This is a genomic window from Geotalea daltonii FRC-32, assembly GCF_000022265.1.
Lineage (GTDB): Bacteria > Desulfobacterota > Desulfuromonadia > Geobacterales > Geobacteraceae > Geotalea > Geotalea daltonii.
On the sequence record NC_011979.1, the window covers coordinates 2,747,561 to 2,862,903 of the forward strand.

At 53.2% G+C, this 115,343-nt stretch carries 106 protein-coding genes and 1 pseudogene (2 of these 107 running past the window's edge); 84 read left to right on the forward strand and 23 right to left on the reverse strand.

The window, feature by feature from the left end; translation table 11 throughout:
- The 11 genes and pseudogenes from GEOB_RS12395 to GEOB_RS12440 form a co-directional block, all read left to right on the forward strand.
- Positions 1-467: the end of an O-acetylhomoserine aminocarboxypropyltransferase/cysteine synthase family protein gene (locus GEOB_RS12395; RefSeq protein ID WP_012647581.1), read on the forward strand. Its footprint begins 847 nt before the window's first position; the window shows 467 of its 1,314 coding nt (coding positions 848-1,314); its start codon lies beyond the left edge, outside the window; its stop codon occupies positions 465-467.
- Between the two features lie 2 nt (positions 468-469).
- Positions 470-1,939: a nitrogenase component 1 gene (locus GEOB_RS12400; RefSeq protein WP_012647582.1), complete on the forward strand. Its 1,470-nt coding sequence runs from the start codon at positions 470-472 to the stop codon at positions 1,937-1,939.
- Positions 1,940-3,256: a nitrogenase component 1 gene (locus GEOB_RS12405; RefSeq protein ID WP_012647583.1), complete on the forward strand. Its 1,317-nt coding sequence runs from the start codon at positions 1,940-1,942 to the stop codon at positions 3,254-3,256.
- Between the two features lie 175 nt (positions 3,257-3,431).
- A complete protein-coding gene (locus tag GEOB_RS12410) occupies positions 3,432-3,956 on the forward strand; it encodes a GNAT family N-acetyltransferase (protein WP_012647584.1) in 525 nt (174 codons plus the stop codon).
- A 6-nt stretch (positions 3,957-3,962) separates the two neighbouring features.
- Positions 3,963-4,121: a hypothetical protein gene (locus GEOB_RS20145; RefSeq protein WP_154650490.1), complete on the forward strand. Its 159-nt coding sequence runs from the start codon at positions 3,963-3,965 to the stop codon at positions 4,119-4,121.
- Positions 4,122-4,125: 4 nt separating this feature from the next.
- Positions 4,126-4,746: a LysE family translocator gene (locus GEOB_RS12415; RefSeq protein WP_012647585.1), complete on the forward strand. Its 621-nt coding sequence runs from the start codon at positions 4,126-4,128 to the stop codon at positions 4,744-4,746.
- Positions 4,743-5,081, forward strand: coding sequence for an MGMT family protein (locus GEOB_RS12420; protein WP_012647586.1), 339 nt, complete (start codon positions 4,743-4,745; stop codon positions 5,079-5,081). Before GEOB_RS12415 ends, GEOB_RS12420 begins: the two co-directional genes overlap by 4 nt.
- A gap of 84 nt (positions 5,082-5,165) precedes the next feature.
- Positions 5,166-6,344: a MalY/PatB family protein gene (locus tag GEOB_RS12425; protein WP_012647587.1), complete on the forward strand. Its 1,179-nt coding sequence runs from the start codon at positions 5,166-5,168 to the stop codon at positions 6,342-6,344.
- 160 nt (positions 6,345-6,504) lie between these two features.
- Positions 6,505-7,596, forward strand: a pseudogene (locus tag GEOB_RS20450) (cysteine desulfurase family protein); the annotation flags it as partial.
- 39 nt (positions 7,597-7,635) lie between these two features.
- Positions 7,636-8,703: a selenide, water dikinase SelD gene (selD, locus tag GEOB_RS20455; RefSeq protein ID WP_268741662.1), complete on the forward strand. Its 1,068-nt coding sequence runs from the start codon at positions 7,636-7,638 to the stop codon at positions 8,701-8,703.
- A 109-nt stretch (positions 8,704-8,812) separates the two neighbouring features.
- On the forward strand, positions 8,813-9,595 hold the full coding sequence (locus tag GEOB_RS12440) for a class I SAM-dependent methyltransferase (RefSeq protein ID WP_012647590.1): 783 nt from the start codon (positions 8,813-8,815) through the stop codon (positions 9,593-9,595).
- 39 nt (positions 9,596-9,634) lie between these two features.
- Here the strand turns inward: GEOB_RS12440 and GEOB_RS19805 are convergent, their stop codons facing one another.
- From GEOB_RS19805 to GEOB_RS12450, 3 genes are all read right to left on the reverse strand, one after another.
- Complete coding sequence (locus tag GEOB_RS19805) at positions 9,635-9,760, reverse strand: winged helix-turn-helix transcriptional regulator (protein ID WP_083767147.1); 126 nt, start codon at positions 9,758-9,760, stop codon at positions 9,635-9,637.
- A gap of 473 nt (positions 9,761-10,233) precedes the next feature.
- Positions 10,234-11,145: a nitroreductase family protein gene (locus GEOB_RS12445; protein ID WP_012647591.1), complete on the reverse strand. Its 912-nt coding sequence runs from the start codon at positions 11,143-11,145 to the stop codon at positions 10,234-10,236.
- 425 nt (positions 11,146-11,570) lie between these two features.
- Complete coding sequence (locus GEOB_RS12450; protein ID WP_012647592.1) at positions 11,571-12,251, reverse strand: DUF2461 domain-containing protein; 681 nt, start codon at positions 12,249-12,251, stop codon at positions 11,571-11,573.
- A 659-nt stretch (positions 12,252-12,910) separates the two neighbouring features.
- Between GEOB_RS12450 and corA the strand changes: the two genes are divergently transcribed.
- The 4 genes from corA (at position 12,911) to GEOB_RS12465 (ending at position 15,830) form a co-directional block, all read left to right on the forward strand.
- Positions 12,911-13,972 carry a magnesium/cobalt transporter CorA gene (gene corA, locus GEOB_RS12455; RefSeq protein WP_012647593.1) on the forward strand — a complete coding sequence of 354 codons (1,062 nt, stop codon included), beginning with the start codon at positions 12,911-12,913 and terminating at the stop codon, positions 13,970-13,972.
- A gap of 283 nt (positions 13,973-14,255) precedes the next feature.
- A complete protein-coding gene (locus tag GEOB_RS20155) occupies positions 14,256-14,579 on the forward strand; it encodes a hypothetical protein (protein WP_154650492.1) in 324 nt (107 codons plus the stop codon).
- Positions 14,530-15,096 (forward strand): TIGR03118 family protein, encoded by a 567-nt coding sequence (locus tag GEOB_RS12460; RefSeq protein WP_049764369.1) that lies wholly within the window; start codon positions 14,530-14,532, stop codon positions 15,094-15,096. Before GEOB_RS20155 ends, GEOB_RS12460 begins: the two co-directional genes overlap by 50 nt.
- Before the next feature lie 362 nt (positions 15,097-15,458).
- Positions 15,459-15,830 (forward strand): PilZ domain-containing protein, encoded by a 372-nt coding sequence (locus tag GEOB_RS12465; protein WP_012647594.1) that lies wholly within the window; start codon positions 15,459-15,461, stop codon positions 15,828-15,830.
- Between the two features lie 56 nt (positions 15,831-15,886).
- Here GEOB_RS12465 and ppc read toward each other — a convergent pair whose 3' ends face one another.
- Together ppc and adhP are read right to left on the reverse strand one after the other, a co-directional pair.
- Positions 15,887-18,682, reverse strand: a complete 2,796-nt coding sequence (gene ppc, locus GEOB_RS12470) for a phosphoenolpyruvate carboxylase (RefSeq protein ID WP_012647595.1) — start codon at positions 18,680-18,682, stop codon at positions 15,887-15,889.
- A gap of 82 nt (positions 18,683-18,764) precedes the next feature.
- Positions 18,765-19,790: an alcohol dehydrogenase AdhP gene (gene adhP, locus GEOB_RS12475; RefSeq protein WP_012647596.1), complete on the reverse strand. Its 1,026-nt coding sequence runs from the start codon at positions 19,788-19,790 to the stop codon at positions 18,765-18,767.
- A gap of 345 nt (positions 19,791-20,135) precedes the next feature.
- Here adhP and GEOB_RS12480 point away from each other — a divergent pair, with 345 nt between their 5' ends.
- The 4 genes from GEOB_RS12480 to GEOB_RS12495 all read left to right on the forward strand — a co-directional run bounded on the left by GEOB_RS12480 (position 20,136) and on the right by GEOB_RS12495 (position 25,865).
- Positions 20,136-21,389, forward strand: a complete 1,254-nt coding sequence (locus GEOB_RS12480; protein WP_012647597.1) for a hypothetical protein — start codon at positions 20,136-20,138, stop codon at positions 21,387-21,389.
- Positions 21,390-21,517: 128 nt separating this feature from the next.
- A complete protein-coding gene (locus tag GEOB_RS12485; protein WP_012647598.1) occupies positions 21,518-21,850 on the forward strand; it encodes a helix-turn-helix domain-containing protein in 333 nt (110 codons plus the stop codon).
- Positions 21,851-22,266: 416 nt separating this feature from the next.
- Positions 22,267-24,288 (forward strand): ATP-binding protein, encoded by a 2,022-nt coding sequence (locus tag GEOB_RS12490; protein ID WP_012647599.1) that lies wholly within the window; start codon positions 22,267-22,269, stop codon positions 24,286-24,288.
- Between the two features lie 614 nt (positions 24,289-24,902).
- Positions 24,903-25,865, forward strand: coding sequence for an HD-GYP domain-containing protein (locus GEOB_RS12495; RefSeq protein WP_012647600.1), 963 nt, complete (start codon positions 24,903-24,905; stop codon positions 25,863-25,865).
- A gap of 128 nt (positions 25,866-25,993) precedes the next feature.
- On the opposite strand, the gene GEOB_RS12500 is transcribed toward GEOB_RS12495, so the two are convergent.
- Positions 25,994-26,464 (reverse strand): cupin domain-containing protein, encoded by a 471-nt coding sequence (locus GEOB_RS12500; protein ID WP_012647601.1) that lies wholly within the window; start codon positions 26,462-26,464, stop codon positions 25,994-25,996.
- A gap of 149 nt (positions 26,465-26,613) precedes the next feature.
- Between GEOB_RS12500 and GEOB_RS12505 the strand changes: the two genes are divergently transcribed.
- From GEOB_RS12505 to GEOB_RS12630, 26 genes are all read left to right on the forward strand, one after another.
- Positions 26,614-26,859 (forward strand): AbrB/MazE/SpoVT family DNA-binding domain-containing protein, encoded by a 246-nt coding sequence (locus tag GEOB_RS12505; protein WP_012647602.1) that lies wholly within the window; start codon positions 26,614-26,616, stop codon positions 26,857-26,859.
- Between the two features lie 225 nt (positions 26,860-27,084).
- A complete protein-coding gene (locus tag GEOB_RS12510) occupies positions 27,085-27,489 on the forward strand; it encodes an RrF2 family transcriptional regulator (protein WP_012647603.1) in 405 nt (134 codons plus the stop codon).
- A 187-nt stretch (positions 27,490-27,676) separates the two neighbouring features.
- Complete coding sequence (locus tag GEOB_RS12515) at positions 27,677-28,462, forward strand: ATP-binding cassette domain-containing protein (RefSeq protein WP_012647604.1); 786 nt, start codon at positions 27,677-27,679, stop codon at positions 28,460-28,462.
- The gene (locus tag GEOB_RS12520; protein ID WP_012647605.1) at positions 28,459-29,181 is read left to right on the forward strand and encodes a GTP-binding protein; all 723 of its coding nucleotides are present in this window, start codon (positions 28,459-28,461) and stop codon (positions 29,179-29,181) included. Before GEOB_RS12515 ends, GEOB_RS12520 begins: the two co-directional genes overlap by 4 nt.
- Before the next feature lie 2 nt (positions 29,182-29,183).
- Complete coding sequence (locus GEOB_RS12525; protein ID WP_041267140.1) at positions 29,184-30,317, forward strand: cysteine desulfurase family protein; 1,134 nt, start codon at positions 29,184-29,186, stop codon at positions 30,315-30,317.
- Positions 30,318-30,457: 140 nt separating this feature from the next.
- Positions 30,458-31,183, forward strand: coding sequence for a (Fe-S)-binding protein (locus tag GEOB_RS12530; RefSeq protein ID WP_012647607.1), 726 nt, complete (start codon positions 30,458-30,460; stop codon positions 31,181-31,183).
- 253 nt (positions 31,184-31,436) lie between these two features.
- Complete coding sequence (gene gap, locus GEOB_RS12535) at positions 31,437-32,471, forward strand: type I glyceraldehyde-3-phosphate dehydrogenase (RefSeq protein WP_012647608.1); 1,035 nt, start codon at positions 31,437-31,439, stop codon at positions 32,469-32,471.
- Positions 32,472-32,778: 307 nt separating this feature from the next.
- On the forward strand, positions 32,779-33,132 hold the full coding sequence (locus tag GEOB_RS12540) for a NifB/NifX family molybdenum-iron cluster-binding protein (RefSeq protein WP_012647609.1): 354 nt from the start codon (positions 32,779-32,781) through the stop codon (positions 33,130-33,132).
- A 49-nt stretch (positions 33,133-33,181) separates the two neighbouring features.
- A complete protein-coding gene (cysK, locus tag GEOB_RS12545; protein ID WP_012647610.1) occupies positions 33,182-34,111 on the forward strand; it encodes a cysteine synthase A in 930 nt (309 codons plus the stop codon).
- Between the two features lie 248 nt (positions 34,112-34,359).
- Positions 34,360-35,175 (forward strand): ABC transporter ATP-binding protein, encoded by an 816-nt coding sequence (locus GEOB_RS12550; protein ID WP_012647611.1) that lies wholly within the window; start codon positions 34,360-34,362, stop codon positions 35,173-35,175.
- Positions 35,126-35,947: a substrate-binding domain-containing protein gene (locus tag GEOB_RS12555; protein ID WP_012647612.1), complete on the forward strand. Its 822-nt coding sequence runs from the start codon at positions 35,126-35,128 to the stop codon at positions 35,945-35,947. Before GEOB_RS12550 ends, GEOB_RS12555 begins: the two co-directional genes overlap by 50 nt.
- 16 nt (positions 35,948-35,963) lie before the next feature.
- Positions 35,964-36,992 (forward strand): ABC transporter substrate-binding protein, encoded by a 1,029-nt coding sequence (locus GEOB_RS12560; RefSeq protein ID WP_012647613.1) that lies wholly within the window; start codon positions 35,964-35,966, stop codon positions 36,990-36,992.
- A gap of 175 nt (positions 36,993-37,167) precedes the next feature.
- Positions 37,168-38,217: an ABC transporter substrate-binding protein gene (locus GEOB_RS12565; RefSeq protein ID WP_012647614.1), complete on the forward strand. Its 1,050-nt coding sequence runs from the start codon at positions 37,168-37,170 to the stop codon at positions 38,215-38,217.
- Positions 38,218-38,274: 57 nt separating this feature from the next.
- On the forward strand, positions 38,275-39,177 hold the full coding sequence (locus GEOB_RS12570) for an ABC transporter permease (RefSeq protein ID WP_012647615.1): 903 nt from the start codon (positions 38,275-38,277) through the stop codon (positions 39,175-39,177).
- 44 nt (positions 39,178-39,221) lie between these two features.
- Positions 39,222-40,262 (forward strand): ABC transporter substrate-binding protein, encoded by a 1,041-nt coding sequence (locus tag GEOB_RS12575; RefSeq protein ID WP_012647616.1) that lies wholly within the window; start codon positions 39,222-39,224, stop codon positions 40,260-40,262.
- Positions 40,263-40,292: 30 nt separating this feature from the next.
- A complete protein-coding gene (locus tag GEOB_RS12580) occupies positions 40,293-41,048 on the forward strand; it encodes an ABC transporter permease (RefSeq protein WP_012647617.1) in 756 nt (251 codons plus the stop codon).
- A 12-nt stretch (positions 41,049-41,060) separates the two neighbouring features.
- Positions 41,061-42,410: an epoxyqueuosine reductase gene (locus tag GEOB_RS19370; RefSeq protein ID WP_012647618.1), complete on the forward strand. Its 1,350-nt coding sequence runs from the start codon at positions 41,061-41,063 to the stop codon at positions 42,408-42,410.
- Between the two features lie 32 nt (positions 42,411-42,442).
- On the forward strand, positions 42,443-43,972 hold the full coding sequence (locus GEOB_RS12590; protein WP_012647619.1) for a nitrogenase component 1: 1,530 nt from the start codon (positions 42,443-42,445) through the stop codon (positions 43,970-43,972).
- Positions 43,965-45,308, forward strand: coding sequence for a nitrogenase component 1 (locus GEOB_RS12595; RefSeq protein ID WP_012647620.1), 1,344 nt, complete (start codon positions 43,965-43,967; stop codon positions 45,306-45,308). Before GEOB_RS12590 ends, GEOB_RS12595 begins: the two co-directional genes overlap by 8 nt.
- 23 nt (positions 45,309-45,331) lie before the next feature.
- Positions 45,332-45,997 (forward strand): corrinoid protein, encoded by a 666-nt coding sequence (locus tag GEOB_RS12600; protein ID WP_012647621.1) that lies wholly within the window; start codon positions 45,332-45,334, stop codon positions 45,995-45,997.
- Positions 45,997-47,043, forward strand: coding sequence for a uroporphyrinogen decarboxylase family protein (locus GEOB_RS12605; RefSeq protein WP_041267142.1), 1,047 nt, complete (start codon positions 45,997-45,999; stop codon positions 47,041-47,043). Before GEOB_RS12600 ends, GEOB_RS12605 begins: the two co-directional genes overlap by 1 nt.
- Before the next feature lie 117 nt (positions 47,044-47,160).
- Positions 47,161-48,183, forward strand: a complete 1,023-nt coding sequence (locus GEOB_RS12610) for a methylcobamide:CoM methyltransferase MtbA (RefSeq protein ID WP_012647623.1) — start codon at positions 47,161-47,163, stop codon at positions 48,181-48,183.
- Position 48,184: 1 nt separating this feature from the next.
- A complete protein-coding gene (locus GEOB_RS12615) occupies positions 48,185-49,855 on the forward strand; it encodes an ASKHA domain-containing protein (protein WP_012647624.1) in 1,671 nt (556 codons plus the stop codon).
- 509 nt (positions 49,856-50,364) lie between these two features.
- On the forward strand, positions 50,365-50,952 hold the full coding sequence (locus GEOB_RS12620; protein WP_012647625.1) for a hypothetical protein: 588 nt from the start codon (positions 50,365-50,367) through the stop codon (positions 50,950-50,952).
- A gap of 13 nt (positions 50,953-50,965) precedes the next feature.
- The gene (locus GEOB_RS12625) at positions 50,966-51,445 is read left to right on the forward strand and encodes a GreA/GreB family elongation factor (protein WP_012647626.1); all 480 of its coding nucleotides are present in this window, start codon (positions 50,966-50,968) and stop codon (positions 51,443-51,445) included.
- 3 nt (positions 51,446-51,448) lie between these two features.
- A complete protein-coding gene (locus GEOB_RS12630; protein WP_012647627.1) occupies positions 51,449-51,727 on the forward strand; it encodes a YheU family protein in 279 nt (92 codons plus the stop codon).
- A gap of 246 nt (positions 51,728-51,973) precedes the next feature.
- Here GEOB_RS12630 and GEOB_RS12635 read toward each other — a convergent pair whose 3' ends face one another.
- The gene (locus GEOB_RS12635; RefSeq protein WP_012647628.1) at positions 51,974-53,212 is read right to left on the reverse strand and encodes a multidrug effflux MFS transporter; all 1,239 of its coding nucleotides are present in this window, start codon (positions 53,210-53,212) and stop codon (positions 51,974-51,976) included.
- 261 nt (positions 53,213-53,473) lie between these two features.
- Here GEOB_RS12635 and GEOB_RS12640 point away from each other — a divergent pair, with 261 nt between their 5' ends.
- The gene (locus GEOB_RS12640) at positions 53,474-53,917 is read left to right on the forward strand and encodes a hypothetical protein (RefSeq protein WP_012647629.1); all 444 of its coding nucleotides are present in this window, start codon (positions 53,474-53,476) and stop codon (positions 53,915-53,917) included.
- Positions 53,918-54,034: 117 nt separating this feature from the next.
- Here GEOB_RS12640 and GEOB_RS12645 read toward each other — a convergent pair whose 3' ends face one another.
- A complete protein-coding gene (locus GEOB_RS12645) occupies positions 54,035-54,553 on the reverse strand; it encodes a hypothetical protein (protein WP_012647630.1) in 519 nt (172 codons plus the stop codon).
- Between the two features lie 586 nt (positions 54,554-55,139).
- Here GEOB_RS12645 and GEOB_RS12655 point away from each other — a divergent pair.
- The 20 genes from GEOB_RS12655 (at position 55,140) to GEOB_RS12750 (ending at position 73,292) form a co-directional block, all read left to right on the forward strand.
- Complete coding sequence (locus tag GEOB_RS12655) at positions 55,140-55,553, forward strand: heavy-metal-associated domain-containing protein (protein WP_041267548.1); 414 nt, start codon at positions 55,140-55,142, stop codon at positions 55,551-55,553.
- A gap of 13 nt (positions 55,554-55,566) precedes the next feature.
- Complete coding sequence (locus GEOB_RS19375; RefSeq protein WP_012647633.1) at positions 55,567-55,983, forward strand: heavy-metal-associated domain-containing protein; 417 nt, start codon at positions 55,567-55,569, stop codon at positions 55,981-55,983.
- 75 nt (positions 55,984-56,058) lie between these two features.
- Positions 56,059-56,532 carry a DUF2318 domain-containing protein gene (locus GEOB_RS12665; protein ID WP_041267550.1) on the forward strand — a complete coding sequence of 158 codons (474 nt, stop codon included), beginning with the start codon at positions 56,059-56,061 and terminating at the stop codon, positions 56,530-56,532.
- A 12-nt stretch (positions 56,533-56,544) separates the two neighbouring features.
- On the forward strand, positions 56,545-57,705 hold the full coding sequence (locus GEOB_RS12670) for an ABC transporter permease (RefSeq protein WP_012647635.1): 1,161 nt from the start codon (positions 56,545-56,547) through the stop codon (positions 57,703-57,705).
- A 151-nt stretch (positions 57,706-57,856) separates the two neighbouring features.
- Complete coding sequence (locus GEOB_RS12675) at positions 57,857-58,531, forward strand: ABC transporter ATP-binding protein (protein ID WP_012647636.1); 675 nt, start codon at positions 57,857-57,859, stop codon at positions 58,529-58,531.
- 45 nt (positions 58,532-58,576) lie between these two features.
- Positions 58,577-58,963 carry a response regulator gene (locus GEOB_RS12680; RefSeq protein ID WP_230199052.1) on the forward strand — a complete coding sequence of 129 codons (387 nt, stop codon included), beginning with the start codon at positions 58,577-58,579 and terminating at the stop codon, positions 58,961-58,963.
- Positions 58,964-58,979: 16 nt separating this feature from the next.
- Positions 58,980-59,399, forward strand: a complete 420-nt coding sequence (gene flgC, locus GEOB_RS12685; protein ID WP_012647638.1) for a flagellar basal body rod protein FlgC — start codon at positions 58,980-58,982, stop codon at positions 59,397-59,399.
- A 40-nt stretch (positions 59,400-59,439) separates the two neighbouring features.
- A complete protein-coding gene (locus GEOB_RS12690) occupies positions 59,440-60,012 on the forward strand; it encodes a M23 family metallopeptidase (RefSeq protein WP_012647639.1) in 573 nt (190 codons plus the stop codon).
- A 111-nt stretch (positions 60,013-60,123) separates the two neighbouring features.
- A complete protein-coding gene (locus GEOB_RS12695; protein WP_012647640.1) occupies positions 60,124-61,254 on the forward strand; it encodes a two-component system sensor histidine kinase NtrB in 1,131 nt (376 codons plus the stop codon).
- A complete protein-coding gene (locus GEOB_RS12700) occupies positions 61,251-62,609 on the forward strand; it encodes a sigma-54-dependent transcriptional regulator (RefSeq protein WP_012647641.1) in 1,359 nt (452 codons plus the stop codon). The genes GEOB_RS12695 and GEOB_RS12700 overlap by 4 nt, the downstream gene beginning before the upstream one ends.
- 222 nt (positions 62,610-62,831) lie before the next feature.
- Positions 62,832-64,157 (forward strand): TolC family protein, encoded by a 1,326-nt coding sequence (locus tag GEOB_RS12705; protein ID WP_012647642.1) that lies wholly within the window; start codon positions 62,832-62,834, stop codon positions 64,155-64,157.
- A gap of 56 nt (positions 64,158-64,213) precedes the next feature.
- Positions 64,214-65,599, forward strand: a complete 1,386-nt coding sequence (locus tag GEOB_RS12710; RefSeq protein WP_012647643.1) for an efflux RND transporter periplasmic adaptor subunit — start codon at positions 64,214-64,216, stop codon at positions 65,597-65,599.
- Positions 65,600-65,728: 129 nt separating this feature from the next.
- Entirely contained in the window at positions 65,729-68,866 is a 3,138-nt protein-coding gene (locus tag GEOB_RS12715; protein ID WP_012647644.1) for an efflux RND transporter permease subunit, read from the forward strand.
- A 535-nt stretch (positions 68,867-69,401) separates the two neighbouring features.
- Positions 69,402-69,872 (forward strand): hypothetical protein, encoded by a 471-nt coding sequence (locus GEOB_RS12720; RefSeq protein ID WP_012647645.1) that lies wholly within the window; start codon positions 69,402-69,404, stop codon positions 69,870-69,872.
- Between the two features lie 63 nt (positions 69,873-69,935).
- On the forward strand, positions 69,936-70,205 hold the full coding sequence (locus tag GEOB_RS12725) for a hypothetical protein (RefSeq protein ID WP_012647646.1): 270 nt from the start codon (positions 69,936-69,938) through the stop codon (positions 70,203-70,205).
- 95 nt (positions 70,206-70,300) lie between these two features.
- Complete coding sequence (locus GEOB_RS12730) at positions 70,301-71,125, forward strand: GerMN domain-containing protein (RefSeq protein ID WP_012647647.1); 825 nt, start codon at positions 70,301-70,303, stop codon at positions 71,123-71,125.
- 14 nt (positions 71,126-71,139) lie between these two features.
- On the forward strand, positions 71,140-71,568 hold the full coding sequence (locus tag GEOB_RS12735; protein WP_012647648.1) for a cytochrome c: 429 nt from the start codon (positions 71,140-71,142) through the stop codon (positions 71,566-71,568).
- Positions 71,569-71,599: 31 nt separating this feature from the next.
- A complete protein-coding gene (locus tag GEOB_RS12740; protein WP_012647649.1) occupies positions 71,600-72,238 on the forward strand; it encodes a YHS domain-containing protein in 639 nt (212 codons plus the stop codon).
- Between the two features lie 349 nt (positions 72,239-72,587).
- Complete coding sequence (locus tag GEOB_RS12745) at positions 72,588-72,902, forward strand: hypothetical protein (protein ID WP_012647650.1); 315 nt, start codon at positions 72,588-72,590, stop codon at positions 72,900-72,902.
- A 51-nt stretch (positions 72,903-72,953) separates the two neighbouring features.
- The gene (locus GEOB_RS12750; protein WP_012647651.1) at positions 72,954-73,292 is read left to right on the forward strand and encodes a hypothetical protein; all 339 of its coding nucleotides are present in this window, start codon (positions 72,954-72,956) and stop codon (positions 73,290-73,292) included.
- Positions 73,293-73,513: 221 nt separating this feature from the next.
- Here the strand turns inward: GEOB_RS12750 and GEOB_RS12755 are convergent, their stop codons facing one another.
- Positions 73,514-75,979, reverse strand: a complete 2,466-nt coding sequence (locus GEOB_RS12755; RefSeq protein WP_230198938.1) for an ATP-dependent DNA helicase — start codon at positions 75,977-75,979, stop codon at positions 73,514-73,516.
- Between the two features lie 135 nt (positions 75,980-76,114).
- Here GEOB_RS12755 and nifV point away from each other — a divergent pair, with 135 nt between their 5' ends.
- The 3 genes from nifV to nifD all read left to right on the forward strand — a co-directional run bounded on the left by nifV (position 76,115) and on the right by nifD (position 80,113).
- Complete coding sequence (gene nifV, locus GEOB_RS12760; protein WP_012647653.1) at positions 76,115-77,263, forward strand: homocitrate synthase; 1,149 nt, start codon at positions 76,115-76,117, stop codon at positions 77,261-77,263.
- A 277-nt stretch (positions 77,264-77,540) separates the two neighbouring features.
- On the forward strand, positions 77,541-78,410 hold the full coding sequence (nifH, locus tag GEOB_RS12765; protein WP_012647654.1) for a nitrogenase iron protein: 870 nt from the start codon (positions 77,541-77,543) through the stop codon (positions 78,408-78,410).
- A 263-nt stretch (positions 78,411-78,673) separates the two neighbouring features.
- Entirely contained in the window at positions 78,674-80,113 is a 1,440-nt protein-coding gene (gene nifD / locus GEOB_RS12770) for a nitrogenase molybdenum-iron protein alpha chain (RefSeq protein ID WP_012647655.1), read from the forward strand.
- A gap of 1 nt (position 80,114) precedes the next feature.
- Here nifD and GEOB_RS20335 read toward each other — a convergent pair whose 3' ends face one another.
- Positions 80,115-80,360 (reverse strand): hypothetical protein, encoded by a 246-nt coding sequence (locus GEOB_RS20335; protein ID WP_012647656.1) that lies wholly within the window; start codon positions 80,358-80,360, stop codon positions 80,115-80,117.
- Positions 80,361-80,437: 77 nt separating this feature from the next.
- Between GEOB_RS20335 and nifK the strand changes: the two genes are divergently transcribed.
- Complete coding sequence (gene nifK, locus GEOB_RS12780) at positions 80,438-81,901, forward strand: nitrogenase molybdenum-iron protein subunit beta (RefSeq protein WP_012647657.1); 1,464 nt, start codon at positions 80,438-80,440, stop codon at positions 81,899-81,901.
- A gap of 393 nt (positions 81,902-82,294) precedes the next feature.
- On the opposite strand, the gene GEOB_RS20160 is transcribed toward nifK, so the two are convergent.
- The 3 genes from GEOB_RS20160 to GEOB_RS12795 all read right to left on the reverse strand — a co-directional run bounded on the left by GEOB_RS20160 (position 82,295) and on the right by GEOB_RS12795 (position 85,643).
- Complete coding sequence (locus GEOB_RS20160) at positions 82,295-82,513, reverse strand: acylphosphatase (protein WP_154650493.1); 219 nt, start codon at positions 82,511-82,513, stop codon at positions 82,295-82,297.
- 63 nt (positions 82,514-82,576) lie between these two features.
- Entirely contained in the window at positions 82,577-84,040 is a 1,464-nt protein-coding gene (locus GEOB_RS12790) for a cytochrome-c peroxidase (RefSeq protein ID WP_012647659.1), read from the reverse strand.
- 76 nt (positions 84,041-84,116) lie between these two features.
- Positions 84,117-85,643, reverse strand: a complete 1,527-nt coding sequence (locus GEOB_RS12795) for a multicopper oxidase family protein (RefSeq protein ID WP_041267143.1) — start codon at positions 85,641-85,643, stop codon at positions 84,117-84,119.
- A 576-nt stretch (positions 85,644-86,219) separates the two neighbouring features.
- On the opposite strand from GEOB_RS12795, the gene GEOB_RS12800 reads away from it, so the two are divergent.
- The 5 genes from GEOB_RS12800 (at position 86,220) to GEOB_RS12820 (ending at position 91,313) form a co-directional block, all read left to right on the forward strand.
- Positions 86,220-89,090 (forward strand): bifunctional nitrogenase iron-molybdenum cofactor biosynthesis protein NifEN, encoded by a 2,871-nt coding sequence (locus GEOB_RS12800; protein WP_012647661.1) that lies wholly within the window; start codon positions 86,220-86,222, stop codon positions 89,088-89,090.
- A gap of 91 nt (positions 89,091-89,181) precedes the next feature.
- A complete protein-coding gene (gene nifX, locus GEOB_RS12805; RefSeq protein ID WP_012647662.1) occupies positions 89,182-89,568 on the forward strand; it encodes a nitrogen fixation protein NifX in 387 nt (128 codons plus the stop codon).
- A 20-nt stretch (positions 89,569-89,588) separates the two neighbouring features.
- The gene (gene fdxB / locus GEOB_RS12810; protein WP_012647663.1) at positions 89,589-89,852 is read left to right on the forward strand and encodes a ferredoxin III, nif-specific; all 264 of its coding nucleotides are present in this window, start codon (positions 89,589-89,591) and stop codon (positions 89,850-89,852) included.
- 243 nt (positions 89,853-90,095) lie between these two features.
- On the forward strand, positions 90,096-90,425 hold the full coding sequence (locus GEOB_RS12815) for a NifB/NifX family molybdenum-iron cluster-binding protein (protein ID WP_012647664.1): 330 nt from the start codon (positions 90,096-90,098) through the stop codon (positions 90,423-90,425).
- Positions 90,426-90,515: 90 nt separating this feature from the next.
- The gene (locus GEOB_RS12820) at positions 90,516-91,313 is read left to right on the forward strand and encodes an NAD(+)--dinitrogen-reductase ADP-D-ribosyltransferase (RefSeq protein ID WP_012647665.1); all 798 of its coding nucleotides are present in this window, start codon (positions 90,516-90,518) and stop codon (positions 91,311-91,313) included.
- A 947-nt stretch (positions 91,314-92,260) separates the two neighbouring features.
- Here the strand turns inward: GEOB_RS12820 and GEOB_RS12830 are convergent.
- The 5 genes from GEOB_RS12830 to GEOB_RS12850 form a co-directional block, all read right to left on the reverse strand.
- Positions 92,261-93,952, reverse strand: coding sequence for a P-loop NTPase fold protein (locus GEOB_RS12830; protein WP_083767148.1), 1,692 nt, complete (start codon positions 93,950-93,952; stop codon positions 92,261-92,263).
- Positions 93,949-94,401, reverse strand: coding sequence for a P-loop NTPase fold protein (locus GEOB_RS20560; RefSeq protein ID WP_041267146.1), 453 nt, complete (start codon positions 94,399-94,401; stop codon positions 93,949-93,951). The genes GEOB_RS12830 and GEOB_RS20560 overlap by 4 nt, the downstream gene beginning before the upstream one ends.
- A 126-nt stretch (positions 94,402-94,527) precedes the next feature.
- The gene (locus GEOB_RS12840) at positions 94,528-94,926 is read right to left on the reverse strand and encodes a hypothetical protein (protein ID WP_012647667.1); all 399 of its coding nucleotides are present in this window, start codon (positions 94,924-94,926) and stop codon (positions 94,528-94,530) included.
- A 322-nt stretch (positions 94,927-95,248) separates the two neighbouring features.
- The gene (gene draG, locus GEOB_RS12845) at positions 95,249-96,148 is read right to left on the reverse strand and encodes an ADP-ribosyl-[dinitrogen reductase] hydrolase (protein ID WP_012647668.1); all 900 of its coding nucleotides are present in this window, start codon (positions 96,146-96,148) and stop codon (positions 95,249-95,251) included.
- Entirely contained in the window at positions 96,145-96,381 is a 237-nt protein-coding gene (locus GEOB_RS12850; RefSeq protein WP_012647669.1) for a hypothetical protein, read from the reverse strand. Before GEOB_RS12850 ends, draG begins: the two co-directional genes overlap by 4 nt.
- A 341-nt stretch (positions 96,382-96,722) precedes the next feature.
- Here GEOB_RS12850 and GEOB_RS12855 point away from each other — a divergent pair, with 341 nt between their 5' ends.
- The 3 genes from GEOB_RS12855 (at position 96,723) to GEOB_RS20605 (ending at position 100,526) form a co-directional block, all read left to right on the forward strand.
- Entirely contained in the window at positions 96,723-97,583 is an 861-nt protein-coding gene (locus GEOB_RS12855) for a radical SAM protein (protein ID WP_012647670.1), read from the forward strand.
- Positions 97,573-98,391 carry a GNAT family N-acetyltransferase gene (locus GEOB_RS12860; protein ID WP_012647671.1) on the forward strand — a complete coding sequence of 273 codons (819 nt, stop codon included), beginning with the start codon at positions 97,573-97,575 and terminating at the stop codon, positions 98,389-98,391. The genes GEOB_RS12855 and GEOB_RS12860 overlap by 11 nt, the downstream gene beginning before the upstream one ends.
- 146 nt (positions 98,392-98,537) lie before the next feature.
- Entirely contained in the window at positions 98,538-100,526 is a 1,989-nt protein-coding gene (locus GEOB_RS20605; RefSeq protein WP_012647672.1) for a methyl-accepting chemotaxis protein, read from the forward strand.
- Between the two features lie 79 nt (positions 100,527-100,605).
- On the opposite strand, the gene GEOB_RS12870 is transcribed toward GEOB_RS20605, so the two are convergent.
- The 4 genes from GEOB_RS12870 to GEOB_RS12885 form a co-directional block, all read right to left on the reverse strand.
- The gene (locus GEOB_RS12870) at positions 100,606-102,168 is read right to left on the reverse strand and encodes an acetyl-CoA hydrolase/transferase C-terminal domain-containing protein (protein WP_012647673.1); all 1,563 of its coding nucleotides are present in this window, start codon (positions 102,166-102,168) and stop codon (positions 100,606-100,608) included.
- Positions 102,169-102,499: 331 nt separating this feature from the next.
- Entirely contained in the window at positions 102,500-103,090 is a 591-nt protein-coding gene (locus GEOB_RS12875) for a TetR/AcrR family transcriptional regulator (RefSeq protein WP_012647674.1), read from the reverse strand.
- 183 nt (positions 103,091-103,273) lie between these two features.
- Positions 103,274-104,992, reverse strand: coding sequence for a malectin domain-containing carbohydrate-binding protein (locus tag GEOB_RS19385; protein ID WP_230199054.1), 1,719 nt, complete (start codon positions 104,990-104,992; stop codon positions 103,274-103,276).
- A gap of 235 nt (positions 104,993-105,227) precedes the next feature.
- Positions 105,228-106,460 carry a penicillin-binding transpeptidase domain-containing protein gene (locus GEOB_RS12885; RefSeq protein ID WP_012647676.1) on the reverse strand — a complete coding sequence of 411 codons (1,233 nt, stop codon included), beginning with the start codon at positions 106,458-106,460 and terminating at the stop codon, positions 105,228-105,230.
- A gap of 346 nt (positions 106,461-106,806) precedes the next feature.
- On the opposite strand from GEOB_RS12885, the gene GEOB_RS12890 reads away from it, so the two are divergent.
- The 4 genes from GEOB_RS12890 (at position 106,807) to GEOB_RS12905 (ending at position 111,380) form a co-directional block, all read left to right on the forward strand.
- Positions 106,807-107,973, forward strand: coding sequence for an Lcl C-terminal domain-containing protein (locus GEOB_RS12890; protein WP_012647677.1), 1,167 nt, complete (start codon positions 106,807-106,809; stop codon positions 107,971-107,973).
- A gap of 128 nt (positions 107,974-108,101) precedes the next feature.
- A complete protein-coding gene (locus GEOB_RS12895) occupies positions 108,102-109,742 on the forward strand; it encodes a DUF748 domain-containing protein (protein ID WP_012647678.1) in 1,641 nt (546 codons plus the stop codon).
- 41 nt (positions 109,743-109,783) lie between these two features.
- The gene (locus tag GEOB_RS12900) at positions 109,784-110,398 is read left to right on the forward strand and encodes a response regulator transcription factor (RefSeq protein WP_195892549.1); all 615 of its coding nucleotides are present in this window, start codon (positions 109,784-109,786) and stop codon (positions 110,396-110,398) included.
- Between the two features lie 55 nt (positions 110,399-110,453).
- Positions 110,454-111,380, forward strand: coding sequence for a YihY/virulence factor BrkB family protein (locus GEOB_RS12905; protein ID WP_012647680.1), 927 nt, complete (start codon positions 110,454-110,456; stop codon positions 111,378-111,380).
- Positions 111,381-111,384: 4 nt separating this feature from the next.
- On the opposite strand, the gene yciA is transcribed toward GEOB_RS12905, so the two are convergent.
- Complete coding sequence (gene yciA, locus GEOB_RS12910) at positions 111,385-111,795, reverse strand: acyl-CoA thioester hydrolase YciA (protein ID WP_012647681.1); 411 nt, start codon at positions 111,793-111,795, stop codon at positions 111,385-111,387.
- A gap of 196 nt (positions 111,796-111,991) precedes the next feature.
- On the opposite strand from yciA, the gene GEOB_RS12915 reads away from it, so the two are divergent.
- Both GEOB_RS12915 and GEOB_RS12920 read left to right on the forward strand, forming a co-directional pair.
- Positions 111,992-113,770 carry a sigma-54-dependent Fis family transcriptional regulator gene (locus tag GEOB_RS12915; protein ID WP_012647682.1) on the forward strand — a complete coding sequence of 593 codons (1,779 nt, stop codon included), beginning with the start codon at positions 111,992-111,994 and terminating at the stop codon, positions 113,768-113,770.
- Between the two features lie 532 nt (positions 113,771-114,302).
- On the forward strand, positions 114,303-115,343 hold the 5' portion of the coding sequence (locus GEOB_RS12920) for an acetyl-CoA hydrolase/transferase family protein (RefSeq protein WP_012647683.1). The gene runs 270 nt beyond the window's last position; only the first 1,041 of its 1,311 coding nucleotides appear in the window; it begins with the start codon at positions 114,303-114,305; its stop codon lies off the right edge, out of view.

Sequence of the window (115,343 nt, forward strand, 5' to 3'; positions counted from 1 at the left end):
CGTTCGATGCCTACCTGATCCTGCAGGGGGTCGAAACCCTGTCGGAGCGGGTCCAGAAGCAGATGACCAACACGGAAAAGATCATCCGTTATCTGGAATCGAAGGGCGAGGTTGCCTGGATCAAGCATCCCTCGGCAAAGGAAAGTCCCTACCGGGCACTGGCCGAGCGATATTTCCCGAAAGGGGCAGGTTCCACCTTCACCTTCGGGTTCAGGGGGGATGAGGCGCAACGTGACGCCTTCATCAATTCTGTGAGGCTGTTCAGTTATCAGGCCAATGTGGGTGACAGCCGTTCCCTGATCATCAACTCCCCGAAAACCACCCATGGGGAATTGACACCGGACGAGCTGGCACTGGCAGATATCCCCCCCGAGACCATCCGGCTTTCCCTCGGGCTGGAGGACGCCAATGACCTGATTGCCGATCTTGAGCAGGCCTTTGCCCGGTCTCTCGGCGGGAAGGAGTGATCATGGCGGTACATCTGAACAATAGTGAAAGTGGCACCAGGGAAAACAGGCTCGGTTCTATCACTGCTTATCACGGGACCCTGCGTGACCTGAACACAAGGTCCGGGTGCGGCAGCCTTGTGGACAAGGGGCGCTGCTACAGCCAGGCAAGCCTCTGTAACGCCGCCTGCGCCCTGAGTCAGCTCAGCTTCATAACCGACGCCGCGGTGGTGCACCACGCTCCGGCAGGGTGCGCCGTTACCGCCATGCAGGTCTGTAATGCCAAGGATCAATTGGCTGAATCGCTCGGCCTGGATAATTCCCGCTCGGGCTATGTCTGCACCGACATGAACGATTCGGACGTGATCTTCGGCGCCACCGAAAACTTGAAGGACGTGGTGCGGGAGACCTGGAGCCGCTACAAACCTTCAGCCATCTTCATCGGCGCCTCCTGCGTCAGCGGCATCATCGGCGAAGATCTTGAGAGTACGGCTGCCGAACTGATGGAAGAGTTACCGGTGCCGGTCGCCCCTGTCCATTGCGAGGGCTTCAAGACCAAGATCTGGGCCTCGGGTTTCGACGGGGCCTATCACGCCATCCTCACCCATGTCGTCAAACCGCCGCAGAAAAAAACCAATACGGTCAACGTGATCAACTTTTTCGGCAGTGCCCGGAAGCAGATCACAGAGATTTTTGCCAACTTCGGCGTAGAGCCGCTTTTCCTTACCTCCAACACGACAATCGACCAACTCTCCCGGTTGGGGGAAGCGGCGGCTACCATAAGCACCTGCGGCACCCTGGGGACCTACCTGGGGGCAGGGCTGGAGGAGAAGTATGGCGTTCCCTATGTGAAGTCGTTGCAGCCCCACGGCATCGCCGGGTTCGAGAGCTGGCTGCGGGGGCTGGGGGAGGCTCTTGGGAAAGAGGCGGAGGTGGAGGCTTTTCTGGACAAGGAACGTTCCCTTTACCTGCCACGGATCGATGCCATCCGCGCAAAACTCAAAGGGCTTAGGGCGGTGGTCGGCATGGGGCCCGGCTTCAACTTCAACACTTCCCGTGCTGTCCAGGAACTTGGGATCGAGATCGCCCATGCTGCCGCGTGGCATTTCGACAAACAGTATGACGATGGCAATGCGCCGGATGCCTTCACTTACCAGGTGGAGCATTCCCCCACCGACTACAGCCTGTCGGTGAACGATCTGCAGAACCACGAGCTGCTCAACATCCTCCAGCGGGAAAAGCCGGACATCTTCTTCTCCCGCCATGCCGGATCCACGGTTTGGGCCATGAAATTGGGCATTCCGGCCATTTGCGTCTACGACGAGTATGCAATCTTCGGCTACCGGGGATTGTTGAATTTCGCATCGTCCATCCATGATGTGGTGACCAACCGGAGTTTCACTGACAACCTGGCCGGCCGGGTGAGGCTCCCGTACACCGACTGGTGGTTCCGGCAGCGCACCGACCATTTCTATTCCAAGGAGAACGGGTAGATGACGAGAATAATTGATCAGCCCAGGTATGTCTGTGCACTGGGGGCGATGCAGACGGTCCAGGGTATTTACCGCGGGGTGCCTATCCTGCATGCCGGCCCTGGCTGCGCAGGGAAGCTGGCAGCGGGAATTGCCGGAAACAACGGCGATTCCGGTTACATTTCGCCCCAGGTCTATCCCTGCACAAACGTATCAGAGACAGAGATCGTCTTTGGCGGCGAAGAGAATTTGCGGCAGACCATTGACAACGCGCTGAAAGTAATCGATGGCGATTTTTTTATCGTCCTGTCCGGCTGTACCACCGAGATCGTCGGCGATGATATCGCCACCGTGACCCGCGAATTCGGCGATCGGGACAAGCCGGTGATTTTTGTGGAAACGGCCGGTTTCAAGGGAACCAACCTGGAAGGGCACGAGTGGGTAATCGATGCCATTATCGAGCAGTATCTGGCTAAAAAGCCGCCAGTCGAGAAGGTGAAAGGGCTGGTCAATATTTGGGGGCCGGTTCCTTCCTACGATCCTTTCTGGGTAGGAAACATCAGGGAACTGGAAGCGCTGGTTGCGGAACTGGGCCTGACGCCGAACATCATTTTCGGTGAGTATCGAGGGATTGCCGAGATAGACAGGATTCCGGCGGCGGAATACAATCTTCTCGTGGCACCGTGGGTCGGACTGAAGAACATGAAGTCCCTTCAAGAGAAATTCGGGACGCCGTACCTGCATTATCCGACCCTGCCCATCGGCGCCTTCGAAACCAGCAGGTTCCTGCGGGCAGTCGGTGAATTTGCCGGGGTGGATCCGTCGAAGGTCGAGGGGATCATCGGCAGGCACGAGAGGGAATACTATTACCATATTGAACGAACCTCGGACGTCTTCCTGGAGAACCGCACCATGTCGCGGCGCTTTTCCACGGTGACCAACGCGGCCGATGCCCTGGCAATCTCCCGGTTCCTGGTGAACGACTTCGGGTTGGTGCCGGACCGGCAGTACATCACCGACGGTACCCCGGCGAAGCATCGTGACGCCATTATCCAGCTGTTCAAGGAATTTCAGTACGGGATCGAGGCAGAGGTTGTCTTCTCGACCGACGGCTACGAAATCCACAACGACATCAGGAACAACGACTACTTCGGGGCGCCGCTCATCATCGGCAGCATCTATGAGAAGAAACTGGCCGAGGAATTGAACGGCAATTTTCTGGCGGTGTCGGTGCCGTTCAAAGAACGGCTGGTCCTGAGCAGTTCCTACGTGGGGTACCGCGGCGGCTTGAAATTGCTGGAAGATATCTATACCTATGTGCTTAAGCAATTCAATTGAGGTGTGGAAACGCCGATTGCAGCGGCATGCTGACCTGAAAGACCTGAGGCCATGGACTTTTTCCATGGCCTTTTTTCATTACAAGGCCGGTGCGGTATCGGGTTGGAGGGGGAAAATGGATGATTGTGTTTGTTTGAGCGTGGAAACATCTTGATGGAATTAGAAAGTGAGGAGCATGATCAACAGGGTTTCGATTAATGAGGGAGTGTCAGCCCATCTGGATGCCTGTCTTGCGATGGTACGCGATTCGGACCTGGGCCGAAATTACTTTCAAGATGAGGGACGACTTACCGGAATCATTCGTGAGGGGCTACTCAAAGGGGAGATACGGATAGCCTGCACTGCAGAAAATCCCTGCGCCGGATTTATCTGGTTTACCGGTGCCGGCATGTTTTACGGCTTTCCCTATATCAGGCTTCTTGCCGTTAATCCCGCCTGCCGTTCCGACGGTATCGGCTCTTTTTTACTTCAGTATGTGGAGGACCTCCTCCGGCAACGGCAAGCCCGAAAGGTATTCCTGACGGTGGCAGAGTTCAACCTGCGGGCGAAACGTTTGTATGAAAGGTTAGGCTATGGAGAAGTGGCGCTGATTTCCGATCTCTATATCGCCGGATATGCCGAACATGTGATGATGAAACAACTGGATGAGGTCCCTCGGCCAACGGATCTTCTCTCGGAGATAGGACATGCCATTGCATAATCTGAAATGTATGGCACCTTTTTGTGCTATGGTTTGGACTCGAAGGAGAGACCGAAACCAGACCCCGACGGCATCCTGAAACTTGCTGTTCTATGGGATTCACCGCCTGAAGGTCTGGTCATGGTCGGGGATTACCAGTTGGCTGAAGAGTTCCAGGGGGACTGAAAAGATGTTCGAAATTCACAACTATATCGGCTTTATCACAGCCATTCTCCTCTTTCAGCTGGTTCCCGGCCCCGGAACTGTGGCTATCCTCAATGCAACAGCACGCAGTGGCAGGCTTGCCGGTATGGGAGCGGTTCTTGGTACATTAGCCGGCGATCTGGTTTATATGGTGGCTGCGGTTTCTGGATTGGCGGCCTTATTGACGGCCAGTCCTGTGCTCTTCTCGGTGGTACGCCTGGCAGGTATTGCGTATCTATGCCGCTTTGGCTGGACACTTCTACGTTCCGCCACAACCAGCAATGTTCAGGAGACCTGTTCCGTGCCCAGTGTGCGGCGCTCCTTTCATCAGGCCTTTGTCGTCGGACTCACCAATCCAAAGGTAATCATCTTCTTCATGTCTTTCTTCCCTCTCTTCATGACCTCCTCAACAAGCTCTGTTACCTTGGTGATCATGATGGCCCATGTCAGTCTGCTCTGCCTGGTCTATCAGACGCTGCTTGTTTTTGTCGGCGACCAGCTGGCAAAGCGCCTTACGGGTATGGAGAAGGTTCGCCGTTGTACCACACGCCTGGCAGGGGCGGCTTTGATTGTCTTCGGTATCAAATTGGCCCTGGAGTCTGATTGAAAAGCCCCAACAACTATAGCCATATTTACAGCATTGTGGCCTGTATCCCCAACGGGCGCGTGGCAACCTACGGACAGATTGCACGGCTGGCAGGGATACCGGGAGGCGCGAGGCTTGTGGGATACGCATTGAGTGTCCTTGCTGACAGGTCAATTCCGTGGCACCGTGTCGTCAATGCCAGGGGGGAAATCAGCCCACGCTCAGGCAGTGTTACTGCAGGTGACGTTCAGAGGCTTCGTCTTGAGGAGGAAGGGGTGCAGTTCGACAGGCAAGGTCGAATCGTACTTTCCCGGTATCAGTGGCGGCAACAACACGGAGCCAGACAAATTGCTTGATAGAAGCCTTCTTAACATCATTCAACCTCTCTCCGCAGGGTTCACTTCGTGGAGAACGTAACCTTGAAGCACAAAAGGACAAGCATGAGTACACAACACTTTGATTTCGATAGGGTCATCGACCGCCGCAATACAGGCAGCGAGAAATGGGACAAGTATGCAGGGCGGGACATCATTCCCCTCTGGGTTGCGGATATGGATTTCCGCTCGCCGCCGGCGGTGATCGAGGCACTGCACGAGCGGGTCGAGCATGGTATTTTCGGCTATACCCATCCCCCGGCAGAATTGGTTGAGGCCGTACAGGCATCGCTACTGGCCGACTACGACTGGGCGGTGGAGGCAGAATGGATCGTCTGGCTGCCGGGGCTGGTCTGCGGGCTCAATGTGCTCAGTCTTGCCGTTGGCGAACCAGGTGACCAGGTAATTACCTTCATACCGGTTTATCCGCCATTCATGTCTGCTCCCGGGCTCACCGGACGGACACTGGTCAAGGTTCCCCTCAAGCTGGAAGATGATCGCTGGCAGATGGATCTGCCTGGCCTGGAATTGGCCATAACTTCGCGTACCAGATTATTGCTCCTCTGTTCGCCACACAACCCGGTGGGACGTTCCTGGTCCAGGGAAGAACTGGCGGCAATTGCCCAGGTGGCTGAACGTCACAATCTCATCATCGGTTCCGATGACATCCACGCCGGACTGGTGCTGGATGAGGACAAACGGCATATCCCCATCGCCACCCTGTCTCCGGAAACGGCACGGCGCACCATTACCCTGCTGGCACCGAGCAAAACGTACAACATTCCAGGCCTCGGTTGTTCCTTTGCCGTCATCTCCGATCCGGGTTTGCGCCGCGCCTTCCGCAGCGCCAAGGGCCGCATTGTCCCCCATGTGAATACCCTGGGCTATACAGCGGCGTTGGCCGCCTATCGCCATGGGGAAGAATGGCGCCGGCAGTTGCTGGATTACCTGCGAGGAAACCGGGATCTGCTTACGGCGGAGATAAATTCCATGCCCGGCCTTACCATGGCCCATGTGGAAGCCACCTACCTTGCCTGGATCGATGCACGGGGGGCTGGCATAGAGGACCCGGCCGTGTTCTTTGAAGAGGCGGGGGTAGGGCTCTCCGATGGCGCCGATTTTGGCTCCCCCGGTTTTGTCAGGCTCAATTTCGGCTGCAGCAGGACTCTGCTGCTGGAGGCTCTGGGCCGGATGCGTCAGGCCTTGTCGCAAGAAGTGCCATTAAGGAGTAAAATCGAGAGGTGAAATAAAAAGTGGCCATCGCTGCCGACTGCCTCTACTTCTCCTGTTGATTGATAAATACGATCAAAATTTAAATTACTATTGATATTATCAATATAGTGCTTGCAAGATGGAAGTGTAGCTGCTATAAAACTATTAAATCGATAGATTAACGGAGCGCTCAATGGAACCCATTTATCTTGATTACAACGCCACCACCCCAGTGGACCCATTGGTGGTCGAGGAACTGCTCCCATACCTTCGTGAGGGGTTCGGCAACCCCTCCAGCAGCCACCCCTATGGCAAAAAGGCGAAGGAGGGGGTCGAGACGGCCAGGAAACGAGTTGCCGGGCTTCTGGACTGCGATCCCGCTGAAATTGTCTTCACCAGCGGCGGCACCGAGGCCAACAATCAGGCATTGATCGGCACCGCCATGGCCAACCGGGAAAAGGGCAATCACATCATCACCACTGCCATCGAACATCCGGCAGTTCTCAATCCCTTACACTGGCTGGAAGGGCAGGGTTTCGCCGTTACCTATCTGCCGGTGGACGGTTACGGCCAGGTTGATCCGCAAATGATACGCCAGGCCATCACCGACAAGACCATCCTCATCAGCGTCATGCACGCCAACAATGAAGTGGGCACCATTCAGCCCCTGGCGGAAATAGGCGCCATTGCCCGGGAACATGGCATTCTTTTCCACACGGATGCGGCCCAGTCGGTGGGAAAGATACCCACCAGGGTGGACGAGCTGCGGGTGGATCTCCTTTCCATTGCCGGTCACAAGCTCTACGCGCCGAAAGGAATCGGGGCGCTGTATGTGAGGCGGGGGGTGAAGATCGATTCCTATCTTCATGGAGCCGGGCATGAAGGTGGTCGCCGCGCCGGTACCGAAAATGTTCCGTACATGGCTGCCCTGGGCAAAGCTGCGGAACTGGCTGCCGAGCACCTGGCAACCGAGAGCGAACATGTCCTTTCCTTGCGTGAGCGGTTCCATGACCGGCTCAAAGAGCTGGTGGGCGATGTACTTCTCAACGGGCACCCCACCTCCCGCCTTCCCAATACCCTCAATGTAAGCTTTGCCGGGGTCAACGGCGCCGATCTTCTGGCCCGTACCCCCGAGATTGCCGCTTCCACCGGTTCCGCCTGCCATGACGGCAGCTGCGAACTGTCCGGGGTGCTCAAGGCCATGGGCCTTTCGCCGGAACAGGGATTCGGCGCTGTCCGCTTCAGTCTGGGACGTCTCACTACTGTCGAAGAACTGGACCGGGCGGCGGAGATAGTTGCCGCGAGGGTAAAGGAACTGCGGGGCATTCGCGGCGGAGTCTCCCACAACCATGTCCAGACCGGCCTTTCAGCCCTTGCCTCCTGCGCCGGCTGAGCGGCCAAACTCAGTCCCCAGGACCTGGCTCACGTGCTGAGTCAGCTACCCAGCAGCACCGATCCCAATGTGCTTATCGGCACCAAAACCGCCGATGATGCCGCCGTTTATCGGCTGAGCGACACCCTGGCCATTGTTGAAACGGTCGATTACTTTACGCCGGTGGTGGACGATCCCTACACCTTCGGCCAGATCACTGCCGCCAACTCCCTGTCCGACATCTACGCCATGGGGGCAACGCCGCTCTTTGCCCTCAATATCGCCGGTTTTCCGTCTGATACGCTGCCTTTGGATGTACTGGCGAAGATCCTTAAAGGGGGGGCGGACAAAGCAGCTGAGGCCGGCATCAGCATCATCGGTGGCCACACCATCAAGGATGCGGAGCCAAAGTACGGTATGGCGGTTACCGGCGTGATCCACCCGGACAAGGTCATCAGCAATGCCGGCGCCAGACCGGGGGATCGCCTGATCCTCACCAAACCCCTCGGCATCGGCATCATTACCACCGCCATGAAACAGGGCAAGGTTTCGGAGAAAACGATCAGAGCGGCGACAGAGGTAATGGCCACCCTCAACAAGGGGGCGGCAGAGGCTATGGCAACTGTTGATGCCCATGCCTGCACCGATGTTACCGGCTTCGGCTTCCTTGGGCATCTTTCGGAAATGGTACGGGGAAGCGGCGTTGGCGCCGTGATCAACCTGGCACAAGTGCCGGTGCTGGAGGAGACCTGGTCCCTGGTGCGGCAGGGACTTGTACCAGGGGGTAGCAGACGTAATCTGGAATTTCTTCGGGAGCGGCTGTTGCCGGGAGCGGGGGTAAGTGAAGAAGCCCTGCTGGTGCTGGCCGATGCCCAGACTTCGGGCGGGTTGCTCATCGCCGTAGCCGCTGCCGATGCCGAGCGGCTGAAGGAAGAGCTGGCAAGGCGTAATGTGCCGGTGGTGGCGGAAATCGGTGAGATAACTGATGACCCGGACAGCCGGATCAGGATCGAAGACTGAAATACTCTGGTTAGCCACGAATGACGCGAATTTACACGAATTTTTTTGAACCAGATCTATTTGCTGCGAGATTCGTGGCTAAAGGCTCTTGCCAGATGAAGGGTTGGCTATGGATTATGAATTGATAAAAGCTTCCGTTCAACAACAGTTCAACCGGGTGGCCCATCATTATCTGAATGACAGCCCCATGGCCGAGGCCGGGCTGCTTGACCTGATCATCCAGGCTGCAGAGCCGCGTTCGGATAATCTTTCCCTTGATATTGCCTGTGGTGCCGGCTTGCTCGCCTGCCGGTTCGCCCCCTTGGTTTCAAAGGCGACCGGTGTCGATCTGAGCCGGTCAATGCTGGCCGAGGCGGAAAAGGAGGCCCAGCGCCAGGGCCTTGCCAACACCGCCTTCGATCAGGCCGACAGCGAATCTTTGCCCTTTCTCGATAATACGTTCCACATTGTTACCTGCAAGCTGGCCCTGCACTATTTTCCCAACCCCCATCGTGCCATCCATGAAATGAAGCGGGTTGCGAGACCAGGCGGACGCATCATCCTTGTTGACCGGGTTGCCGCCGAAGACCCCGAGGCACGGGAATATCACAACCGCATCGAAAAGCTGCGGACCCCAAGCAAGGTGAAGGTCTATGCCCCATCGGAGATTCAATCGCTCCTCGAAGGGGAGGGGCTGGCGGTGCGAGCCGTCCGCCAGTACGAGCAGTATCAGGATGTGGACCAATGGCTGGAGACGACCGGGGCACCCCCAGTCAATCAAAAGCTGGCCCGGGATCTGATCGGGCAATCCATCGAAGGCGACGCTGCAGGCCTGAAGCTTTTCCGGCAAAGCGGCCGCCTGATGATGACCCACAGCACCGCTGTTTTCATCGCCGAGCGGTCCAGCCCATAGGGCCGCGCGACTGGAACTCCCCTGGTCTTCTGCGGCACATCACTTGGCCGCATACTCCATTCCCCAATCGCACATCAGCTCCAGAATGGGGTAGATGCTCCGCCCCTTTTCCGTCAGCGAGTACTCCACCTTTGGGGGCACCTCGCGGATAGACCACCGATGCACGTTCGGCTACAGCTGCGCAATGTCAATTATGTTCAGTTCTTTCTGAAGCTACTCTATTTGCGATTCTTCAAGTCTCTCGTGTTGCTATGGAGAAAAAGCGTTGCCCTTTAATGGATGAGGGAGTAATTAATAAGAACTTAATTGATGTAGAGGTTGTGATGATGGTCGAATCAAAATGACAAAGCCGCTTCCATGAGACCAGGGAGCGGCTTTTTTCTGTTCAGGAGGAACGATGGCGGCAAATCTCAAGGAGTAATAGGGGACGTTGTTTGTTTGTCGATTTGTACTTACTAACTAGCTGAAATTATGTCTATGAAGTCAACTGCATCTCGATGCGAAAAATATGTTAGCAAACCAGCAAACAACGTCCCCGTCCCCTTTCCCTGCCTATCGGTTCTCATAGGGCGGTGTCCAACGGTGTGGTTGGGACGCTTTTCAAAATGTTCTACTTTCAAGGCTTATACCATCAGCTTCTACTGGTAATTAACCGACAGGAAACGCCGTCTGATTGCCTTTTGATGCGGATGATCATGATAGCCCAAAATCAGGACCAACGCCGGAGTATGATCCTCGGGGATGTGATATTTCTTTTTCAGCGTCTTGCTGCGAGCCAAAATTGGCGCAGAACAGCCGATGATGCATGTGCCTAGACCGGCGCTCTCAGCTGCCAGCATGGCGTAGGTACAGGCGATGACAGCATCGGCGCTGTCGCTATACGGCGACACATGGAATAAAAGTGCCGCCGGCGCGTTGTAAAGCACGTAATCCTTTCCCATACGCTCTCCATCGACGATCACTTTGCCGAGTGGCAGAATAAAACCGTCGAAACGGTCAAAGGTCACTCTCTTCAGGAATATTCGGCACAGCCCGCGAACAAAGGGATTACCCATCACCTTGAGCATACCTGCATAACCATTTGCAGTATCTCGGGAAAGTTCAGCCACCTTGGAGTGCCCCAGGATAGCGGTTATCCCGACTTCGGAAGGCGGTATCCCCATAGGAGCACTTGCCGCCGCCAATATAATACTGTCGAGCATCTCCCGCGACACCTCTTCGTCGGTAAAATTGCGGTTGCTGCGCCGCGCAAGCATTAATGCGGTCAACTGTTTCCTGTTGGCTCGCTGTTCGGGCGGCGGCAGTTCTACAATATCTTCAGGAGTAATATTTCGTCCTGTTACAGCAATACTGCCGTTCGGGCAGACCATCATGCACTGGCCACATGCAATGCAGCCGAAGTGTATGTTGTTATCGATCTTTATGTTCTCGTCTTTCAATTGCAGCACTCCAACCGGGCAGATAGCTGCGCACTTGCCACAATGCAGGCAGCGTTCAGTTTCGACAACCGGAGTACCAGGTGCTGTTCCGAAACTGGATATGATTCCCATGGTGAATTCCTTAACGTGTAATAGCGCAGCGGCGGAGCGAAGCGGTTATTGTTTTGTCGTTAACGTCGTGAAGGTCGCACCAGCGCGTCAGCGCCTGTGTGCGGCTCTTCTACCGTATTGACCATTTCCCCGAGATGGTCATCTACGGCTTTCTCCGACAGAAGGTGCATCCAATCGTGCACCAATCCGAAAATGTCAGCCATCGTCTCTGCCACAATCACTACACCAAAAATGTGTGCAACTCAATTGGAAAATTAAAACCAGAGCGGTATGGGGTGAGAGGCAAGAGGTGGGAATAAAAATGGCCGGGCATTGCTGCCCAGCCATGAAAAGCGTGGATTGAAATGGAGGTTGTCACCGGCCCGGATTTTCTCCCAGCGCCGCCAGGTACCCCTTGACCTTACTCTGACACTTATACTTACTCTTTATGCTGCCACTCTGCACAAAAAGTCATAGAAAGGAGCAATTGTCTTGAAGCCAAGTATTAATTCTGAAATCAGCTCTTTTTCTATGCTGTTGCCTTCTATTTGCTTATTGCTGACGAGATAAATATTTTTTCTGTTGTACCAATCCTGTAGCTTTTCAGGTAGGTCTGTTTTAAAAGGGCGCTTGTATACTTCGCCTTCAATAGTGAAAACACCTTGCTTTGAGAAAAACTCTGTTGCGGAAAGGAATTTTGCAGGATTTACATCAAGATCTTTTCTGAACCTGTCCATGGTCACACGGCTGGCGCTGTAAAAGCCCATTCCATAACGATATGAATATGGTGATATTTCGAAGAAATACGCAGGGTAATCCTGCCAGCTAATTCCCGGACGCTTGAAGGTAATCCAGTGGCTTGTTTTGTATGGGGATTTGTCTTTTGAGAATCTGGTATCTCGGTAGATTCTCGATATGGTTCTGTTTATTACGGGTGTTACTTCAAAATCTGGATCAATGCTCAGCATCAACGGGCCTAATCCGGCTGCCAATGCTTGCAATGGTTGTAGAACATGATCATGGTAATCCGGTTTATGAAGTAAGAACCACTCTTTGTGGTTGTTATTGGGAAGGTTTCTTAAGAAATGAAATGTGGCCGGAGAAAACCCGTTGAATTTTTCTGTCATTTTACATTCCTTGTAATGTCTATGCGTTGCAAGTGGGCGGCGGGTATGGAGAGAATTGAGGCCTCTCTGCCTTCTCGCCGTTCTCTTTCTGTTGGAGTTATTGCCACCATATCCCTGTGAAAAAAATTAGAAAGATTTGTCGCGTCGCCTTTTGTCCAGTGTGCATGAGAAGCATCTCCGTGCCACAGCCAACTTCGACACAGGTGTTGGCCCGCCAGGAACATGGGCTGACCGGCCTCAAGGTGATTTCATTAACTTATACCATCACTACACCAAAAATATGGTCAACTCAATGGGAAAATTAGAATGCAACTGAGTGGGCGGCAACAAGCGGACGGGGATTACTGCTGCGGGGCTATTGCTTCAGTTCAATGGCTTCCATCTCCGGACAACACAGGATGAGCTCTATCGCTTTACTGTGGCCAAGGCTGCTGGTAAGGCTGGTGCCAAGGAAGCGGAAGACTGGTTACGCTCTGGCGCTCATTTTCGAAATATCTGCTCTTGTCCTTGAAATGCCCCGCCTAATTATCTGATGATAAAGGGTGCACATCAGGGTATAATTCCGCCATGAAGAATTTCGCTGTCTGTAATGTTGGGACACTCTGATAGAAATGGGGTAGGCTGGGGGAGCAGGCAACTTTTTTCTCCAACGACAGGTTATGGCAAAACACATCAAGAGATCCATCAAGAGCGGCCTCCCTCCGGGCACCCTCGTCCACATCGGCGCGAAGAGCGACCGGGAAATCAGGATCACCGTCATGGATTACCATGCCGGCGGTTGTGAGGAGAAGGAGATCAAGGCGCTCAAGGAATGCGTCTACTACTCCGATACCTCTATTGTCAGCTGGATCGATGTGGAGGGGCTCCATGAAGTGGAGATCGTCCGCCAGGTGGGGGATTGCCAGGGACTCCATCCGCTGGTCCTGGAGGATATCCTCAACACCAATCAGCGGCCCAAGGTGGAGGACTACGGTGACTATCTCTACATCGTCCTGAAAATGCTGCACAATGGGGACGGAACGGGCATAGTCGCCGAGCAGGTGAGCCTCGTGCTCGGCAGCAATTTCGTCATTTCTTTCCAGGAGGGGATGAAAGGGGATGTGTTCAACCCCATCAGGGAGCGTCTCCGCAGCGGCAAGGGCAAAATCAGGGAAATGGGAGCGGATTATCTTGCTTATGCCCTGATGGATGCCGTTGTCGATAATTACTTTGTTGTATTGGAGCGGGTAGGTGAGCGGATCGAGGAGCTGGAGGACGCCGTGATGGCTGACCCGCGCCCTGAGACGGTGCGGGAGATCCACCAGTTGAAGCGTGAAGTGATTCTGCTGCGCAAGGCGGTCTGGCCCCTCCGCGAGGTGATCAGCGCCCTGGAGCGCCGGGAATCGAAGCTGATCAGCGAGAAGGTGGTCGTCTATCTGCGAGACCTTTACGATCACACCATTCAGGTGATCGACAACATCGAAGCCAGCCGCGACATGCTGGCGGGCATGCTCGATGTCTATCTCTCCAGCATCAGCAACCGCATGAATGAGGTCATGAAGTTCCTGACCATCATCGGTACTATCTTCATTCCCCTGACCTTCATCGCCGGGGTCTACGGCATGAACTTCCAGAACATGCCGGAACTGCACTGGCAGTGGGGCTACTTCGCCTGCCTGTTCCTGATGGCCCTGGTCGCGGTGTTTTTGCTTATCTATTTCAAGCGAAAGCGATGGTTGTAGGTTACCTTCTTGCTAGCAGATGCTAGGATAGGGGGAAGCCCGCTTCTTGATGGCTCACATTGATTTGACGCGGCTAATAATTGCGGTAAAGTAGTTACTGAATTCTGTTTCACTGATGTAATCCATAAATCCTTCTTAGGAGGGGGCAGAGAGATACGGTCCAACTATGATGGCCGAGCTGCTGAAGGATAAGTTCCTTTCGGTTGCTCGGCTTTTTTGTTTTCTATCATAGTAACCTTACAGCAAAGGAACCTCCTTTTTTGGGGTTGGTTTCTTCGTTGAAGTGTCATTCACCCAACCGTTTCCCCTTAACTCGCCCCTGATCGTGACGATTCCCCCACCAAAGGGTGCGTCTGGACCCGCCACACCTACCGGGATAGTTTTCAACGGTACCAAGGATTTTGAAGTCGTCCCAGACAAACCGGCCACCTTCATCTTTGTTACCGAAGATGGGACAATCTCGGCCTGGAACCAGTCGGCGAACCAGAAAAATGCCATCCTCAAGGTGGATAACTCCAGTTCGGCAGTCTACAAGGGAGCAGCCACCGCCTTGAACGATGGCGAGCTTTTTCAATTTCAAGGGTGGAAGCATAGACGTCTTCGATAGCAACTTCAAGCCGGTGACGCTGGCCACGGACGCTTTCACCGACAACAAGATTCCTGCCGGATTTGCCCCCTTCAACGTCATGAACATCAGCGGCAGGCTGTTCGTCACCTATGCCAAGCGGGATGCAGACAAGCACGATGATGTTGCCGGAGCGGGAAATGGCTTTGTCGACATCTTCGACCCCAACGGCACCTTGCTCCAGCGCCTGGAGACCGGCAAATGGTTGAATTCTCCCTGGGGCGTCGCCCTTGCCCCGGCGGATTTCGGGAAATTCAGCAACAGACTCTTGATAGGGAACTTCGGGAGTGGCCAAATCGCCGCTTACAACGCTGAAACGGGAAAATTCCTCGACCTTCTGCAGACAAGCGATGGCAAGGCACTGGCCATCGAGGGGCTCTGGGGGCTGGAATTCGGCAATGGCAAGGCTGCCGGGCCAATAAATACCCTCTTTTTCGCAGCCGGCTTCAACGGTGAAAAAGACGGTCTCTTCGGCACAATCACCCCGACCAGCAAGTAACAAGAGATAGCAACCGATGTATGGCCACAACGGCTCGAAGATTCAGCCGTTGTGGCCCCATCAGTCGGCCCCCTTCAGGGCATAAACTCTTTGTTAGCCCATTTCCATCAGCTTCAGCGCCACACTGGCGCTGGTACCCTCGTCCGGTCAGGCGCAGTACAGGATCAGCGTCTTTTACTGATAGTTCTTCGCCCAGAAATAGGGAAGTTTCCTGCATTTGCTCCTACCACGCCAGAAATTGTGGGCTCGCAAGTTGCACTCTTCTCGTTGGCCTAAACACCGGCCTAACCTGCGATAGTTGCATTTAGCAGGGATTCTGCTTGTTCTTTCACTTAAACCGGCTAGCATTAAGGAAACGACTAATGACAAATATCGTCAATGATCATGAACAAAGGGGCAAAACCAGGTATACGGTTCGAGTTGCAATCTTTCGAGGGCCTGATGAAAAACGGCTTTTACAAGACTATTCTATAAATATGAGTATCGGAGGATTATATATTGAAACCTCCGATCTTCTCCCCGTTGATACGATACTCCATGTGGAATTCAAGTTACCCGGCAAAGAATATCCAGTTGCGTGTAGAGCCAAGGTTGCTTGGACAAATGGGCCTGATTCACCTAAAAAAGCAGCTTTGCCAACTGGAATGGGTATTCAGTTTCTCACCCTGACAATAGAGGATATGCATACCATTCGCGACTTCCTCACGCATTATGATTGCGTTCCGACATGGTAAAAACCAGGTAGCCCCAGGGGTACATGAGTCGGCGGAGGTGTATGGCTCCGACGGCGCTACCCCGTATTCCGCAGTCCGGCAGAGATACCGCTGATGGTGGCGGCAAGGACGTAGTTCAGCTCCTCGCTCTCTTCCCCCGCCCTTTTCCGCCGTAGTAGTTCGATCTGGATCAGGCTGAGAGGATCCACATAAGGATTCCGCAGTCGAATGGAGCGCGCCAGGGGGGCGTTGTTCTCCAGCAGGTGCGACTGCCCGGTAATGGCCAGCAGCATGCGCCGGGTACGCTGATACTCTTCCACCACCAGATCGAATACCCGTTGGCGTAGCTCCATATCGGTCACCAGAGTCGAGTAGCAGCGAGCCAGGGGCAGATCGACCTTGGTCAGGGCAAGTTCCACGTTTCTGAGCAGATCGATAAAGAAAGGAAACCGGCCCATCATGGCCTGCAGTTGCCCCATCGCTCCAGGTTGTCGGGCCGCAAAGCGCTCCAGGGCATACCCGACACCAAACCAGCCCGGGATCACATGACGGCTTTGCATCCAACCGAAGCCCCAGGGAATGGCCCGCAGGTCTGACAGATCACGGGTTACTCCCCGGCGCGCCGGACGTGATCCGATTTTCGCCAGTTCAAACTCCAGTACCGGTGTCGCCTGTTCGAAATAAGGGAAAATATCGGGATTCTCGGCAATATGCTTGCGATAGAAGGCAAAGGCATCGGACGAAAGCGTTTCCATGGTCTGCGCCCATTTCGGGCTTGCCTGTTCCTCCTGCATCCCGGTGAGCGCCAGTGCCTCCAGGGATGCGGCGACCATTACCTCCAGGTTCCGTTGTGCCAGAGAGGCATCCGAATACTTCCAGTTGATGACTTCGCCCTGTTCGGTAATCTTCAGCGACCCGGTAAAGGCGCCGGCCGGCTGAGCCACAATGGCCCGGTGGGTGGGCCCTCCCCCTCTGCCGACCGTCCCCCCCCGGCCATGAAAAAGCACCAGTCGCACCCCGCACTCGGCGGCCACCCGGTGCAACTCCCGATGCGTCTTATGGATCTCCCAGGCGCTGGTTAGCATGCCGCCATCCTTGTTGGAGTCGGAATAGCCAAGCATCACTTCCTGTCGGCGTCCCCACGAATCGAGATACGGTTTATAGTCGTCCGAGCTCCAGAGAATGCGACAGATGTGCGGAGCCTGGCGCAGGTCCTCGATGGATTCGAACAGCGGCACCGGCATCAGCCCCGGATCGCCACTGTTATCGGCCGCCACGCGCACCCCGCAAAGCTCCAGCAGCCACACCAGCGCAAGGCTGTCCTGGACGCAGCTGGCGCCGCTGATCACGTAACGCTGGATAGCCTGCGGGGGATAGCTTCGCTTCAGACCGGCGATGGCCCGCAAGGTGTCGAGGAGTTCAGTGGTGGCGGCCGAAGGTGCTGGCGGCAGTGCGGCTGACGTAACTGTGCCTGTCGTGGCGCCGGCAGCCAGTTCCTTTACTGCTGTGGCGTGAACCTTGGCATGTTGGCGGATATCCAGGCTGTGTAAATGAAAACCAAAAGTATCGATGCGTCGCAGCAGCGGATCCACCAGGGAACGGGCCAAGCGTTCCCCGCCACCGGCTGCCAGGCTTGCCCTGATCAGGTGCAGATCGGTGCTGAATTCAACGGCAGCGACATAGGCATCGGCATGCTCCGGCTCCCGCAGTGTACGGCGCAGCCGATACAGGATACAGTCTGCGAACCTCCGGTATTGTTCGCACTCCGGGATGGCGCTTTTCTGTAATTCGGCAAAGTTCAGGGTGGCGTGATAGTTTGTGACTGCCGCCGCCAGCTGCGGGGAGACGGGCACCCGGCAGGTGGAAGAAGTGAGCAGTCGGCGAAGCTCCTCCAGAGTGGTAGTGTACTCACCCAAAATGGCTTCGCGACCCTTTTGCAGAGCGGCACGGGTGGAATCGGCGGTTACATATGGATTACCGTCCCGGTCGCCGCCGATCCAGGAACCAAAGTGGACCACTGTCGGCAATTCACTCTGGGAGATGCTAAGGCCGTAGATTTCCTGGATGGCCGCCGCCATGTCCTCGTACAGAGCAGGAAGAGGTGTGATCAGCGAGTCGGGATAATGGTCCAACCCCATCTTGATCTCGTCCAGAACCGTTGGTTTGCGTCGTCGCACCTCGTCGGTCTGCCAGAGGGCGGATACTTCGGCCAGCATGGCATTCTGCCCCTGCAGGGCCTTAGCATAAGTCAAAGGGAGGGTATCGAGCGCCTCCAGGTCCTGGGCGATGCGGCGGCGCTTGAAATGGACCACACGCCGCGCCACATCGGTGGGATGTGCGGTAAAAACCGGCACCACATCCACCATGCGAAGCCATTGCAGCGCCTGCTCGACGCTGATGCCGCTCTGCCGCATTCGGAGCAGGGTGCCGCGCAGCGAGCCCGGTTTATCCGGCGCTGTGCTTATCAGTCGGGACGCACGCTGCCGTCGTTTGCGGTGATTGGTTTCCGCCAGGTTGGTCAACTCGAAATAGGTGGAAAAGGCCTTGACGATCTGGTAGGCCTCGGCAACAGTCATCCTGCCGATGATGCTTTCCGCCTTTTCCTGCAGTTCCCGCTCGCCGGGTAAGTCGAGACAAGCCGTTGCCTGATTGTCATGCAGCTGACGATGCTGAATCGCCAAGTGGCGCAGTTCTTCCTCGGCAATAAAAGCTTGTTCTCCGGCCTGCTCCCGGATCACCATTCCAAGCAGCATTCCGAGAGAGCGGACATCCCGCCGCAGGGGGATTTCCTTCAGATCTCCCTCCCGGCTGATCAGCTCTGCCAATCGGGCAGCCTGATCCTCAACTTGCCAAAACAATTCCATTACCGCCATAACGTGCTCCCTTGTTCCTGGCGACCGGCAGAAAACGATCTGTCCATAGGTTAGAGGCTATTCTACTTCTGCGGTGGCACCGTCAAAGCTTCAGGACAACGCGCCCACTCACCTGGCCGCGCTTCAGCCGGTCAAACACCTCATTGACAGCTTCCAGTGCCTGTGTCTCGATGACGGCTTTGACTTTGCCTTCGGCGGCAAACTGCAAGCATTCCTGCAGATCTTTACGTGTCCCCACGATCGAGCCGCGAACGGTAATCCCTTTCAGCACGATGTCGAAGATCGGCATGGGAAACTCCCCCGGAGGGAGACCGACCAGCGTGCATGTACCGCCACGCCGCAGCATGTCCAGTGACTGCCGGAAGATCCTGGGTGAAACTGCGGTGACCAGGACACCATGTGCCCCGCCGACCTGCTTCTGAATCATTGTGGCAGCATCCGTCTTTTCCGCATTGACTATCAGTTCAGCGCCGAGGCTCCTTGCCAGCTCCAGCTTCTCCTCGGAAATATCGACAGCCGCCACATGCAGTCCCATTGCTTTTGCATACTGGACCGCCATGTGTCCCAATCCGCCGATACCGACTATGGCCACCCAATCACCGGCCTTGGTGTCGGTCTGCTTGAGCCCCTTGTATGTGGTCACGCCGGCACACAGGATCGGGGCAGCTTCTGTGAAATCCAGACCGTCGGGTATGCGTGCCACATAGGCTGCGGGTGCCAACACGTATTCCGCATAGGCGCCATCGACCGAGTAACCGGTGTTGTCTTGCTGCTGACAGAGTGTTTCCCAGCCCGTCAGGCAGTAATCACAATGTCCGCAGGCGCTGTGCAACCAGGCAACGCCAACGCGGTCTCCCTCTTTCAGAACCGTTACCCCCGGTCCTACGGCGGCAACATACCCGGCGCCTTCATGACCCGGAATAAACGGCAATTTGGGCTTCACGGGCCAATCCCCATCGGCGGCATGGAGGTCGGTGTGACATACCCCACTGGCCATAACCCTCACCAGGACCTGTCCCAGTCCGGGCCGGGGAACCGATACGTTTTGAATGCTCAAGCGCTTCCCGAATTCATGGACAACGGCAGCCTTCATGGTTTCAGGTAACATTGCTCTCTCCTCCGATAGTTGGCTCGGCTGGACAAGCTTGTAAACGGTACATCCGCCGCTGGTTTATTCAATTATAGCCGGTAATGGATTTCTATCCAGAGAAGCGGAGGGGGCGCTGCAGGAGCAGTCAGTGGTGGCGCGGTTGGAATCTGGTCATCCCCTGCCAAGTCTCCAGTAGGACCCAGCATGCTTTCGGGTTCCCGGTCATCCCGAAAACTGTTGACCTTCTAAGGAGTGGGGAGTATTTAATAAGGACTTAATGATGTAGGGGTGTGATGATGGTTGCATGAGATGAAAAGCCGTTTCCATTGATAAGGAAGCGGCTTTTCACTTTCGGGAGGGATGATGGCGGCAAATCTCAAGGAACTGGTCCAGCGCTACAAGGCGGACCCGGAGTCGGTCTATAACACCTGGTTTATCGATAACGAGGCACGGATGAAGGCGTTTCGGTCCATCCGGCGCGGCGTGACGGAGGTGATTGAGGCTATTAAAGCCGGAACATTCGGCAATGATTTCAAAGGCTCACCATTGGAGTTCGTCCTCACCTGCATCACCGAGCAAAAGCAGGTCTTCGAGGGGGCCGCGCACCCGTTCTATTGGAAACCAAAACTGCGCATTCCCGACATCTACGAGAACGAGGAGAACAAGGCCGCCTTCGGCCGCTTCCTGGAAAGCTGCCTGTCCTGCTCCACTGCCGATCGCATCATCCGCGAAATCCTCACCCTCGACGACTGCCGCATCAAGGGACTCGGCCCCGCCGTCGCCAACATCCTCTACTTTCTCCATCCGACCCACATGCCCCCCTTTAACACAGCCATGCTTAATGGCTTTAATACCCTCTTTGCCGACAAGAAACCCCTCGGCTCCTGGACTGCCTATCTGGAGATGCGCGAGGCGATTATTCACGCCAATGAAGAACTGCAGCCTGCGCTCTCGAAGGACCTGGGGGCGATCTCCGGGTTGCTCTTTGATGTGGGGGTAGGCAAGATCGCCTTGGCAGGTAATTTCCAGACGGCGCTGGAGTTTGACCGGGCAAAGCTTGAGAAGGCGCTAAAGAAGCGACATGACGATGTGCGCAAGGCCCAGGAAGAGGAAAATTCCCATCTGGAGATGCAGTTTACCCTGACACGAATGGGGCGTGACCTTGGTTATGACGTGTGGGTGGCCGCCAACGACCGGACCCGCAGCTTGGCAGGCATTAGCCTGCAGTCGCTGACCCTGCCGGAGCTGCCGCTGCTGGAGATGGCGTCCGAGACCCTCAAGACGGTATCCCTGATCGACGTCATCTGGATAAACCGACTGAGCCGCCAGATCGAGTGTGCCTTCGAGATCGAGAAGAGCACTTCCATTTACTCAGGAATGCTGCGGCTGCTCGATCTGGCCTCGTCCTTGGGGGACCGGAAGTACGACTTCTTCCTCGTCGCGCCGGATAACCGGGAAAAGGAGATCCTTGCCCAACTGCAACGGCCTGCCTTTCGTAATCTCGGGAGTGTGGCGTTCCGGTATCTGCTCTTTTCTGATGTTTCCTGTAACTGTGAGGCGATGGGAAGGTTTGGGGATGATTGGCGGGTTTTGTTGAAGGTGGCGCGGGGGGAATAACCGGAGTTGTATTTATAGCAAAAAAGCTATAAGATTGAGGTGCCGATGAAATGGTACGTTGAATTTTTGAATGGTGAAGTCGAGAGCGAGTTTCTCTCTCTTCCGAAGGACATGCAGGCGCGGTGAACATGGGAAGAAAATTGAATCAAGTCAAGCAGGAGCTGATGGCGGATGAGGAATTCAGACGGGAATACGATGCGCTGGAGGAGGAATTCTCAGTTGCTGCGCAGTTAATAGAAGCCCGGACGAAGGCAAACCTGACGCAGGAACAGGTGGCCCGGCGGATGGGGACGACGCAGTCAGTGGTGGCGCGGTTGGAATCGGGTCATCCATTGCCGAGTCTTCGGACGCTGCGCAAGTATGCATCTGCGGTAGGGAGCAGGGTGGAGATACGGTTGGTGGGGAAGCAGGTGAATGCCGTACATGAGTCGGCGGAGGGATACGGCGCCGACGGCAACTGAAACCGATGGTTTAACTGTAAGAAGGGTTTAGCTTCGAGAATGGCAGAAAGGTAACCTGACACCGTTGTTTTCCCCTTGACTTTACTTATCATGGATGTCCCCAGAATTCTGATGTCCCCGGAATTCTCTTTGGGATGGGCAACTTCTTGCTATTAGCCGGTTTAAATGTTGACACAGGAACGGGAAGGGCGTACTAAATCAACTATTATTAAGTTGTTTTGTTTATTCCCGGAGGATGGGATGGAATCCATTTTGGGTTATGTCGATTGGGAAGAACGCTTAAGTAAACTTCGGGCTGATGAACGTGCTTTTTGTTGATAGGAACAATTAATCCCTACCATGTCCCCCTCGGAATATTGAACAGTGGCCGTCGGAGAAATCTGACAGCAGAAGATACAGCCTATTTCGGAGCCCTTATGAAAAACCTAGATGTTCTTATCACGACCCCCGGAATCAAAAAAACATTAAAGGGAATGACTGTCGAGAAGGCTATAGCTGAGTATATATGGAATGGATTTGATGCTAGTGCAACTAGTATTGAATTAGAATACCACACTAATGAGTTCGGTGCGGTTACTGAGATATCAGTAAAAGACAATGGCTATGGTGTTCAGTATGAAAATCTTGATAATAAGTTTGGCGTATTTATGTTCTCTGAAAAAGAAGCCCTCCACACAGGCAAACGCTTTTTATCAGGCATAAGAGGTAAAAGAGGCGTTGGTCGTCTGTCATTTTTTCACTTCTCACGGCACGCTAAATGGGAAACAACTTACCAAACAAAAACAGGAAAGTTGCACTTCGATATAAATGTCACTTCAGATAATTTGGTAAAGTACGCTGCATCACCAATTGAACCAACTAATGATGGCATAGGAACTAAAGTTGTTTTGCAGGAGGTAAGTGACGTATACGATACTTCGTTTAAAGAGGAAATAATACCTTATCTGTGTAAAGAATTTTGTTGGTATTTGAAGTTAAACAAACAATATTCAATAAAGGTCAATGGTGTGGAAATAGATTATTCTAAGTTAATAGCTGAAGAAGATAGTGCTTCTTTCATATTTGACGAATCAAAAACATTGTTTTCTATAGATTACGTCCGTTGGTCAGAAAAACCAAATGATGAATACTCTCGTTATTATTGTAAATCTTTGAATGAAGAGGAAAAGCTCACCAATCCAACAACATTAAACAATAAGGGCGATGAATTTCATCACAGTGTATATATTACGAGCAGCTTCTTCGAAAAGTTTGCACCTGTAAGAACAGATGGTGAGGATCAAGTTAGTTTTGAGTTCAGCAACAATATGAGCAGTCCAGAATTTAGATATATCATGTCCGAAGTATCAGACTTTTTGAGAAAAAAACGAAAACCCTTTCTCAAAAAATATACTGATAAACTCATTGCTGATTATGAACAAGAAGGTGTTCTACCCAAGCTAAAAAATGCGAATGATTGGGAAGTAGTGAAGCATAAAGTTCTCGAAGACACCATCCGAGAATTGTATCAGGTCCAACCAAGGATATTTACTAGACAGAATGTGATTCAAAAAAAGGTCTTTGTCAGGTTTCTGGAACTATTAATGGATAGCCATGAATTTGAAAGGGTCTTTGATATTATAAAGGAGGTTGTAGAGCTTGAACCAACTGAACGAAAGCAACTTGCAGAGATATTAAAGACCTCAAGATTGTCTTCTGTAATACGAACGATTGAGCTTATTCACAACCGATATAAAGCAGTGTCGGGGTTAAAAAAATTAGTATTTGACGAAGATCTTAAAGCTAAAGAGGTCCCACATATACAAATTTTTATGGAAAATAATTATTGGTTAATCGGAGAACAGTACAATATTATCACTGCTGCTGAACCGACATTTGAGGAAGCGCTTAGAAGATATAACTATCTTCTTACAAAGGAAGATAAAAAAATTAAGATCAATCACCCAAACAAGAATTGTCAAATGGACCTTTTCCTTATCAGGCAAGATTACGACGGCGACATTATAAAGAATGTTGTCTTGGAGCTTAAGCACCCAAATGTAAGACTAGGTAAAAAACAACTCGATCAGATTGACAAATATTTTGAGGTCATATTAAAACAACCTGAATTTAATGCAAGTAACATGACTTGGGAATTTCATTTGATCGGGAATAGATTGGATGCAAGTGAATACATAGAGAGACAATATAAAAATGCGTCACTTCATGGAGAAAGATGCTTAGTTTATAAAGATGATAGATATAAGATATACGTAAAAACTTGGAGTGAAATATTCAACACTTTTGAACTTAGGCACAAATTCCTGAATGACAGACTGGAAATAGCACGAGATACGGTAGCGCGAGATACAATAGGTAAAAATGCAGATGACATAGTAAAAACTGCAAGCATGAACCTTGTACCGATGGAGTCTAGTGTCTTTATTGCTACTGCCTAAAATCTTACGAATAAGTAGGGGTCGCGTCTCAACTTCTGACGTTGTCAAGAGTTGAGACGCGACCCCTTTGTGTTTGGGGAGTAATAGGGGACGTTGTTTGTTTGTCGATTTGTACTTACTAACTAGCTGAAATTATGTCTATGAAGTCAACTGCATCTCGATGCGAAAAATATGTTAGCAAACCAGCAAACAACGTCCCTGTCCCCTTTCCGTCCCCGTCCCCTTTCCCGTCCCCGTCCCCTTTCCGTTGTCTGTGTGAATCTATCAATTTTTTGGATTTATTACGCTTCTCCTCCCGTTCTTACCAGCTCCATTACGGTTATCGTTATGATCACCGTGCATAAAGGAGCACATACATCCTCCCAACAAAGCAAGCGCTGCAATCGATAGCAAAATCATTTTCTTCATGCATTAACCTCAAGCACGTTGGCTAACAGGACACTGTGTTTACCTGCCTGTGCCCCTTCAATTTTATCTCACCCTATCAGCAACGTTGCCTTGGAAAATGGTGCAAAATCAGTAATCTTGTATACTTTGGCTATTCGAGACGTTGGTAAGTCAACAGGATCAAAGTTATTGTACTACCTTCTATATTGGACTGCAAAGGGGCAACCATGCCAATAAAGGGTCAGGTGCAAACCAGCGCGATAATAAAACTAATTATCCTGTCAGTGATCGTTTTGGTGGTCACGCTTCTCCATTTCATGACTCCCACAGAGCCTCATATCTATCATCAACTGCACATAATTTTCAGAAAACTTTATTTCCTACCTCCAGTGATGGCCGGTGCCTGGTTTGGCTTGCGCGGTGCGTTGATTACTACGCTCAGCATTAGCATCCTCTTCTCTCTTCATGCTTTTCTTGATTGGCCAGGCAATTACATGGAGCAGGCAAATCAACTGGGTGAACTGGCGGGCTTCTGGGTGGTCGGATTGGTGCCGGGATATCTCTTTGATCGCCAGAAAAAGCTGTTGATTGACGTTGCCAATGCCAACGAAGAAACCTTGATCGCCTTGGTATCTGCCCTTGATCTGAGGGAACATAATACTCAAATGCATTCCCGGCGAGTGCGGGAATATGCGCTGCTCATTGCCAGGCAGTTAGGGATTGATGAACGAAGATCTGTCAATATCGGCTTCGGGGCTCTTCTTCATGATGTGGGAAAGATTGCCGTCCCAGACCATATTCTTCTTAAACAGGGAAGGCTTACGGAAGACGAATGGAAAGAGATGCGCAAGCACCCAGAAGCTGGCTATGGCATCATAAAGAAAATCAACTTTTTAAAGGAAGCGGCCGAAATTGCCTATACACACCATGAACGATTCGATGGGCAAGGGTATCCGCGTGGGCTGCGGGGAGAAGAGATACCATACGGCGCTCGTATCTTTATGGTGGCTGATGTCTTTGACGCCCTTAGTTCCACCCGGTCTTACCATACAGCTTCTACCTACGAAGAATGCACAAAAATGATCAAGGAGGAGAGTGGCAAACATTTTGATTCGAAAGTAGTGGGCGCCTTTCTCCTGATCGATCGGAAGCAAATAGAAGCAATCCAGACCGAATACGCCGATGGTTGATTTGTGCGGAAGAAATAAGGGACATGATACGCATAACGAAAGAAGAGGCGCTCAGGCGCCTCTTCTTGTTCGGACGAAATTCTGGGAGGGGAGGCCATACCGATAATGAAACCAAATCCCCTTAGCCCTCACTCTTTAGGCGCTTTCAAGACCTTCAAGCTCCACGGCCCCGTGGTTGCAATCTGCAGAATCGTTTCCTCGTCTACCCAGGCGTTGTGGACCAGTCCTGCGGGGAGAGAAAAATAACCGCCGGCTGGCAAAACGGTGGGACTTTTCTGCTCATCACCCATGGCCAGATTGATGCTCCCGGAAATCACGGTTACCCTTTCCACATTATCATGAATATGGGTAGGTATTTTAGTTCCTGCAGGAAGCATGAGCCGCATGACGAAGAATCCCTTTTTCTTGGGATTTCCTTCCAATACCGCCACTTTGGATGTGGGCAGCGAGGGTGGGCCGTTTTTCCACTGGAGCTGATTCGGTGCCAGGATGATCTTGTCGGTCGCCGACCCCTTTTTCTTTTCCGCCGTCAATCCAGCCGTCACCCAGCTAAGCGAAACCAGCACAAGGAGTACAACCGATAGCCATTTGCTTTTCATGAGCGTTCCTCCTGTAATGAGCGTTCCTGCCTAAGATAACTGTAATATCCATTTCCAAAGCGTCAAATGTTCAAGCGTCTCAAACTCCTTTGCCCCTCATCCTCTCACTCGTTATAATCCTGTTATAACAAGAACCAAAGGAGCATCGTATGCGCCGAAAGATTTGCGCCATAGGCAACAGCCGAGGGGTGTCGCTTCCCAACGAGGCCCTGGAAAAGCTGAAACTGGCGGTGGGATCGGAAGTGGATGTGCAGGTGGATGAGGAACATGGACGGATCGTGATTGAACCGGTCAAAGCGGCGTCTTATGCGGAAGGGGGGGATGAAGCCTTTGCCTCTCAGGTCAATGATTTCATCGAGCAGTACAAACCGGCGTTGAAAAAGCTCGCCGAATGATGAAATACCTGACGCCTCAACAGATACTCTTCATCCATTACCGTCTTACCAGACCCTTGATGAGCTGATCGAGAGCTTTACCCGCAACACCATCCCTAAATGATAATGCAGGAACGACATACCGCTTAAATCTCTTTTTCTTCCCGAACAAATGACACTTTCGCCTTGACATGAATAACTTCTTAAACTACTATTCCTACAAATTTAGTCATAAAAGGCCATCCTTTGAAACTCACCTCCCGAAGCGAATATGCACTTCTGGCACTTATCTATCTGGCCCGTACCGGCAGCGAAAATCTTGTCCCCGTCCAGACCATTGCCACCGCCCAAGGCATTCCCCCAAAGTTTCTCGAACAGATTCTCCTGATCCTGAAACGGGCCAAGTTCCTCCGCAGCCTGCGGGGGCAGGCGGGGGGCTATGCCCTGGCCAGACCTGCAAGCCAGATCCATCTTGCCGAGGTGATCAGGCTCTTCGATGGGGCGCTGGCTCCCACGGAGTCGGTAAGTGTCTACTTTTACGAATCGACCCCAATTGAGAAAGAGCAGAAACTCATTTCCGTATTTAAGGATATCCGGGACTACGTTGCCGGAAAGCTGGAGAACACCACCCTGGCTGACGTGAGCGAATGAAACGGTTCTTTTTTGCCCTGGCTGTGCCAATCAGCGGGCTTGCTTGTGCGGCGTGCAGATGTACGCCGCCGCGCAATCCCTTTATTTCCTTGCCAGAACAAAAAAATCCTCGTTTCAGAAGGTAAAGAAGAGAAACTTTTTTTGTACATTAATACGACAAAACCGGTAGGAAAAGGAGGAAAAGCAAATGGTGACAAGTATCACGATTATCGGCGGCAAAGGCAAGAATGGAGCGGCAGAGGCGGTGGAGAGGCTGGAGTTGAAAATGGGGGATGTGGTCAGCATTGTCGGCCCGACCGGATCGGGGAAGACCACGTTGATAAATGACCTGGAGCTGTTCGCCGATGGCAGCACTCCTACGGGCCGCCGGGTGCTCATCAACGGTGCCTTGCCGGAGGCTGAGTATCGCCATGACCCCTCCCGCAATCCCATTGCCCTGATTACCCAGCACACTACCTTTCTCTCCGATCTTCCCGTAAAGGAATTTCTCAGTACCCATGCCCGTATCCGCAGTACCGACGGCATAGAGGGAGAGCAGATCGTTGCCGAGACCCTGGACTTTGCCAACCAGCTTACCGGCGAGGCCATTGCCCTGGACAGCCGCATGACCGAGCTTTCCGGCGGTCAGACCCGTGCCCTGCTCATTGCCGATGCCACCATCATCTGCAATACCCCCATCGTTCTTCTGGACGAGGTGGAAAATGCCGGCATCCACCGTAGCCGCGCCCTGGAGCTGCTGCGCCAGTACCGCAAGATCTTCATCTTCGTCACCCACGATCCGCGCATTGCCCTGTTATCGGACTATCGCATCGTCATGGAAAAGGGAACGATGACAAAAGTGCTGCATACCGACGAACAGGAACAGCGACTTTCCCACCAGGTAAGCCGTCTGGACGACATTCTGTCTGTTTTGCGGGAGAAGATGCGGCTTGGCGAAAACCTGGGTGGATTGGAACTGGAGGGATTGGCATGAAACTGGTCATCTGTGCAGGGCCGGCCACCACCGGCAAAACTTCCGTACTACGGCACATGGTTCGTAAGATCCTTGCCGGTGGACGCAAGGCGGCATTCCTGAAAATCGACGTTCAGTATGCCGATGAGGATCTGGCCCTTGCCGGAGAGTTCGGCATTCCCACGCGCAAGGTTTACTCGGGGGAACTTTGCCCTGACCACTGCAACGTCATGGTGCTGGGTGACGCCCTGCAGTGGGCGAGGAAGGAAGGATGCCAGGTGCTGCTGGTGGAGACGGCGGGGCTGTGTCTGCGCTGCTCTCCCTATGTGGAGGGCGCACTGGGCATGATCGTCCTGGAGGCGACCAGCGGCATGAACCTGCCGCTCAAGGTGGGGCCGATGCTTTCACTGGCGGACATTGCCGTAGTGACCAAGATCGACAGGGTCTCCCAGGCTGAACGGGAGGTGTTCCGGGCGCGCATCCAGGATGTGGCGCCCTTGGTTAAGATCCGGGAAGTTCACGCCCTGCACGGCATCGGTATTGATCCTCTCCTTGACTATCTGGATCAGAGCCCGGACGTGCTCTTCAACGGCGACAATACGCCACAGCGCATGCTGCTCCGCGGCAATCCACCGGTGGGGACCTGTACCATCTGTGTCGGCAAGAAAGAAATCGGCTGGCAGTCCCACTTTGGCGTGGTTCGGCCCCTGGAAAACCAGACCTTCTATCGCGGGGAATGATCATGTCAGCACGGATCTATTTCGACAATTCGGCTACCACGCCCCTGGACCCGCAGGTGCGGCAGGCCATGTCTCCCTTCCTCGATGCCGTCTACGGCAATCCATCCAGCATGCACCGGGAAGGATTGGAGGCGCGTCAGGCGGTCGAATATGCCCGAAGTCAGGTGGCAGCGCTGCTCGGCGCCAATGGGGATGAGATTATCTTTACGGCCAGCGGTACCGAGGCGTCCAATCTGGCCCTTTGGGGTACGGTGCAGGCTCAACTGGGTTGCCACGTAATCACCACAACCATTGAACATCCGGCGGTACTCCAGACTTGCCGCGCGCTGGCATCGGCAGGGATCGAAGTCACCCGCCTTCCGGTAGGGGGCGACGGCATCGTCGATCCGGCAGCCCTTGCGGTAGCACTGCGGCCCACGACCCGACTGGTATCGGTGATGGCTGCCAACAACGTGGTGGGGACCTTGCAACCCATTGCCGAACTGGCACTCATTACCCGTAACCATGGGGCGGTATTCCACTGCGATGCGGTGCAGGCGGTGGGGAAGATTCCCCTGGACATGGGGAGGCTGCCGGTTGACTTGCTCTCCCTTTCCGCCCACAAGTTCCATGGTCCCAAGGGGGTAGGGGCTCTGTACATTCGAAAAGGAGTCAGGCTTTCGCCCCTTATCCACGGAGGCGGTCAGGAAAAGGGCTTGCGTTCGGCAACGGAGAATGTCGCCGGCATCGTCGGTCTGGGCGCTGCGGCTGCCATCGCCGCCAATGGCATGTCGGCAGAAACGGCCAGGCTGGTTTGTTTGCGTGACCGCCTTCTAGATCGCCTTCTGCAGCGCATCCCCCAGGCCTACCTGATCGGTCACCGCTACCGGCGCCTGCCCGGGCATCTCTGCCTCGGGATAGACGGCAGGGAAGGGGAGACCATCAAGCTCCTCATGGCCTTGGATGACGCAGGCATTGCCGTCTCCACCGGCAGCGCCTGCAGCGCCAGCCATGGCGGTGAGCCTTCGTACATTCTTTCGGCCATGGGCTACGACCCGCTGCGGGCTCGCGGTTCGCTGCGCATAACCCTTGGCCGATTCAATACTGAGAAGGAAGTGGATCATTTTATTGATGTCATTGCTGCACAAATAAATTAACAAACCTTAAAGTCAGTAACCACGAATGACACGAATAAACACGAATTTGTCAAACCTTGGGGTTTTGTTCTTCATTCGTGGCCATTCGTGCGATTCGTGGCTAATAAAGCTTGTATTAATAGGGTAAAGGAGCATCAACAATGAGTGAACCAGTAAAAATGATAGATATAAACGACCTTCCAGGCTTGAACTGTGGGGTCTGCGGTTTTCGTCTCTGCGAGGAATTTGCTGCCAGATTGAAAACCGACCCCGGCCTTCTGCCTCGCTGCATTCATCTTTCTGCCAACAGCCATGCGGCCCCCAATTCTCCTGAACAGTCGAAAACTGTCCCTCAAAGCTGCGGCGGCTGCCACAGCTTTGTCGATGGCACAACAGCGAAGGTCGATCTGGCGGACGCCCAGTGGACCGATTCCCTGGGGCGGGAATTCGATTTCTACCTGGAACATTTTCCCGAAGAGCCGGGACCCAGGGAAATCATCATTCCCCATAACCCGATCATTACCCGGGAGATGGAGATTGCCCCCGGCGACATCCTCATCGGCCGCCCCCTGGGCATGTCCTGCGGATGCCCCATCACTCACTGCGGAGTGGTCAAGGAGGTTGACTTGCGCACCGGCGTCATCGTCTGGTGCGTGACTGGGCCACTGACCCCAAGGGAAAAAGGCTTCAAGGATATGGGCTATTACATTGCCGAAGGGTACGAGGGGCTGATTGCCAAAAGCAGGGTGGACCCCAAGATCGGCATGCGTTATTACTTCCAGCCCAGCATGTGCATGCTCCAGTGGCGTCACAGCGGCCTGGTCAATTACCTGAACCGTACGGAGAGCGGACTGCAGGTCAGGGTAGAAGGGCTGTGGATTGGCTGACGCATGGCTGTCAGCGGCATTGCAGTTCTAGGAGTCTGTCGGACTTAGAATGAATCGGCTGCGAAAATGGCAAATCGGTCCGGATCTCTGTAAATTTTCGACAATTCTCTCGCTTCTATCCCTAAGTCCGACAGACTCCTAGTATCAGCTATATTTGCCTGCCAGGGAGACTGAAAGTGCAAATATAAAATTGACAAGAAAAAGATGTAAGCCTATAAAGTTGATAGACTTAAAAAAAAGAGTTCTATCATTTATGGATAAAATAAATAATAATCAGCGCCCGGTGCGCGTCGCCATCAACGGTTTCGGTCGCATCGGTCGCACTGTTTTGCGCCAGGCCCTAGGGCAACCCCACATTCAGATCGTCGCCATCAACGATCTTGCCGATTCGACCATGATCATACACCAGCTCAGGTACGATTCTACCCATGGCGTTTATCCCGGCAATATCGGGCTTCGGGGCGATGTTATGACCCTTGGTGGAAGTTCAATCCGGCTGTTGCACCAGAGCTCTCCGGCGGATCTGCCCTGGTTCGAGGAGAAGGTGGATGTGGTAATCGAGGCGACCGGTCGTTTCACCTCCCGGGCTGCAGCTGCATTACACCTGGGTGCCGGTGCCGGCAGGGTTGTCATTTCTGCACCGTCTGCCGACGCCGATCTTATGCTGGTGATGGGGGTTAATGACCGTCTTTTTGATCCCGATCGTCACGTGGTCATCTCCAATGCCTCATGTACCACCAACTGTCTGGCGCCACTCCTCAAAGTCCTTCATGAATCCTTCGGCATCAAAAAAGCGCTGATGACTACTGTTCATCCCTACACCAACAATCAACCGCTCCACGACGCCCCCCATTCCGACCTGCGCCGGGGCAGGGGGGGCGCCCAGTCTATTATTCCCACCACAACAACGGCCATTCAGGCTGTAACACAGGTCATGCCGGAGCTTTCCGGCAGGATCGACGGCATGGCCATCCGTGTGCCGACCGCGGCTGTTGCCAACATCGATCTGGTGGCAGAGCTGGAAAGTACGGCCGATACAGCGATGATCAACGCTGCATTTGCCAAGGCAGCCAAGGGGCAACTGAAAAATATTCTCGCCATATCCAATGAATCGCAGGTTTCAACCGATTTCCAGGGGTGCAGATATTCTGCTGTTCTTGATGCACCCTGCACCAGCGTCATTGAAGGGAATCTGATCAAGATCCTGGCCTGGTACGATAACGAGAGCGGTTATTCAAGCCGATTACTCGACCTGATCAGGCTGGTCGGCATATCATGCCCATCCTGACCATCAATTGAGACTCCTCCATAACGTTCTGATGCCCGCGCCTGAAGCAGCCCATCCTTAGCACCCTTCATAAACAGAAAAAGGTATATATCTGCTTATTCCTTTTCTTCGTGCCATGGGCTCGGAGTGGGTTTTTTTTTGCCTGATCCAGGAGGCTCTTATTAGTCTACAAAATAAATCTACTAAATAGAAAAAATTCTTGACTTGTCAACTTTGGTTAGTTACGATTATTTCCACTGCAGCTCACCATAGAACCAAGATGTGGATTTAATGGCGAGCTAATCATATCTGGCAATGCGGGGGCAAAATGGAGATAAGGGTGGCTGTTGCCAGCAGTAATGGCGCAACAGTAAACGAACATTTCGGCAGAGCGAAAAATTTCACAATTTATCGTCTGGTGGAGGAGATCTGGCAGCATGTGGAGGAGCGCCCAAATCTGCCCCCCTGCAATGGACACTGTCACAGCGATGCCCTGCTGGAGCAAACCGCTACCCTGCTCAGGGACTGCCAGGGGGTCATCGTCAACCAGATCGGTCCCGGAGCCATGGATACCCTGCTGTATCGCAATATCCTGCCCTTTGCCCTGAGCGGGTCAATTGAAGATGCCCTGGCAACGGTACGTGATTCAAAGCTGTTCCGGGTCCGCAATAAAATCGGATAAATTCGACTCAAGGCAGAGTCGGTAATCAATTAAAAGGAGATCAATCATTATGGCACGCATTGCGAGTAACCTGACGGAGCTGATCGGCAGAACACCACTTTTGCGACTCAGTCGCCTTGCCGAAGGCGCTGCTGCTGAAGTGGTGGCCAAACTGGAGTCATTCAACCCCGGAGGAAGCGTTAAGGACCGGATCGGCTTTTCCATGATCAAGGATGCCGAGGAGAAAGGGCTCATCACCAAGGATACGGTCATTATCGAGCCGACCAGCGGCAATACCGGCATTGCCCTGGCCTTCGTTGCAGCGGCAAAAGGGTACCGGCTTATCCTGACCATGCCCGACACCATGAGCGTTGAACGGCGGAACCTGCTCAAGGCATACGGTGCTGAACTGGTCCTTACTCCCGGAGCCAAGGGGATGAAAGGTGCCATTGAAAAAGCCGAGGAACTGGCTGCCGCCACACCCAATTCATTCGTTCCCCAACAGTTCAAAAATGCCGCCAATCCCGCCATTCATCGCGCCACTACAGCTGAAGAAATATGGGCGGATACGGACGGCAAGGTGGATATACTGGTTGGTGGCGTAGGCACCGGCGGCACCATCACCGGCATCGGCGAAATCATCAAGGGACGCAACTCTGACTTCAAGGTCGTAGCAGTTGAACCCTTCGATTCGCCGGTCCTGTCCGGCGGCGTACCTGGACCCCACAAGATCCAGGGCATCGGAGCCGGCTTTGTTCCAGGCGTACTCAATACCGGGATCATAGATGAAATTTATAAAGTTAAAAACGAAGAGGCTTTTGAAACTGCTCGCCGCGTTGCACGGGAAGAGGGTGTTCTGATCGGCATTTCCGGAGGTGCCGCAGCTTTTGCTGCTCTGCAGATTGCCAAAAGACCCGAGAACAAGGGGAAGCGAATCGTGGTGATCCTGCCTGACACCGGCGAGCGGTATCTGTCGACGGCGCTTTTTCAGGAAGTATAAATATTATTCTATTAAAACGATAGATTTATAGAATTAAATTGTTGACAATGTAAGCAGAACAAAGTAATAAAATAAGTACACCATTTAAGTGGCTTATTATTTTTTCACAGAACTACCCAAGATTGACTGACCAGAAATACTGGAGGTCAAGGATAGGGCGCTTGAAGCGCTTCGTTTCCTTGACCTCTTTTTTTTACCCATTTCTGGCCAATTCTGCTGCGAATCAACCAAAAAGGACGTGGTTCAAAATGCACGAAATTACCCTGACTAATATTTCATATGCCTATGGGGAACAAACTGTTCTTGAGGATATCAATTTTACTGCGGCAGCTGGTGAGTTCATCTGTCTGCTGGGGCCTTCTGGATGTGGCAAAAGCACCCTCCTTCGCCTGCTTGCCGGTCTTGCACGGCCAACCACCGGTACCCTGACCCTTGATGGAAAACCGATCAATGGACCGGGACTGGACCGTGGGGTGGTCTTTCAGGATTACAGTCTTTTTCCCTGGATGACAGCAGGACAAAATGTCGTTCTGGCGCTTGAACAGGCTTTTCCAGGGAAATCCAGGGCCAGACTTCGCCAGACGGCCCAGGAGTATCTGGAGATGGTCGGGCTTCGGGATGTCTTCCATAAACTGCCTGGGGCACTGTCCGGCGGGATGCGGCAGCGAGCTGCCATTGCCCGGGCTTTTGCCATCAATTCCCCGGTTTTGCTCATGGATGAACCTTTCGGCGCCCTTGACGCCATTACCCGTGCCCGGCTGCAGGACTTGCTGCTTCAACTGTGGCAGCAGAACACTGCCGAACGCAAAACCGTCTTCTTCGTCACCCATGATGTGGAGGAAGCCATTCTCCTGGCCAGCAGGGTCATGGTCATGGGGCTGAATCCCGGTTCGGTGCGCGGTGTCTTTCCGGTGGACATTCCGCGACCGCGACGGCGCCAGGCACTGTACACCGATCCAGCCTTTCTCACCCTGCGCGACCGTCTGATCAGAGAACTTCATGCGGATGTGCTGGATGAACTGGATGAGGGACGAACGGTGCGAACGGCAGGGGAAGGTATCTGAGATGGCAGCGAGACGCCATGGAATCAGTGTCCTGCTGCTTATGGCCGTGCTGTTGATTCCTCATACCGGGTTTACTGCGGTTAAAAAGCCCATTCGTATCGGTTACCTGGATAATCCTGGTGCCTTATTGGTGGTACAGGCGGCGACATATGGCTTCTATGATGAGCAAGGGATTAGGGTGATCCTTGTGCCTTTCAGGGATTCGCATAAGGGACTTGCGAAACTGGATCGACGCAAGCTGGATGCAGGGGCGTTTTCAGTCGGTGAAACACTCAAGAGAATAGCTGCCGGCTCCAGGATCAGCATTATCGCCGGGGGGGGCAGAAACCAGCAGCCGGACCAGCTTGCCGATCTGAAAACTGACGATGTAGGGAAAGAATTGAGCCAGGGAATCGTCCTTGCCGTGTCCACCCAGTCGGGCGCTTCCGGCAAAGAGCTGCAGGTCAGGCTGGTAAAGGCCCTTATTCTGGCCCATCGAGCCTTGGCCAACAGGACTTCAACCGGCGGTGCCGCAGCTGAAGCGGTCAGCCTCCACCTTGATCCAAACCCGGACTTCTGGAAGCTGCAGCAGCTCTGGACCTACCATGGGCTGCAGAACGAAACGATGACAAGGGATTTCCTCGCCAACCATGTGAACGAAGAGATCTACTGTGACGCCCTGGATGAACTGCTTGATGAAGACGGGCGCAAGGACCCGGTGCTGCTGAAGCTGAACAGCAGGGCTGTCTGTGTTCCCGACTGCTGTCCTGCTAAACCCGAAAAAAAACGCTGAATAAGGAGGGTATACGATGAAACGACTGATTCTGTTCGTCCTGTTGCTGACAATGGTCGCAAGCAACGCCATTGCCGGAGGGCTGCCGAAACTTCGGGTGGGCTATATTCCCGAACCTGCCCATGGGCTGTATTTTGTGGCCAATGAAAAGGGATATTTCAAGGAAGAAGGCGTGGATGTGGAACTCTTCCAATTCGGCAGCGCCGCGGAAGGACTGGCTGCCCTCAAGGCGGAAAAACTGGATGTTGGAACCTTCGGCACCACGGCCCCCATTCTTTTCATCAGCAAGGGGAGCGAGTTTACCTTTATCGGCGGCATGATGATAGGCGGCCAGGCCATTATCACCCGCCCGGAGCGCCTGGCTGAGCTGTCCGGCAAAAATCTCAAGGTCTACAAGGGTAAGAAGATCGGCCTGGTGAAACTTTCCACCGGCGACGTCATCTTTAAGGGAGCCCTGAAGAAAGCAGGTATCGATTATAAAAAGGATATCACCTTTGTCGAGTTGGGAACTGTCGCTTCGGTGGTAGAGGCAGTGAAAAAGGGTGCCGTTGACGCCGGTCTCGTTTATCCCCCCCATTTTTCCCTGGCCGAGAAGAACTACGGGCTGAAGGTCGCACATTACATCGAGGATTTCTATCCGGATTACACCTGTTGCCGCATCGTCGCCCACACCAAGCAGGTGAATGCCGATCCGGAAACCTATCGGAAGTTCCTGGCCGCCCTGATTCGCGCCTATCGTTTTTACAAGACCAATCCCGCCGAGACGGTAAAGATCTACGCCAAGGCCCTTAAAATCGATGAAGACATCATCCGCAATGAAACCTATGTGAAAAAGGTGGCTGATTCCAATCCCGATCCGCTACGCAAGGGCATCCTGGACTTCTGGCAGCATATCCGCGATGCGGGCTACATTGCACAGGACTATCCCTTGGATAAGCATATCAACACCACCATCTATAAGCAGGCCCTTGACGGGGTGATCAGGAAGTCTCCCAAGGACAAGATCTACAAGCAGATGCTCACCTTTTATAAAAGAAACAACTAGGCGGGGGCGGCCTTCACGCCATCTCGACGCCGTCCTCGTCGTCTCCTTGTGCGGCGTAGCGTGAGCTACGCCTCCGCGGGACTTCTCCGGGCGACGCCGACCTGGCGCAAATTCCACCCCCGGATGGTAGAACCTCATATTCACATAGCTGAGTGACAGCAGAAAGAGAGCCAATATGAAAAAGATAGTGTCCATAGTTCTTACCATTGCCCTGCTTGCCTTAGGAGCCGCAGTCAGCCAGGCCGCACCGCTGAAGAAACTGAAAGTGGGCTATCTGCCCACCTCCGGCCACCTGCTCTATTTTGTCGCCAAGGAAAAGGGGTTCTTTCAGCAGGAGGGGCTTGATGTGGAGCTGTTCCGCTTCACCAATTCCGGCGAGGGGCTTACCGCCATCAAGAGCGGCAAGCTGGATGCCGGTTCCTTCGGCACCTCGGCGCCCCTGGCCTTTATTGCCAAGGGTGCCGACTTCACCATCTTCGGCGGGCAGATGGGGGAGGGGCACGCCCTGATCGCCAAGCCGGAAAAGGCCGAGCGATTCAAGAATCTGAAAAACTATAAAGGAGCTACCATAGCTGCCGTCAGGCTGGCCACCGGCGATGTGGTCTTCCGCGCTGCCCTGCATGAAGCAGGGTTGGACTGGAAGAAGGACCTGACCATCAAGGAATTCGACTCGCCGGCGGCGGTGCAGGAGGCGGTAAAGAAGGGAGCGGTGGACGCAGGACTGACCTGGATTCCTTACTACACAATGGCCGAAAAGCAGGGCCTGGTGGTGGTCAAATACTCAGGCGACGTCATCAAGTCCCATACCTGCTGCAGACAGGTGGCAGTTACCTCGACACTGAAAGAGCGCCAGGCCGATTTCGAAAAATTCCTGGTGGCCCTGCTCAAGGCCTACCGCTTTTACCAGAGCAACAAGAATGAGACAGTCAATGTGGTAGCCAAGTACGTGCAGATCGACAAGGCTGACCTGTACAAGGACATCTATGGCGGCCACCTGCTGGTAAGCCCCGATCCGCACAAAAAGTCGGTCGTCCAGTTCTGGGACTTCATGAAACAAGCGGACTACATAACCTCCGCGGAAAAAATAGATAATCGTGTCAATACGAGTATCTATGCCGGTGCGCTGGCTGCTTTAGTGAAGAGGGAGCCGAAAGAAAAACTCTGGAAGAACCTGGATAAGGAATTCCGGGCGGGCGATGCCAACCTGCACATCAAGAAACATTGATCAAGCTCTCTTTCCTCATGCCCTTTGGGGTATGACAAGGAAGGGGAGGGGGAAGCCATGAAACGATTTGTCACAATAGCCAATCTGCTGTTCATCGTCCTAGTCGGAACGCTGTTTTTAGCAGCAAATAAGGGCATTCCCGACCACCTTCTGATTGTAACACTTGCCGTAGAGCTGATCTACCTGGTGCGTGTTACCTTCGACGGTGATGAAAAAGGGGGGAGCAGTGCCGGAGATGTTGCATCCATAATCTACCTGTTCCTTTTGCTCTGGTTTTTGGTCACCGGGAAGTCGGCGCTGCTGGACAAGATGCTCTTCCCACAACCTGAGCCGGTGCTGGAACTCTTTGTGGCCGAACTGCCGGACATGCTGAAGGGACTAGTCAACTCCCTGATCCTTCTGGTCAGCGGTTACCTGCTGGCACTGATTACAGGGGTTCCCTTGGGGCTCCTTATCGGCTGGCGCGGTAGACTCTTTCGGGCGGTCAATCCCTTCACCAAGGTGCTGGGGCCGATCCCTCCCATCGTCTACATACCCTATGCCATTGCCTTGTTGCCCAGCTTTCGCGCCGCATCCATCTTCGTCATCTTCATCGGCGCCTTCTGGCCGATCTTCATCAATACCGTTAATGGCGTGTTCAACATACCCAAGGGGCTGATCGATTCGGCCCGGGTGCTCAATCTGCGGGAGACGACGCTGCTGTTCCGGGTAATCCTGCCCGGCGCCATGCCTTCCATATGCACCGGGGCAACCCTGGCACTCGTATTCTCGCTGGTCCTTCTTACTGCCGCCGAGTTGATTGGCGCCAATTCCGGCATCGGCTGGTATGTGAAGAACTTCGCCGATTTCGCCGATTACCAGCGGGTCATTGTCGGCATCATCTTCATCAGCCTGGTGGTGACAGGCATTACCTGGGGGACGGAGCGGCTGGAGCGGCGGCTGTTGCGCTGGAGAAATTGAGTGTTTACTCAGAAAAACTGATCCAATACACGGAGGTTTTGACAATGAATCATTTAAAGAAACTTGCACAGGCGGCTCTGGCCTTGACGTTCGCCGTTACATTGGCCAGTCCGGCAACGGCAGCAAACAGGCCGACACTCAAGGTTGGCTACGCCCCTGGCGGCGGCAGCGTTCTGACCTTTATTGCCAAGGATCAGAAGCTGTTCGAAAAAGAAGGGATAGAAGTGGAACTGGTTCAGTTCGCCAGCTCCGCGGACGGGCTCAATGCCCTTAACAGCGGCAAAGTGGATGTGGGGATTTCCTTTGGCACCGCAGGCCCCCTGACGTTCATTTCCAAGGGTTCCGACTTTACCATTATCGGCGGCCACCTCTCGGGCGGTCATCCGGTTCTCGCTTTGCCGGCCAAAGCCGGACAATTCAAGTCCATCAGGGATTTCAAGGGTAAGACCGTGGCCACTCCCCGTATTTATACTGCCGACATCGTCTGGCGCGGCGCCCTCAAACGAGCCGGTCTGGATCCCAACAAAGATGTGAAGATTATCGAGCTGAAGAATCCATCTGCCGTTCTCGAGGCGGTAAAGGCGGGCAAGGTGGACGCCGGTATCGGCGCTTCTTCAGTGCTGGTAAAGGCCAGGGAATCCGGTGTGGCCATAGTGGGCTGGAGCAATGATTACTTCCCAAACCACCCCTGCTGCAGGATCGTGGCCAAAGGAAAGGCGGTCAAGGAAAACCCCGAAGCTTACCGTGCTTTCTTGCGGGCGGTTCTCCAGGCGGAAAAACTGAAGGCCGCAAACCCACGATTGGCAGTGGAGGAGAATAAGAAGTTCCTGGGCATGGATGAAAGCATGGCGAAGGAATTTACCCTGGAACCGCACCAGCATGTTCAAGCCGACCCCGACAAAAAAGGTGTCAAGCAGATGTGGGAGGACATGAAGTCCATCGACTACCTGCAGACCGATCTGGATGTCAATCGCCACATCAATGTCGAGTTGTACCGCGACGCCTTGAATGAGCTTTTGCGTCGCAACCCCAAGGACAAATACTTCAAGAATGCAAAAAAGATCTTTGCCAGGCAGAACCTATAGAAATTGATAGGGAATTGGGGAGTGAACGGGATGACGATCATTAAAAAATATGGCGGATCAATCGCTCTGCTGGTGCTGCTGATGGCGCTTTTCGAGATAGCCACCGACCTGACCGGCTGGCTTGAGCCGGTCCTCTTTCCCGGATTGGTTAAAATCCTGCCTGAACTGAAGCGGTCTTTTCCCAAGCTTTTGCAGGGACTGGTGAACTCCTTCGGGCTGCTCCTTCCCAGTTATGCCCTGGCCCTGGTGCTCGGCATCGGGGGTGGCCTGCTGGTGGGCTTTTGCGGGAGGCTCAGGACAATTCTGATGCCGATCTTCCGGGGCGTCAGCCCGATCCCCCCGACCATGCTGATTCCTTATGCCATAGCGATTCTGCCAACTTTCTGGCTGTCTTCGGCCTTCATCATCTTTGCCGGGGCCTTCTGGCCGATCCTGATGGGGACCATCCACGGAGTTACGCTATTGGAGGAACGCTATCTTGATAACGCCAGCGCTTTGGGGTTGGGCGGTTTCCGGCTGATGAGAAAAGTCATCTTCCCCGGTGCCCTGCCGATGATTTTCAGCGGCGCCGGCATGGCGCTGGTTTTCAGCTTCATCCTGCTGACCGTGGCGGAGATGTTCGGCGCCAAAGCCGGGATGGGGCACTTTATCCAATATTACGCCGATTTTTCCGATTACCCGAAGGTGTTGGCCGGCATGCTCTTCATGTCATTGGTCATCGTGCTGATAATGGAACTGTTCGACCTGCTCCAGAAGCGCCTTCTCCATTGGACCGGCAAAAGATAGGAACCTGATACGATGCTACCGCAAGGCGATCACAATTCACTGTTTATCAACGAGATTCCCAAATGGGGGGAGCCATATCCCAACATCCTGAACCGGCAGTCGGTCCTTGAATGCCTGACCGATTACCTCCTCCAGGTGAACTACCGGGGATACAGGCCAGACCCTCGCAAAGTGCTGGCGGTAAGGCAATCTGACCGGACGGCGACCCTGCGTAACGCCTCTGCTCCCATTCGCCAGGAGGTTTACTACTTCATCGAGGGGGAGATCTTCCCCAAGGAAGGAACCACCCGGATGAAAGTGGGACAGTCACCGTCAGAGCTTGCCGAGGAACTACTGGTACAGCATTATGAGCGGCTTTACATCTGGGTCGCTTATGACTTTACCAAGGGGTCGCCCCCCGGCTTCAGAAAGCCATTCGACAATCCCTTGATCATCAAAGGTTCATCGTGCCCGAATCCTGAACAGGTCAATAGACGTCAGGCGCCGGAAGGGGTTAACCCGCGATTTTTCCTTCCCGACCCTCTAGCGGCCAATATTGGTGATGGGGGTATCAGCCCCGATGTTGCCCTGGATGAGATCGCCAGCTTTGTGACGGACCTGGTGAAGAGGGATTTCCGCAATGCCTTGCCGGAGGGGGACAACCCCCCTATCTGGGACGAGCCGCTCATTGGTATAGCCTCAGCCACCGATCCTCTTTTCGAGCGGTTCCAGGACCCTGAGGTGGTTGGCCCCTGTCACCGTTTCCCCGAGGAATGGCTGCCGGGCGCCCGCTCGGTCATCAGCGTCTTCCTGCCGTTTACCGGGCATATTTCGGAGAACTACAGCAGGAGCCAGCGTTATTCGGCGGTGGAATTCTCATCGGGCAAATGGAACGGTTCCAAGTTCCTCAATGTGGTGCGCAGGGCCTTGGTCCGCTTTGCCGAAAGCCATGGGGCAAGCGCCGTCGCCCCCAACATCGATCCCCGCTATGACTCTGACGGCTGGCTGCCGTTCTGGTCCGAGCGCCATGCCGCCCTTGCCGCCGGCTTAGGTACCTTCGGCCTGCATCAGAACTTCATCAGCGAAAAGGGTGCTTTTGGCCGCCTCTGCAGCGTGGTCACCACCCTTAATCTCAAACCGACGGAACGCCGCTACACGGAAGTGTATGGCTACTGTCTCTATGCTTTTGACGGTAGCTGCCGGGCCTGCATCAACCGCTGCCCGACGGGGGCGATCACCGATGCCGGGAAAATACCGGGAAGATGCGAGACCCATGGTAACAAGGAGCATCTCAAGGACTGGAACTATGGCTCCTGCGGCCACTGCTCCACCTGGATTCCTTGCTCCCGTGGCATTCCGGCCAAGATCAGGAAAACTCTGTAATTGCATAATTCGATACAAGAAAGGAAACACCCATGAGTTACTTCGACAACAAGGTCCCTCCCAAGCGTGAGGATCGACTGAAAGCAGTCATTGCCCATGAGGACACCATCTGCAACATGGCCAGAAAGGCTGGCGGCAAGAGCTGCCTGATCGACGACGGGGAGCGGGGCTTCACCCAGGGATCAATCTGCCTGCTGCTGCCGGCGTTGGCCATGCTCAATACTCTGCCGGACAACGTGGTGCTTCTGCACAGCGCCCTGGGATGCGGTTCCTGTACCCACTCCCAGAACGCCAATGTGCGGGTGGGGAGCAATATTCGCCAGGGTAAGGCGAAAGACGGCATCTGGCTTTCCACGGCACTGGATGAGACCGACGTCATCAGCGGCGGCGAGCCGAAGCTGGAACAGGCCATCATCGAGGCCGACCGGCGTTATCGTCCGTCGACTATTGCCATTGTGGCGGGCTGCGTGCCCGGCATCATCGGTGATGATATCGATGGCGTGGCGCTGAAGATCCAGCCCCAGGTTAACGCCAGACTGCTGCCGGTTCACTGCGAAGGCTTCAAGACCAAGATCTGGGCCACCGCCTATGACGCGGTTTACCATACCATCGGCCGCAATCTGCTGGAGGAGCGGGGAATACATGATCCTGCACCGGAAGACGAACTTGCCGTGTTCCTGGAGCAGCAGCGCCTTGCCCGAACCGTCAACCTGATGAATGTCTCTTCCATGGGACGGGTCGACGAACAGGAACTGGAGCGGCTTCTCAATTCCATCGGCCTGGAAACCAATGTTTTTCCCGTTTTCTCCCATCCGGATTCCTTCATCAAGGCCACACGGGCGGCCCTGTCCATCAGCACCTGCCCGACCCACGACGATTACTTCCTCGGCTATCTGCAGGAGCGCTTCAAGGTGCCGTCCATCATCAGGCATATGCCCATCGGCATTGATAACACAAGCCTCTGGCTGCGGGACGTTGCAGCTGTTTTCGGCGCTGAAGAGCAGGCGGAGCGGCTCATTGCCGCCGAAGTTGCGGAACTGAAAGAAGCATTGGGGGAATTCCGCCCCCTGTTCGAAGGGAAGAAGGTTTTTGTAAGTGCCGGTGAGTTCCGTGCCCTGGCCACTTCCCGGCTATTACAGGAAATAGGGCTGGAAGTGGTGGGAATCCGCTCCTTCCACCATGATGACTTCGCCAATGTGGAATATGAGAAATTGGCCGGTGAGGCCAAAAGCGACTATGTGGTGGACATTGCCAATGTCCAGCCCTTCGAGGAGGCAAACCTGCTCAAGCGGCTGAAACCGGACCTGTTCCTGGGACATGCAAACGGCAACATGACCGCTGCCAAGCTGGGCATCCCCACCCATGTCATCTACAATACCGGTCTTTCTTACATCGGTTACCGGGGTGTTTACGAGGTCGCCCGCAGGCTGCATCGCCAGCTGAAGAATCCGTCTTACAACCGGAACCTGTCCCAAAACACCAGGCTCCCCTATACGGAGAACTGGTATGGGGCCGAGCCGTTTTCCTATCTGAATACCAGCGGGAGGGCTGTCAATGAGTGAGCATTTCGTCGAACGGGCACGTTACATGTGTTCTTTGGGGGGGGCGACCGGCACCGTAACCGCCCTGCCTGGTGCTATCCCGATTCTCCATTCCGCATCGGGCTGCGCCGGCAATTTCGCCTGGACCCAGAACGGCGGCAGCGGCCTTCAAGTGGGGGGATACTGCGGCTCTCTGACTGTTCCCAGTTCCAATATGCAGGAGAATGAAGTCGTCTTCGGCGGCGAGGATCGCCTGCGGGAACAGATTGCCAGCACCCTGAAAGTCATGGATGGCGGCCTGTACGTGGTCCTGACCGGCTGTGTGCCCGAGATGATCGGTGATGACATCTTTGCCGTCGTTAATGATTTCCGTGAAGAGGGTGCCCCGATTATCGGCGCCATCACCGGCGGTTTCCGCGGCAACTCCTATTGGGGATACGACCTGGTGCTGCAGGCTTTGGTGAAGGATTTCCTTACTAGAGGCTTGTCCAAGGTGAAGGGGAAGGTCAACCTGTGGGGGATCGTTCCCTACATGGACCCCTTCTGGCGCGGCAACCTGGAAGGAGCCCGCCGGTTGCTGGAACTTTTGGGGCTTCAGGTCAATACCTTTTTCACCCCTGCCGATACCCTGGACAACATCCGCAGGGCCGGCGAAGCGGAACTCAATGTCATTGTCTCCGATATATACGGCCATGAAGCTGCCCGGCACTTTCAGGAGCGGCACGGCACTCCTTACCTGACTTTGCCGCTGCCCATCGGGCCATCGGCATCGGAGGAGTTTCTCCGGGTGGTGGGCGATGAACTGGGGCTTGCGGCAGATCAGGTGGATGGTGTCATTGCCGGGGAGAAGAAGCATTATTACCAGATCCTGGAGCCGCTCACCGATTGCTATAACGATCTGGACCTGCAGCGCTATGCGGTAGTGGTGGGTGACGGCAACTATGCCGTGGCCTTGAGCCGTTTCCTTGCCGATGACCTGGGCTGGCTGCCCGAACTTACCGTCTGTACCGACCAGGTGAAAGATGATGAGAGGGAAGCTATTTCAGCCCGGATAGATGGTTTTACCTCCGGCTACCGGACGAATCTAGTTTTCGAGACCGATGCCAGTGAGGTGCTGGGGCACTTTAATCGCCACTGGCCGCGTTCCAAGGGCGAGAAATATTACAACGCCTTCAGTCCGGCATTCGTCGTGGGAAGTTCTCTGGAGCGTGAGCTGGCGCTGCAGTTGGGAGCACCGCACCTTTCGGTATCGTTCCCGGTGGCAAACCGGGCGGTGCTTGATCGTGGATATACCGGCTTTCGCGGGGGCTTGCGGCTGGCTGAGGACTTGTTTTCTGCTGTGGTTGCCAACAGGTGAAAATGATAAGAGGAGAAAATTATATGTCAGCTGATAAAGAAACCTTATTCAAGCAGTTGGCCGATGCGGTCGTGGATATGGACGAGGATCAGGCCGTAACCACAGCCGATGCGGTGGTTGCGGCAGGGCTTGATGCCTACGAAGCCATCGAAAAGGGGCTCTCTGCCGGTATGGAGCGAGCCGGACAGCTCTTCGACGAAGAGGAATACTTCATTCCGGAACTGCTCATGTGTTCAGATGCCATGTATGCGGGCATGGATGTGCTCAAGCCCCATATCAGGCAGGATGCAGTGGCGGAAAAGCGGCGGGTAGTTATCGGCGTCATTCAGGGAGATACCCACGACATCGGCAAGAACCTGGTAAAGATCATGCTGGAGACATCCGGCTTCGAGGTGACCGACTTAGGAAGGGATATCCCGCCGGCACGTTTTGTCGATGCCGCCAAAGAGATCAAAGCGGACATCATTGCCCTTTCCACCCTGATGACCACCACCATGGACGGGATGGGGGAGGTTGTACGGCAGCTGAACGACCAGGGGCTGCGGGACAAATTCAAGGTGATCGTCGGCGGCGGCCCAATCTCCCAAGGATTCGCCGACCGGATCGGCGCCGACGGTTATGCAATTAATGCTGCCGATGCCGTCCGTCTGGCCAGAAGGCTGACCTCTCCTGATGTGGCGGCAGCCTGATGGGCGAGGATAAAATGAAACCACTGGAGCGTCTTTCTGCTTACGGCAAGGGGGAAACCATCGACCGGTTGCCATGTGTTCCCATTGTGGGAAATACGGCTGCCAGGGTGATCGGGGTAAAGGTTGGCCAATTCCGCGGCAATGGGCCGCTGATCGCCCAGGCGCAGATTGCCGCTTACCAGCTGTTCGGCTACGACATCATTCGCATCTTCACCGATCTTTACACCCAGGCAGAAGCCATGGGGGCGAAGGTGCATTATCCTGAGGACGAAACTGCCTATCTTGAAGCTCCCGCCATCAATGACCTTGCTCATTTGGACCGTCTGCAGCCGGCGGACCCTTATCGGGACGGAAATCTCCCGCACCACCTGGAGGCGATCGGAATTGCCGTGGACCGGCTAGGGACAGAAGTGGCGGTAACCGGGGCGATTACCTGCCCATTCACCAATGCCTCGTTCCTGGTGGGGGCTGAGACCCTGGCGAGGCTGATGCTCAAGGAACCGGATAAGGTACACCGGCTTTGCGAGGTATCCCTTGAAACCTGTCTGCGCTATGCCGCCGCCATTATCGACGCAGGCGCTACGCCAAGTCTGACCGATGCCATGTCATCGTCAACGGTCATCAGTCCACGTCAGTTCAGGGAATTTTCACTGCCGTATCTGAAACGGCTTATGGACTTCATCCACGGCAAAGGAAAGGGCGCCACCCTCCATATCTGCGGTAAAACGGCGAAGATCTGGGAATCCATGGTGGAGGCAGGCGCTGACTGCCTCAGCATCGACAACGATGCCAGCCTTACCGAGGCAAAGCTGGCGGTGGGAGAGCGGGTGCGGCTGATGGGCAATATCCATCCTTCTGCGGTGATGCTGCAGGGGACACCGGCAGATGTGCGCCGGGCTACCCTTTCATGTATCCGCGAAGCCCACGATAATCCTAAAGGCCTCATTGTTGCCTCGGGCTGCAGCCTCCCTACCGAGACACCTTTCCAGAACATTGCGGCCATGATGGAGACGGTGCGGGCCGTGGGATGGCCGGTGCGGTTTTAATTCCCCCGCCCTTTATGGGAGGGGGTTAGGGGGAGGGCTCACATGCTACAATGCCATCCCCCTCTCCCTAACCCTCTCCCACCAGGGAAGAGGGGACTTCTTGTAAGAGGTCTTTTTATGAGTCTAAGTCCCAAGCAGCGCCTGCTGGATACAGTAAAGAAAAAGAAGGTCGACCGGCCGCCGGTAATCTGCACCGGCGGCATGATGAACGCTGCCATTGTCGATGTCATGGACAGAAGCGGGCATACTCTGCCCGAGGGGCACTTCAACAGCGATTTGATGGCCGCCATCGCCACCGATGTCCACAAGGATACCGGTTTCGAAAACCTGGGCATCCCTTTTTGCATGACCGTGGAGGCGGAGGTGCTCGGCAGCGACATCGACTTCGGCACCCTTGCCTGTGAACCGAAGATCGCTCGGGAACCATTCCCGTCGGTCAGGGATGTGGTATACCGGGATATTGACCGCATGCTCGGCAGCGGACGGATCCTAACGCTGGCCGGGGCAGCGGAGCGGCTGGCGAAGGCCCATCCCGACGTGCCGGTCATCGGCAGCGTCACCGGCCCCATCAGTACTGCGGCGTCCATTGTGGATCCCATGCAGTTTCTCAAGGAACTTCGCAAGGAGCGCGAGGGGGCCAACAGGGTGCTGGATTATGTGAGTGACTTTCTTGTCGCTTTTGCCAGGATTTTGGTGGAGAGCGGCGCCACTGCCATCTGCATCGGCGACCCGACAGCCACCGGTGAGATTCTGGGACCGAAGATGTTTTCCGACTACGCCGTGACCTATCTCAACAAGGTGATTGACGGTATCCATGCCACTGGTGTGCCGGTCCTGGTGCATATCTGCGGCGAGATGAAGGCGGTCAAGCCCTCCATTCCACTCCTCCGTGCCGATGCCATCAGTACCGACGCTTTCGTCAACCTGCGCCTTCTGAAAGAAGAATATCCGCAGCTGACTACCATGGGCAATGTCAGCACTTTTCTTCTGGAACTGGGAGACCCGGACAAGGTGGCTCGCCATACGGAAGGGCTGGTGCGCGAAGGCATCGATATCATTTCACCCGCCTGCGGTCTGAGCACCGCGTCACCGATTTCCAATATCCGGGCCATGACCTCGGTTGTGAAGGAGCCCGCCTAAGATGGTAAATGTTCGTTTTCTTCCAGCCGATCGCTCCATCACCGTTGAAAAAGGGACCACCATCCTGGAAGCGGCGCGGCTGGCCGGTGTCCTTATCGAATCCCCATGTAACGGAGCCGTGGTCTGCGGCAAATGTACAGTTTATCTGGACCCGGACTCGTTGCCGCACATCGTCCGGCGCGGAGGCCATCACCTTTCCCAGCGACAGGAGCGGGCCGGGCAGGTTCTCTCCTGCGAGGCGGAGGTGATCGGGGATATTGCTGTGGTCCTTCCAGAACTGGCGGAGCAGGATCTGAAAATAACCAGCCATGGCCGTGCCGTGGCCGTAGCCCTGGCGCCGTATGTCATCAAGGAATACGTGGCGGAAAGGGATGTAACGCTGGTTTATCATGGAGCGGAAGTTGCCTTGGAGGAAGAAGGGGATACTGCAGGAGACGCATATGGTGTGGTGGTCGATATCGGTACGACTACCTTGGTCGTTTCCATCGTCGATCTGAATAATGGTGTGGAACTGGCCCATTCTTCGGCCCTCAATCCCCAGAGCCGCCATGCCCAGGATGTCCTTTCCAGGATCAGGATCGCCTGTGACCAGAAGGGGCTCTCGGAGATGCGGTCCGGTGTGATCGGGGAGATCAACCGGTTGATCGATGAGATCGCAGGCAAGGCCGGGGTGCGACATGAGCGCATCTATGAGGTAATCTTCAGTGGTAATACCTGCATGCTCCACCTTGCTGCCGGCATTAATCCCCGTTCCCTTGGCCAGTATCCCTATAAGCCCGAACTGAACGGTGGCAATTGGCTCTCAGGGACAGAGGTGGGGCTTGCCATAGCAAAAAACGGTATCGTTTACCTGCCCCCCATCATTTCTGCCTACGTGGGGGCCGACATCACTGCCGGATTGCAGGCAGTACGGCTCCACGAGGAGCAGGGGACGGTTCTATTTGTCGACATCGGTACCAACGGCGAGATGGCCATTGTCCATAACGGTAAGCTTTGGGCCACTTCCACCGCCGCGGGGCCAGCCTTTGAGGGAATGAACATCACCTTCGGCATGAGGGCGGGTGAGGGAGCCATCGAACGCTTTGTCATCCTCAAAGACGGCAATATCAGACTCAAGACCATCGGCAATGCTCCGGCTGTGGGCATCTGCGGCAGCGGTCTCATGGATATCGTCGCCGATCTGGTGGCCCACGGCATCATAACCAAAAATGGCAAGTTTGTTTCGCCTGATGAGCCCAATCTTTTTTCCCCACTTGCAGCGCGACTTATGAAAGTCGATGGCAAGCCGGTCTTCAGCCTGACCGATAAGGTTTACCTGTCCCAGAAGGACATTCGCCAGGTGCAGCTGGCCAAAGGAGCGATCCGGGCGGGGGTGGAGTTCCTGCTGCGCCATACGGGGGTAACGGCTGCTGTTCTGGACAAGGTGCTCATTGCAGGTTCCTTCGGTTTCCATCTTACCGCCGAAAGCCTTGTCACCATTGGGCTTCTACCTCCCGAAACAGCAGGTTGCATCGAATTTGTCGGCAACACCGCCAAAAGCGGCGGCGAAGCTTTTCTCCTCAATCGTGACAGTCGCATGGAGATGCAGCAACTGGTAGCAGCGGTTCATGTGGTGGAACTTGTCAACTGTCCCGATTTCGATCGCATTTTCATAGATTGCCTTTCCTTTTGAACAGAGAAGGGGGGGCCTGATTCTGAGCCCTCACTACTGCAGTAAAAAACCAGATCCAGGTTGCCAGATATGTATCCAAAAGTATTGCAACCATGGGAAACATGGTGTATATAGGAACAACTTGGATGACGTCTAACATGTTGGATTAACAGCATGTTATTTGGTTTTGTTAAGGTGGGTTGAGGACGAGAGATTAGGTTCGTTACCCGGGAGTCGGACGTGCAAATCCTTCTCCCCGCAACCTGAAATTCAAGGGCTTGGACTTATGTCCGAGTCCTTTTTTGTCGTCTATCAGGCTGTTGAAAAACTATTGCGGACCCGCGGGGCCTGAAGGGCCGGTCTGCTGTGTTGCCGCTCACTCGGAAACTCAACGTACATCACGGTACGTTTCGCTTCCTCCTTCACTTGAGCCTTGCATCCCGACCTCCTCATCACGTTTTTCAACAACCTGCTATACCCATAAATTAAGATTTTTTTTGCTGGTGTAGGGCAGGAAAAGGGGTTGGCACGTGTCGGAGGGTAGTACATTCTGGCTGGAAAACAAGCAAGCAGTGGGCACAGTAGCGGCCCTGGTCGGTGACCAGAAGCTGGTGATTTATCGTGACCGGTATTATATCGTTATTAACGGTGCTGCCGTTGTAAAAGGGGGCAAGCCGCTCCGCTATTCACGGTCGTCCCTGCCGTCGTTATGGAAGAAGGCGCTGCGCGGCGATATCCCCGCAGTTCAAGTGCCGCCTGTCCCTGAATCGGATATACCTGCAAGGACAGCCGTTTTCAGGAAAGCCCTGGTCAGGAAAGAAAAGGAGCTATCCATCATGCCTGAATCAAAACCGTCGGCTTCAGCCCCGGAGCTATCACCGGTACACCCGAAGCAGCGCCCATTAAAGAAATCCACCAGACAGCCCGGCGTCAAGGCAGCAATACAATCGGTAGTCGCCGCCGAGTGTCCCTACTGCAGCCAGAAGCATGAAATCCCGGTGGAGAAGGGGCGTAGCGGTAAACCTTTTTTCCAGTCCTGCACCAAATGCGCCAGCGACTTCGCGGTCAGATTCGTTCAGGTTACCCTGTTCCAGGCCCAGGTGGCGGGTTTCAAGTGAGAGTGGTAGAGGAATGAACAAAGCAGACCTGCTCCAGTGCATTGTCGCCCAGCTCAGCCACGATCTTGAGGTGCTCTTCAATGCTGCCAAGACCGCCCATGAAGCTGCCACCCACAGCGAAAACCTGCCGGACAACAAATATGACACTCTCGCTCTTGAAGCATCATATGTGGCACAGGGACAGGCAAACCGGGCCAGTGAAATCCGGCAGGCAATGGAAGTTTACAAGCAGCTGAAGCTCCTTTCCATGGATGGTGGTGAAATCCGGCTCACTGCACTGGTCAGGCTCGAAGCAGAGGACGGTGCATCAAAGACCATCTTTATCGGACCCCTTGAAGGGGGTCTGAAGATTGCATTCGGCCGCGCCGAGGTGGTGGTTATTACTCCAGGTTCTCCACTGGGAAGTGAGCTTATGGGTAAAACAATCGGTGACGCCGTTCAGGTGGGCATCGGCCCAAACCGGATCGAATACGAAATCGCCGAGGTTTGCTGAGATATGGAAGAACATGAAGTTGTGATTGAGTATGACGTGCCGAACAACCGGCAGAACGATCAGCAGGAAGAAGGGGTGGAGATTCCCATGGATCGCATCGATCCGGAGACCCTGCGCAATCTGGTCGGCGAATTTGTCACCCGGGAATGGACTGATCCGGGGGATGCCCGCTTTACCCTCGACGATAAGATCAGGCAGGTTTTAAAGCAGCTGCAAGATAAGAAAGCAAAAGTGGTTTTCGACCTGAAGTCCAACTCCGCAAATATCGTAGTCAGTCGGTAATCAAAGCCCACCATCGGTTTCCACTCTTCTACGTAGTTTCCATCCGGAAAGGGTGCTTTTCTGCCCTAGCTGCGTCAATCTGCGGGCTTACTTGTGCGACGTACCGATGTACGTCTCCGCGCAAGCCCTTGATTTCCTTGCCAGGACAAAAAATCCCCTATTTCCGAATCGGAAACCACTAGTTTCTCATCCGGAGTTTCCGGATGGAAACTACGTAAACCAATCCAGAATTATTCTACCTATGCACTACTTGATATGGGCCGAAGAAGACCGGATAAAACCGGTGACTGCAATCGAGCCTGCCACACCGCAGGCGGCTACGGTGGCAGTCATGGGCAAGGAAGTCCCATTGTTCAGCAGCGCCACCAATGCCCCGGCGCTTGCACCGATGGTGTACTGTATTGTTCCCAGGAGTGCCGATGCACTGCCTGCAGCCCTGTCGAATGGGGCCATTGCCAGGGCGGTTATGTTCGGATAAAGCAGGCCGGTCATGCACAGGGAGGTGAACAGAAGTATGACATGGAGGACGAAACCGCCGGTTCCGGTAAGGACTGTGGCAGTGAGAAGAAGTGCAGCAGCTGCGTTGATGATGAATGCAGTTTTGGTGATGCGCTGGGGGCTGAAGTGACGCAGGAGCCTGCGGTTGACCTGCGAGGCGCCGATCAGTCCAAAGGCGTTGACGCCGAAAAAAAGGCTGAAATGCTGGGGTGAGAGCCCATGCTGCTCCATGAAGAAAAAGGGAGCGCCGGAAATATAGGAAAAGTTGGCGCCGGCGACACACCCGAGGGCAATGGCGTAACGGAGGTAACTGCGGTTGTGGAGGAGATGGCCGTATATTGAAACCATCTGGGTAAAGTTGCGTTTGATGCGGCGCTCGGGCGGAAGGGAGTCAGGGAGGAACAGTGCCGCAGCGAAGAAAGACGCCAGCCCGAAGAGCCCAAGAAACATGAAGATGCCTCTCCAGCCGGTGATAAGCAGGAGCTGTCCTCCCAGCATGGGCGCAAGGATCGGCGCCGCTCCCATGACAAGCATGAGAAGGGAAAACATTCTGGCCGCCTCGGCGGTATCGTAAAGATCGCGCACCACGGCACGGGAGATTACCATGCCGGCCCCACCTCCGATTGCCATAATCACCCGCCACACTAACAGTGCTTCAGCAGAATGGACGCTGGCGCATCCCACTGCTGAAGCAACGTACAGAGCCAGTCCTATGAGGAGTGGCTTGCGCCTTCCCAATCGATCCGCCAGTGGCCCATAGAACAGCTGGCCGACAGCGGAACCGAAGAGAAACGCGGAAATGGTCAACTGAATGGTACCGAGGGGTACGTGCAAATCATGTGCGATGCTGGGAAAGGCGGGGAGATACATGTCGATGGACATGGCACCGAAGGCGGTCATTGCCCCAAGAACCAGCACCAGGCGTACCAACTGGGGGCGGGGCATTTCGGCCGGCTGGATGGCTTCGGCCGTTGTACTTACTTCCATGAAAAGGACATCCTTTAGCCTTTATGGCTAAGACTGCTGTGGGCTGTGGGAAAATTGCAGCCCACCTTACCATGCTGCAAAATGTTTGACAATGGCTGTTCCGGGTAAAACATTGGGGGATGGTCTGCTGCCCGAAGTAATACCCTTGACCTGCAGAATAAATAAACATTTTTACGAAAAGTTGTTTGACTCCGATATTTTAACTCCATAAGAGTCTAGTATAATTGTGCTGGACAATAATTTATGCAAAAGGAGGAAGCAATGAAAAGAACCCGGTTTGTGGGAATTATCACTGGAATAATCATGATAACTACTTCACTGGCGGTCGCTGCGGGAATGGGGGGTGGAGGATGGGGTATTGGGGGCGCTTATCAACGCATATATAATCCTTCAACAGTGGAAACCGTATCAGGGACCATTGAAAGGGTTGACAGAATGAAGCCAATGCGGGGGATGGGTGCCGGAATCCATCTTCTACTCAAGACGGACAAGGAGACGATTCCCGTTCATCTTGGCCCGGACTGGTACATTAATAAACTTGATGCAAAGCTTGAGAAAGGTGAGAAGCTTGATGTGACAGGTTCAAAGGTAACCATAAGTGGAAAACCGGTTATCATTGCCTCTGAGTTGAAAAAAGGGGATGAAGTTCTCGTTCTCCGAGATGCGGCAGGCGTTCCTGCGTGGTCAGGATGGAGACGGAAGTAAATGTTTTGGCCACTGTTTCCCGTGATCACATGTTGAAAAAGGGCGACCTTTCGAGCGGTCGCCCTTTGCAGAAATGTTCGATGGAGGCATATACGACATGGTCAGTCTAATGGGTGATTATAGAGCTATAATCATCATGGGAACCATCATGAGGAGCATCATGCCTCCTCCCCACCAGCGCCATTTCCCGCTGCCAAAATGATGTGAAAAAAAACCATGCTCCTCATGTTCGGAACTCTTTGCTTCTCCGACCATGGCATTTATTTCATAACTGAGTACTTCTGCAGATTTTCCAACGTCAGCGATTGTAACCGCTATCTTATATTCCCCAGGTGTATCGAAGGACCAGGAATCCAAATACTCGTCCTCCAGAACATCAACTTCTCGGCTCAGCACCTGCCTGTTAGTACCTTTTTCATAAACCTGAAGGGCCACCTTTCTGTCAGTGACTACTTGTCCATCTTTCTCAAGCTTCAATGCAAAAGTAACTTTACTACCTGCCGATGGCGAGTCAGGGGCAAGCCTGATAGCCGCTTTCATGTTGTTTTGCGCAAAGCTCTGTTCCATTGCCAGAGCGGTCACTGGTGTAACTGAAAGGAATACTGCCAACATCAGGTAATGATAAAAAAGAGCCACTGCGAACACCTCCGATTTTTTTGTACATGGATGCAGCAAAGGGCATACCAATATAAGATCACTTTAATTTCAAATACCTATGCAATAGTGAGGTTTTATTTGATGCAGAAAAATCTACATCCCTGCAGGATATTCCACGATGTCAGATTGATCAGTGTTTTTTGCATCGCTCGGCTCTTGTCACCGAATCGTGTGCTAGGATCTTCAGGGTGACTGATGCCTTCGACGCCCACAGTTGAGCCGGATTTTACCTGTATGGGCATGAACTGTATGGGCATGAAGAATGCGGATGAATGATCTAGGCAGAGAGGGGGAAGTATTTTGACCCAAAAGTAGTAGATGCATTTCTGCAAATAGGGCGTAAGCAAATAGAGGCAATCCAAATAAGATTTTGCACTGAGTGGAGAATATTCAACATACATGGGTGATATTCTTTATCCTGAGGAATATTTTTCAGGACTGCTTTTAAAAAAATTCATATAATTCCAATAAGTTACAACAATTAATCAAGCTGGCAGATTTTTTGCTTTTACTTTCCATGAACACCAACAGGGAATCCACAGAAGTTATGTCAGGTGAAGCCAAGATGAGAAAACGGATTATAAATATAGCTTTGGTACTTGCCGTGGTTGCGCTGATGGTATTTCTCGCTTTTCACGTCAAGATCAAACGGCCTGTACAGGAAGTTGCCGTGTTAAAGACCATCGGCATGACCTGTGGGAGTTGTGCAGGGAAAATTGAGAAAGCCTTGATGCGTTTGCCCGGAACGGCTGGAGTGGAGGTGGATGTGGAAGGGGGATGGGTGCTGGTCGGCTATCAATCAACATCTGCAAAGCCTGATACATTTGCTGCAGCAGTTAACAATGAAGGGTTCAGGAGCTGGCTGATGGAAAAAATGCCCATTGCCGAGTTCAAAAAGGTTGCAGGGCGGGATTTCGGGTCTAAGGCGGTAAAGTCTTCATACTGCGGCAATGGTGGATGCGGCAGCAATCGAAACTAAACGGAGGAACTAAATGTACGCAAGGATAAACATCACCCCCCATCATCTGGTAGTCACATTGATGACGCTGTTGGTTCTGTTGGCAACCATATCCTGGGGGGCGACGCAGGGGGCCGATACGGTAACCGTGCTGAATGCGGAGAAGCTGTCGTGTGGCAGTTGTGCTGCGAAGATCACCAACGCACTTGAACAAAAAGAAGGAGTCGTTTCGGTTGAAGTAGACATCGCTGCAGCAAAAGTGACCGTGTGGCATGATTTGAAAAAAATTGCCCCTGGTCAACTCGCTTCAGTGGTTACTGATACTGGATATCCAAGTAATGTAGTGCGTACTGTCGCAAAGGATGTGTTTGACAGGGAAACGGGCAAGACGCCCCAGGCACAGAAAAATGCAGGCGGTGGTTGTGCCTGTTGCAATAAGAACAGAAAGTAAAACAAAGGGAGTATAGCCATGGGAAAAGCCGCACGAAAACAAAACAGGGTTAAGGAGGATGTACAGGTGATCGGTATGAAAAACATTCGAAGCAAAGGTTTACATCTGGGTATTGTTGCCGGGATATTGGTTGTTCTGGGAGTAGCGACGGTATTTGCTCTGAACATACCTGGTTTCTCAAGTGTCCAGAAGGTAAAGCCGGTAAATGGAGTGGTAAGCATCCCGGTGGCAAAGGTTTCAGACGGCAAGGCACATTTTTACCAGTTCAAAGATAGCGGCAAAGATATAAGCTTCTTTGTGGTCAAAGACTCTGATGGCGCCATCCATACCGCCTTTGATACCTGTGATGTCTGTTACAAGGCAAAAAAGGGATATGAGCAGAAAGACGACTTTATGGTGTGCAAAAACTGTAATCAACGCTTTGCCATAGCGAAAATAGGTCCGCACGCTATTGGCGGCTGCAATCCCACCTACCTCCCCAGCGCTTTTGTCGGAGCAAACGTCATTGTCAAGGCAACCGATCTTCAGTCCGGTGCCAAATACTTCTAAGCGGGATAGAAAATGAAACTGCATACCATATCCATCAACAACCTTAAACGCCGGAAAACTAAAATGGCTTTTCTCACCATCGGGCTGATGGTGGGAATCGCCACAATTGTCACGCTCGTGACACTTACCCGGTCCATGTCCAGCGACATTGAACGGAAGATGGATGAATTTGGAGCCAACATCCTCATTACTCCCCAGAGTAACGGCCTCTCCATGAATTACGGGGGCATAAGCCTTGGGGGCGTCACCTTCGACCAGCGTGAGATAGGCGAAGAGGATCTGGCCAGGATCAAAACCATCAAGAACAGCAAGAATATCTCTGCCGTTGCGCCAAAGGTACTGGGGGGAATCAAGGTAGGTTCTCACGATGTGCTGCTGGTCGGAGTGGACTTTGACAGTGAATTGAAAATGAAACAGTGGTGGCAGATCTTTGGCGATGCCCCGAAGGCCGACAATGAAGTGTTACTGGGAAGCGATGCCTCAAAGATCCTCGATGCTAGCTCCGGTGATACCATCCGGATCAAGGAGGAAACCTTCAAGGTTGCCGGAGTGCTTGACCAGACCGGCTCACAGGATGACTCTCTCGTCTTCGCCTCTCTTGGCAAAGCACAGAAAATTCTCGGCAAAGAAGGAAAGATCACCTTGGCGGAGGTGGCGGCTCTTTGTTCCGGGTGTCCCATTGGCGACATGGTAACCCAGATTGCCGAAAAGCTCCCCGATGCCAAGGTCTCGGCAATCCAGCAGGTGGTGGAAGGGCGCCTCAAGGCACTGGACCAGTTCAAACGGTTTTCCTATGCCATGGCAGGGGTAGTTGTTTTTATCGGTTCCCTGATTGTCTTTGTGACCATGATGGGAAGCGTCAATGAGCGCACGACCGAGATCGGTGTTTTCAGGGCGATAGGCTTTCGCAAGAGCCACATCATGCGGATCATTCTACTGGAAGCAGTACTTGTCAGCCTGCTGGCAGGAATCCTGGGCTATGCTGCCGGCATGGGGGGGGCCAAACTGGCTCTGCCTTTCATGGCTGAAAGCAAGAATGCACACCTCATCTGGGACAGTACTGTAGCTGCCGGTTCAATCGGATTAGCCGTAATGCTGGGCCTGCTGGCCAGTCTCTATCCAGCGCTGCATGCCAGCAAGATGGACCCGACGGAAGCCCTGCGGGCGCTTTGATGGGACGCGGCTTTTGCGCAATAGCTGCGTAAGTCTTCGGAACTGCTTGTGCGACGTAGCTGGGCTACGTCTCCGCACATTTCCTTGACAGCCTTGCTCTTGCATCAAAATCCACGTCCCTGGAGAGATCAGTTAGTTAAAAGGAAAATAAATGAAACTCATCGAAATACAAAACGTAAAGAAACACTACACTAGCGGAGAAGACGTTGTCGAAGCCTTGCGCGGTGTTGATATCAGCATAGAAGCCGGTGAATTTATCACCATAATGGGGCAGTCAGGCTCCGGTAAGAGCACCTTGCTCTCAGTTCTGGGAGGAATGAACCATCCGACTTCCGGAGATGTCGAGATGGCCGGCGTACGTCTTTATGACCTGCCAGGGGAAAAGCTGGCCGACTTCCGGGCACAAAACCTTGGGTTTGTTTTCCAATCATTTCACCTGATCCCGTACCTGACCGCTGCAGAGAATGTCATGCTGCCGTTAGCAATTGTCAAAATGGCTACCAGTGCAAAGAGGGCCGCGGCCCGCCAAGCCCTTGAAAGAGTCGGTCTGGGGAACAAGCTTGGCCGGCTCCCCAACCAATTATCTGGGGGTGAGCAGGAACGTGTTGCCATTGCCAGGGCTATTGTCAACAACCCGCATATACTTTTGGCTGATGAGCCGACCGGCAACCTGGATTCCAAGACCAGCGAAGAGGTCATGGCATTATTCAGGGAGTTGAATAATGCCGGACAGACAGTCGTGATGGTAACGCATAATGCTGAAAACGGGGCATACTCTGACAGAACCATAAGCTTAAGGGACGGCATGGTTGTTGGTTCTGTTTGAGGTGGTCTAGTGAATCTGTTCCCTGTCAGAGACCTTGTCATTTTGGTGGTCTGTAGCAACCGGGATGTTCTAGAGGTTATAGAAAGGCTTTTGGGCCATTTGGAGATCAATGTCACATGCGTCATGAGCACGGATGCAGCGCTTGTCATGCTGCAGACTGAAACCTACAGCGCCATGATCAGCGATCACAAAATGAAAGACTTTAACGGGCGGGAATTCAGCCGGACGGTGCGGCAACTATTTCCTGCTCTCAACGTTGTGTTGTTTGAAGGTAACACCAGCTCACAGGTCATGGATCTGTTTTTGGGCCCGGAAGTGTCGGAAATTTCGGAAGTACAAAACCAAGCTTGCAGTCTTGGGGACATGTTGATGAGCATTCTGAGGGGCGAAAGGGGAAAAACCTTTCTTCTGAGGCAGACATCAACGAGATGATATGGAGGGAAAACCAATGGATGCCATGGAAATTAGTGCCTCTGCCTTGACCGCCGAAAGAACCCGGATGAACCTGATTTCATCTAACCTTGCCAACGCCAATTCCACCAGGACAGATGAAGGTGGCCAATACCGACGCAAAGATGCGGTATTTGCCACTGTTCTTGATGGTGCAAGCGCCAATATGGAGGGAGGGACAGAGGTTATTGGAGTCGAGGTTGTCAATATTATCGAGGACCAGTCTCCCCCTAGGCTTCAATACGACCCTGGACACCCAGACGCAAGAGAGGATGGTTATGTTGCATATCCGAATGTCAATATTGTTGAGGAAATGGCCGACATGGTGACTGCGACGAGAGCATATGAAGCGAATACCACTGCTATGAAAGCTGGCATGGATATGCAGATGAAAGCCCTTGAGATCGGCTCAAAATGATCATGACTGACTGGGCTAAGAGTATGAATTTGCGGAACACATGAAAGTAATATTCGTTACAATGATCATGCTGTTATTTCTTCCGATTGTAGCACTGGCAGATACGCAGCTGCCGGTCCAGAACGGCGTCATAACTTCTGGTGTTGGCTGGCGACTCGATCCATTCGGTAGCGGAAGGGCCATTTTGCACCATGGGATCGATATAGCCGTACCGGTCGGAACCCCTGTTCGTGCCACCCGCAAGGGTCAGGTTGTCTTTTCGGGCATACGTGGCGGATATGGATCGACCGTTATAGTAGAACATGCCAATGGCGACCGTACCCTCTATGGTCACAACTCTTTGTTGCGTGTGAAGGCTGGCGACATGGTCGAATCAGGTACAGTCGTGGCTTTTTCAGGCAACACGGGTAGATCCACAGGACCCCATGTGCACTTCGAACAGTTGCCAAGCGGCCGCGCCCTAACAGAACAGGCTGAAACAGAAAATATTGAGATGCCCCAAATTGCTACCAGTACTGATCAGCGATACAGGCTGGAACAACAGATGGATGAATCGGTGAGTTCCATCCTCAGGACCATCAACAGGAACGGAACAGCAGGACAAGGCGGTTGAGGCTTAGAACATCTAAGCAATGTAGCTACCAATCCACGAACAGAAGGAAGGCTGCAATGAGACCGACTCAAAGTTGACGGATTAACCGGAAAGGCTCAGGATCACAGATAAATGCAAATTCAGAAGTTATCAATAACCGCATTTCGCCCAATCATCCTGGCTTGCTTTCTTGTTTGCATAAGCCTTCTCCACTATCTGACACCGCTTCATCTCCCTTATCTTCACGATATTTTCCAGCGTCTCTACTATCTGCCGATAATTCTCGCTGCCCTATGGTTTGGGTTGCGTGGTGGGTTAATCTGCTCAATCCTTGTCAGCATTGCTTATGCACCGCATCTTCTTTTCCAGTGGGGCGGCCACCTGACCCTGGAAATGGAGAAATATCTTGAAATTATGCTGTATAACATTGTAGGGGGTGTGACTGGCCTGCTGTCCCAGCGGGAGCGGGAGCGCACAGTGGAGCTCCAGAAAACTGCCCGTGGGCTGGAGGAGTCATACCAGAAGCTGCAAAACCAATCTGAGCGTATCATTATCATCGAGGAACAGTTGCGACGGGCTGAGAAGCTGTCTACCTTGGGAGAAATGGCCGCGGTACTGGCCCACGAGATCCGAAATCCACTCGGTTCAATTCGTGGAACAGCCGAGATATTGAAGGACGACTACAAGCCCGGTGACCCGAAACAGGAATTCATCGACATACAGATCAAGGAGACCGAGCGTCTGAACCGGGTGGTGGAGGATTTTCTCCATATGGCACGACCACAGCCAGCTGACATGCAGCTCTGTCCGATTCAGGAAGAATTGGAAACAATAGTGGCTCTGCTTTCCAATGACGCCAGGGGACGACAAATTTCACTTGTGCTGAAACCGGCATCCGCCCCTGTAATAATCAGTGCCGACGGTGAAAAGCTCCGACAGGCTTTTCTGAACATTATCATCAACTCCTTGCAGGCAACACCGCCGGGGGGCAGCGTAACCATAACGACAACCCCCTATGAGGCAGGCTCATGTGAAATCTGCTTCCGTGATAGTGGCCCAGGAATAGATGCAGAGACGATGGACCGCATTTTCGAGCCTTTTTTTACTACCAAACCGGATGGTACCGGTTTGGGCCTGGCTATTACCAAGAAGATCATTGAAAGTCATGGCGGAACAATGCAGGTGGAAAGTGAAGTTGGTCACGGAACTATAGTCAACGTCATCTTGCCGATGCAAAATGCTTCTGACGGAGGATTGCGGTGAAAGGAAAGATTCTTGTAATTGACGACGACAATTCGCTACGGCGGGTGCTGGAATACAACCTCAAAGAGGAGGGTTATGAAGTCCAGGCTGCCTCATCGGGTGAGGAAGGCTTGTTTTTATTCGGACAATCTCAGCCTGACCTGGTTATTACCGATATGAAAATGTCGGGTATGGATGGACTGATGGTGCTCAAGTCAATCAAAGAGCGTTCACCGGAGACTTTGGTGATAATCATAACCGCATTCGGAACGGTGAACATAGCAGTGGAGGCCATGAAAGCGGGGGCTTACGACTATATCACCAAACCCTTCAACAGGGATGAACTCAAACTGATTGTCCTGAAAGCGCTTCAGTTCAATGGGCTGGCTGAGGAGAACAAGCGGCTGAAGAGCCAGTTGTCGGATAAAACTGATTTTCGCACTATTATCGGCACTTCAAAAGAAATGGAGAAGGTTTTCGATGTGATTCGCAAGGTAGCCGACACTGAGGCTGCCATTTTGATTACAGGCGAATCCGGTACGGGAAAGGAGCTGGTCGCCCGCTCCATCCATGCTAACAGTTCAAGGAGAGAAGCTCCATTTATAGCCATCAACTGTGCCGCCATTCCCCGTGACTTGTTGGAGAGTGAACTTTTTGGCCACGTAAAAGGAGCATTTACCGGAGCACTGAGAGACAAAACCGGCAAATTTCAATTGGCGGATGGCGGAACACTTTTCCTTGATGAAGTCGGCGAACTTCCGCTGGAATTACAGCCAAAGTTGCTCAGGGCTCTACAGGAGAAGGAGGTTGAACCTGTGGGAGGCACTAAGGTTCAGAAAATAGATGTCAGAGTGGTTTCAGCTACTAACGTCAATATAGACAAGGCTATAGCTAACGGTTCATTCCGTGAAGACCTTTATTACCGCTTGGCAGTCATACCGGTACACCTCCCCTCCCTACGCGAACGACGCAAAGACATCCCATTACTGATCAAATACTTTTGTGGCAAGCATGGCAGCGAGAATGTCACCCTCGAAAATAGCGCCCTTGAGACTTTGGTGATGCATTCCTGGCCGGGAAACGTACGGGAGCTGGAAAATACCATCGAACGTCTGCTCATTATGCGAAACGGTGATATGATTTCTGTTGATGACCTGCCGGATAAACTTCGCGAGAAACGTGCTCAGGGGACAGCAGTAATAAAACTGCCCGATGAAGGGTATCCTCTTGAGCAATTGGAGAGGGAAGTGGTCGTTGCCGCCCTGGAACGCAGCTCATGGAATCAGACAGCGGCTGCCCGCTTCCTGAGAATTCCCCGACATACGCTTATCTACCGAATGGAGAAATATGGCATTACTCCGCCGGGTCAGAAATAGGCATATTCCAAAATTTTTTAAAAGCCTTAATCTTTGTGAATAAGAGCCGAAAGGTATCTATGGATGGGCTGCAGTGACGAATATTCCTACCTTGTGGGGAATATTCTCCACGCCTTGACATTCCGACCGCAATAATAAATCTGCAAAATCAGTAAGATATGAGTTGGCACAACCTGTGTAATTGTAACTGTATTGAATTTATGTTCATGTTTGGGAGCTTCCATGAAAACACTACACACGTTTGCTTTACTACTTCTATTGGCTGTTTCTCCATCCATGGTGTGGGCGGAAGAGGGTAAGCCGCCTGCCGAGGATCTCTCACGCCTCATCGCTACCGCGCTTGATAAAAATCCGGAACTCAAATCTTCCCAGGCCCGCTGGCAGATGTTTGCCAACCGGGTCAAACAGGCGTCGGCCCTTGAAGATCCCATGTTCATGTTCAAACTGCAGAACCTGATGGCAAAGGAACCTTTTGCCTTCGATAAAGACCCACAGACCTCCAAGGTAATCGGCATATCCCAACAACTTCCCTTTTGGGGCAAGCGCGCTATCAAACAGGAAGTGGCACAATATGAGGCGGAGTCCTATAAATGGGCCATCGAAGAACGGAAACTTGAACTGGCCCGCATGGTGAAGGAGACATACTACCAGATCTACGCTGTGGACAAGTTTCTACAGATCATCGACAAGAACCTGCAGATACTGACCGATTTCATCACCATTGCCGAGTCCAAGTATTCAGTCGGCCAGGGGGTGCAGCAGGATATTTACAAGGCGGGTTTGGAAAAATCCAAAATGCTCGACATGCAGATAACCCTGAAACAGCAACGACGGAGCCTGGAGGCGAATCTCAACTATCTGCTCTACCGGCCCGATACGACCCCCATTGGTAGAATCCCCGATTTCGATTTACCGAAACCGTCCCTGACAGCCGAACGACTGAAAGAAGCTGCTTTCGCCAAAAGGCCCCAGGTAAAAAGCCTGATCAGCCTGGCCAATAAGGGAGATGCCTCCCGCCGCCTGGCGCAAAAGGAGTACTACCCCGACTTCAATCTCTCCTTCGAATACATGTTCCGTGAGGCGGTAAATACTGAAATGATAAAAGATCCGGGCGACAACATGTTTACCGTCGGCGTCACGTTCAACCTGCCACTGCAGCGTGAGCGCCGACAGGCCATGGTTGCCGAAGCGACTTCCGAAACGAACATGTCTTTGGAGGAGCTCAACGGCCTGAAGAACAGCATCACCTATTCCATTCACGATATTCTGGCCCAACTGGAACGCCGGCAGAAACTGGTTGAACTGTACAAGGGGGGAATTATTCCCCAGGCTGAACAATCACTGGAATCGGCCATCATCAGCTACCGTGTGAACAAGGTGGACTTTCTCACCCTGCTCGACGGGCGGGTCAACCTGTTCAATTACGAGCGGGAACTGTACGACTCACAGGCTGAATACATGATGAAGCTGGCCCAGTTGGAAGCGCTTGTCGGTGGTGAATTGCCGGGGCCGGCTGGCCAGACTCCAGCTTTGACTGCGGTCAAGTAGCCACCGACTTCATCCGTTCAGAACAGAAACAATTATCCATATATCGAGGTACGACCATGAGTCTGAACAAGAAAATTGCAATTCCGTTGATATTTTTGCTGATTGCCGCGGCAGCTGGCGGGGGGTGGTACCTGTGGCAGCAGAAGAACGCTAAAACGTCGACTGGAAAGGATGCGAAGGTAGCTCAGGGCAAACAGCTCTATACGTGCTCCATGCACCCGTTCATCATCAAGGACAAACCGGGCACCTGCCCCATCTGCGGCATGGAACTGATCAAGAAGATCGATGGAGCGGCAGGCAGTGGGCCGATGACTGCGGAACAAAAGCAGCAGGCGGAGATGATCGGTCACGTCTCCCTTTCCCCGACCCAGAGGGTCATGGCCAATGTGGCTACCATAGAGGTCAGGCGGCAGGATTTGAACAAGGAAATAAATGCTGTCGGCATCGTCCAGTTCGATCAGTCTCGCCAGGCCAAGGTCACCGCCTGGATAGGAGGACGAATAGACAGGCTTTTTGTTGACACGGTCGGCTCTTGGGTAAGTAAGAGCAAGCCTGTTGCTGAAGTCTACTCCCCAGATTTGGTGGCGACTCAGCAGGAATATTTGCTGGCGGTCAAGAGTCGCGACCAGCTGAAGAATTCCCCCATTGCCTCCATCTCCCAGAATGGTGACGGACTGGTGCAGTCGGCCAAGCAGCGGCTTCTGCTCTTTGGCGTCAGGGAAAAGCAGATTGCCGAATTGGAGAAGGCAGGTAAGCCCAATATCCGCCTTCCCATCTACACACCTCTTTCCGGGATAGTGATCGAAAAGATGGTGCAGCAGGGGCAGTATGTCAATACGGGTGACCAGCTGTTCAATATTGCCGACCTTTCCAATGTTTGGGTGGAAGTTGAGGTTTACGAGAATGAATTCCCTAATGTCCATATGGGACAGAGGGTGGAAATCCGTTCCCAATCCTTCCCGGGCAAGTCGTTCAGTGGCAAGGTTTCCTACATCTACCCATTTCTCGATCCGAAAACGAGGACGGTGAAGGCGAGGGTGGAAATGCCCAATCCCGGCATGAAGCTGAAACCTGACATGTTCGTCAACGCCATCATCAAGGTCCCGCTGGGATCGGCCATTGTAGTCCCAGTCACCGCGGTACTTGATACTGGAACTCGTCAGGTGGTATGGGTGGAAAGTTCACCGGGGATGTTCGAACCCCGTGATGTGAAGGTAGGACAGCAGACGGACGATAAAATCCAGATCATATCAGGCATCAATCCGGGTGACAAAGTAGCGGTATCCGGCGGCTACCTGATCGATTCCGAGTCGCAACTGAAAGGTGGCGGCGGTCAGGATCACAGCAAGCATACGGGCAAGCCGGCTGCACCGGGACAGGCTCCGGCTGCTCCTGCTCCGCCTAAACATGATGGAATGAAGATGGATGATATGAAGATGTAAAACATACCGACCACGAAGTCACGAAGGTCACGGAGTAAAATCCTCCCATATCTCGACCCATCATGCGCCTGTAATGGTTTTCTTCGTGTTCTTCGTGCCTTAGTGGTGAAAGGGTTATCAGGTTCTCACATGATCGAAAAAATTATCGAATATTCCGCCCGTAACCGGGTCATCATCCTGATGATCTTCGGCCTGATCATTGCCTGGGGTGTCTGGTCGGTCTACAAGACCCCAGTGGATGCCATCCCGGACTTGTCCGACAACCAGGTGATCGTCTTTACCGAGTATCCCGGCCGGTCACCCCAGGTGGTGGAAGACCAGGTCACCTATCCCTTGGCGGTAAACCTGCAGGGACTGCCCCAGGTGCGCGCCGTGCGTGCCTCTTCGGCCTTCGGCTTCTCCATGATTTATGTCATCTTCGAGGACAAGGCGGACATCTATTGGGCGAGGACTCGCGTTCTCGAACGGCTGAACTATGCCGCATCGCTGCTGCCGCCGGGGGTGGTGCCGACCTTGGGCCCTGACGGCACCGGTGTCGGCCATGTCTTCTGGTACACCATCGAGGGGAAAGGCTATGACCTGGCGCAGCTCAGGACCCTGCAGGACTGGTTTGTCCGCTACCAGCTGAACACTGTCCAGGGGGTGGCCGAGGTTGCTTCCATCGGGGGCCTGGTGCGCGAATACCAGATCGACCTGGACCCCAACAAGCTCTTTGCCTACGGATTGCCGGTGGGCAAGGTCATGGAGGCGGTCAAGGCCTCCAATAAGGACGTGGGGGGCAAACTCATCGAGCAGGCCGATGCCGAATATCTCATCCGTGGCCGGGGCTATGTGCAGTCCAAGGCGGACCTGGAGAACATTGTCGTCGGCGCCGACATGCGCGGAACCCCAATCTATGTGAAAAACCTGGGCACAGTGCAGATGGGGGGCGCCATACGCCGGGGCATGCTCGATATGAACGGCCAAGGCGAGGCGGTCGGCGGCATCGTCGTCATGCGCTACGGCGAGAATGCCAAGGATGTCATCGACCGGGTCAAGGTCAAGATCAAGGAGTTGGAGAAGGGGCTACCTCCCGGCGTGAAAATCATGGTCTCCTATGACCGTTCCGACCTGATCGCCCGGGCCATCGACACCCTCAAACACTCATTACTGGAAGAGTCCATCGTCGTTTCCCTGGTCATTCTCATCTTCCTGCTGCACTTCCAGAGCGCCCTGGTCATTGTCCTGACCCTCCCCATCGCCGTGCTCATCTCCTTCATCACCATGAAACTGATGGGGGTCACCTCCAACATCATGTCCCTTGGGGGTATCGCCATCGCCATCGGGGTCCTGGTGGATGCCGGGGTCATCATGGTGGAAAACTGCTACCGCCACCTGTCGGAGATGCCGCCGGAAGAGCGGGCGGCAAAGCGGCTCGAAGTGATCATCACCAGTGCCAAACAGGTCGGCCGGGCAATTTTCTTTTCCCTTGCCATCATCATCCTTTCCTTTGTGCCGGTCTTCCTCCTGGAAGGGCAGGAAGGAAAGATGTTCCACCCCCTGGCCTTCACCAAGACCTTCTCCATGATGGGCTCTGCCTTCATCGCCATCACCCTGGTGCCGGTACTGATGTATTTCTTCATGCGGGGCAAGATGCCACCAGAGAGCAGCAACCCGGTCTCCACTTTCTTTATCAGGCTCTATTCGCCGGTCATTCGCTGGGTTCTGGTGTGGAAAAAGACCACCATTGCCTTGAACGTCGTGGCCCTGCTGATTGCCATACCCATGTTCATGAATCTCGGCTCCGAATTCATGCCCCCCCTTGATGAGGGATCGCTCCTCTACATGCCGGTCACCCTGCCCAACGTCTCCATCACCGAGGCGAAGCGCCTGATCCTGGTGCAGGACACCATCATAAAAAGTGTCCCCGAGGTGGAGCATGTGCTTGGCAAGGTAGGGCGTGCCGAGACCTCCACCGACCCGGCGCCGGTCTCCATGTTCGAGAGCATCATCATTCTCAAGCCCAAGGACCAGTGGCGGCCGGGAATCAAGAAGGCTGATATCGTTGCCGAACTGGATGCCAAACTGCAGATTCCCGGCGTGCGCAACGGCTGGACCCAGCCGATCATCAACCGCATCAACATGCTCTCCACCGGGGTGCGGACCGACCTGGGGGTAAAGATCTTCGGCAATGACCTGAATGTGCTGAAAGATCTGGCGGTACAGGCGGAGGCGATCCTCAAACCCATTCCCGGTGCTGCTGATGTTGTTGCAGAGCGGGTTACCGGCGGCAATTACATCGACATCGACATCGACCGTGAGGCAGCCGCCCGCTACGGGGTCAAGGTCGGGGATATTCAGGATGTCATCGAAACATCCCTTGGTGGCGAGATGCTCTCAACCACCGTAGAAGGGCGCAACCGTTTCCCGATCCGCATCCGCTACCTGCGCGACTACCGGGACAGCATCCCCGCCATCCGCCGTATCCTGGTTTCAGGTATGGAAGGCGCCCAGGTGCCGCTGTCCCTGGTTACGAAGCTCAAGATCTCCACCGGAGCCCCCGAGATCAACAGCGAAGGAGGGCTATTACGTTCGCTGGTCTTTCTTAACGTCCGCGGCCGGGACATGGGGGGCTTCGTCACCGAGGCCAAGGAAGTGCTGGAAAAGCAGCTGAAGCTGCCTCCCGGATACTACGTGGCCTGGTCCGGCCAGTGGGAAAACCAGATTCGAGCCAAGGCCCGCCTGCAGATGCTGGTGCCGGCCGGAATCCTGATCATCTTCATCCTCCTCTACTTCACCTTCCATTCGGCACTGGAGGCGAGCATGGTCATGCTTTCGGTTCCTTTCGCCCTGATAGGGGGAGTCTATCTGGTATCGGCGTTAGGATATAACATGTCGGTGGCGGTCTGGGTCGGCTTCATCGCCCTCTACGGCATTGCCGTGGAGACCGGGGTGGTGATGGTCATTTACCTCCATGAGGCCTTGGACAAGAAGCTGATCAATGGCCCCTGCACCGAGCAGGATATCTATGATGCAACCTTCGAGGGGGCGGTTCTGCGACTGCGGCCGAAGCTGATGACCGTTGCCGTCGCCCTCCTGGGTTTGGTGCCGATCATGTGGTCATCGGGCACCGGCGCCGACGTGATGAAACCGATTGCAGCACCGATGATCGGCGGGATGATTTCTTCGGCGATTCATGTGTTGATTATGACGCCGGTTATCTTTGTCCTGATGAAGAAGCATGACCTGAAAAAAGGGAAACTCAAATACTCCGGCATGAAGCACTAATAAGGGGAGGGAATTCCGGATGAAGAAGAAATTATCGTTTGTTTTGTTATTAGCGGGCCTATGGATGCTGCAAGCCTGCGCTGTATTTGATGGTACTACCGGCAGCTCTGATCGGAGTTATTACGGCAATGGAAATTACGGCAATGGGAGTTATGGTAGAGGTGGTCATTCTGGCCATTGAAACTCAATGATTATATAGTTTCCATCCGGAAAGGGTGCTTTTCTGCCCTGGCGGCGTCAATCTGCGGGCTTACTTGTGCGACGTACCGATGTACGTCTCCGCGCAAGCCCTTGATTTCCTTGCCAGAACAAAAAATCCCCTCTTTCCGAATCGGAAACCACTAGTTTCTCATCCGGAGTTTCCGGATGGAAACTATATAGTAGAATATCCTTCGCAAGTGTTGAATATTCTCTATGACTATCTGCTTGTTCAAGTCTTAAACGGTTAAATACCGGGAACTTATCTGCTGGCATGACAAATGCTCTACATGGAACATCTTTACAAAATACTCTCAGTTAAAGGAGAAACCGTAACATGAAGAAAATGACGGTACTGATCGCAGCGCTTTTTGCTTTAACAGCTCCCATTGCATCCTTTGCTGCCATGAATCATGGAGGTGGTCATGATATGGGTCATGGTGGACGTCAGGGCGATGTTGCCCATGAAGAGGTAGTAGATGGTGTCAAGGCGACCTTTAAGGTCATGAGCATGAAAGAGCACATGAAAGCCATGAAGATGGAAATGCCTAAAGAGATGAAAGAGACTCATCATATTGCTGTCGAGTTCAAAGACGCCAAAACCGGCAAAGCCTTGACTGAGGGTGATGTTAAGGTCAAGGTTCAGGGCCCCGATAAAGCAGAGCAGACAAAGGATTTAATGGGAATGCAAGGACACTTTGGCGCCGACTTCGAATTAGCCAAAAAAGGGAAGTACGGTATAATGTCCAAATTCAAGTTGAAGGACGGAAAGGTTCGCAGCTCCAAGTTTTGGTACACCGTGAAGTAGGGCTTCCAATGTTGTGTTTTACGGAGAGTTGCCTCTCCGATTTTCCTGAAGGAGGACATGTTTATGAAAAAATGGGCTGTAATCGTGATGGCAGTTGGGCTGTTCGGTGCGATGCCGGTTTTGGCTGCCGAGCATGGCAACATGAAGATGGACACAAAAGAGGGTGTAAGGCAGTGCGCCCTTCAGGCCGAGTCTATCCAGCAGAAAATTAAACGACTCCAGAGTGAGGTTAAAAAAGGCAACAAGAACTATAGCGCCGAAGAGCTGAAGAATCTGGAAGACAAGCTGAAAGAGGCGAACAAACTTCTCGAAGACATAACCAAAGGGAATTAACAGGTAACAAAAAGTTTACTCCACACAGTAAGAATTTGAAAAACGGAGGGGGTGGTTTGCTATAAACCACCCCCCATTATTTCCGGGTTCCATTGATGAAAATCACTCATGCCATAGTTATTCTGATTTTAGCACTGTCTGCGAACGCGGGTTGCAAACAGCAAGAAAATTCATCCGAGCCAGGAAAAGTCACTACCACATCTGCCTACGAAAAAGCTTTCGGCCCTGCTCCCCCAGTGGACAAAGGAACTGCGTTCGCGTTTGTCATCTATTTCCCCTTGGCCAAAGAACCATCAAAGGTCGTACCGTTTCCTTTCTTCACCTTCGATGAAGCAAGCATGAAAAAGATTGCCATAGAGCGGCTCTTGAGCGGCATGGATACAGGCAGCTACCAGGGCGAGTTTATGACCTCGCCACCGGGAACCCGAATCGTTTCCATAACCGATGATAAGGGTGCCGTAACGGTAACTCTCAGTAAGGTTCCTGAAAGCCTTCCTCTTGCCATTGCTCTGACTCTTCAGCAATTCAAGGGAGTTTCCACTGTCCATATTCTGGAAGACGGGAGCCAAAACCCTCTCAAGGTGGTAGCAGACGAAACTGCAATCAGGCCACCGGGGCCTCCCAGACTTCTCAGTGTGGTGGCCCTCAGGGATAAAGGAGCAAAAGAGATCGAAGAAGTCGATGCCTATTTCGACCGTCCTGTGGAGGTTGAAGAGCTGAAGCTGATGTCCGGGGATGGCGAACAACTCCCCGGTGATCTTTACCACTCGGTATTCGACATGGCCGGCGTCCTTAAACCCAAGGATCGGGCGCAGTTGAAGGAGCAGATGCCGGTCCACGTGCGCTGGAAGGTAGTGGACAAGCTGGGCAGGCAGGCGCAAGGGGATAAGGTCTGGCAGCTGGAAGTGAAGGAACATTAAAAAATGGAGGGTATATGAGAAGCACCATCAGTCTTATCTGCATTTTTTCTGCGTTAGCAGTTAACGGAGCCACTTTCGCTCATGGTACGGAACAGCATGGCAAGGCGGCGAAGAATACCCACCAGATGAAGAAGCTGCATGCAATGATGCCGATGCTTTCCACTGCTTCAGCCAGACTGGAAAAAGCATTGGATGAAGGCGACACAGCTGCCGCTGAGGCAGCAACACGGCAAATTCTATTAGCGATTCCGGATCTGAAAAAATCCACTCCCCACAGGAATATCAAACAGAAGAAACAGTATGTTGTGCTGGCAGGAGATCTTGAACAGGCTGTAAGCTCGACGCTTGATCTGGCAAAAAAGAGAGATCAAGCCGGTGCAAAAGCAGCCTTCAGGAAGGCAAAGGAGGCATGTGCAGCATGCCATGAAAAATTTCGTGATTGATAGGCATAATATCGATGAAAGGAGATAGGTCATGGTAAATGAAACCACTTTAGGCGAAAAGATTACGAGCCGCCTTCAACAGCATAAGCGTGACCTTGCTAAACAACAACAGCAGTTGGACAGCAGAATGAAAGACCTGCTTGAAGAGCGTGAGCAGCTGGCTTCGGTTGGCAAGGTATGGATTGAAAAGGTAATTCTTCCACGCCTGAAGGAACTGGAAAAATACTTCGACAACGGTAAAGTGGAAATCATGAACCTTGATTCGAATCTGAGCTGTGCCTGTGAATTTGCCCATACAACGAGATTTCCTGCCACTGTCAGGCTTAATATCTCCTTGTTGCCTGGTAACGGATACCTGACGGCGCGCTATGACCTGACTATTCTTCCTGTACTGATGGAGTACACACTCACTGTGGAAGAAAAATTTTCCATTGAAAGCGACGAAGAAGCACTGGCCATCTGGGTAGAAGACCGTATAGTAGATTTCATAGATACATATCTGCGCCTGGAAACGCATCCGCTCTACCAGAAAGACAATACGGTGGTCGATATTGTCTGTGGAATGCGCATCCCTTCAATCTCGGCAACCAGTAAAGTAGAACGTGATGGCAGAATATTTTATTTTTGTTCTGAGCACTGCAGGGAGGCTTTTATCAAGCAGAATAATTAGCGACGGTTTTAAAGATTTATTGTAATTGATTTATGGCATAAATTGTAATACCACACTCTCTGTTTGCTCCAGACAATTATTCAACTCTTTCCTCATTCAGATTTTAATTAACCTACCCCCCATTATCGTTCAGTTCATCTGCCCTCAAATAGAGAATATCCTCCAATCGCAGATAATAAATGGAGACTATTCTATAAATTTAATCACCATTATCATTTTCTTGTTCTACAATCAAACCTCATTCCAGGTAGTTACGTCCTTTCTGCTCTTTGGCACGCATGTTGATATTGAATAGTTAACAAGTACAGGCTTACACCTGACATATTTCGACTCTAAAGGAGAGAGAAAAATGAAAAGGAAAATTATTATAGGAATTGCTTTGGCAATGGGGATGGTGGCGGCAGCAATGCCGGCTTCGGCTGCAGGTTCATGCCGGGAAGAAGGAAAATGTGCCGATAAGCAGATATTTCAGCAGTTTACTCAGGAAACGTCTGGTTTGGTCAGTGCTTTAAAAGCGAAGGATCTGGAGCTTAGAGAGCAATATGCTTTCGATCGTATCGATGCAAGTACAGTAGGCGAACTTGAGGCGGAGCTTGATGAGCTAAAAGGCCAAATCAACACTGTAGGAGAGAAATTTGGAATCCCTCTCTGTTGCCGGAGTTAATGCATTCCCGAACAAGATGCCATCACACAGCTGTACGAGAGGAGAGCGGCAATGAAAAAGAAAATAGTTCCCATGATGATGTTGGGATTGAGTATGCTCTCAGTCGGAATCGCATCTGCATCAGGGCTCGATGCCGCAGGTCAGAAAGCTTGCGCCGAGAACCCGGCTTATCGACAATTTATGGAAGAGACTGCCGCCTTGAGAAATGCTTTGAAGGCAAAGGATGCCGAACTGAGGGAGCAGGAAGGCTATGCAGGCATCGAGCGTGGCTATGAAGGTATGGATTTGGAGAAGGTCGGTAAACTTCAGACAGAACGTAAAGCGCTCGAAGCCAGAATAAATCTGGCAGCGCAAAAACATGGGATAAAACCAGCTGGCGGAAAAGAATAAATGGGGGCAGGATAATTCGATACCAGCTGGAGAACCTTTACCAGCGGTGCCAAGCGGTTAAGGCAGGTTCTATAAGATTCCAAAACGTGTTATTGGGCGTACCCTTGAATCCCTCCTTCTTCGGGGTACGCCATTTTTTAAAACCATAGGCTCGTGCCGGTGGCTGTGCCAGCGGTTGCTTTAATGCTTCTTTGCCGTCTGAAATAGAAAGGCTCTTTTACTTAAGGTTGACACAGACCATCAGCGGCAAGACCTTCATCCGCATCTCCACTGCGCCAGAATTCGTCCACTTCTCCGAGAATACTATCGGAAACAAGTTCCCTTGCCTCCGACCGGAACCAGTCGGCGGGCATGGAACGGCTGTAACCAGGTTCCGTGAACCTGCTGTCCATGAGGACGATCAAACCGCGATCGGTCTCCGAGCGGATGACTCTGCCGGCTGCCTGGACCGCTTTGGCCATGGCGGGAATGATATAGGCATAGTCGAAACCGGCGCCGTATCGCTGCTGATAATAGCGCCTCATCTCCTCCCTTTCCAGATCGAAGCTCGGCAGGGGCGGTCCGACAATGAAGGCACCTATCAACGTTTCCCCGGCATAGTCCATCCCTTCGGCCAGGGACCCTCCCTGAACGGCAAAAACGATATTTGCCCCATTGGTCTCCTGGAGCTGCTCCATGATCGTTTTCACTTGACTGGTCTTGATGTTCCGCTCCTGCAGGATGAGGGAGAAACCGGCAGGAAGTTGGAAAAACGCTGCCAACCGTTCGAGAAAATCAAAGCTGGGAAAGAAGACGATATAATTGCCGCGGCGCAGGGAGGCAATGCGCACCACCGCTTCGGCGATCCTCGCATAATTCCGCTCCCTTTGGCTGTAGCGGGTTGAAACCTGCGGGATCAGCATCAGCTTTCGCCGATGCGTGGGGAAGGGGGAGGTAAACTCCGCCGTCAGGGTCTTTTCCAGGTCCAGTCCGGAAAGGGTTTTATAGTAGTCGAATGGTTTGAGCGTGGCGGAAAAGGCCACCACTTGCTGATAATTGTCATAGCAGTCCCTGATCATGGCTGAGGCGTCGCAGCACGTTATTTTGACCGTGCCGGTTGGATGCCAGGTGGTGAAAAATTCTGCCCGCGCAGGGTCTGCCGCATATTCAAGGGCGTTGGTGAATTCCGACCAGTAAAAACTAAGACGGAGAATGACATCATGGTGCTGTATTTCCACCATGGACTCCAGGTAGCGGGTAAGAAGGGTACGCAGTCGAATGTCCTGCTCAAGAAATGCGTCTACAGGGGGCTCGATAACAGCAGGTTTTTTGCCATGGCCGCAGGAGGCAACGGTACTGAGGCAGCCATCGAGAATGTTTTCAGCTTCCCTGCGAAAACGCTGTGCGATAGATTTTATTTCATTACGCATTTTCTCCAATACCACCGAGGAGAGCGCCGGCGAATAGCATTCCATCGCTCTTGAAGGAAGATTGTGTGCCTCGTCGATGACCAGATTCGCCTTGCCTGTCTGGTCGATACCTGGGTTGGTCATGCCGGAGAGAGCCGATCTGGGGGCAAAGATGTAATTGTAGTCGCAGATCACCACATCGGCCTCTTCCATCCCCTCAAGCTGCAATTCGAATGGACAGACCTGGTATTTCTCCCCCAGTTCCCGAAAACTACGCGCCGTCAGCTTTCTTTTGCGGGCAAGAAGATCACGAATGCCATATTCATACACCTTGGTGTAGTAATCTAGTGCATATTCGCAGAATTCAGGGTTGCACAACGGTTCGTTCTTGAAGCAGATCTTTCCCTTGGCGGTAATGGAGAGGGATTTGAGGTGGGAACCGGTATCATGGAAACGGCGGACGGCATCTTCGGCAACGGAATGCTGGCTGTTTTTCGGTGTGACGTAGATGACCTGCTGCCCCCTGCCCAAGGCCTCTTTCAGTACCGGGTAGAGCACGCCGACCGTTTTTCCCAACCCGGTGGGAGCCTGGATCAGCATCGGTTTCCCTTCGTTCATCCCCTGGTCGATGGTCTCCATGAGTTCAATCTGGCCGGGGCGCGGATCAGGGAAGGGAAAGACAAAGCCTGCGGCCATCTTTCGCCGCCGGGCTGCCCGTTTTTCAGCCAACCGTGTTTCCCTGACCAGTTCGTCAAGTCTTTCCTCCAGCCACTGTTCATAGAGAGTAATATCCAGCTGCAGCGGCAGATCAAGTGAGTCAGCGCTACGGGAAGAAACCAGATGAAAGGATAACTCAGGGATAACTCCTTGTCTGAGCCAGTAAAAATAGCCGTAACTGAACAGCTGCAGGCAGTAGGGATGGTCCAGCGGCTGATTGTCAAGGCGGCGGGCCAGTTCCGACAGGTTGAAAGTAGACTTTATCTCCTCAATTTTAGGCGGCTCGGTATCAAACAGGCCGTCCATGCGCCCATCCACCCGGAAGCAGAACTCTTCCCTCTGAAACTCTGCGCCGATGGCCACTTCAGAGCGGTAGGACCCGTCGCTCTTCGCCCGCTTCTTTTGCACCTTGAGATGAATTTCCTGGCCCTCGGCGGCTGCGCGGCCGTATCCCGAAAGGGCCTCGATGCTCCCTTTCCTGGGCACAGGTATGGCGAATTCCCTCAGGGGGATGTTGATTAATTTTTGAGCTGCGACCATGGCATGAGTGTAGAGTATTTTACCGCAGAGATAAAGACCCATATGGATTGTATGGAGCTTGAAGAGGCAGTGGCACAGGTCGTGCTAGTACAAGTGCAACGGAAGATTTCCAGCGGCAATGGCGCCCGGAGGGAAGTAATAATTCCTTCGGGCGTTTTTGCTTTAAAAGGGGGAGCCATGGAAGGAATCAGCAGCAGTATCATTATCGATGACACCACCCTTCGTGACGGCGAGCAGACGGCAGGTGTGGTTTTCAGCAAAAAGGAAAAGATCGCCATCGCCACCATGCTCGACGCCATGGGCATCCAGGAGCTGGAATGCGGCATACCGGCCATGGGCAAAGATGAACAAGCATCCATTCGTGCCCTGGTCGACCTTGGGCTCAATGCCCGGCTTATTACCTGGAACCGCGCCGTCAGGGAGGATATCGAGGCAAGCATTGCCTGTGGTGTCAAGGCGGTGGATATCTCCCTTTCCGTCTCGGATATCATGATTGCCCATAAATTGGGCAAAAATAGAGAATGGGTAAAGGACCAGTTAAAACGGACTCTTGAATTCTGCAAGAAAAAAGGGCTGTATGTCTCGGTCGGTGGCGAAGATTCAAGCCGTGCGGAGATTCCTTTTCTCCTGGAACTGATGTCCATTGCCCTGGAATTTGGCGCCGACCGCTTCCGTTACTGCGACACCCTCGGTATTCTCGATCCATTTACCATGTTTGACAATATAGCCGCGCTGCGCCGGGGAGTGCCCGAACTGGACCTGGAGGTCCACACCCACAACGATTTGGGCATGGCCACGGCCAATGCCATTGCCGGTATCAGGGCGGGTGCACGCTTTGTCAACACCACCGTCAATGGCCTGGGTGAGCGTGCCGGCAATGCAGCCCTGGAAGAGGTGGTCATGGCCCTGAAACTGGCATTGGGCATTGAGCTCGGAATCGAGACCAGACAGTTTCATCAAATTTCGAAGCTGGTAGGCTCCGCTTCCCGGCGGCCCGTTCCCCCCTGGAAAGCCGTGGTGGGGGAACGGGTATTCTCCCACGAGTCGGGACTCCATACTGATGGGGTTATCAAGGATCCTGCAAACTATGAAGGGTTTGATCCCGAAGAGGTGGGGCTCAGGCGGCACCTTGTGGTTGGCAAGCACTCCGGCGCCAGTGGACTGATGGAAAGGTACCGTTCCATGGGGATCCACATGGAACGGGAGGAAGCCAAGATGCTCCTTTGCCGGGTCAGATCCACCGCACAACGAAACAAGCAGGCATTGAGCGATAAAGATCTCTCCAGGCTGTACCTGGATAATAAGGCAGACAACTGGGCCGCTTGATGATGATTCAGCAGTGATTAAAAAAGCGGCAATTGTCTTGATTTCTTTAAAGTGTTGGATGAGAAAATAGAGCAAACATTGTGAAAAACAATAGATTTAAGAACTTGGCATAAGCAATGCAAAAAGGTAAGCACATAATCACATAAAAGAATACGCTGCAGTATTCATACGAGTCACCGGCAAAGGCGCCACCATTCAAGAAAATGGGGGCGCCTTTTTTGTTGCCCCGCAAAATCAGCGGCGGTCCACGGATGAGTGGCCGCAAAAGGAGAGTAACATGAGACAGATAGCGATCTACGGCAAGGGCGGCATCGGCAAGTCAACCACAACCCAGAATCTGGTGGCGGGACTCGCCTCCCTCGGCAAGAAGATGATGATCGTCGGCTGCGATCCCAAGGCCGACTCCACCCGCCTCATCCTCCACGCCAAGGCGCAGAACACGGTCATGGACCTGGTGCGGGAACTGGGGACGGTTGAGGATCTGGAGCTGGAAGATGTTCTAAAGATCGGCTACGGCGACACCAAGTGCGTCGAATCCGGTGGCCCGGAGCCGGGTGTCGGCTGCGCCGGCCGTGGCGTCATCACCGCCATCAACTTTCTGGAAGAGAACGGCGCCTACACTCCGGACCTGGACTTCGTCTTCTACGACGTTCTCGGCGACGTCGTCTGCGGCGGGTTCGCCATGCCGATCCGGGAGAACAAGGCCGAAGAGATCTACATCGTTTGCTCCGGCGAGATGATGGCCATGTACGCCGCCAACAACATCTCCAAGGGGATCCTCAAGTACGCATCGAGCGGCAAGGTCCGCCTCGGCGGCCTGATCTGCAACGCCAGAAAGACCGACAAGGAATTTGAACTGGTCAGCGCCCTGGCAGCAAAACTCGGTACCCAGATGATCCACTTCGTTCCCCGCGACAATCAGGTTCAAAGGGCTGAGATGCGCCGGATGACGGTCATCGAATATTCCCCGGAACATCCACAGGCAGAGGAGTACCGGACCTTGGCGAAGAAGATATCCGAGAACAAGATGCTGGTGGTTCCTACGCCGCTGGAGATGGAAGAGCTGGAAGACCTGCTCATGGAGTACGGTATCATGGAGGCGGAGGATGAGAGTGTCGTCGGCGTAGCCGAGGCTGCTGCTAAGTGACGAACGCTTTTGGGCCATTTCGGCGTTGCCTTCGTCATCGCTTGTGCGACGTGGCGTTGCCACGCCTCCGCGCTCTTCCTCGGCGCCGCCGAACTGACTCCAAAATCGTTCGCCAGTTGGTTTAAAAAATGAACCGCAACGCCTCAGATGGACTTTTGGCGGAGCCGTATAATGAGGCTCCACCCCCCTTCACAGTGTTCGCTTCCTCCCTATGAAATAGGGGGGATAGAGGGGGGTTTACAACGAAACAGAGGGGATTTCTTATGTCAGATGCGATAACGAAAATAGAAGGCATTACCAAAGAGTCGACCCAGTCCATGATCGACGAAGCACTTGAAATTTATCCCGAAAAAGCGAAGAAAAAACGGGCTCCACATTTGGCTCCCAATGCCGGTGAAGGCGCTTGCGTAAAATCCAACCGCAAAACGGTTCCCGGAATCATGAGCGCCCGGGGGTGTGCCTACGCAGGCGCCAAGGGGGTTGTCTGGGGGCCGATCCGCGATATGGTCCATGTTTCACATGGACCGGTCGGTTGCGGCTGGTACTCGTGGGGAACCCGGCGTAACCTCATGACCGGCATCAACGGGGTCAACCAGTTCGCCATGCAGTTTACCTCCGATTTTCAGGAAAAGGATATCGTCTACGGGGGGGACAAAAAACTGAAGCAGCTGCTGGTTGAGGCGAAGGAACTTTTCCCGCTGGCCAAGGGCATTTCCGTCCTTTCCGAATGCCCCGTCGGCCTCATCGGCGACGATATCAACGCCGTGGCAAAGCAGTCGGCCAAGGAACTGGACATCCCGATCATCCCCTGCAACTGCGAGGGGTTCCGCGGTGTTTCCCAGTCCCTGGGGCACCATATCAGCAACGACACCATTCGCGACCACATCATCGGTACCAGAGAGTTTGCCGAGCCTGAAACCCCTTACGACATCGCCCTTATCGGCGATTACAACATCGGCGGCGACGTCTGGTCGGTAAAGCCGCTGCTGGAAGAAATCGGCCTCAACGTCAAGTCGGTCTGGACCGGCGACGGCGAACTGGAGAAGATCGCCGCCACCCATAGGGTGAAATTGAATCTGATCCACTGTTACCGCTCCATGAACTACATGTGCCGGGTCATGGAAGAGAAATACGGCATTCCCTGGCTGGAGTTCAACTTCTTCGGTCCGACCAAGATCAGGGAGAGCCTGCGGAAGATTGCCGACTTTTTTGACGACACTATCAAGGAGAAGGTAGAAGCGGCCATTGCCAAGTATGATCCTTTGATGCAGGCGGTCATCGACGAATACCGTCCCCGCCTGGAAGGAAAGAAGGTGATGCTCTATGTGGGCGGTCTCCGTCCCCGGCACACGGTCAACGCCTATGCCGATCTGGGGATGACGGTCGTGGGAAGCGGCTACGAGTTTGCCCATGGCGACGACTATGAGCGAACATCTCCAGAAATGCCCGAAGCGACTGTCATTTACGATGACGCCTCCGAACACGAACTGGAGGAATTCGTCCATAAGCTTCGTCCCGACCTTGTGGGAAGCGGCATCAAGGAAAAGTACCTGTTCCAGAAGATGGGCATTCCGTTCCGCCAGATGCACAGCTGGGATTACTCTGGTCCCTATCATGCCTATAATGGCTTTCCGATCTTTGCCAGGGATGTGGATATGGCGATTAATAGTCCAACGTGGTCACTGGTCAAGGCACCTTTCTAGCTTAAAACGGCGCCCGCTTTTCGGCCAGATTGGCGTTGCCTTCGTCATCGCTTGTGCGACGTGGCTCTGCCACGCCTCCGCGCTCTTCCTCGGCGCCACCAATCTGACTCGAAAATCGGACGCCGGCAGGTTTTACACATACACGACCCTGGACAGATTCGTCCGGGTTAAAAAAATCTGGTTTAGTGGGGAATGCGATTTTTTCGATGAGAACAAGGAAGGCAAACAGCGACGCGGAGGCGTACATCGGTACGCCGCACAAGGAGCTGTGAGGCCTGACGCAGTTATCGCGGAAAGGGCGCATTCCCCTAAGGAGAAACTACTATGAGCTCTGAAGCTGCTGTGAAATATGTGACTGACACCCCCGAATCCGAAGTAAAGCGGGTGGCCGAGTGGATCAATACCGAAGAATACAAGGAAAAGAACTTTGCCCGCCAGGCGCTGGTCATCAACCCGGCCCACGCCTGCCAGCCGTTGGGTGCCGAGCTGGCTGCCCATGGCTTCGAGGGGAGCCTCCCCTTTGTCCATGGCTCCCAGGGGTGCGCTTCCTACTACCGCTCCACCCTCAACCGCCACTTCCGTGAGCCTGCCCCGGCTGTCTCCGACTCCATGACCGAGGACGGCGCGGTGTTCGGAGGCCAAAACAACCTCCATGAGGCCCTGGAGAATGCCTATACCATCTATAAGCCGAAGATGATGCCGATCTTCACCTCCTGCATGCCCGAAATCATCGGCGACGACCTGACCGCCTTCATCAAGAATGCCAGGCAGAAGGGGTGCATCCCACAGGATTTCCCGCTCCCCTATGCCAATACCCCCAGCTTCAACGGCTCCCACGTCCATGGCTATGATGCCATGCTTCTCTCCATCCTCCAGACCCTGACGGAAGGAAAGGCCGTGGAGGGGCGCTGCACCGGTAAGCTGAACCTGATTGCCGGTTTCGATGCCAATACCGGCAATTACCGGGAGTACAAGCGGATACTGGAGGCCTTCGGCATTCCCTACACCCTGCTGGCCGATATTTCCGAGACCTTCGACTCGCCGCTTGACGGCACCTACCGCGCCTATCCGGGCGGCACCAAGCTGGAAGACGCCGCCGATTCCATCAATGGCAAGGCGACCATCGCCCTTGGCACCTATTCCACCGCCAAGACCTTCGGCTGGCTCAAGGACAATTATGCCGGCAAGCATGCTGCCCTGCCGACCCCCTTTGGTGTGGAGAAAACCGATGCATTCATCATGAAGCTCTCCGAGCTTTTCGGCAAGCCGGTTCCCGAATCACTCAAGGCCGAACGCGGTCGCGCCGTGGATGCCATGACCGATGCCCACCAATACATGCACGGCAAGAAGTTCGCCCTCTTCGGCGATCCCGACTATCTGCTCGGCTACGTCTCATTCCTGCTGGAAATGGGCGCCCGTCCGTACCACATCCTCTGCAGCAAGGGGACCAAAAAACTGGAGAAAGAGATCCAGGCGCTTCTTGACGCCTCTCCCTACGGCAAGGATGGCAAGATATACATCAACAAGGACCTGTGGCACCTGCGCAGCCTGGTCATGACCGATCCGGTAGACGCCATGATCGGCGATACCCACGGCAAGTTCGCCGCACGGGATGCCAACATCCCCCTTTTCCGTTTCGGCTTCCCGGTCTTCGACCGGGTCAACCTGCACCGCTACCCGCTGATCGGCTATCAGGGGACAATCAACATGGTGTCGACCATCTGCAACAAGTTCATCGAGATGAGGGATGAGACGTGCGAGGACCGGCACTTCGAGATGATGCGCTAGGAGTCTGTCTGACTTAGGGGATCGTAGCGAGAGGATAGCAGGTCGAGGACAGATTTACGGAAATTTGAAGACGAATAGTGGACCTATTTGTCGAAAATTTCCGGGAATATGGACCGATCTGCTATTCTCGCAGCAGATTCATTCCTAAGTCCGACAGACTCCTAGGGAAGCGCGACTTTCTCGCCCTGGCTGCGTAAGTCTTCGAGGCCGGTTGTGCGGCGTAGCGCTGCTACGCCTCCGCCCGTCCCCTCGACAGCCTTGCCAGGACAAGAAATCCGCGCTCCTTTGCGAGCGAGCCTTTTCCGCTGCTACGCCTCCGCGCTCTTCCTCGGCGCCTTGACCTGACGAAAAAATCTCGCTCGCAGTTATTGTGAAAAAAACAAAAGGGCACTCTCAGAAACTTGTGAGTGCCCCCGGCAGGGAATTCATCTCCCCGGCGATGGTGGAGAGTGGCAGCGCCTCTGCAACAAGATGGCCACCGGCAGCGGCAAAACCATCGTCATGGCTATGATCATTACCTTCTACGACATTTTCGACCTTTGCCCATCTGAGGCCATGCGCCAGAAGCTCAATCAGGACAAAAAAAGAGATACTTGGCCATTGGCTAAGCATCTCTTTTTTGTTTATGCACAAGCCGTAAAATTGCTGTTGATACGCCAGGGATGACATCAGTATTTATGGCTGTGAGTAACCATCCGAAAGTGTCTGTAAAAATTTCATCAGCGCCATGCCCTCAGGTGGTGTCAGGCCAAGATTTCCCATGTTTACCCGATCAATGTCGGTGCCCACTTCCGGTGCAGGAAAGCAAGTGGCACCTCCCATAGGGTCTTTCGGTGGGTCTGCACTGCTGCAGGGTGGCAGCACATCGCGCAAATTATAGAAGTGAACGATCTCCTGCAGGCTCTTGAAATAACCATTGTGCCCATAGGCTTTGACGAAATCAGATGTCGGGCGTTTGTCCACATTACGTAGAGAAGGGGTTTTGTGCTTGCCATAATTCAATGTGGCATTCTGGACATAGTCCCTCGGGTTGCCGTACAGGTCGGTCATGCCGGCAGTCTTTGCCAGGAAGCCCCCCAGCCCCTGATCGATCCAGGCCTCGCCCTGGGGGTTCCACTGCTTCGGCATCGAGTAAAACGGGTTGTCCGGGTTCTTCGGCATCCCCAGGTTGTGGTATCGGAAATCGGTCAACAGGGGTGCCTGACTGCCACGCATGGGCATGATGATGTGGCAGGTCGAACATTTGCCCTTGGAATTGAAGAGGGCCAATCCCTTTAACTCAGCCTCGTCCAGACCGCGGTTCTTGAATTTGCTCCAGTTCATGCCGTTGATGTTTTGCACCGGCGGCATCTTGCCCAATGAATTTTTCCAGAAGGCATCGAACTTGGAAGAAAATGGGTTTACCTCCGCTGATCGTTCATAGGCCGCCACGGATTTGCCGATGCGTTGATAGGTTCCCGTCACGTCCTTGACACAATCCAGGCTCTTTTCCCCCCATACCTGTTCAAAGAGATTCTCATAACCGGCTTTGCGCACCTGCAGGCAGAGATGCCGGGCGTTGGGGTTGTTCTGTTCCAGGGGATTAAGGAACGGGCCCATGGCCTGCTCGGCAAGGGGATCGCCCAGGACCCAGCCGCTGGCGCGACCATCCCAGAACATGCCGCCGACGAAGTCACCGCTGTTGCATGACATGCCACCCATGCCGCCACCACCCATGCCGCCACCACCCATGCCGCCACCACCCATGCCGCCACCACCCATGCCACCACCACCCATGCCACCACCACCCATGCCACCACCGCCCATGCCACCACCGCCCATCATGTCGCCGCACTGGTGCAACAACGGATTGAAACCGGCATAGGCCGATGCAGGGGGTTTACGGTTACCATACCTGGTGTGGACTGCCCCTTCATAGACCCCCTTAGACAAATTGGTGGCGGAGTCCGGACCGGTCCAGCCAACTCCGGGGTCGTGGCACGAGGCACAAGACTGTCCGGGAGGGTTGGAAAGCCCTTTCTCAAAGAAGAGCAATTTTCCCAGTTCTTCAATGGGTGACAGTTCTGCCGCGGCACTGACTCCGCCGGTAATCAGCAATGCAACAGTTAATCCGATAACAATCTGCGTTTTTCTGCCCATGGATGTCCTCCTCTGTATAATGACTGCATCTACTGATTTGTTGGTGCACATTGATGCTGCAGCTAGTCCGGTTGCGTCACATGGGCATTCCTTCTGCCATTATATCCCACACCCCCATCATGCCTATGTCCTCATGCTCAATGATGTGGCAGTGGAACATGGTCATGCCATCCCAGTCCATGACAGGTACCAGCAGCTTGACGCTTCCCCATTTAGGGACGATGACCACATCCTTCCAGGCGGGGATCTTGGTGTAAAGGGAGGTATAGGCGGAATCGCCACCGGTTATGGATAATACCTGGGCTGAGTTGACGTGCTGGTGGAAGGGGTGATCCATGCCGCTCTGGTTGACGATCTCCCATACTTCCCAGCCCCCCAGGTGTGACATGATGGTGCAGGCGTTGTCCATGCCTAGGAAGGTCTGGCCGTTGATGTATCCTTTGCCCTGCATCATGCTCAGGGTAAGCCTGCGCTGTGGCAGAGCTGTCGTATCCATGGCAACCCGTTTGGCATCCGTATTGATTGAGTCAGGCAGTGAACTATTCAGCTGGGAGCCTTTGTAGGAGAGGGTCAGGAGGGTGACCTGCTGTTGAGTGCTCATGCCGCCACGGTTGTAGGGGAGGGAAAGGAAGCGGTAGCTCTTTTTCGCCTGGTTTGCCTTGACCAGGATATCTACACGCTCTCCCGGCGACAGGAGTATTGAGGATACAGGATAGGGCTTATCCAGCAGACCGCCATCCGTGCCGATCAGATTGATGGAATGATTTTCCAGGGCAAGGTTGAAAAAGCGGGCATTGCAGGCATTGACGATCTGCCACCTCTGCACCTGTCCCGGCTGGATATTAAGCACCGGATTCACCTGGCCGTTGACCATGACCAGGTTCCCTTCCTTACCGTGCATGTATTGCATGGTTGAAGTATAAGGCTCCGGCACCGATCCGCTCAGGGTAAGGTCTTTCAGCACCATGATGTGGGTTTCCAGGCCGACCAGTGCCGCTGTTTCATCCTCCACCACCAATGGACCGGCCAGTCCCCCCCAGTATTGTTCGGCGACAACCCCGTGCACGTGGGGATGGTAGAAGTTCAAGTGTCCCGGTTCTTCAAAGTCCATGCAGTAATTGTAATCGTAGATCTCTCCCGGATGCAGCTGGATCATCATGCTGTCAGCCGGCGGTTTGGGCGAGACATGGAGACCGTGGGTATGCAGGTTGGTGATGTTTTTGGTGTGGCCTAAAATGTTCTTTTCCGAAGTATGAGGGAGGAAGTTCTTCAACTGCACCAGAAGATTCTCTCCCCGCTTCGCCCGAATGGTTGGCCCGGGGAATGAACCGTTATAGGTGAGGAGGGTAGCAAGCGTCCCATTGACATTGATGCTGGTTTCCTCAATGGCCAACTCATAGACACCATTGATGTTCTTTACCGCCTCGGGAGGATCACGGAAAACAGCTCCCGGCGGCGGGTTGATGATTGTCGTTCCTCCCCCCATACGGCTGTTGCCCATCATAGCTTGTGCCAGCCCCGTGTGCAGACTCAGATACGCTCCGGTTATGCCACAAGAGCTAAGAGCCATGAACTTCCTTCTGCTGATCCTTTTTCTTGTCACTTTGTTGCCCTCCTTTTAGTTTTTTTTACTGGTGTTCCAGGTCAGGTTACCTTTAGCCGGCTATCACCAGATTCATGAATAAAAGCATTTTACTTTTTGCAGAGGCAGGCTGAACTTGATCATTTTGGTGCAGTGGGCAATAAAAAAGGCCTGTGGAAGCAGGCCCTTTAGTCTGTTGCGTCGGCAAGGTCGTACATATCCGCATTATACTCTCCACGGAGATCTATTTGATAACAGGAAGCGGTACTGTCTGGGCGGGTTGAAGGAGGATTCTTCCGTTAGCAACTATACCTGTTTGTTAGAGTTTTGCAATAATTGCCCTCTTCATCACTCAATAATGCTCTTAAAGCGGATGGCTGCCCAAATTATAGGCATTTCCTTTGGGCAACAACGAAAAGAATCAGGCAACTGGCGGAAATAACGCAGAAGTTGAATCATGATCATCTTGGCACGGCAAATGCTCAAGAGACAGTAAAGCAATATCGCATATGCAGGTTATTGGCAAAGGCGCCAACCATTTCATAGATGGGGGCGCCTTTTTTTTCAGGCTTCGCATTGATGAAAGGGAGACTAAACATGGCAAAGCCCGACTATTATGATGTAACCGACTGCAAGACCAACGATGCAGGCGCACCCAAGTTCTGCAAAAAGTCCGAACCGGGTGAGGGGACCGAGCGCAGCTGTGCCTATGACGGTGCACGGGTCGTCCTCATGCCTATTACGGACGTCATTCACCTGGTCCATGGTCCCATCGCCTGTGCCGGTAATTCCTGGGACAACAGGGGGGCGCGCTCATCGGGGTCCCAGCTCTATCGACGAGGCTTTACCACCGAGATGCTGGAAAATGACGTGGTCTTCGGCGGCGAGAAGAAGCTCTACAAGGCGATCCTGGAAGTGGCAGGACGCTATCCCGAGGCCAAGGCCATCTTCGTTTATGCCACCTGTGTCACTGCCATGACCGGTGATGACGTGGAGGCGGTCTGCAAGGCTGCCGCGGAAAAGGTTGTCGTGCCTGTGATACCGGTGAATACTCCCGGCTTCATCGGCGACAAAAACATCGGCAACCGCCTGGCCGGCGAGATCCTCTTCAAGTATGTCATCGGCACCGCCGAGCCGCCGGTGCTGGGGGAATACTCAATTAATCTGATCGGCGAGTACAACATCGCCGGCGACCTGTGGGGCATGCTGCCGCTTTTCGATCGACTCGGTATCCGAATCCTTTCCTGCTTTTCCGGCGATGCCAAATTTGAAGAGCTGCGCTATGCCCACCGGGCCAGGCTCAACGTCATTATCTGTTCCAAATCCCTGACCAATCTTGCCAAGAAGATGCAGAAGACCTTCGGCATGCCTTACATCGAAGAATCCTTCTACGGCATGACCGATACGGCCAAGGCCCTCCGTGACATTGCCCGGGAACTGGACGACGCGGTGGGTGGGCTGGAAAAGCGGGTCATGCAGGACCGGGTGGAGAAACTTATCGAGGAGGAAGAGGCCAAGTGCCGGACTGCCATTGCCCCTTACCGGGCGAGGCTGGAAGGGAAGCGTGCGGTGCTTTTCACCGGCGGGGTCAAGACCTGGTCCATGGTCAATGCCCTGCGGGAACTGGGGGTTGAGATCCTGGCCGCCGGTACCCAGAACTCCACCCTTGAAGATTTTTATCGCATGAAAGGGCTGATGCATCAGGACGCGAAGATTATAGAGGACACCTCCACCGCCGGTCTCCTCAAGGTGATGCAGGAGAAGATGCCCGATCTGATCGTGGCCGGGGGCAAGACCAAGTTCCTGGCCCTCAAGACCAGGACCCCCTTTCTCGATATCAATCATGGCCGCTCCCATCCCTATGCCGGTTACGAAGGAATGGTGACCTTTGCCAGGCAGCTGGATTTGACGGTAAACAATCCCATCTGGCCAGCGCTCAATGCAGCATTTCCATGGGAAAAAAGCGCAATGGAGCTGGCAGCGGATGTGGCAGGGGCTGCAGGTCATGGGGAGCGGTTCCTTGCCTTGCCGATTCCGGCAGCCGAATCCTTGTGTCCCCCTCCTCTGTTGGGAAGGGGACAGGGGGAGGGGGCTGTCAGCCCAGCAGGCAACAGTGATGGCAACGTCACCCTCTCCCCAACCCTCTCCCATCAAGGGGGAGTGAGAATTAAGCAGTCCACCGTCAATCCCCAGAAAAATTCGCCAGCCCTGGGAGCAACCCTGGCTTTTCTTGGCATTGATGGGATGCTGGGCCTCCTCCATGGCGCCCAGGGGTGCAGCACCTTCATCCGTCTCCAGCTGTCCAGGCATTTCAAGGAATCCATCGCCCTCAACTCCACAGCCATGAGCGAAGACACCGCCATCTTCGGCGGCTGGGAGAATCTGAAAAAGGGCATTGGCAGGGTTATCGAGAAGTTCGATCCAAGGGTTGTCGGGGTCATGACCTCGGGACTTACGGAAACCATGGGGGACGACGTGCGCAGTGCCATCGTGCACTTCCGCCGGGAAAATCCCCAGTACGATCATGTTCCGGTCGTCTGGGCCTCGACCCCGGACTACTGCGGTTCCATGCAGGAAGGTTATGCAGCGGCTGTGGAGGCGATTGTCGATGCCCTGGTGGAGGAAGAGGACGAAGCGACCATTGTCACCCAAGTCAACCTCCTCCCCGGTGTGCATCTGACCCCAGCCGATGTGGAGGCGCTGAAGGAGATCACCGAGTCCTTTGGCCTCACGCCGGTGGTGATCCCGGATATTTCCAACGCCCTGGACGGCCACATCGACGACACCGTCTCCCCGCTCTCCACCGGGGGCATCACTGTGGAGCACATCCGGGCGGCTGGGCGTAGCGCGGCAACGCTCTATATTGGAGACTCCCTGGCAAAGGCAGCGCTGAAACTGAAGGAGCGCTGCGGCATTCCTGCCTACGGCTTTACTTCCGTTACCGGTCTCAAAGAGGTGGATATGCTCATGGAGACCCTGTCGGCCATCAGCGGCCGACCGATCCCGGAAAAGCATCGCCGCTGGCGCAGCAGGCTCACGGACGCCATGGTGGACAGCCATTACCAGTTTGGCAACAAGAAGGTTGCATTGGCCCTTGAGGCTGACAATCTGAAGACTTTGACCGGCTTTCTGGCAGGCATGGGGTGCGAAGTTCAGGCCGCGCTCTCTGCAACCAGAACCCGTGGGCTTGACGCTCTTCCCAGCGCTACTGTTTTTGTCGGAGACCTGGAGGACCTTGAGACCGCGGCTCTGGGGGCGGACCTGCTGGTGGCCAACTCCAACGGCCGTCAGGCAGCGGCGAAACTGGGGATCAAAGCCCATCTGCGGGCGGGCCTGCCCGTTTTCGATCGCCTGGGTGCCCACCAGAAGATGTGGGTGGGATACCGGGGGACCATGAACCTGGTTTTTGAAGTGGCGAACATATTTCAGGCCAATGCAAAAGAATCGCAAAAACTGGCGCACAATTAGTTCCCGTCTTACCCCCTGCACTGTAGGGGGACTCAGGGTAGCTTTGAGCGCGAAATGGAAGCTTAAAGTCAACTCCAAGGAGGAATGAATAATGAAAGTGGCATTTACCAGCAGTACGGGCGAGATAATCGACCAGCATTTCGGCATGTCGGACAGCTTCCATGTCTGGGAGATTGGTCCTGACGAAGCTCATTTCCTGGAGACGGTAAGGGTGGGTATTCATGGTGATGATGAAGAGGACAAAATAGGCGCACGGGCCGATGTGCTTCTTGATTGCGCCATCGTCTATACCATGCAGATCGGCGGGCCTGCAGCGGCCAAGCTGGTGGCGAGAAAAATAAATCCCATGAAAACAAATACGGAAGTTCCGGTTGCCGAGATTGTCGGCAAGCTTCAGGAAGTGCTCAGGGGGGCACCACCTCCCTGGCTGAGGAAGGCGATGAACAAGGACAAACTTACATCCTTTCTGGATGAATAACAAAAATGGAGGATTGGACCATGGCTTACATTACAGGATTGAGAAGAAACAAGACAGAATATACTCCCGAATTCATCAAGGCGATCGATGAGGAAACTTGTATCGGCTGTGCCCGCTGCTACAAAGTATGCGCCCACGGGGTGCTGGCCTTCGAAGAGGTGGACGAGGACGATTCGGCCAAGATGTTCATGCGGGTGGCGAATCCGGACAACTGCATCGGGTGTCAGGCGTGTGGCAGGACGTGTAGCAAGAAATGTTTCTCATTCGAGCCAGTGTTGGCATAACGGCTGTGGCTTTTGGGCAATAGCTGCGTTGGTCTTCGGCCCTCCTTGCTCTTGCCGCAAAATCCGCAGCCGGTTGGTTTTAAAACCTGAAAAAGCGGTTAACCTATGGGGCGAAGAGTTTCGGGTTCTGGCAAGGCTTTGCGAGGAGTCCCGGCGGAGGCGTAGCAGCGCTACGTCGCACAATGGGCTCCGAAGCAAAACGCCGCCAGGTTCCGGAAATCTTCGTTCCTCAGAGGAGGACTTATGCTGATCGCCGTAGCTTCGAAAGACGGAAAAGAAATCGACCAGCACTTCGGCCATGCCGAGCGTTTCCTGATTTATGACGTTGCAGGCAACGAGGCGAAGCTGGTGGATGAAAAGAAGGTGGAGCGCTACTGCTCAATGGATCAAGATCACCCCATGCGTGCTCATCTCCTTTCAGCCATTGCCGAAGCACTAGTGGACTGCCGGGCGATGGTCTGCGCCCAGATCGGCCAGGCGCCGCAAATGGAGATGGAGCGCCTGGGGCTGGACGTCTTTGTGACCGAAGGGCCGATCAAGCCGACGCTGGTGGAATTGGGGAAAATGCTTTGAAGGGTGTGGAATCAAGGGTGATTGGTTATTGGTGATTGCTAACTCCTAACCTAGAACCTCGAACCTCGAACCTCGAAAGTTGGTTTGGCTATGGAAAATACTTCTTTTAATCACTGCAATCTCCCTCCCTGGGTCATTGCCTCCCGCCATTTCAACGATAACCCGCAGCCGCTGGAAATTCAGGGGGTCAGGCAGGCCAACCGCTTTCTTTTCGAGAAGCTGGAGGCTCTCCCTTCTCCCGAGGAACGGGCGCTGGTCTTCAACGACTACATGTCGGTGAAGTTCCAGCTCCACCAGTGGCAGAGCCAGTCCACGGACACTGCCAGGAAAAGCATCAAGAACAGCTACCTCCGCTTTTTGCGGGGCTGGATGATGGACTCCAATTCCGTGGAAGGAGCGGTGCTCAAGGGCTGGGTGGAGAGCCGCATGGGACTTCCCCCCACCTTCCACAAGATACGCATTCCCGGTATCCATGGGGAAGAGTACATGATCTTCGCCATGGACAGGACCAGGGGAAGTGCCCGCACCAATGCCATCAATTCCCAGCTTGATCTTCTCTACGAGTACGGCCAGTACGAACTGGCAAGGCGCTACCCGGAAAAGCGCCTGCTCACACTCTACCGGGGCACCTTCGATGCCGGCGAACATGACGTGCTGGAAAATATGGGCAAACGGCAGCAGCTGGTGCGCCTCAACAATCTTTCATCGTTCACTTCGGAGGAAGAGCGGGCCTGGGAGTTCGGTTTCACGGTCTGGGAGGTGCAGGTGCCGCTCTCCAAGGTGTTTTTCTACAATGACCTGCTTCCAAACAGCATAATGAAAGGAGAGGGGGAATACATGGTGATCGGCGGGGAGTATCAGGTGCGGGTGGTGCCGTGTACGGTGTGAGGCCAATGCCGAATTTGAAGCGGTCCAAGGTTATTTTGGCAGCGATGGGTGTGCTAGGACTCCATCTGCAACCGTTTTGATTTTAATCGATTTCATATTTATCTTTCACGTCGTGGGGGCGCACCGGCGGAGCGAAGCGGAGACCGTGTGCCGCCATCTTGTCGAGCTATTTTATCTTTTGAATGTCAACATATACAAAAGCACTCTTAGGAAGGCTTCTTCCAAAATCCAGCCGTACTTTCTGACGGGATACTGTCCACACATAATTCTTAAAATGCTTATAGTGATGAAACCGTAAAGTACCATAGTACAGTTCCGTGTCACCAATCGAATAGCTACCCCCGTACCGGCTCTTCAAAAACCTGATTAGCGGCATTACAACCCTATCTTCAGCATTTCGCCCGAATATGGTGCACTTATAGAGTTTGTCTTCTGGGTCAACATAGAAGCGTATATCGTATTTCTGCCCGCCAATGTTCACATCATCGATAGTGACAGTTTCGTCTTGTATCGGACGATATGCGTCATTTGTTTCTTTGCCTTTATGTAACTTTCGATTTGGGAATGTTTTTTTAACGGCTTTCAGAGTGTCCTTATAACTCAGATCGTAAGGAATTTGTCTGAATAGAAGCTCTTTGCACAGAGCATGCTTAGGGAGCGATAACAACAACAAGACTAAGAATCCTAATTTCTTCACTTGAGTCCTACCTATTGGCATTCCTGTTATTTGCTCAACGGGCCGGGAGATCACCTGACTGGCGTTCGGCCAGGTGGAGGGAAGAATATGTGTCAGAGGGAAGAATATGTGTCAGGTCTAAGGGAAGAATATGTGTCAGGTCTACACCTTGACACTAATTTAATCCTTTTCTGTCAAGGTGAGCCGATATGCCGATGCCCCGGCATCCTGCCGCTTGGATTAGAGCTCCGTCCCGCTCCTGGGTTATGTGTCACCAATCTTCACGTTCAGATGCATCTACCGTGTAATACTCCTTGCCTGTTCTAATGCTTTGATAAATGGCTCGTAATGCCATGTCGCCCACTCCGGCCTCAATCCGCTCTTCGGCTCGTAAACGCAGCTTATCAATGTCGCCGATTGAGGCAAGCCACCTCTCTTCAATGCGGATAAATCCGCCTTTGGTACTGTCTTGGCCATAGCCCCTGAAAACCTGAACAAAAGAATCTAGATCGGCATCATCTATTAATAGCGGTCCAACGAGTGCTGGCAATTCTTCATGTGCTAGATTTAGCATCATGAAAAAGATGTGAGATTTATCACTAGCAGTTAGGAAGGATTTGGTTCTAAAGGCTTCAGAGGTTATAGTAATCCATCTTTCGCTTAATTCTCTAAGCTCGTCTGAAGCAACCCATCTCTCAGTTTCAGGCAATTCCTTTTCCTTGGAAATAATTCCATGTTGTCGTATAACTTCACTAATAATATGTGATGTAAGCGATATTATCTGTTCCTCATCTACTAACTTGAAAATCATATTTTTACGTTCTTCTGCGCTTAGTTCTGAAAGAACCTTCTTTGCAACCCACCAGCACTGTCTAATTGGTCCAGCTGCAAGCATTTGTCTGGGCTTACTTTCTATCTCTTTTGTCACATCCAATTCGATTATTCTTCCTATTGTTACAAGAAAGTTTAATGGATCTACAGGATTCAGTTGTTCGTTGCCTTGTCGCATCAACTCAATAAAACGTTCGATAGTATCGGTTCTTTCATAGAACTTAAGAATTTCATCTCGTTCATTTGGCAATTGAATAAACCTATTCACATCCTTTGTTGAGACCTCCTCAGATGGCAATCCATAGGTTATTGCAATCAGTAAACGGTCATTGGAAGCGATTCTTCCCTCTTTCGAATACTGCGATTGACTTAAATGTCCAAATTGTGACCCTTCGATAAGAGGGAAAAGGGTTTTCAATAGCTCGTTTATGTAGCCCCTTTCAGATGGATCTATTTTCTCGATCTCCTTCCTTCTATCCTCTTCAAATTTTTTTATATACTCCTCAGGCTTTTCAAGGGTGTAATCGACCTCAGGGGGTATTCCTGTATAGGCACCTGGATTAGATACAATGTGTTCATAGATTGAAGGAGCTTTTATAGCTAGAGCCTCAAGCCCAAACAAGTCAGAAAACGCTACCTCACCTCTTATAGCTTTCTCTAAAAAATAAAGCCTATTGAAAATTCTTTTAATTTCTCTTGGTGATTGAATTATTGGCTTTACACAAAGATGATAGACTTCAGTAAGTCGATCTTGATCAGTACTGAAATGTTCTGTGAGATTGACATCAGCAAGATTTGCTAATTCCTCTGTGGCTAACTTATGAAGGTCGACCTTGCTAATCTTAGGTAAGTTGAGGCGGACCTGAATGATTTTGTCTAAATATTTGTCTGCATCTTTTATGTTGTGTGAAATCAATGCTTCTTCGACGTACTTTCTCTCAAAAGCAAGCATGAACAGAGTTCGAGGAAACTCTGAAACTGCCTTTACAGCTCGAATCATTTGAAATACTTCATCGGGCGGCAATCGGTCTAAATCATCGATGAACACAATGATTGGTCGTTTCAATTCCTTTAAAGCACCGATTACCGACTCTTTACGTTTTTCGATGCTCAGTTCTTTTAGCTTTCCTATTTTGCTAGCAGCAGTTCCAAAACCTTTTCAACTAAAGACGCCCATGGCTCGGCACCGGGTACCCATTTTAGAACCGTAAAAATCTGAGAATATGCAAGTAATTGTTTAGCAGCATCTTGTGTTTCTTTTGCTCTGTCAGATGTGCCTATAGCTGATGCAAATTGTACTAAGAACTCTTGTACTAGATTGCTGGCGTTACCAACAAGCCATGGATTAAAGTCAAAAATTATCGGATTATTCGATGAGTCTGCCCTAAGTTCTTTTTTTATAAGATTTATCGTCGATGATTTTCCATATCCCCATTTGCCCTCGATCGATATGACTACGCCTGCCGATTCCTGTGACAAAACGAGTGAATTCGCTATGCGAGTTGAGTATTCGGATCTGTTCAGCCGATCTGGTGTTTCATGATCTCCATTAATCGGCAAGTCTGAATGAAAGGACTTCATTGATTCTACCTCGCTTCCTCATATAAGGTGGGAGAACTGACCTGCCGCCTTTGCTTCTAGGCCGGTCCAGCGCTTTGTTGTACATCGTTCACGAGTTCTTGATAAGGTGAAAAACGACGAGTTGACTCAATTCTTTTTTATCTTTGCGGAGCCGTGACCTATATGATCTTTGAGAGATTCTTCACAGTGATGAACCAATTCACCATTCTCTGGATTAACTACGACTTCTCTATATTTGTCATTATCTTTGTCTATATTTCTTTCCTTTTTCATCCACTTACTGTCAGATGCTCTGATCTCATCTCCTACAAAGAATTCACGTCGTGGATTTTTCTTAGAAGGGAAGTTTTTATCTTTGACTTTTCCCTTTAACGCCTCGTGGAGTTCTAATTTTTCGCAGATAACAAGCTTGACTGTACGAGCGATAGAACCGCATGAGGCGCAAGGATCTGGCAGAGAATCTATTGGCCCTTCTCCTTTGTTTATAAGCATGCCACAATTAGAGCAAACTACTTCTCTTGACATTACACTCGACCTCCATCTTTTAATTTTTGTGTACAACAAATTATTGACAGTTAGAGATGAAGCATCTACAGCTTTTCCTCAAACCCACCTTACAGATGCCGGGCGCCTGCAGCAGCACCACCATCACTACACCAAATATTTGCCCAACTCAATGGGAAAAATTAAAAAACGAGGCACAGTAATCCCCAAAACGCAAAAGGCCCAGGAGCATGCTCCCAGGCTTTTCCTAAATCATCAGGCGCGACTCAATCTTGCGCCGTAATATTGGGGGCCGGTCTCCGCGTTCAGCTGCCATCCAGCGTATGCCGGATGGAAACTAGACTTACGGTAAATTGACAGCCGATGATAGCCGCACCAGGCGCCCGGCAAGCATCGTCGCTTCCTCCATGACCTTCCTGTCCAGCTTCCTCAGCCACCGCCGCGGGATGTTCTCCATACCGTAATAGGCGCCGGCCAGCATGCCCATGATGGCGCCGGTGGTATCCGCATCTCCCCCCTGGTTAACCGTGCTCACCAGGCATTCTTCGAAATTACTCCCCCGGAAAAAGTGGTGAAAGACGGTCTGCATCGTATCGACCACGTAGCCGGTGGCGAGGCCTTTGTATGGATCGAAGCGAAAAGCGGGGTGGGCCGCGATCAGTGCATCCACCTCTTTGCGCAGGCGGGACTTGGAGTACCCGCAGACGGCGTGGGAAACCATTCTGCCCAGGCAGATGCAGGCCGAGTCGGAGAGAGGATGGTTGTGGGTGAGATGGGCCTGGGCCACCACCTGTCTTTCCAGTTCCCCATCATTTCCCAAATTTGCCAGAACCACCGGCAGGATGCGCATCACGGCGCCGTTACCGGCATCCCACTGGTTGAAGGGGGTTTCCAGAGTCCCTTTCAGCATGTAGTTCCTGATTCCCTTGCGGCAGGTGTCCCCCACATCTATGGGCCTGGATTTCAGCCAGGCGGCGAAGTTGTCGGCGACGGCCCTTAGAGACATGCCACCTTCCGCAACCATGGCCCTGGCAATGCAGAGGGTCATCTCCGTATCGTCGGTAACCTGTCCGGCCTTGAGGCGCAGCCATCCGCCACCGACCAGGTCTTTGAGAAGCCCATATTTGGCTTTGATCTCTCCGGTGGTCATGAATTCTACCGGCGCGCCCAGGGCATCTCCAATGGCAAGTCCCATAAAAGCAGCCTGGCTTCGGGAAAGGATTTCCCGCAGCTGGGCATTCATGAACAGCTGCAACCGGTGCAGGAGCCGGTGCAGATTTTCAATTGTCTCTCCTCCGGGGCAGCAGCCTGCCAACGGGCCACCGATTCACTGGTGACGAGCCATTCCCCTTCGCTCAGTCTTCCTGTCAGGGATTTATTCCTCATCAACATCAACACCTGCACGTTGGTCGTACCCAATCTGTCTGCCGCTTCTTCGGCAGTGATGAAGGAAGTTTCGTCGATTATCTTTGCCATGATCATTTTCCTCCCAGGATGTCCATTACATATAGCATGCCGAGTTGTCGTCGCCCATTTTGTACGGCAGGGCAATGGGCTATCGGCCTGATTGCTTAAATCATGGACATTTCTGCCATCATATCCGGCATTATCGGGTCGAGTTGCCGCCATTTCTGCCCAACATTTTTGCATAAGGCGGGAAAACGGCCACCTGCCGGGCTGGCATGATACTGGCAATGTAATGAGAAACTGAATAATAAGGGAATACAGCGACGTATTTCCGATAGCGCAATGAAGCCCGGTGGATATATTCTGCCGGGCTTTTTTCGTCCAAATCAAATATCGGAAGGAGAATTTCTATGGCAAATTCATGCTCTGGAAACAACAAGATGCAGGGGCATCCCTGTTTTGGCGGCAACCATCACCAGAATGGCCGCATGCACCTGGCGGTAGCTCCCCGCTGCAATATCAAATGCGGCTACTGTTCACGCCGTCACGACTGCGCCAATGAGTCCAGGCCCGGCGTGACCAGCAGGCTCCTCACTCCTGAAGAGGCCATGGTAAAGGTGCGTGAGGTGATGGCCAGCAAGGTTCTTGGCTCCATGATAAAGGTGGTCGGTATTGCCGGCCCTGGCGATCCCCTTGCAAATGAAGAAACTTTCGAAACTTTTCGTCAGGTGGGGGAGGAATTCCCGCATCTGATCAAGTGCATGAGTACCAATGGACTCTTGCTGCCTGAAAAGATCGACCTGCTCCAGGAACTGGGGCTGCACAGCCTGACCGTTACCATAAATGCCATCGACCCAGCCGTTGGCGCAAAAATCTATTCCCACATCCTTTACCATGGCCGAAAACTGAACGGTCCCCAGGCGGTGGAAATGCTCATTGCCAATCAGCTTGCGGGGTTGAAGAAAGCAGCAGAGTTCGGTATGACCATCAAGGTAAATACGGTGCTCATTCCCGGAGTCAACGAAGGGCAGGTGCCACTGATTGCAGAAAAGGTCAAGGCTCTGGGGGCATTTGTCATGAACGTGCTGCCCCTCATCCCCCAGGCAGACTTTGCCGCCCATTTGCCGCCAACTGAGGCACAACTGGAGGAGGTGCGACGCGCAAACGAGCGGATCATCGGCCAATTCAGGCATTGCCGCCAGTGTCGAGCCGATGCTGTAGGGCTGCTCGACACTGATTTCAAAGCTGCAGAGGTCGGCTGTGCGGCCTGAGGTTACCATTGAACCGTTTCGCCCCTACCAGGTGCCGCTCTTTCTTGCCCTGGCGGCAAAAGAGGGGTGGAAATGCGGGCAGTGGGAATTCGATTTTCTCCTGGAGAACTTTGGCCAAGGATGCTGGGTGGCGCGCCATAATCAGCACGTCGCCGGTTTCGTCACCTCTGTGAAGTATGGGAAAAGCGGGTGGATCGGTAATCTGCTGGTACGGGCTGAGTTGCGGGGACAAGGCCTTGGCCGGTTCTTAATGGAGCAGGCCATTGCTTCCCTTGATCGTGCCGGTACGGAGACGATCTGGTTGACTGCTTCCCGGTCCGGCCGACCCCTGTATGAAAAACTTGGATTTTTCCAAATCGACATGATCACCCGTTGGCGGGGGAGCGGCGACATCAATAGCCGCAAATTACAGCAGGGGTATACGTTGGAGATGGTCGAAGAACTCGATCAGCTTGGCTGGGGGGACCACCGCAGTCTCATCATCCGCAAAGCGGCAGAACAGGGAACGGTGCTGAGTGTTCCTGACGGTTTTTGCATGGTCCAGAATGCAGGTGGGACACTGCAACTGGGACCATGGTGTTGCCGCAGCCTCCCGGCAGCGGAAAATTTGCTGGAACAGGCTTTGACGATGATGGGGCAGGGGGATGTTTTTCTCGACGTCCCTGATTCCAATGGCAATGCCGCTTTTATCCTGCGCAAGCGGGGCTTCACCCCGTGCGGTGGGACTGTCCTCATGTACCGGGGGGCGTCACCCGCCTATCGGTCCCAGCTCATTTATGCCCTTGCCACCATGGGCAGCATCGGCTGATTCCCTTTCTCCCCGCGTCTGCGTTTGCTTAATCCTCTTCAGGCCTTCCGACGAATATTTCCCTTGCAGAATTCCCTCAAGCTGGACCCATTCTTTACCGATTAATGAGGAAAGCCGGGTTCAGGATTAAAACATCGGAGGTAGTAATGTCGTTTACTATGGGGAAGAAGCTGTATTTGGTCATTATCCTTGTAGCCACCATGGTTGTTCTCAACATCCTTTCCTCGTCCATGGTAGCCGGTGCTCTACGCACAATCAAGGAACAGGCGGGCACCATGCGGGGCAACTCGGAAGAAGGGCGGCTGACCCAGGAACTGCAACTACAGGTGGCGAATGTCTGGCAATATATTACCGATGCTTCCCTGGTAAAAGAGCGAGAGGTGATCGATAATGAGGCGAAACCTGCCTATGACAAAGCGCTGAAATTAGTTGATCGGCTCATTGAACTCAATCACCAGGACAAAGGGCTGCTGGCCAATCTTGAGGAGCTTAAAAAGAACCTGCCTGCCATGTGGGAAACGGGTGAAAAAATGTTTGCTGCCTTTCAGACTGATTTTGAACAGGGTAAGGTTTTGATGGATGCCTATGACAAAGCCTGTGACAAAGTTATCATGGATGCGGCCAGTATCAACGAGCAGCATAAGAAAGATAATGACAAGCTTTTCGAACAACTATTCAGTGAGGCAGCCGATACCAGGATCAATGCCATTTTGACAATGGTGGTGATAATCGTAACCAGCATGGTGGTTCTTCTGGCTACATTCATGGTCCGGCGGTCGATCATGGCCTCCATGCATCATATGCTGAAAACGGCTGCCGATGTGGATGGAGGAAATCTCGTCGTTGCGGATGAAGAGGCTGGAGCGACCGGCAGCAAGGACGAAATAGAGCGGCTCAGGCAGTCGTTCACGGGGGTTGTCGGCAAGTTTCACGATGTGGTCGATGACGTGGTGCAATCGGCAGCCTGTTTGAGCGGCAGCATGGCAATCCTGAAAAATCGTGCCGAGAATACCGCCGATGGAGCCCGGCGCCAGACGGAGCAGGCCACCCAGATCGCCACCGCTGCCGAAGAGATGAGTCTTACCATAGCCGACATCTCCCAGACCTCTGCTAATGCTTCGGACATTTCCGGAGATGCCCTGCAAACAGCCCAGCAAGGAAAGACCGTGGCTGCCGAGGCGGTTGAGGCCATCGATCGCGTCTTGATCAGCAATAAGGAACTGGCCCATATGGTCGGCGAACTGAACAGCCAGGTCACTGAGATCAGCGGTGTTGTGGAAGTGATCTCAGACATTGCCGACCAGACAAATCTTTTGGCATTGAATGCGGCAATAGAAGCAGCAAGGGCTGGGGAACAGGGACGCGGCTTCGCCGTGGTCGCCGACGAGGTCAGGGCGCTGGCCGAGCGGACCATAAAGGCGACACGGGAAATTGGCACCAAAATCACCAAGGTTCAGGACGAATCCCAGCGAACCGCCAACTCCATGGATACGGCCTCGACCGAGGTGGAGAGGGCCACCGGATTCATCGGCAAGGTGGAGGAAGCCCTGGACAGTATCGTTGGACAGGTGCAAATGGTGCGCGACAAGATCGTGCAGATTGCCACGGCGATCGAGGAGCAATCGGCAACCGCTTCCGATGTGGCGGCCAATGTGGAAAGAACAAGCAACATAGCCCGCGATATGGAAAGAATGTCTTCAGATGTGCTGCAGGAGGTGAGCGCGCTGACCCAGACCAGCGAAACACTGAGAAACAGAACCGCTGCCTATAAGACAAAAGGCAGCAAGCTGCTTATCCTGGAACTGGCAAAAGCCGACCACCAGCTATTTGTCGGCAAGGTAGGAGCTGCGGTCAACGGGCACCAGGATCTGGATCCGGCGCAGCTTCCCGATCATCGCAACTGTCGCTTCGGCAAATGGTATTACAGCGAGGGGACGGAGACGTGTGGCAAAGCTGCCAGCTTCAAAGCCATTGAAGTCCCCCACGAGCGGATTCACACCTTGGCCAGGGAAGCGGTCATCGCCTATCGGAAAGGACAGAAGGCAGAGGCATTGCAGCAACTGGCAGAGGTGGAAAAGATATCCGGTCAGATATGCAAGGGGCTGGATGCAATCAAGTTGGAGTGCAAAGGCTGAGTTTGATTATATTTATTGCTTGAAAAAAAGGAGCCCTCCTCGCGGAGCGCTCCTTTTTTTGTCAGCTGTGGAATCTTTCTCAGATTTCCCAGTTATCGATTTTCATGGTGCCGTTCTTAGCCAGGTTGACCTGCATCTTGAAGACCCGGTCCAGAAGCTGGGGCTCATGGCCGGCCTTCCTTGCCAGGCATTCCTTGGTCGCCATGTCCAGGTACTCCTGGAGGAGCGGCTTGTAATCCGGATGGGCGCATTTGTCGATGATGAGCCGGGCGCGGCTTTTCGGATCGAGGCCGCGCAGGTCGGCAAGTCCTTGCTCGGTGACCAGGACGTCCAGGTCGTGCTCGGTGTGGTCAACGTGGGGCACGTGAGGCACGACGCAGGTGATGCCGGTCGGGTCGGTCTTGGTGGGACGGGCCGACGGGGTATGCATGATGGACAGGTAGGCGTTGCGCAGGAAGTCGCCGGAGCCGCCGATGCCGTTGATCATGCGGGTGCCGCCTACCAGGGTGGAGTTGGCATGGGCATAGATATCGAATTCCACCGGGGTATTCATGGCAATACAGCCCAGACGGCGGATCGGTTCCGGGTGGTTGGCCACGGAGAGGGGGCGCATCATCACCTTGCTGCTATACTTGTCCCAGTTGCCGTAAAAACGCTTGAAGCCGTCAACGGAGAAGGAGAGGGAGACGGTTGAGGCGAAGTCCAGCTTCCCTGAATCGAAAAAGTCGAGCATGGTGTCCTGGAGTACTTCGGTCCAGACATTGAGGCCGCTGAACGGTCCATTGGCCAAGCCGCCGATGACGGCGTTGGCGATGGAGCCGACACCCGATTGCAGCGGCAACAGGTTTTTCGGCAGCCGGCCGTTATCCACTTCGAACTTGAAGAAATCGATGATGTTGTCGGCGATGGCTTTAGATGTATCGTCCTGCTCGCTGAAGGAACGACCGTTGTCGGGGTGCTTGGATTCGACAATGGCGACGATGCGGTCGGTGTCGATGCGCACGTAGGGAGAACCGGCACGATCGTCAACCCGGCTGATGAGGAACGGGAGGCGGTGGGGAGGATTGACCGGTTCGATGATGTCGTGGAGCCCTTCAAAGCTGGGGATGGAGGTGTTGATTTCGATGATGATCTTGTCGGCGATCTGCACTATTTCAGGGACGGCGCCGCAGGAAGCGGTGAGGACCAGGCCGCCGTTTTCGGTGATGGCGGAACATTCGATGATGGCGATATCCAGACGGCCGCCGTTATCCTTGGTATAGAAGCCATAGCCAAGGTCCTGGGCGAACATGGAGAGGTGACGATCTCCCATGCGGATGCGCCCTTCGTTGATGCCGGCCTGGATGTTCTTGCCGGTCTGGTAAGGCCAGCGGCGGTCGATCATGTCCAGTGATGCCCAGCGGTCTTCGGTCTCAACCCCGACCGATGCACCGATGAAAAGGTTGAACTTCAGTTTTCCCTGCAGGCCGTTTTTTTCCACATGATCGGCAAGGGCGATGGGGACCATTTTCGGGTAGCCGGCCGGGGTAAAACCGGACCAACCGACATTCATTCCGTTCTTGAACAGCGGAATGACTTCTTCCACCTTGGTGATCTTGGCGTGGAGGCTTGTTTTTCTAATTCTGTCATGAATTTCCGACATCTGCCTACTCCTCTTCTCAGTAAGAAATATCTGCATCAATTGCAGGTCGAACGTTCGTTCGAATTCGGGGGAGGATATTAACATCTAAAAAAATACCCTGCAATCAAATTTGTATACAGTAAGTGGGAAGAATGGGAGTGGCGGCGTGTGGCGGAGGCTTTGGCTGCTGCTAGTGTCCCGATCGGTTAATTCATTCCTTACAATTCTGGCTCTTTTGGCCCCTGGCTGCGTTGCGTCTCCTTGGCTTAGGCCCTGCTAGGCCTGCATCGCCGCGCCTTGCCAGGAACCAAAATCCCTCAGAATTCTTGCGGTGAACTAACCGCACGGGACACTAGGTGAGAATTCCCTTGCCGAACAGGTCCATGTAATGGCGGATCAGTTCTTCATCCCTTTCGGGTGAGTGGCTGACGATTTCCCGGGTGGCGAGGGTGCTGAGAAAGTAGTAATTGACCATGCCCACCATGGCCAGCACCGTATCCACAGGGCTCAGTCCCTGGCGAAAATGGCGGATGCGGATGCCTTCCCCAATGGTGTCCATGAGGATGCGGATGACTTTCTTGATGGCCGGATCGACAATGGTGGCAAAGTAGGGTGTGGGATTGGTCAGCTCGCTGGTATAGAAACGCATCAGATACGGGTATTCCCGGTGGCGCCTGATGCTCCAGCGGATGTAGGCCTCGATTTTTTCCAGCGGCGCGGCCTCCAGCTCCCTGATGGTTTCGATCTGCTCGAAACAGGCGAACTGTTCCTGCAGGACCAGTGAATAAAGTCCCTCCTTGCCGCCGAAGTGATAGGAGATCATGGAAATGCTGACCTCTGCAGCTTTGGAAAGCTCGCGGATGCTGACGCCTTTGAGTCCCCGTTCGGCAAAAAGTCGGGTGGCCGTTTCGATAAGGTTGTTGCGGTAGTCTTTTTTTACCATTTCTCACCTTTGGCGTTTGTCCGGGGAATATAACCAAAAAGATGAAACAAGGCAAATGATATGGGTATTCCTATTCATCAAGGGGGGGCCATGGATTCCCCCTATCGAAACCTTTTGCTGAAATAAAAAAAAGCCCCTCCGCGAAACAGAGGGGCGAAAAGAAGCATCCATGGGCATTCTAACCTACATGCTCTTCACCATAATCGCACTCACCTTGCCATAATCTTTGGTGCTGGTGAATTTGACGGTGATGGCGCCGTTGGTCGCTGTGACCGGAATCACCACGTCATAGGCGACGTTTTTCCCCACCTTGGCATAGATGTCCAGGTTGCTGATGACGGTTTGGCCGTTGATGGCCACGTTGAAGACCCGTCGACCGGCTGCTGAGAAGTAAATCTCGGCAAACTTCAGCGTGACCAGGTAATTGCCGTTGGCTGCCGGGATAGTGTAGGAGAAATTGCCCCACCGTTCGGACTGGTAGAGGACGTCATTGGTGGTGCCGGCGATGGTCGCAGTGGTCTTGGCGGAAGATCCGCCGCTGAATCTGCCGTCAGCCTGATACACGGCGCCCGTTGAATCGGTGAACCCGGTGCCGCCGCTGTTGACGGCAAATTGTACTGCCGATGTTGTCGGGACGAAGGCTGCCGCAATAGTGTGATTGGCGGTGACGTTGCTAAAGGTGTAGGTGGATACTGCCCCGACCGAAGTGCCGTCGACGGTAACGGCAGAGATTTTGTACCCGCTGCCCGGGATAATGGTAAAGGTCTGACTGCTTCCGCCAGTGACCGTGGTAGTGCCGGCAGGGCTTATGGTGCCGCCGGTTCCGGCGGAAGCTGTGATGCCGTATGAAGCAATGCCGGCTGAGGGGCTTATCTTGATGGCGCTGATCTTACCGTAGTCCCTGGTGCTGGTGAAACCGATGGTTACGGCGCCGGTGGTGACGTTGATCGGAATCACCACGTCATAGGCCACGTTTTTGCCCACTTTGGCAAAAATGTCCAGGTTGCTGATAACGGTCTGGCCGTTGACGGTGACGCTGAAGACCCGCTGGCCTGCTGCGGAGAAGTAAATCTCGGCGAATTTGAGTGTCAGTGAATAGTTGCCGTTAGCTACGGGGATGCTGTAGGAGAAATTGCCCCAGCGCTCGCTCTGGTAGAGGGTATCGTCGGTGGTGCCGCCGATTGCGGCTGTTGTTTTTGCGGCACTTCCGCCGCTGAAAGCGCTGTCGGCACCGTAAATCAAACCGGTTGCATCGGTGAATGCCGCACCGCCGCTGTTGGCGGCAAAAGATTTCAGGGTACTGCCGGCGGCGACGAAAGTGGCTTGAATGGTGTGGTTGGCGGTGACATTGTTGAAGGCATAGGTGGTAACTGCCCCCACCGATACACCATCTACCGTAACAGCGGAAATCCTGTAGCCGGTGGCCGGGGTGATGCTAAAGGTCTGGCTCACTCCCTGGGAGAGAACCAGTGAACCGGCAGGCGTTATGGAGCCGCCGGCTCCTGCCGATGCCGACAGGGTATAAACCGGGACTGCGGGCGGCGGTGTCGGTGTCGTGTAGAGCAGTTCGTTGGAAAAGGCGCTGGCCAGGCCGGCGGTATCATAGGCGGTAACGGCGAAATAGTAGGTGGTGGCGTCATTCAAGGTGGTGAAGGTGTAGGAATTGACATTACCCACGTTGATATTCTGGGAATAGCTGCCGGGGGCCGTTCCGGCATGGACCCGGTAGCCTCCCACAGCGGTCAGAGGGCTTCCGTCGGCGTAGGTAGTGGTAGGATCCCATGACAGTGTTGCCTGGGCTGCCATGGACCTGCTGGCGCACAGCGGGGAGACGCTGAGAAAAATTGCAACGAAAAACAGGATCAGACGGAAAAGAGCTGTTGGTGAAACTTTGAGCTTCATGGGTTGCACGGAATGGTACCTCCAGGACCTTTTGGTGGCAGTGTTGCTGTTGTTGAATGGTGTGCCATGCGGCTTCAGGCATGGGTAGGCGTGCGGCAAGCAGCATACCCCTCGGTAGTTTCTGAAGCTCTGGCGGCGCGAGTCTCTGATCAGATTAAGGGGAGATTGAATTTTTTGCGGTGATGCAAGTCACCTTACCGGCATGGGGAGGGGGCTGGGGATGGGACAAAAATGCTTACTTGCCGGCGAAAAAGATATCCAGGGCGGCGCGGCCCAGTTGAGGGGCACGCAGCCTCAACAGATCGCCGTTTATGGTGAGGGCGACAAAGGCTATCCGGGGATTGTCTGCCGGGGCGAGGCCGGCAAACCAGTTGTAATGACCACGGGGATCATAGCCGATGATGGAACCGGTTTTGCCTGCCACTGGAATAAGGCTGTGGTAACGAAGGCCTTTGCTATCCCTGAAAGCAGTCTTCGCCGTACCGGTAATGACCGTGCCGTACATGGAGCGGATCAACTCGCCGGCCACATGTGGTGAAGTCATTGTAAAAAGAGGGGATGGCTTCATCTGGTAAATTTCTTTTCCCCCCGGTTTATGGATGGTGTCGACGAAGGAGGGAACGGGCATTGTTCCCCCATTGCCAAGTGCGGCAAAAATCATGGCCACATGGAAGGGGGAAATCTTGATCCGGTGATCGAGTCCGGCCGCCATGCGCATCAGCTCGCCACTGGTGGAGGGTGTGGGAAGTTCCTCGGTGGCAATGAAATTGCCACCGAACGGGGCGGTGCCGAAACCGAACTGTTTAGCCGTCGAAGCAAGCATTGATATGTCGAGACATTCCTCTGCAAGCCTGCCGAAGGCCGGGTTTACCGAACGTGCCATGGCATTGCACAAGGGAATGGTGGTATCTCCGCCTCGCCCTGGCTTGCCCCATCGGCTCGGGCTTTCCGAAGATGCCCTGCCGCGGAAGTGAAGTGGTGTGAGCGCATTGGCCTTACCGGACTCGAAGGCTGCTGCTGCAGTGACTATCTTGAACAGGGAGGCCATGGGATAACCGGTGAATGGGGCGCGATTCTTCCACTCCGTCGACAGGGATGAATGGGAGACACTGGCCAGCACTCGTCCGGTCTTCGGTTCTATGGCGATAAAGACGGCATAGGGGACCCTGCTTTTCTCCATCACGGCACGCAAGCCTGCCTGAAGATCCCCATGCAGGGAAAGTCGTGCGATGTTGCCGTCCTGCAGGAGAAGATCGCCGCCTGGTGAGGGGGTGAGTCCGGCAGTAGTGCAGACATAACGGAAGAGGTCCAGGCCGGAAAGGGATGCATAGCGGAAAAGCTGGGGCTTTGCAGGGGCTGAATCCTTGCCGAAAAGTCTCTTGCCCGTGGGGCTTGCGGTCAGAAAAACAGCGCCAGAAATGCAGACACCGGCGATGATAATGGCGTAAAGTACGGTTTTTCTTGTCATCTATGAAGCTGCTCCTCGTTCCGGATCATTCAAGGCTGCCATGGCATCGAAAAAAAATCAACTGCCATGGCAATTGGAGCACAGCTTTTTTTAGCTAAGGTGATGGTCGTCACCTGCCGGTCATCTGTTCCATAAAAAACGTTTTTCATTCCTCATAATTCCCCATTGAAAAAGCCATTGCAGTTCGAAGTGATATAATATTTTTCGTTGAGGCACATCCAATGTCAGCTGTGGGGCTTGTAGTCGGGCCCCTCTGCTAACATTTTTTTGTGCTTATTAATCTTCATTGTCAGCCGATACATTCAATAGGCAACGCCGTTACTTTTTATTAAAAGGAGGGCACGCTATGTTGAATTCATTTCTTTCTTCGGTCTTTTCCCCTTTTCATCCTCTTCTTAACTGTTCCCGGCGCGTAATCGTTCTGTTGTTTCTATTTTTGCCGATTGCATCTTTTTATGGATGCAGTGTCACTCACAGCACCTTTACCGTGTACGATCTCAATGAAAAGACTGTTGCGTCGTTGAGACAGGATGTTGGCCTGTGCCGTGCTGCAGGCGCCAGGGCCTTACCGGATCGCACCATGTTCTGGCTTTCCATGGCTGCCCTTTATGGTATCGAACATAATACCAGTGTTGCTACCAACAATTGTCTTCTTTCCCGCGGCTGGCGGCCGAAACTTCAGTTTGCCGGGCCTTTCGGAGCTGTACCGGGGGACCTTGAAACAGCGCTGAAGAAATGCGGAGCTGAGGGGGGGTATTCCGGCCTGCTGGCAAAGGCAGAATTCAGCGGCATGGTGGCAGAAAACGTCATAGCCAAGGCTGCCGGTGCCGGAAACGTTGAACCGGGCCTGAACGGGCTCAGGCAATGTCTGGACTCTTTCGGGTGGGAGGTCATCGACAGGCCTCCGTGGATATCGCCGGACGACGCTTCTTCCAGTTATGTTGCCGACCCGGTTGCTGAAAACATAGCTGAAAAATTTGTAGTAAGGCAAAAAGTAGTGAGGGACACCGGCAAAGCCATATATTGGCTGCAGGACAACCCCCAAGATGCCACCGATTGTGACTGGCACAAGGCCAGACGCTATGTCATCGGACTTAACAAGGGGCGTTTCAGCGGCTATTCCGACTGGCGAATTCCACGCAGGGACGAGGTTGAAAGCCTGCTTGATTTTGCAAGGTGGAACGCAGCCAGCGATATGGCGGCTCTACTGAAGAAATTGGGTTTCAACGGCATTGAAGGTGCAGTCTACTGGACCTCTTCTCCCATCATTGACGATGTTTCCGGAGATGGCATATGGGGGGTGAATTTTGCAACCCGTGAATATATCAGGCTGGGCAGATCGACGTCCTTCAGCGCACACGTCCTTCCGGTCAGAGGTCGTGGCTGGGGCTCCAGTGAACCGGAACTCCCCCTTTATGAACCGACGGACAAGGAAGGAGAGGGGGAGCTTATAGCTGCCCGCTATCATCGCTGCAAAACAGGTAACTGTGCTTTAGTTGCCCAAAAACCCTAGGAGTCTGTCAAGCGCTTTTCTTGTCAGGCCTACCTCGCCCCTGTTGTTAATTGACATGTTCTAATTTGCCGGTAGAGTAAAATAGTGATTCTTCCATGTGACGCTGCTGCATAAATAATGGGGAGACCGTGGCCGAGCAAAACAATTCCGAGAATGATTCAAAAGATCATGTTTCAGGGAAAACTGCGGGAGAGCAGCGATTCAAGAAGGCCTTGCTGTGGGTTTTCAGTATTCTGCTGTTTGTAGCTGTAGCGCTGTATGTGGCCTCATTCTTTCTCGACGAGCCGTTGCGCCGCTATACGGAAAAAACTGTCAACAAGCGCCTCAAGGGATATTCCATCAGCCTTTCCGGTATGCACCTGCAACTGGTGGGAGGGACAGTGACGTTGGATGGTTTGAAAGTTTTACAGGATGCCCATCCTGTTCCACCCATTGCTGTAATTCCAAGCACCAAAGGCTCCATAAGCTGGCGTGACCTCTTGTATGGAAGAGTGGTGGCGACAATTGGTATCGATCGTCCCAAGATGCACATAGACCTGCAGCAGTTAAAGAGTGAAATGACCAGCAAAGAAAAATTGAAGGACCGTGGTTGGCAGGAGGCCATTGAGGCAGTTTTTCCGTTAAAGATAAACAATTTTGTTATCCGGAATGCCTCCATTACATATGTGGACAAGGATGCCGGCAAACCCCTGCATCTGACCAATCTAAATGTAACGGCCGGCAACATCCGCAATGTCCGGGTAAAGGACAAGGTCTACCCCTCTTCTCTGCACATGGATACCGTCATTTTCGGGTCTGGCAGGGGACAGTTCGACGGTAATGCAAATTTCCTTTCACAGCCTGTGCCCGGCATCAAAGGGACGTTCAAGCTGGAGGGAATACCCCTTGATTATTTCAAGCCGGTGGCTTCCCACATTAATCTTTCTGTTCGCAAGGGCGTGCTCTCCCTATCCGGAAATATGGAATATTCTCCGACAATAGCCAGTGTCCAAGTAAAGGATCTGCAATTTAAAGGGCTGGAGATGGATTATGTCCATTCGGCAGCTACTGCAAAAGCAGAAAAGAAAAGGGCAAAGAAAGTTGGCAAGGCCGCGGGCAAGGTGAGCAACAAGCCGGAGATACAGCTGCGCATCGACCGAATGAGGCTTACAGGGAGCAACATCGGCGTTATCAACAAGGATGCCGATCCCCCCTATCGTGTGTTTATTGCCGAGACTGATTTTTCCATGACGAACCTGACCAATCACTTCATCGAAGGCCCGGCTAAGGCTGAACTGTCAGGCAAATTCATGGGGAGCGGGATAACGAAGGCTTCCGCAGAGTTCAGGCCCGAAAAAAGCGGGCCAGACCTTGATCTGCAGGTAAAAATCGAAGATACCAGACTCAAAGACATGAATGACCTTTTCAAAGCCTATGGCAATTTCGATGTGTCGGCCGGCTTTTTCCTCTTTTACGCAGATCTTCATGTGCGAAACGACAGGGTTTCCGGTTACCTGAAGCCGTTGTTCAAGGACATAAAAGTCTATGACAGACGGCGAGATCAGGAAAAGACCGTTTTCCACAAGCTTTATGAAATGCTGGTCGGGGGAGTCGCCAACCTGCTGGAAAACAGACCGAGGGAAGAGGTTGCTACCGTAGTTGACATTGCGGGGCCGGTGACAAAACCGCAGACGAGCACCTGGCAGGTCTTGGCGCAGCTGGTTACCAATGCTTTTTTCAAAGCGATATTGCCGGGATTTGAGAGGGAAGTAACCTCTGCCAGCCGCTGAAATAAATGCATATTACCGGAGTAAAAACTGAGCGGGGGATCATGGATATTTCTTCTGCAGGTAAGACAAGAATTCTGATCAATCTGGGCAGCGCTCTTCTGGGAAGAGCGCTGCAGGATGTCATCAGCGCCAATCCGTCTTTTGAGACTTTTGTCGCCACTGACAGCAGATCAAGCCATGTTTTTGATCCCCATCACATCGTGGTGGACGTCCATGCCCTGGCGAAGGACCCGCAGTCCCATTGGCCAAACGCAAAGATGATTCTCATTGACACCGGCTTGCCGGAGGATGAACTTATCTCGCTGCTTCTGCATCATAAATTTTATGGTGTCATCTCAACGGATACCCCTCCTGAAATGTTTTCCAAAGCTCTGCATACGGTGAGCAAAGGGCAAATCTGGATTGACAACGACAAGATCAAGGCCTTGCTTCACAATCAGCCGTCTCATCTTAAGCCCGCAGGTCGTGCCAATCTCAGCAAGAAGGAACAGGACATAGTTGCCTTTATTGCCCAAGGGTTGAAAAACAAAGAGATAGCCCAAAGGCTCTGCATCAGTGAGCAGACGGTGAAGACGCACATAAGCCGTATCTTTAAAAAAGTGGACGTCGTCAGCCGTTCTCAACTTGTCCCTTTAGCTCTTAAACTGAGAATCTGAATTTTGCGAGCCTGCCCCTGTTATTTTTACAGCCATCTTGACCAGAGGAGCGCATATGTTTTCATTTCGTCGCTACTTCAAGCTGGGTGACCTGAGTTACAAGGAACTTGGCAAGCGGGTTTATGGACAGGTGACGGATCACGGATGTGCTGCCTACGCCGCCGCCATGGCCTACTATCTACTCTTTGCCCTGTTTCCGTTTTTTCTGTTTCTCACCACACTGATCGGATACCTCCCCATACCCGGGCTGCTGGATTTCATCCTCACTACCATGCAGAGATTTCTTCCGGAGCAGGCTTTCAGCCTGGTGCAGGACAATGTAAAATCGCTCTTTGGCAACAAGCAGGGGGGACTCTTGTCGCTGGGATTTGTCCTGGCGCTGTGGACCTCATCCAATGCAATTACTTCCATCATGGATATCATGAACAGGCTTTACCAGGTCCAGGAAGGTCGGCCGTTCTGGAAGGTGCGGCTTACGGCAATTGCCTTGGTGACGGTTCTTTCCGTTCTATTCATCCTGTCGCTTGTGCTCCTCATGTTCGGGCCAAAGCTGGGTTCCTTCATCGCCGGCATAACCCATTTGGGCCACTTTTTCGAGATCCTCTGGAATATCCTCATTGCACCGGCAACCCTGTTCATGCTGATGCTGGCCATAGCCATCATTTATTACTTTACGCCCGACGTTGAACAGAATTGGAAATGGATTTCTCCAGGCGCAGTTATTGCCATTCCGGTCTGGGTCCTCGCTTCATTGGCTTTTTCCTTCTACGTTAATAATTTCGGCTCCTATAACAAGACCTATGGCAGTATCGGTGCGGTCATCATTCTTCTGTTCTGGCTTTACATAAGCGGTTTTATCATACTTGCCGGGGCTGAGATAAATTCGGCTGTGGAACATTCATCGGCAGAGGGAAAGGAGCCGGGTGAAAAGGTTGAAGGTGAGCGTGAAGGTGAGGCCGGCGCCAAGGGGCAGAAGGGCTGAATGGTCAACCCTTGGGAATCGGCCGTTTTAGTCCTTCATCATCAACAGCCACATAAGTGAACGATGCCTCGGTAACCATGAACAACGGGTGTTCCTTTCCGTAACACGTTGCGCGCAGCACCGGTTTTACCCATACTTCCAGCCGGATGGTCACCGAGGTGTTGCCTATCTTGACTGCTTTACCGTAACAACAGACCACATCACCGACCTTGACCGGCTTAATGAACTTCATGGCATCAACAGCGATGGTAACGCAGCGTCCGCAGGTTATCTCTATGGCCATCATGCCGCCTGCAATGTCCATCTGCGACATGATCCAGCCACCAAAAACATCGCCGTTTGCGTTGGTGTCGCTCGGCATGGGCGAAGTCCTCAAAAGCAGTTCCCCATCAGGTCTTGCATCCTCACTTGGCATGTTCCCTCCACTTGCTTTAATGTCGTATCATAAAAGGTCAATCCAAATATAACGCAATTTTTGCAGTTTCATCGCCCGGCCCATAAAATTTAACCGATTGAAATGATACAGCGTTTGTACTATAAATAACGAGACGCGTTCTTGTCTATATATTTTGGTGCTGACATGTGGCGAACAATGTTTTAAAAAGGGGTTTATGGAGAGCGATAGCAAAAAAAACGGGTGTCACCCCGAAAGCTGCAGTTCCGGCGTCATCAGGCTCGATGCCGACCTCTGCATAGTTTATCTGGACAAAGCGGCTGAAGCAACGCTGGAGCTTCCTTCTGCCAGTCTCATTGGTAAAAAAATTGATCATGTAGCCGATCTGGCAAACCTTGGCAACTTGATGCACGGGGGAATCAGTTTCAGCGACCAGGTTATTCTCATCGGTGGGCGCCGCATTGTCTGTGATTTCGTTCCCCTTGTGGAGAACGATCTGATGGTTGGCGGAGTTCTGTCACTGCTCGGATCAATCCCGGACAGTTGCAACGATACCGATGACAACCTCAGGGAAATCCTCCGCTCAACCAGTGCTTTCATGAACTTCGATTTTGACGGCATCATTGTCGTCGATCGCAACGGTATCGTGGTTATGGTTAACCAGTCCTTTGCCAGGTTGCTGGATACGACACCACAGGCGATGATCGGCAGACACGTGGATCAGGCCTACCAGAACTCCCAGCCTTCACATCTGCCGATGGTTATGGAAACTGGCAAGCCCGACCTGGGAATTATCCATTATTTTAACGGCAAACAGGTTTATGCGAACCGTTTCCCTCTGATCAAGGAGGGCAGGGTTATCGGTTGCGTCGGCAAAATCCTCTTCATGGATATCCGTGAGATTCCCCTCATAGCACGACAGTTGCAAGCTGCTCCGGAAAGCAAGGGGCACCCTCACACCCTGAACAGGAAGGAGATCCTTTTCAAGTATGACACCAACAGCATCGTCGGTCAGAGCAGAAAAATTCAGGAAATGAAAGAAACATTGCTCCGGGTTGCCCAGAAAAACTCCAATGTGCTGCTTCGGGGGGAAAGCGGTACCGGCAAGGAACTCTTTGCCCATGCCATTCATGCTGCCAGCACCCGTCATTATTCACCGTTCGTCAAGGTGAACTGTGCAGCCATCCCCGAGCATCTTCTGGAGTCGGAGCTTTTCGGTTATGCGGAAGGGGCATTTACCGGCGCAAAAAAAGGGGGGCAGATCGGCAAATTCGAGCAGGCCCATACCGGTACCATTTTTCTTGATGAAATAGGGGATATGCCCCTCTATATGCAGGTGAAAATCCTGCGGGTGCTGCAGGAAAAAGAGCTTACCAACCTGGGAAGCACAAAGCAGAAAACGGTCGATGTGCGTGTCGTTGCTGCTACAAATCGCAACCTTGAACAGATGGTGAAAGAGGGAAAATTCAGGGAGGACCTGTATTATCGGCTCAATGTCGTTGCCCTCACCATACCGGCTTTGCGGGAGCGAAAGGAAGATGTTTATCCCCTGACGATGAATTTCATCGAGCAGTTCAATGTGGAGTTCGGATTGTCCGTGGAGGACCTGGATGCCGATGCATGGGAAATCTTCAAGAGCTATGACTGGCCGGGCAATATACGCGAATTGCGCAATGTTGTAGAAAGCGCCTTTAATGTCGTCAGCGGCCACCTGATCACCAGAGCCCATTTGCCGGAACAACTTACCCAGTTATGCCCGGACACCACGGTGGATTCCGTAGGAATCGAAGATTTCATCCGTGCCAGTCTGGGTAAGAAAGACATTACTCAGATAATGGATCAGTTTGAAAACCTGCTTCTCCGGAAGGCTGTCGAGTTCTGCCATGGGAATAAACAGCAAGCGTCAAGGCTCTTGGGTATTTCCCGGCAAGGTCTTTATAAAAAATTGAGCCGGCAAGCGATTGGAGGAAGCGATATGGACGACTCCGAAACGTGAGGTAGTGTGCCATTCCACCTGTCCGTACCTCATCAATGGGCGGACAGTTTTTAAACTCCTAAACAACGTTTTATTGAAATTTTTAACTTTCAACCTGCCTCTTTCAAACCTCTTATAATCCTCTTTCTTTATCCCTTTATCTCTAAACACATGCTGTGTCGGTCAACTGTAAACAAACGTTGACAGTGTCGCAGAAAATGTAAATAACAACCAAACCGCTGTAGACAGCGGATTAAGCCTTTATTGATGTTTGTCTTCGAGAGTTGTGTAAACAATTGGTTACAGTACCCGTTAGGGCTTATGGTCCAGGTGTGGTCAAGCGAATAAAAAAATAGTCACGTAATATCAGGTATTAAGGCCTGGATGCGGTTGTTGTATTAATATAAAAACGCTGTTTGGTATTTCAGTTGCTATATAGAAAGCAGGTACGCTGATGGGGATGGGCGTGAAGTGAAAATCAAATAACAGCAAACCGGAGTTTTATATGGGAACGAACGGTTATTTAGAAAAGACATCAAAGGAGGCTACGATTATGAATTTGGCACTTACCCAGCGCAGCTATGAAAAAGAATATCAGGAAAAGCTCTGTTCTGCCCAGGAAGCGGCGGCAATCGTCCAGTCCGGCGATCATCTCTGTTTTCCTCTCGGGGTAGGGGAGCCCACCTTGATGGTCAGGGCATTGGCAGCACGTAAGCGCGAGCTGGAAGGGGTTGTCGTCAATCAGCAGCATCATCTGTGCCCCGACTATTTCACTGAGGATTCCGTACCCCATATCAAGGTAAACGCCTGGTTCACCAGCCACGTATCACGGGAGGCGGTGCAGAAAGGTTGGGCAGACTTCGTGCCTAATCATTTCAGCGAGGTCCCCAGGCTCATACGTGAGTACTGGCCTGTGGATGTGGCGGGCACGGTAGTTTCTCCCATGGATGAGCATGGCTTCTTTACCTGCAGCTTGTCCGTCGGCTATACCATGGAAGCGGTGAAGAAGGCGAAGAAGGTTGTGGTGCAGGTGAATCCGCAAGCGCCAAGAACCCACGGTAACTGTCACATTCATATTTCTGAGGTTGACCATATCATCGAGTGCGATGAACCGCTCCAGGAACTGGCTATTCCCCCTGTTTCTGCTGTGGAGGAGGCAATCGGCGGCTATCTGGCGGAGATGATCGAAGACGGCTCAACTCTGCAGATGGGCTGGGGAGGGATTCCCAACGCGGTATGCAAGGCGTTGCTCAGGAAGAAGGATCTTGGCATCCACACCGAATTAATTTCCAATGGCATCGTCGATCTGATGCTCGCCGGCGCGGTAAACAATTCCCGCAAGACCATTCACCGGGGCAAGAGCCTCGGCACTTTTGCCTTGGGAACGAAAAAAGTCTTCGAATTCATGAACGAAAACCCCATGATCGAGATGCACCCGGTTGATTACGTGAACGACCCGTATGTAATCGGCCAGATCGACAACATGGTCTCCATCAATGCCACTATCCAGGTGGACCTCCTCGGACAATGCTGCTCCGAGTCCTTTGGCCATCTACAGTGGAGCGGAACAGGGGGCCAGGCAGACTTTGCACGT

Excerpts from the sequence above, each read along its gene's own strand:
- GEOB_RS12630 (WP_012647627.1), top strand. The coding sequence starts at position 51,449 with ATGGAAGAACATGAAGTTGTGATTGAGTATGACGTGCCGAACAACCGG.
- nifV (WP_012647653.1), top strand. The coding sequence starts at position 76,115 with ATGGAAGGAATCAGCAGCAGTATCATTATCGATGACACCACCCTTCGT.
- GEOB_RS12520 (WP_012647605.1), top strand. The coding sequence starts at position 28,459 with ATGAAACTGGTCATCTGTGCAGGGCCGGCCACCACCGGCAAAACTTCC.
- GEOB_RS12595 (WP_012647620.1), top strand. The coding sequence starts at position 43,965 with ATGAGTGAGCATTTCGTCGAACGGGCACGTTACATGTGTTCTTTGGGG.
- GEOB_RS20145 (WP_154650490.1), top strand. The coding sequence starts at position 3,963 with ATGTATGGCACCTTTTTGTGCTATGGTTTGGACTCGAAGGAGAGACCG.
- GEOB_RS12480 (WP_012647597.1), top strand. The coding sequence starts at position 20,136 with ATGGCGGCAAATCTCAAGGAACTGGTCCAGCGCTACAAGGCGGACCCG.
- GEOB_RS12580 (WP_012647617.1), top strand. The coding sequence starts at position 40,293 with ATGACGATCATTAAAAAATATGGCGGATCAATCGCTCTGCTGGTGCTG.
- GEOB_RS12655 (WP_041267548.1), top strand. The coding sequence starts at position 55,140 with ATGAGAAAACGGATTATAAATATAGCTTTGGTACTTGCCGTGGTTGCG.
- GEOB_RS12885 (WP_012647676.1), bottom strand. The coding sequence starts at position 106,460 with ATGACAAGAAAAACCGTACTTTACGCCATTATCATCGCCGGTGTCTGC.
- GEOB_RS19385 (WP_230199054.1), bottom strand. The coding sequence starts at position 104,992 with ATGAAGCTCAAAGTTTCACCAACAGCTCTTTTCCGTCTGATCCTGTTT.
- GEOB_RS12405 (WP_012647583.1), top strand. The coding sequence starts at position 1,940 with ATGACGAGAATAATTGATCAGCCCAGGTATGTCTGTGCACTGGGGGCG.
- GEOB_RS12750 (WP_012647651.1), top strand. The coding sequence starts at position 72,954 with ATGAAAAAGAAAATAGTTCCCATGATGATGTTGGGATTGAGTATGCTC.
- GEOB_RS12755 (WP_230198938.1), bottom strand. The coding sequence starts at position 75,979 with ATGGGTCTTTATCTCTGCGGTAAAATACTCTACACTCATGCCATGGTC.
- flgC (WP_012647638.1), top strand. The coding sequence starts at position 58,980 with ATGGATGCCATGGAAATTAGTGCCTCTGCCTTGACCGCCGAAAGAACC.
- nifK (WP_012647657.1), top strand. The coding sequence starts at position 80,438 with ATGAGCTCTGAAGCTGCTGTGAAATATGTGACTGACACCCCCGAATCC.
- GEOB_RS12715 (WP_012647644.1), top strand. The coding sequence starts at position 65,729 with ATGATCGAAAAAATTATCGAATATTCCGCCCGTAACCGGGTCATCATC.
- corA (WP_012647593.1), top strand. The coding sequence starts at position 12,911 with ATGGCAAAACACATCAAGAGATCCATCAAGAGCGGCCTCCCTCCGGGC.
- GEOB_RS12570 (WP_012647615.1), top strand. The coding sequence starts at position 38,275 with ATGAAACGATTTGTCACAATAGCCAATCTGCTGTTCATCGTCCTAGTC.
- ppc (WP_012647595.1), bottom strand. The coding sequence starts at position 18,682 with ATGGCGGTAATGGAATTGTTTTGGCAAGTTGAGGATCAGGCTGCCCGA.
- GEOB_RS12890 (WP_012647677.1), top strand. The coding sequence starts at position 106,807 with ATGTTGAATTCATTTCTTTCTTCGGTCTTTTCCCCTTTTCATCCTCTT.
- GEOB_RS12525 (WP_041267140.1), top strand. The coding sequence starts at position 29,184 with ATGTCAGCACGGATCTATTTCGACAATTCGGCTACCACGCCCCTGGAC.
- GEOB_RS12575 (WP_012647616.1), top strand. The coding sequence starts at position 39,222 with ATGAATCATTTAAAGAAACTTGCACAGGCGGCTCTGGCCTTGACGTTC.
- GEOB_RS12590 (WP_012647619.1), top strand. The coding sequence starts at position 42,443 with ATGAGTTACTTCGACAACAAGGTCCCTCCCAAGCGTGAGGATCGACTG.
- GEOB_RS12635 (WP_012647628.1), bottom strand. The coding sequence starts at position 53,212 with ATGGAAGTAAGTACAACGGCCGAAGCCATCCAGCCGGCCGAAATGCCC.
- GEOB_RS12400 (WP_012647582.1), top strand. The coding sequence starts at position 470 with ATGGCGGTACATCTGAACAATAGTGAAAGTGGCACCAGGGAAAACAGG.
- GEOB_RS12800 (WP_012647661.1), top strand. The coding sequence starts at position 86,220 with ATGGCAAAGCCCGACTATTATGATGTAACCGACTGCAAGACCAACGAT.
- GEOB_RS12495 (WP_012647600.1), top strand. The coding sequence starts at position 24,903 with ATGCCAATAAAGGGTCAGGTGCAAACCAGCGCGATAATAAAACTAATT.
- GEOB_RS12905 (WP_012647680.1), top strand. The coding sequence starts at position 110,454 with ATGTTTTCATTTCGTCGCTACTTCAAGCTGGGTGACCTGAGTTACAAG.
- GEOB_RS12735 (WP_012647648.1), top strand. The coding sequence starts at position 71,140 with ATGAGAAGCACCATCAGTCTTATCTGCATTTTTTCTGCGTTAGCAGTT.
- cysK (WP_012647610.1), top strand. The coding sequence starts at position 33,182 with ATGGCACGCATTGCGAGTAACCTGACGGAGCTGATCGGCAGAACACCA.
- GEOB_RS12790 (WP_012647659.1), bottom strand. The coding sequence starts at position 84,040 with ATGGGCAGAAAAACGCAGATTGTTATCGGATTAACTGTTGCATTGCTG.
- GEOB_RS12410 (WP_012647584.1), top strand. The coding sequence starts at position 3,432 with ATGATCAACAGGGTTTCGATTAATGAGGGAGTGTCAGCCCATCTGGAT.
- GEOB_RS12740 (WP_012647649.1), top strand. The coding sequence starts at position 71,600 with ATGGTAAATGAAACCACTTTAGGCGAAAAGATTACGAGCCGCCTTCAA.
- GEOB_RS12490 (WP_012647599.1), top strand. The coding sequence starts at position 22,267 with ATGAAAAACCTAGATGTTCTTATCACGACCCCCGGAATCAAAAAAACA.
- GEOB_RS12515 (WP_012647604.1), top strand. The coding sequence starts at position 27,677 with ATGGTGACAAGTATCACGATTATCGGCGGCAAAGGCAAGAATGGAGCG.
- GEOB_RS20605 (WP_012647672.1), top strand. The coding sequence starts at position 98,538 with ATGTCGTTTACTATGGGGAAGAAGCTGTATTTGGTCATTATCCTTGTA.
- GEOB_RS12875 (WP_012647674.1), bottom strand. The coding sequence starts at position 103,090 with ATGGTAAAAAAAGACTACCGCAACAACCTTATCGAAACGGCCACCCGA.
- GEOB_RS12560 (WP_012647613.1), top strand. The coding sequence starts at position 35,964 with ATGAAACGACTGATTCTGTTCGTCCTGTTGCTGACAATGGTCGCAAGC.
- GEOB_RS12565 (WP_012647614.1), top strand. The coding sequence starts at position 37,168 with ATGAAAAAGATAGTGTCCATAGTTCTTACCATTGCCCTGCTTGCCTTA.
- GEOB_RS12610 (WP_012647623.1), top strand. The coding sequence starts at position 47,161 with ATGAGTCTAAGTCCCAAGCAGCGCCTGCTGGATACAGTAAAGAAAAAG.
- GEOB_RS12615 (WP_012647624.1), top strand. The coding sequence starts at position 48,185 with ATGGTAAATGTTCGTTTTCTTCCAGCCGATCGCTCCATCACCGTTGAA.
- GEOB_RS12500 (WP_012647601.1), bottom strand. The coding sequence starts at position 26,464 with ATGAAAAGCAAATGGCTATCGGTTGTACTCCTTGTGCTGGTTTCGCTT.
- GEOB_RS19375 (WP_012647633.1), top strand. The coding sequence starts at position 55,567 with ATGTACGCAAGGATAAACATCACCCCCCATCATCTGGTAGTCACATTG.
- GEOB_RS12745 (WP_012647650.1), top strand. The coding sequence starts at position 72,588 with ATGAAAAGGAAAATTATTATAGGAATTGCTTTGGCAATGGGGATGGTG.
- GEOB_RS12705 (WP_012647642.1), top strand. The coding sequence starts at position 62,832 with ATGAAAACACTACACACGTTTGCTTTACTACTTCTATTGGCTGTTTCT.
- draG (WP_012647668.1), bottom strand. The coding sequence starts at position 96,148 with ATGAATGCCCAGCTGCGGGAAATCCTTTCCCGAAGCCAGGCTGCTTTT.
- GEOB_RS20335 (WP_012647656.1), bottom strand. The coding sequence starts at position 80,360 with ATGTACGCCTCCGCGTCGCTGTTTGCCTTCCTTGTTCTCATCGAAAAA.
- GEOB_RS12665 (WP_041267550.1), top strand. The coding sequence starts at position 56,059 with ATGAAAAACATTCGAAGCAAAGGTTTACATCTGGGTATTGTTGCCGGG.
- GEOB_RS12915 (WP_012647682.1), top strand. The coding sequence starts at position 111,992 with ATGGAGAGCGATAGCAAAAAAAACGGGTGTCACCCCGAAAGCTGCAGT.
- GEOB_RS12600 (WP_012647621.1), top strand. The coding sequence starts at position 45,332 with ATGTCAGCTGATAAAGAAACCTTATTCAAGCAGTTGGCCGATGCGGTC.
- GEOB_RS12720 (WP_012647645.1), top strand. The coding sequence starts at position 69,402 with ATGAAGAAAATGACGGTACTGATCGCAGCGCTTTTTGCTTTAACAGCT.
- GEOB_RS12675 (WP_012647636.1), top strand. The coding sequence starts at position 57,857 with ATGAAACTCATCGAAATACAAAACGTAAAGAAACACTACACTAGCGGA.
- nifX (WP_012647662.1), top strand. The coding sequence starts at position 89,182 with ATGAAAGTGGCATTTACCAGCAGTACGGGCGAGATAATCGACCAGCAT.
- fdxB (WP_012647663.1), top strand. The coding sequence starts at position 89,589 with ATGGCTTACATTACAGGATTGAGAAGAAACAAGACAGAATATACTCCC.
- GEOB_RS12485 (WP_012647598.1), top strand. The coding sequence starts at position 21,518 with ATGGGAAGAAAATTGAATCAAGTCAAGCAGGAGCTGATGGCGGATGAG.
- GEOB_RS12820 (WP_012647665.1), top strand. The coding sequence starts at position 90,516 with ATGGAAAATACTTCTTTTAATCACTGCAATCTCCCTCCCTGGGTCATT.
- GEOB_RS12625 (WP_012647626.1), top strand. The coding sequence starts at position 50,966 with ATGAACAAAGCAGACCTGCTCCAGTGCATTGTCGCCCAGCTCAGCCAC.
- GEOB_RS12445 (WP_012647591.1), bottom strand. The coding sequence starts at position 11,145 with ATGGGAATCATATCCAGTTTCGGAACAGCACCTGGTACTCCGGTTGTC.
- GEOB_RS12815 (WP_012647664.1), top strand. The coding sequence starts at position 90,096 with ATGCTGATCGCCGTAGCTTCGAAAGACGGAAAAGAAATCGACCAGCAC.
- GEOB_RS12695 (WP_012647640.1), top strand. The coding sequence starts at position 60,124 with ATGCAAATTCAGAAGTTATCAATAACCGCATTTCGCCCAATCATCCTG.
- GEOB_RS12555 (WP_012647612.1), top strand. The coding sequence starts at position 35,126 with ATGAACTGGATGAGGGACGAACGGTGCGAACGGCAGGGGAAGGTATCT.
- GEOB_RS12850 (WP_012647669.1), bottom strand. The coding sequence starts at position 96,381 with ATGGCAAAGATAATCGACGAAACTTCCTTCATCACTGCCGAAGAAGCG.
- gap (WP_012647608.1), top strand. The coding sequence starts at position 31,437 with ATGGATAAAATAAATAATAATCAGCGCCCGGTGCGCGTCGCCATCAAC.
- GEOB_RS12530 (WP_012647607.1), top strand. The coding sequence starts at position 30,458 with ATGAGTGAACCAGTAAAAATGATAGATATAAACGACCTTCCAGGCTTG.
- GEOB_RS12540 (WP_012647609.1), top strand. The coding sequence starts at position 32,779 with ATGGAGATAAGGGTGGCTGTTGCCAGCAGTAATGGCGCAACAGTAAAC.
- GEOB_RS12870 (WP_012647673.1), bottom strand. The coding sequence starts at position 102,168 with ATGTCGGAAATTCATGACAGAATTAGAAAAACAAGCCTCCACGCCAAG.
- adhP (WP_012647596.1), bottom strand. The coding sequence starts at position 19,790 with ATGTTACCTGAAACCATGAAGGCTGCCGTTGTCCATGAATTCGGGAAG.
- GEOB_RS12840 (WP_012647667.1), bottom strand. The coding sequence starts at position 94,926 with ATGTCAAGAGAAGTAGTTTGCTCTAATTGTGGCATGCTTATAAACAAA.
- yciA (WP_012647681.1), bottom strand. The coding sequence starts at position 111,795 with ATGCCAAGTGAGGATGCAAGACCTGATGGGGAACTGCTTTTGAGGACT.
- GEOB_RS12670 (WP_012647635.1), top strand. The coding sequence starts at position 56,545 with ATGAAACTGCATACCATATCCATCAACAACCTTAAACGCCGGAAAACT.
- GEOB_RS12425 (WP_012647587.1), top strand. The coding sequence starts at position 5,166 with ATGAGTACACAACACTTTGATTTCGATAGGGTCATCGACCGCCGCAAT.
- GEOB_RS20560 (WP_041267146.1), bottom strand. The coding sequence starts at position 94,401 with ATGAAGTCCTTTCATTCAGACTTGCCGATTAATGGAGATCATGAAACA.
- GEOB_RS12465 (WP_012647594.1), top strand. The coding sequence starts at position 15,459 with ATGACAAATATCGTCAATGATCATGAACAAAGGGGCAAAACCAGGTAT.
- nifH (WP_012647654.1), top strand. The coding sequence starts at position 77,541 with ATGAGACAGATAGCGATCTACGGCAAGGGCGGCATCGGCAAGTCAACC.
- GEOB_RS12640 (WP_012647629.1), top strand. The coding sequence starts at position 53,474 with ATGAAAAGAACCCGGTTTGTGGGAATTATCACTGGAATAATCATGATA.
- GEOB_RS12855 (WP_012647670.1), top strand. The coding sequence starts at position 96,723 with ATGGCAAATTCATGCTCTGGAAACAACAAGATGCAGGGGCATCCCTGT.
- GEOB_RS19370 (WP_012647618.1), top strand. The coding sequence starts at position 41,061 with ATGCTACCGCAAGGCGATCACAATTCACTGTTTATCAACGAGATTCCC.
- GEOB_RS12550 (WP_012647611.1), top strand. The coding sequence starts at position 34,360 with ATGCACGAAATTACCCTGACTAATATTTCATATGCCTATGGGGAACAA.
- GEOB_RS12505 (WP_012647602.1), top strand. The coding sequence starts at position 26,614 with ATGCGCCGAAAGATTTGCGCCATAGGCAACAGCCGAGGGGTGTCGCTT.
- GEOB_RS12460 (WP_049764369.1), top strand. The coding sequence starts at position 14,530 with ATGGCGAGCTTTTTCAATTTCAAGGGTGGAAGCATAGACGTCTTCGAT.
- GEOB_RS12450 (WP_012647592.1), bottom strand. The coding sequence starts at position 12,251 with ATGACAGAAAAATTCAACGGGTTTTCTCCGGCCACATTTCATTTCTTA.
- GEOB_RS12710 (WP_012647643.1), top strand. The coding sequence starts at position 64,214 with ATGAGTCTGAACAAGAAAATTGCAATTCCGTTGATATTTTTGCTGATT.
- nifD (WP_012647655.1), top strand. The coding sequence starts at position 78,674 with ATGTCAGATGCGATAACGAAAATAGAAGGCATTACCAAAGAGTCGACC.
- GEOB_RS12440 (WP_012647590.1), top strand. The coding sequence starts at position 8,813 with ATGGATTATGAATTGATAAAAGCTTCCGTTCAACAACAGTTCAACCGG.
- GEOB_RS20160 (WP_154650493.1), bottom strand. The coding sequence starts at position 82,513 with ATGCTTAGCCAATGGCCAAGTATCTCTTTTTTTGTCCTGATTGAGCTT.
- GEOB_RS12725 (WP_012647646.1), top strand. The coding sequence starts at position 69,936 with ATGAAAAAATGGGCTGTAATCGTGATGGCAGTTGGGCTGTTCGGTGCG.
- GEOB_RS12415 (WP_012647585.1), top strand. The coding sequence starts at position 4,126 with ATGTTCGAAATTCACAACTATATCGGCTTTATCACAGCCATTCTCCTC.
- GEOB_RS12605 (WP_041267142.1), top strand. The coding sequence starts at position 45,997 with ATGGGCGAGGATAAAATGAAACCACTGGAGCGTCTTTCTGCTTACGGC.
- GEOB_RS12900 (WP_195892549.1), top strand. The coding sequence starts at position 109,784 with ATGGATATTTCTTCTGCAGGTAAGACAAGAATTCTGATCAATCTGGGC.
- GEOB_RS12730 (WP_012647647.1), top strand. The coding sequence starts at position 70,301 with ATGAAAATCACTCATGCCATAGTTATTCTGATTTTAGCACTGTCTGCG.
- GEOB_RS12690 (WP_012647639.1), top strand. The coding sequence starts at position 59,440 with ATGAAAGTAATATTCGTTACAATGATCATGCTGTTATTTCTTCCGATT.